Annotated in this window: 119 protein-coding genes and 3 tRNA genes (1 of these 122 cut by a window edge); 91 read left to right on the top strand and 31 right to left on the bottom strand. The window is 38.4% G+C overall.

The features are described from left to right. Positions 1–150: 150 nt before the first annotated feature. The 29 genes from M2277_RS24875 to M2277_RS24735 form a co-directional block, all read right to left on the bottom strand. Positions 151–7,770: a phage tail tape measure protein gene (locus M2277_RS24875; protein WP_280755843.1), complete on the bottom strand. Its 7,620-nt coding sequence runs from the start codon at positions 7,768–7,770 to the stop codon at positions 151–153. A gap of 50 nt (positions 7,771–7,820) precedes the next feature. Further along, on the bottom strand, positions 7,821–8,240 hold the full coding sequence (locus tag M2277_RS24870; protein ID WP_280755842.1) for a hypothetical protein: 420 nt from the start codon (positions 8,238–8,240) through the stop codon (positions 7,821–7,823). Positions 8,241–8,266: 26 nt separating this feature from the next. After that, positions 8,267–9,241 (bottom strand): tyrosine-type recombinase/integrase, encoded by a 975-nt coding sequence (locus tag M2277_RS24865; RefSeq protein WP_280755841.1) that lies wholly within the window; start codon positions 9,239–9,241, stop codon positions 8,267–8,269. An 11-nt stretch (positions 9,242–9,252) separates the two neighbouring features. Then, positions 9,253–9,747: a hypothetical protein gene (locus M2277_RS24860; protein WP_280755840.1), complete on the bottom strand. Its 495-nt coding sequence runs from the start codon at positions 9,745–9,747 to the stop codon at positions 9,253–9,255. A 23-nt stretch (positions 9,748–9,770) separates the two neighbouring features. Beyond that, positions 9,771–10,244, bottom strand: coding sequence for a hypothetical protein (locus M2277_RS24855; protein ID WP_280755839.1), 474 nt, complete (start codon positions 10,242–10,244; stop codon positions 9,771–9,773). A 110-nt stretch (positions 10,245–10,354) separates the two neighbouring features. Next, positions 10,355–11,089, bottom strand: coding sequence for a hypothetical protein (locus tag M2277_RS24850; RefSeq protein WP_280755838.1), 735 nt, complete (start codon positions 11,087–11,089; stop codon positions 10,355–10,357). 72 nt (positions 11,090–11,161) lie between these two features. Then, entirely contained in the window at positions 11,162–11,908 is a 747-nt protein-coding gene (locus tag M2277_RS24845) for a hypothetical protein (RefSeq protein ID WP_280755837.1), read from the bottom strand. Between the two features lies 1 nt (position 11,909). Further along, positions 11,910–12,401 carry a hypothetical protein gene (locus tag M2277_RS24840; protein WP_280755836.1) on the bottom strand — a complete coding sequence of 164 codons (492 nt, stop codon included), beginning with the start codon at positions 12,399–12,401 and terminating at the stop codon, positions 11,910–11,912. Continuing rightward, positions 12,395–13,111, bottom strand: a complete 717-nt coding sequence (locus M2277_RS24835) for a hypothetical protein (RefSeq protein WP_280755835.1) — start codon at positions 13,109–13,111, stop codon at positions 12,395–12,397. Before M2277_RS24835 ends, M2277_RS24840 begins: the two co-directional genes overlap by 7 nt. Next, positions 13,108–13,440: a hypothetical protein gene (locus M2277_RS24830; RefSeq protein WP_280755834.1), complete on the bottom strand. Its 333-nt coding sequence runs from the start codon at positions 13,438–13,440 to the stop codon at positions 13,108–13,110. The genes M2277_RS24835 and M2277_RS24830 overlap by 4 nt, the downstream gene beginning before the upstream one ends. Beyond that, entirely contained in the window at positions 13,437–13,862 is a 426-nt protein-coding gene (locus M2277_RS24825; RefSeq protein WP_280755833.1) for a hypothetical protein, read from the bottom strand. The genes M2277_RS24830 and M2277_RS24825 overlap by 4 nt, the downstream gene beginning before the upstream one ends. 16 nt (positions 13,863–13,878) lie before the next feature. After that, positions 13,879–14,433: a hypothetical protein gene (locus tag M2277_RS24820; RefSeq protein WP_280755832.1), complete on the bottom strand. Its 555-nt coding sequence runs from the start codon at positions 14,431–14,433 to the stop codon at positions 13,879–13,881. 64 nt (positions 14,434–14,497) lie between these two features. Then, positions 14,498–15,481 (bottom strand): hypothetical protein, encoded by a 984-nt coding sequence (locus M2277_RS24815; RefSeq protein ID WP_280755831.1) that lies wholly within the window; start codon positions 15,479–15,481, stop codon positions 14,498–14,500. A 47-nt stretch (positions 15,482–15,528) separates the two neighbouring features. Further along, positions 15,529–16,011, bottom strand: coding sequence for a hypothetical protein (locus tag M2277_RS24810; protein WP_280755830.1), 483 nt, complete (start codon positions 16,009–16,011; stop codon positions 15,529–15,531). Positions 16,012–16,059: 48 nt separating this feature from the next. Further along, entirely contained in the window at positions 16,060–17,403 is a 1,344-nt protein-coding gene (locus M2277_RS24805; protein ID WP_280755829.1) for a hypothetical protein, read from the bottom strand. A gap of 34 nt (positions 17,404–17,437) precedes the next feature. Continuing rightward, positions 17,438–18,886 carry a hypothetical protein gene (locus tag M2277_RS24800; RefSeq protein WP_280755828.1) on the bottom strand — a complete coding sequence of 483 codons (1,449 nt, stop codon included), beginning with the start codon at positions 18,884–18,886 and terminating at the stop codon, positions 17,438–17,440. A gap of 11 nt (positions 18,887–18,897) precedes the next feature. Continuing rightward, complete coding sequence (locus M2277_RS24795) at positions 18,898–20,622, bottom strand: DNA-packaging protein (protein ID WP_280755827.1); 1,725 nt, start codon at positions 20,620–20,622, stop codon at positions 18,898–18,900. Between the two features lies 1 nt (position 20,623). After that, entirely contained in the window at positions 20,624–21,484 is an 861-nt protein-coding gene (locus M2277_RS24790) for a hypothetical protein (protein ID WP_280755826.1), read from the bottom strand. A gap of 74 nt (positions 21,485–21,558) precedes the next feature. Further along, positions 21,559–21,852, bottom strand: a complete 294-nt coding sequence (locus M2277_RS24785; RefSeq protein ID WP_280755825.1) for a hypothetical protein — start codon at positions 21,850–21,852, stop codon at positions 21,559–21,561. Positions 21,853–21,872: 20 nt separating this feature from the next. After that, a complete protein-coding gene (locus M2277_RS24780) occupies positions 21,873–23,129 on the bottom strand; it encodes a metallophosphoesterase family protein (RefSeq protein ID WP_280755824.1) in 1,257 nt (418 codons plus the stop codon). A 4-nt stretch (positions 23,130–23,133) separates the two neighbouring features. After that, positions 23,134–23,310: a YonK family protein gene (locus M2277_RS24775; protein ID WP_280755823.1), complete on the bottom strand. Its 177-nt coding sequence runs from the start codon at positions 23,308–23,310 to the stop codon at positions 23,134–23,136. Between the two features lie 95 nt (positions 23,311–23,405). After that, positions 23,406–23,479, bottom strand: a tRNA-Glu gene (locus M2277_RS24770). 149 nt (positions 23,480–23,628) lie between these two features. Continuing rightward, positions 23,629–23,703, bottom strand: a tRNA-Asn gene (locus tag M2277_RS24765). A gap of 3 nt (positions 23,704–23,706) precedes the next feature. After that, positions 23,707–23,780, bottom strand: a tRNA-Trp gene (locus M2277_RS24760). 36 nt (positions 23,781–23,816) lie between these two features. Continuing rightward, positions 23,817–25,067 (bottom strand): PhoH family protein, encoded by a 1,251-nt coding sequence (locus M2277_RS24755; protein WP_280755822.1) that lies wholly within the window; start codon positions 25,065–25,067, stop codon positions 23,817–23,819. A gap of 17 nt (positions 25,068–25,084) precedes the next feature. Next, entirely contained in the window at positions 25,085–25,357 is a 273-nt protein-coding gene (locus M2277_RS24750) for an HU family DNA-binding protein (protein WP_280755821.1), read from the bottom strand. A 42-nt stretch (positions 25,358–25,399) separates the two neighbouring features. Then, the gene (locus M2277_RS24745) at positions 25,400–25,675 is read right to left on the bottom strand and encodes a hypothetical protein (RefSeq protein ID WP_280755820.1); all 276 of its coding nucleotides are present in this window, start codon (positions 25,673–25,675) and stop codon (positions 25,400–25,402) included. Positions 25,676–25,689: 14 nt separating this feature from the next. Continuing rightward, positions 25,690–26,034 (bottom strand): hypothetical protein, encoded by a 345-nt coding sequence (locus tag M2277_RS24740; RefSeq protein WP_280755819.1) that lies wholly within the window; start codon positions 26,032–26,034, stop codon positions 25,690–25,692. 35 nt (positions 26,035–26,069) lie between these two features. Beyond that, a complete protein-coding gene (locus M2277_RS24735) occupies positions 26,070–26,627 on the bottom strand; it encodes a hypothetical protein (RefSeq protein ID WP_280755818.1) in 558 nt (185 codons plus the stop codon). 280 nt (positions 26,628–26,907) lie between these two features. Between M2277_RS24735 and M2277_RS24730 the strand changes: the two genes are divergently transcribed. The 7 genes from M2277_RS24730 (at position 26,908) to M2277_RS24700 (ending at position 32,607) form a co-directional block, all read left to right on the top strand. After that, positions 26,908–27,798, top strand: a complete 891-nt coding sequence (locus M2277_RS24730) for a ParM/StbA family protein (protein ID WP_280755817.1) — start codon at positions 26,908–26,910, stop codon at positions 27,796–27,798. Beyond that, positions 27,791–28,180 carry a hypothetical protein gene (locus M2277_RS24725; RefSeq protein WP_280755816.1) on the top strand — a complete coding sequence of 130 codons (390 nt, stop codon included), beginning with the start codon at positions 27,791–27,793 and terminating at the stop codon, positions 28,178–28,180. Before M2277_RS24730 ends, M2277_RS24725 begins: the two co-directional genes overlap by 8 nt. A 123-nt stretch (positions 28,181–28,303) precedes the next feature. Then, complete coding sequence (locus M2277_RS24720; protein ID WP_280755815.1) at positions 28,304–29,338, top strand: tyrosine-type recombinase/integrase; 1,035 nt, start codon at positions 28,304–28,306, stop codon at positions 29,336–29,338. 168 nt (positions 29,339–29,506) lie between these two features. Next, entirely contained in the window at positions 29,507–29,929 is a 423-nt protein-coding gene (locus tag M2277_RS24715; RefSeq protein ID WP_280755814.1) for a MarR family winged helix-turn-helix transcriptional regulator, read from the top strand. Positions 29,930–30,289: 360 nt separating this feature from the next. Then, positions 30,290–31,333 carry a helix-turn-helix domain-containing protein gene (locus tag M2277_RS24710; RefSeq protein WP_280755813.1) on the top strand — a complete coding sequence of 348 codons (1,044 nt, stop codon included), beginning with the start codon at positions 30,290–30,292 and terminating at the stop codon, positions 31,331–31,333. A 75-nt stretch (positions 31,334–31,408) separates the two neighbouring features. After that, positions 31,409–31,693 (top strand): hypothetical protein, encoded by a 285-nt coding sequence (locus M2277_RS24705; RefSeq protein ID WP_280755812.1) that lies wholly within the window; start codon positions 31,409–31,411, stop codon positions 31,691–31,693. Further along, on the top strand, positions 31,690–32,607 hold the full coding sequence (locus M2277_RS24700; protein WP_348537793.1) for a DGQHR domain-containing protein: 918 nt from the start codon (positions 31,690–31,692) through the stop codon (positions 32,605–32,607). The genes M2277_RS24705 and M2277_RS24700 overlap by 4 nt, the downstream gene beginning before the upstream one ends. Before the next feature lie 122 nt (positions 32,608–32,729). Here the strand turns inward: M2277_RS24700 and M2277_RS24695 are convergent, their stop codons facing one another. Further along, entirely contained in the window at positions 32,730–33,479 is a 750-nt protein-coding gene (locus M2277_RS24695; RefSeq protein WP_280755811.1) for a hypothetical protein, read from the bottom strand. 247 nt (positions 33,480–33,726) lie between these two features. On the opposite strand from M2277_RS24695, the gene M2277_RS24690 reads away from it, so the two are divergent. The 4 genes from M2277_RS24690 to M2277_RS24675 all read left to right on the top strand — a co-directional run bounded on the left by M2277_RS24690 (position 33,727) and on the right by M2277_RS24675 (position 37,715). Next, positions 33,727–34,245 carry a hypothetical protein gene (locus M2277_RS24690; RefSeq protein WP_280755810.1) on the top strand — a complete coding sequence of 173 codons (519 nt, stop codon included), beginning with the start codon at positions 33,727–33,729 and terminating at the stop codon, positions 34,243–34,245. Positions 34,246–34,588: 343 nt separating this feature from the next. After that, positions 34,589–36,016, top strand: coding sequence for a DUF2828 family protein (locus M2277_RS24685; RefSeq protein WP_280755809.1), 1,428 nt, complete (start codon positions 34,589–34,591; stop codon positions 36,014–36,016). 450 nt (positions 36,017–36,466) lie between these two features. Next, positions 36,467–37,012 carry a stage V sporulation protein T gene (gene spoVT, locus M2277_RS24680; protein ID WP_280755808.1) on the top strand — a complete coding sequence of 182 codons (546 nt, stop codon included), beginning with the start codon at positions 36,467–36,469 and terminating at the stop codon, positions 37,010–37,012. 157 nt (positions 37,013–37,169) lie between these two features. Continuing rightward, positions 37,170–37,715 (top strand): hypothetical protein, encoded by a 546-nt coding sequence (locus M2277_RS24675; protein ID WP_280755807.1) that lies wholly within the window; start codon positions 37,170–37,172, stop codon positions 37,713–37,715. A gap of 1,046 nt (positions 37,716–38,761) precedes the next feature. On the opposite strand, the gene M2277_RS24670 is transcribed toward M2277_RS24675, so the two are convergent. Beyond that, a complete protein-coding gene (locus M2277_RS24670) occupies positions 38,762–39,010 on the bottom strand; it encodes a hypothetical protein (RefSeq protein ID WP_280755806.1) in 249 nt (82 codons plus the stop codon). Between the two features lie 810 nt (positions 39,011–39,820). Between M2277_RS24670 and M2277_RS24665 the strand changes: the two genes are divergently transcribed. The 80 genes from M2277_RS24665 to M2277_RS24270 form a co-directional block, all read left to right on the top strand. Then, on the top strand, positions 39,821–40,057 hold the full coding sequence (locus tag M2277_RS24665; RefSeq protein ID WP_280755805.1) for a hypothetical protein: 237 nt from the start codon (positions 39,821–39,823) through the stop codon (positions 40,055–40,057). A gap of 102 nt (positions 40,058–40,159) precedes the next feature. After that, positions 40,160–40,600: a hypothetical protein gene (locus M2277_RS24660; protein WP_280755804.1), complete on the top strand. Its 441-nt coding sequence runs from the start codon at positions 40,160–40,162 to the stop codon at positions 40,598–40,600. 70 nt (positions 40,601–40,670) lie between these two features. Next, positions 40,671–40,898, top strand: coding sequence for a hypothetical protein (locus M2277_RS24655; RefSeq protein WP_280755803.1), 228 nt, complete (start codon positions 40,671–40,673; stop codon positions 40,896–40,898). A gap of 179 nt (positions 40,899–41,077) precedes the next feature. Further along, positions 41,078–41,251, top strand: coding sequence for a hypothetical protein (locus M2277_RS24650; RefSeq protein WP_280755802.1), 174 nt, complete (start codon positions 41,078–41,080; stop codon positions 41,249–41,251). Continuing rightward, complete coding sequence (locus M2277_RS24645) at positions 41,248–41,562, top strand: hypothetical protein (RefSeq protein WP_280755801.1); 315 nt, start codon at positions 41,248–41,250, stop codon at positions 41,560–41,562. Before M2277_RS24650 ends, M2277_RS24645 begins: the two co-directional genes overlap by 4 nt. Beyond that, entirely contained in the window at positions 41,555–41,875 is a 321-nt protein-coding gene (locus M2277_RS24640; protein WP_280755800.1) for a hypothetical protein, read from the top strand. Before M2277_RS24645 ends, M2277_RS24640 begins: the two co-directional genes overlap by 8 nt. 257 nt (positions 41,876–42,132) lie before the next feature. Then, positions 42,133–42,297, top strand: a complete 165-nt coding sequence (locus M2277_RS24635; RefSeq protein WP_280755799.1) for a hypothetical protein — start codon at positions 42,133–42,135, stop codon at positions 42,295–42,297. 17 nt (positions 42,298–42,314) lie between these two features. Next, positions 42,315–42,827 carry a hypothetical protein gene (locus M2277_RS24630; protein ID WP_280755798.1) on the top strand — a complete coding sequence of 171 codons (513 nt, stop codon included), beginning with the start codon at positions 42,315–42,317 and terminating at the stop codon, positions 42,825–42,827. Positions 42,828–42,891: 64 nt separating this feature from the next. Next, positions 42,892–43,413, top strand: coding sequence for a hypothetical protein (locus M2277_RS24625; RefSeq protein WP_280755797.1), 522 nt, complete (start codon positions 42,892–42,894; stop codon positions 43,411–43,413). Positions 43,414–43,733: 320 nt separating this feature from the next. Further along, positions 43,734–44,306 carry a hypothetical protein gene (locus tag M2277_RS24620; protein WP_280755796.1) on the top strand — a complete coding sequence of 191 codons (573 nt, stop codon included), beginning with the start codon at positions 43,734–43,736 and terminating at the stop codon, positions 44,304–44,306. A 62-nt stretch (positions 44,307–44,368) separates the two neighbouring features. Beyond that, positions 44,369–44,584: a hypothetical protein gene (locus M2277_RS24615; protein WP_280755795.1), complete on the top strand. Its 216-nt coding sequence runs from the start codon at positions 44,369–44,371 to the stop codon at positions 44,582–44,584. 86 nt (positions 44,585–44,670) lie between these two features. Next, a complete protein-coding gene (locus M2277_RS24610; RefSeq protein WP_280755794.1) occupies positions 44,671–45,099 on the top strand; it encodes a hypothetical protein in 429 nt (142 codons plus the stop codon). A 1-nt stretch (position 45,100) separates the two neighbouring features. Continuing rightward, the gene (locus M2277_RS24605) at positions 45,101–45,562 is read left to right on the top strand and encodes a hypothetical protein (RefSeq protein WP_280755793.1); all 462 of its coding nucleotides are present in this window, start codon (positions 45,101–45,103) and stop codon (positions 45,560–45,562) included. Positions 45,563–45,566: 4 nt separating this feature from the next. Further along, positions 45,567–45,740: a hypothetical protein gene (locus M2277_RS24600; RefSeq protein ID WP_280755792.1), complete on the top strand. Its 174-nt coding sequence runs from the start codon at positions 45,567–45,569 to the stop codon at positions 45,738–45,740. Positions 45,741–46,001: 261 nt separating this feature from the next. Then, on the top strand, positions 46,002–46,256 hold the full coding sequence (locus M2277_RS24595; protein WP_280755791.1) for a hypothetical protein: 255 nt from the start codon (positions 46,002–46,004) through the stop codon (positions 46,254–46,256). Between the two features lie 18 nt (positions 46,257–46,274). Further along, a complete protein-coding gene (locus tag M2277_RS24590) occupies positions 46,275–46,847 on the top strand; it encodes a hypothetical protein (protein ID WP_280755790.1) in 573 nt (190 codons plus the stop codon). A 28-nt stretch (positions 46,848–46,875) separates the two neighbouring features. Further along, positions 46,876–47,190: a hypothetical protein gene (locus M2277_RS24585; RefSeq protein ID WP_280755789.1), complete on the top strand. Its 315-nt coding sequence runs from the start codon at positions 46,876–46,878 to the stop codon at positions 47,188–47,190. Positions 47,191–47,291: 101 nt separating this feature from the next. Continuing rightward, on the top strand, positions 47,292–48,260 hold the full coding sequence (locus M2277_RS24580) for a hypothetical protein (RefSeq protein WP_280755788.1): 969 nt from the start codon (positions 47,292–47,294) through the stop codon (positions 48,258–48,260). Positions 48,261–48,342: 82 nt separating this feature from the next. Beyond that, entirely contained in the window at positions 48,343–48,588 is a 246-nt protein-coding gene (locus M2277_RS24575) for an AbrB/MazE/SpoVT family DNA-binding domain-containing protein (RefSeq protein ID WP_280755787.1), read from the top strand. Next, positions 48,585–48,971, top strand: a complete 387-nt coding sequence (locus M2277_RS24570) for a type II toxin-antitoxin system death-on-curing family toxin (protein WP_280755786.1) — start codon at positions 48,585–48,587, stop codon at positions 48,969–48,971. Before M2277_RS24575 ends, M2277_RS24570 begins: the two co-directional genes overlap by 4 nt. Positions 48,972–49,075: 104 nt before the next feature. Next, positions 49,076–49,231 carry a hypothetical protein gene (locus tag M2277_RS24565; protein WP_280755785.1) on the top strand — a complete coding sequence of 52 codons (156 nt, stop codon included), beginning with the start codon at positions 49,076–49,078 and terminating at the stop codon, positions 49,229–49,231. A gap of 50 nt (positions 49,232–49,281) precedes the next feature. Then, positions 49,282–49,500, top strand: coding sequence for a hypothetical protein (locus tag M2277_RS24560; protein WP_280755784.1), 219 nt, complete (start codon positions 49,282–49,284; stop codon positions 49,498–49,500). Positions 49,501–49,521: 21 nt separating this feature from the next. Further along, on the top strand, positions 49,522–49,749 hold the full coding sequence (locus M2277_RS24555) for a hypothetical protein (protein ID WP_280755783.1): 228 nt from the start codon (positions 49,522–49,524) through the stop codon (positions 49,747–49,749). Positions 49,750–50,123: 374 nt separating this feature from the next. Next, positions 50,124–50,417, top strand: a complete 294-nt coding sequence (locus M2277_RS24550) for a hypothetical protein (RefSeq protein WP_280755782.1) — start codon at positions 50,124–50,126, stop codon at positions 50,415–50,417. A 26-nt stretch (positions 50,418–50,443) separates the two neighbouring features. Further along, positions 50,444–50,620: a hypothetical protein gene (locus M2277_RS24545; RefSeq protein ID WP_280755781.1), complete on the top strand. Its 177-nt coding sequence runs from the start codon at positions 50,444–50,446 to the stop codon at positions 50,618–50,620. Positions 50,621–50,921: 301 nt separating this feature from the next. After that, on the top strand, positions 50,922–51,188 hold the full coding sequence (locus tag M2277_RS24540) for a hypothetical protein (RefSeq protein ID WP_280755780.1): 267 nt from the start codon (positions 50,922–50,924) through the stop codon (positions 51,186–51,188). 87 nt (positions 51,189–51,275) lie between these two features. Continuing rightward, the gene (locus tag M2277_RS24535) at positions 51,276–51,689 is read left to right on the top strand and encodes a hypothetical protein (protein WP_280755779.1); all 414 of its coding nucleotides are present in this window, start codon (positions 51,276–51,278) and stop codon (positions 51,687–51,689) included. Between the two features lie 256 nt (positions 51,690–51,945). Continuing rightward, positions 51,946–52,095: a hypothetical protein gene (locus tag M2277_RS24530; protein WP_280755778.1), complete on the top strand. Its 150-nt coding sequence runs from the start codon at positions 51,946–51,948 to the stop codon at positions 52,093–52,095. Next, positions 52,085–52,462 carry a hypothetical protein gene (locus tag M2277_RS24525; protein WP_280755777.1) on the top strand — a complete coding sequence of 126 codons (378 nt, stop codon included), beginning with the start codon at positions 52,085–52,087 and terminating at the stop codon, positions 52,460–52,462. Before M2277_RS24530 ends, M2277_RS24525 begins: the two co-directional genes overlap by 11 nt. Before the next feature lie 25 nt (positions 52,463–52,487). After that, positions 52,488–52,901, top strand: a complete 414-nt coding sequence (locus M2277_RS24520) for a hypothetical protein (RefSeq protein ID WP_280755776.1) — start codon at positions 52,488–52,490, stop codon at positions 52,899–52,901. 104 nt (positions 52,902–53,005) lie between these two features. Further along, on the top strand, positions 53,006–53,698 hold the full coding sequence (locus tag M2277_RS24515; protein WP_280755775.1) for a hypothetical protein: 693 nt from the start codon (positions 53,006–53,008) through the stop codon (positions 53,696–53,698). A 43-nt stretch (positions 53,699–53,741) separates the two neighbouring features. Further along, on the top strand, positions 53,742–54,266 hold the full coding sequence (locus M2277_RS24510) for a hypothetical protein (RefSeq protein ID WP_280755774.1): 525 nt from the start codon (positions 53,742–53,744) through the stop codon (positions 54,264–54,266). Between the two features lie 36 nt (positions 54,267–54,302). Beyond that, on the top strand, positions 54,303–54,476 hold the full coding sequence (locus tag M2277_RS24505; protein WP_280755773.1) for a hypothetical protein: 174 nt from the start codon (positions 54,303–54,305) through the stop codon (positions 54,474–54,476). Positions 54,477–54,792: 316 nt separating this feature from the next. After that, complete coding sequence (locus M2277_RS24500; RefSeq protein WP_280755772.1) at positions 54,793–55,020, top strand: hypothetical protein; 228 nt, start codon at positions 54,793–54,795, stop codon at positions 55,018–55,020. A 97-nt stretch (positions 55,021–55,117) separates the two neighbouring features. Next, positions 55,118–55,342 (top strand): hypothetical protein, encoded by a 225-nt coding sequence (locus M2277_RS24495; RefSeq protein ID WP_280755771.1) that lies wholly within the window; start codon positions 55,118–55,120, stop codon positions 55,340–55,342. A 1-nt stretch (position 55,343) separates the two neighbouring features. Then, positions 55,344–55,631, top strand: coding sequence for a hypothetical protein (locus M2277_RS24490; RefSeq protein WP_280755770.1), 288 nt, complete (start codon positions 55,344–55,346; stop codon positions 55,629–55,631). A gap of 18 nt (positions 55,632–55,649) precedes the next feature. Then, complete coding sequence (locus M2277_RS24485; RefSeq protein ID WP_280755769.1) at positions 55,650–55,862, top strand: hypothetical protein; 213 nt, start codon at positions 55,650–55,652, stop codon at positions 55,860–55,862. A 103-nt stretch (positions 55,863–55,965) separates the two neighbouring features. Beyond that, positions 55,966–57,399: a GmrSD restriction endonuclease domain-containing protein gene (locus M2277_RS24480; RefSeq protein ID WP_280755768.1), complete on the top strand. Its 1,434-nt coding sequence runs from the start codon at positions 55,966–55,968 to the stop codon at positions 57,397–57,399. Positions 57,400–57,483: 84 nt separating this feature from the next. Then, entirely contained in the window at positions 57,484–58,119 is a 636-nt protein-coding gene (locus M2277_RS24475) for a hypothetical protein (RefSeq protein ID WP_280755767.1), read from the top strand. A 70-nt stretch (positions 58,120–58,189) separates the two neighbouring features. Beyond that, the gene (locus M2277_RS24470; protein WP_280755766.1) at positions 58,190–58,720 is read left to right on the top strand and encodes a hypothetical protein; all 531 of its coding nucleotides are present in this window, start codon (positions 58,190–58,192) and stop codon (positions 58,718–58,720) included. A gap of 18 nt (positions 58,721–58,738) precedes the next feature. Beyond that, the gene (locus M2277_RS24465) at positions 58,739–58,981 is read left to right on the top strand and encodes a hypothetical protein (RefSeq protein ID WP_280755765.1); all 243 of its coding nucleotides are present in this window, start codon (positions 58,739–58,741) and stop codon (positions 58,979–58,981) included. Next, positions 58,982–59,365 (top strand): hypothetical protein, encoded by a 384-nt coding sequence (locus tag M2277_RS24460; RefSeq protein WP_280755764.1) that lies wholly within the window; start codon positions 58,982–58,984, stop codon positions 59,363–59,365. Between the two features lie 219 nt (positions 59,366–59,584). Beyond that, positions 59,585–60,112 carry a hypothetical protein gene (locus tag M2277_RS24455; RefSeq protein ID WP_280755763.1) on the top strand — a complete coding sequence of 176 codons (528 nt, stop codon included), beginning with the start codon at positions 59,585–59,587 and terminating at the stop codon, positions 60,110–60,112. A gap of 42 nt (positions 60,113–60,154) precedes the next feature. Further along, positions 60,155–60,583 (top strand): type II toxin-antitoxin system MqsA family antitoxin, encoded by a 429-nt coding sequence (locus M2277_RS24450; RefSeq protein ID WP_280755762.1) that lies wholly within the window; start codon positions 60,155–60,157, stop codon positions 60,581–60,583. A gap of 85 nt (positions 60,584–60,668) precedes the next feature. Further along, complete coding sequence (locus M2277_RS24445) at positions 60,669–61,253, top strand: hypothetical protein (protein WP_280755761.1); 585 nt, start codon at positions 60,669–60,671, stop codon at positions 61,251–61,253. 74 nt (positions 61,254–61,327) lie between these two features. Next, positions 61,328–61,849 carry a hypothetical protein gene (locus tag M2277_RS24440; RefSeq protein ID WP_280755760.1) on the top strand — a complete coding sequence of 174 codons (522 nt, stop codon included), beginning with the start codon at positions 61,328–61,330 and terminating at the stop codon, positions 61,847–61,849. A gap of 17 nt (positions 61,850–61,866) precedes the next feature. Further along, positions 61,867–62,229, top strand: coding sequence for a hypothetical protein (locus M2277_RS24435; RefSeq protein WP_280755759.1), 363 nt, complete (start codon positions 61,867–61,869; stop codon positions 62,227–62,229). A gap of 24 nt (positions 62,230–62,253) precedes the next feature. Continuing rightward, positions 62,254–62,661 carry a hypothetical protein gene (locus M2277_RS24430; RefSeq protein ID WP_280755758.1) on the top strand — a complete coding sequence of 136 codons (408 nt, stop codon included), beginning with the start codon at positions 62,254–62,256 and terminating at the stop codon, positions 62,659–62,661. 6 nt (positions 62,662–62,667) lie between these two features. Beyond that, complete coding sequence (locus M2277_RS24425; RefSeq protein ID WP_280755757.1) at positions 62,668–63,138, top strand: hypothetical protein; 471 nt, start codon at positions 62,668–62,670, stop codon at positions 63,136–63,138. A gap of 5 nt (positions 63,139–63,143) precedes the next feature. Beyond that, complete coding sequence (locus M2277_RS24420) at positions 63,144–63,548, top strand: hypothetical protein (RefSeq protein WP_280755756.1); 405 nt, start codon at positions 63,144–63,146, stop codon at positions 63,546–63,548. Between the two features lie 2 nt (positions 63,549–63,550). After that, positions 63,551–63,793: a hypothetical protein gene (locus M2277_RS24415; protein WP_280755755.1), complete on the top strand. Its 243-nt coding sequence runs from the start codon at positions 63,551–63,553 to the stop codon at positions 63,791–63,793. A gap of 35 nt (positions 63,794–63,828) precedes the next feature. Further along, positions 63,829–64,158: a hypothetical protein gene (locus M2277_RS24410; RefSeq protein ID WP_280755754.1), complete on the top strand. Its 330-nt coding sequence runs from the start codon at positions 63,829–63,831 to the stop codon at positions 64,156–64,158. Next, positions 64,155–64,547 carry a hypothetical protein gene (locus M2277_RS24405; protein ID WP_280755753.1) on the top strand — a complete coding sequence of 131 codons (393 nt, stop codon included), beginning with the start codon at positions 64,155–64,157 and terminating at the stop codon, positions 64,545–64,547. The genes M2277_RS24410 and M2277_RS24405 overlap by 4 nt, the downstream gene beginning before the upstream one ends. Next, on the top strand, positions 64,544–64,879 hold the full coding sequence (locus M2277_RS24400; RefSeq protein WP_280755752.1) for a hypothetical protein: 336 nt from the start codon (positions 64,544–64,546) through the stop codon (positions 64,877–64,879). The genes M2277_RS24405 and M2277_RS24400 overlap by 4 nt, the downstream gene beginning before the upstream one ends. Continuing rightward, positions 64,872–65,324: a hypothetical protein gene (locus M2277_RS24395; protein WP_280755751.1), complete on the top strand. Its 453-nt coding sequence runs from the start codon at positions 64,872–64,874 to the stop codon at positions 65,322–65,324. The genes M2277_RS24400 and M2277_RS24395 overlap by 8 nt, the downstream gene beginning before the upstream one ends. A 28-nt stretch (positions 65,325–65,352) precedes the next feature. Continuing rightward, entirely contained in the window at positions 65,353–65,751 is a 399-nt protein-coding gene (locus M2277_RS24390) for a hypothetical protein (protein ID WP_280755750.1), read from the top strand. Positions 65,752–65,764: 13 nt separating this feature from the next. Then, positions 65,765–66,250 (top strand): hypothetical protein, encoded by a 486-nt coding sequence (locus tag M2277_RS24385; RefSeq protein WP_280755749.1) that lies wholly within the window; start codon positions 65,765–65,767, stop codon positions 66,248–66,250. A gap of 26 nt (positions 66,251–66,276) precedes the next feature. Then, positions 66,277–66,660, top strand: coding sequence for a helix-turn-helix domain-containing protein (locus M2277_RS24380; protein WP_280755748.1), 384 nt, complete (start codon positions 66,277–66,279; stop codon positions 66,658–66,660). 5 nt (positions 66,661–66,665) lie between these two features. Continuing rightward, a complete protein-coding gene (locus M2277_RS24375; protein ID WP_280755747.1) occupies positions 66,666–67,082 on the top strand; it encodes a DUF4262 domain-containing protein in 417 nt (138 codons plus the stop codon). Between the two features lie 14 nt (positions 67,083–67,096). Next, entirely contained in the window at positions 67,097–67,351 is a 255-nt protein-coding gene (locus M2277_RS24370) for a DUF7662 domain-containing protein (protein WP_280755746.1), read from the top strand. Positions 67,352–67,571: 220 nt separating this feature from the next. Next, positions 67,572–68,090, top strand: a complete 519-nt coding sequence (locus tag M2277_RS24365) for a hypothetical protein (RefSeq protein ID WP_280755745.1) — start codon at positions 67,572–67,574, stop codon at positions 68,088–68,090. A 46-nt stretch (positions 68,091–68,136) separates the two neighbouring features. Continuing rightward, on the top strand, positions 68,137–68,460 hold the full coding sequence (locus M2277_RS24360) for a hypothetical protein (protein ID WP_280755744.1): 324 nt from the start codon (positions 68,137–68,139) through the stop codon (positions 68,458–68,460). Between the two features lie 207 nt (positions 68,461–68,667). After that, on the top strand, positions 68,668–68,916 hold the full coding sequence (locus M2277_RS24355; RefSeq protein ID WP_280755743.1) for a helix-turn-helix domain-containing protein: 249 nt from the start codon (positions 68,668–68,670) through the stop codon (positions 68,914–68,916). A gap of 19 nt (positions 68,917–68,935) precedes the next feature. Then, positions 68,936–70,210 carry a glycosyltransferase family 2 protein gene (locus M2277_RS24350; protein ID WP_280755742.1) on the top strand — a complete coding sequence of 425 codons (1,275 nt, stop codon included), beginning with the start codon at positions 68,936–68,938 and terminating at the stop codon, positions 70,208–70,210. A gap of 106 nt (positions 70,211–70,316) precedes the next feature. Next, a complete protein-coding gene (locus M2277_RS24345) occupies positions 70,317–72,572 on the top strand; it encodes an ATP-binding protein (protein ID WP_280755741.1) in 2,256 nt (751 codons plus the stop codon). A 217-nt stretch (positions 72,573–72,789) separates the two neighbouring features. Beyond that, positions 72,790–74,076: a DNA sulfur modification protein DndB gene (locus M2277_RS24340; RefSeq protein WP_280755740.1), complete on the top strand. Its 1,287-nt coding sequence runs from the start codon at positions 72,790–72,792 to the stop codon at positions 74,074–74,076. Positions 74,077–74,090: 14 nt separating this feature from the next. Then, complete coding sequence (locus M2277_RS24335) at positions 74,091–75,119, top strand: phage lytic cycle repressor MrpR family protein (RefSeq protein ID WP_280755739.1); 1,029 nt, start codon at positions 74,091–74,093, stop codon at positions 75,117–75,119. A 185-nt stretch (positions 75,120–75,304) separates the two neighbouring features. Then, positions 75,305–75,697 carry a hypothetical protein gene (locus M2277_RS24330; RefSeq protein ID WP_280755738.1) on the top strand — a complete coding sequence of 131 codons (393 nt, stop codon included), beginning with the start codon at positions 75,305–75,307 and terminating at the stop codon, positions 75,695–75,697. Between the two features lie 134 nt (positions 75,698–75,831). Next, the gene (locus M2277_RS24325) at positions 75,832–76,875 is read left to right on the top strand and encodes a hypothetical protein (RefSeq protein ID WP_280755737.1); all 1,044 of its coding nucleotides are present in this window, start codon (positions 75,832–75,834) and stop codon (positions 76,873–76,875) included. Between the two features lie 51 nt (positions 76,876–76,926). Then, complete coding sequence (locus M2277_RS24320; RefSeq protein WP_280755736.1) at positions 76,927–77,991, top strand: ATP-binding protein; 1,065 nt, start codon at positions 76,927–76,929, stop codon at positions 77,989–77,991. A 97-nt stretch (positions 77,992–78,088) separates the two neighbouring features. Then, positions 78,089–78,406, top strand: a complete 318-nt coding sequence (locus M2277_RS24315; protein ID WP_280755735.1) for a hypothetical protein — start codon at positions 78,089–78,091, stop codon at positions 78,404–78,406. A gap of 10 nt (positions 78,407–78,416) precedes the next feature. Next, the gene (locus M2277_RS24310; RefSeq protein ID WP_280755734.1) at positions 78,417–79,619 is read left to right on the top strand and encodes a phosphoadenosine phosphosulfate reductase family protein; all 1,203 of its coding nucleotides are present in this window, start codon (positions 78,417–78,419) and stop codon (positions 79,617–79,619) included. A gap of 51 nt (positions 79,620–79,670) precedes the next feature. Then, positions 79,671–80,336 carry a cell wall hydrolase gene (locus M2277_RS24305; RefSeq protein ID WP_280755733.1) on the top strand — a complete coding sequence of 222 codons (666 nt, stop codon included), beginning with the start codon at positions 79,671–79,673 and terminating at the stop codon, positions 80,334–80,336. Positions 80,337–80,352: 16 nt separating this feature from the next. Then, positions 80,353–80,523, top strand: a complete 171-nt coding sequence (locus M2277_RS24300) for a hypothetical protein (protein WP_280755732.1) — start codon at positions 80,353–80,355, stop codon at positions 80,521–80,523. A 317-nt stretch (positions 80,524–80,840) separates the two neighbouring features. Next, on the top strand, positions 80,841–81,140 hold the full coding sequence (locus M2277_RS24295; RefSeq protein ID WP_280755731.1) for a hypothetical protein: 300 nt from the start codon (positions 80,841–80,843) through the stop codon (positions 81,138–81,140). Next, a complete protein-coding gene (locus tag M2277_RS24290) occupies positions 81,130–81,723 on the top strand; it encodes a hypothetical protein (RefSeq protein WP_280755730.1) in 594 nt (197 codons plus the stop codon). The genes M2277_RS24295 and M2277_RS24290 overlap by 11 nt, the downstream gene beginning before the upstream one ends. A gap of 3 nt (positions 81,724–81,726) precedes the next feature. Next, positions 81,727–83,265: a DnaB-like helicase C-terminal domain-containing protein gene (locus M2277_RS24285; RefSeq protein WP_280755729.1), complete on the top strand. Its 1,539-nt coding sequence runs from the start codon at positions 81,727–81,729 to the stop codon at positions 83,263–83,265. A gap of 32 nt (positions 83,266–83,297) precedes the next feature. Then, the gene (locus M2277_RS24280) at positions 83,298–84,377 is read left to right on the top strand and encodes a toprim domain-containing protein (RefSeq protein WP_280755728.1); all 1,080 of its coding nucleotides are present in this window, start codon (positions 83,298–83,300) and stop codon (positions 84,375–84,377) included. A gap of 36 nt (positions 84,378–84,413) precedes the next feature. Further along, entirely contained in the window at positions 84,414–84,662 is a 249-nt protein-coding gene (locus tag M2277_RS24275; RefSeq protein ID WP_280755727.1) for a hypothetical protein, read from the top strand. A 42-nt stretch (positions 84,663–84,704) separates the two neighbouring features. Then, positions 84,705–86,101 carry the 5' portion of a DHH family phosphoesterase gene (locus M2277_RS24270; protein ID WP_280755726.1) on the top strand. Its footprint extends 199 nt past the window's final position, so 1,397 of the gene's 1,596 nt are visible here — the first part of the coding sequence; its start codon is at positions 84,705–84,707; its stop codon lies off the right edge, out of view.

Below are 86,101 nucleotides of genomic sequence, written 5' to 3'. Positions count from 1 at the left end.
TTTATCGTTCCCACGAACTTCTACTTCTTGGATGCTTCTTTCAGATATGAACGACTCTGAATATAGGTCATTACTCAACTGAACATTGAACAATCCCATGTCAGTTGAGCGAATGCCATCGTAATAGAACTCCAATCCTTCTTTCATGCACTAACCAATCCCTTTCTTCTTCAATTCATCCACTAAAGTCGAAGCAAAATCTTTTGCACCTTTCTTGTCTGCGCCAACTGCCGATACATTGACGGAAAGTGTGCCGATTGAAGCTCCTGAAGTAGATGCAGTGTTTTTCTTGCCTAAGAAGTCAAGGTATTTGTTTAAGTTGTTAATTTGATTAGCAACATTAGAGAATGGCGAACCAGCATATGCACCGCCTGATGGCAAAGTTGGAGATTTAATGCCACCTGTCGAAGACCCTATGATGTTTGACAAGCTATCGTTACTAGGGTTTTGAATTCCCATGTATTGAAGCTTACTCAAATCTGCATAGTTCCCATCTGCAAAACCGTACTGGTTACGCATCTGCTCGTTCTGTTTTCTAAGCTCTTCGTTCCACTTACCTGTTTTAGCGTATTCATCTTCGGCTGCCTTCTTATTAGAAAGGTACTGAGACCAAGCAGAAGTCTTGTCACCAGCTTGTTGCAGTTGGTTTAACTGTTCCTGTGCTTTTTGCAAAAGGGCCATCTGTTCGTTAAGTTTTTCACCAGTCTTAGCTATACGATCATCAACCATATCGGAATAGTTCGTAACAACAGTTTGCAGTATTTCTTGCACTTTCCCAAAGTGTCCAGCCATCATTTCTTCTTTGAGTGTTTGATAGAACTTTTCATCGTTAATTAAATCATCGTAGTATTTTTCTACTTCTTTCTTCTGTTTATCTAAGAATTCCTTCGCTTTTTCATATTGCATTTTTTGACCGTTTACAATGTACTCAGCGGTATCCTTAGCAGTTTCAATTTCCTTTTGTTTGTTTTCTAGCTGGTCTTGGAGATTATCTTCACGTATCTCCTTAGTGCGGTCGTACTGCATGTCTTCAATTTCTTTTGTGATTTCGGCAAGTTGTTTTTCAAGTTCTTTACGTTGTTTTTTTGCTTCAGAAGAATCATCTAAGCTTAAAATGTTGATTTTATTTTGAAGTTCATTCTTTTGCTCTGCTTTCTCTTGCAAGTCATTGTTAAACGATCTTGCACTAGCTTCACGGTTTAGAAGCTTCAGCTTGGAGTTGATATGCTCTTCATACTTTTTAAGTTCTTTATCCAGTCGAGACATTTCTTCATTATGAGCTTTCTCTAATGCATCAGACTCTTCCTCAAGGGCATCTAGACGCAACTTTTTCTGTTGCTCATACATCTCCTTGATTGTATCAATGATGTCATCGGCAAGTTGTTCTTGTTGTTGCTTCAACTCTTGATTCATATCATGAATTGCTGATACCAATTGAAGTTCAGCCAAGACAGACTCTTTAAGCTCCTTATTAAGTCTTGCTCTAGTCTCAGCAGTGATATCCATATTTTTAAGTTGTTCTTTGATAACTACTTGTAACTGTTTTTCTGCACGAAGCTGTGAACCCAACAGAGCAATGTTCTCATTCAGAGCTTTGTTGTATTCAGCGGTCCCTTCCTCGAACAAATTCATCGACTCGGTTACAAGACTAATCTCATAGCCAATATCTGCGATCTTATCACGTTGCTCCGTAATTGCACTGTTAACCATGCTTTCGGCAGTCGTATCAACCGCTGAAGCAAGATTCAACCACTCAGCGCTATTCTGAGCCATTACCTGTTTCTGAGCTTCTATATCTGTCTTCAGAAGTTTTCCGCTATCAATCGCCTTTTGAATAGCAATATTCTCATTATGGAGAGCGTTTTGCTTCTCCTTCATAATAGCTATTTGCTTCGCATCTTCAGCCCGTTTTTCAGCAGATGTTGAGAGCAAGTTCTTCTGTTTGTTTTTGGACTTTTCTAGTTCATCGTCATACTTCTTCTGCTTTCCATGAAGTTCTTCAAGGACGCTAACTTGGACTGCCGATCTATTATCAGCCATTGTCTTGTTTAAATCACTTTGTTTTTGTGTAAGCGACTGTACTGAGCCTTGGTTTTGTTCAATAGATTTCGTTAGTTCATTGTACTTTTCTTTCTTTTCATTGGATAATTTTTTGAAATCACCCATTGCTTTTCTTTGTTTTTCTTGCGATGCAATTAACTTGTTTATTCTATATATCTCATCGTTCGTTGCCTTGCTCTGTGCGCTAAGAGCATTGTTTTGTTTCATTAACTCGGAACGATACTCTGAAGATGTTTTATTCATGTTAGCCATCGCGTTCTGCGATTTCTTCAGTGCCGTTTCAAGCTCTGCCATTTTCTTAGCATACTGATCCGCTTGATACAAAGCTACATTTTCAGTTTTAGTTTTATCTTTTTTATCTTTGCTTTTATTACTAGTTTTATCAGGAGTTACGCCATAACTAGCATCGTCTATCAATGAATATAAACCATTGAATTCTTCCATGATTTTTGCATATTCAAGTAATTGACCCTTAGCATCAGCAGCTTCCTTAGCTAATTTTTGCTTTTCAGGTACGGAACCAACGCTCTTCAGGAAATTAGAAACAGCGCCAGTTACGGAATCACTTCCGCTCATGTTTGTCTTGAAGCTTTCAAGCATGTTTTTTGGATTTGCCGCATTGATCACTGGATCAATGTTTTGACTAATAGCTTTTCGTGCATCAGCTAGGTTGTTAATACCGTTTAACTCGACTCCGTAAGCTTTCAACCTAACGCTAAGGTTATTCAATATTCCTCTAGTCAGGCCAGCTTCAGCCAAAATTTCTTGCTTTTTGGCTTCTAATCGTTTATCTCGAAGGTCCAACATTGCTTTTTCTTCGATCTCATATCCATCAGCAGTTTTCTTAATATGCTTGAGTAATTCTGGATATTGTTTAACCAATTCCATAACTTGTTGACTATTTAGTTTTTGCCCCTTAGACACGGTATAGATAATTTGGTTTAATTTAGAGAATTCATCCCCAGCTTTATCTATTTCATCCCTCATTTTCTGAAGGTCTGGAACAATCGCAAGGATTGGAGCTTTAGGCAAGTTGAATGAAGTCACAAAAGAATCTCTAAACGACTCCATAGCCGCCTTAGCGCTTGGGATCTTTTGGATTATCTCATTGATTATTTTGTTAATTTCTTCGATTAACTTCGCATGAATCTGTTCCATTTCTGTTTGTATAGTCATGTCAGATGGATCAGCTTCAAATGCCCGTCTTAGTTCTTCATACTTCTTATGGTACTCACCAAAGTCTGTATTAGTGAATGCTTTTATCACTTGTGTCAGTTCATTAAATTGGGTGTCAATATCATCCGTTCCAGATGCGATGCCCTCAGTAATGCCAGCGACAAAGGCGCGTTCACCAGCAGATAATTTCTCACCTTGCTGCTCCAATGACTCAAGAATTTGCTGAGCTTTTTCACTTAGTATGAGTTCATATTCAGATACGACTTCTCCAATTTCAGCGTTATAATTTGCAAGCTCTTGTTTTGCAGTTGTCAACCTTTTAAGGATTGCGTTCTTCTGAGAATTCTCGACCATTTCACCAGTAGTAACACTGCCTGATTGATAGTCAATGATTGGCTTCATGTTTTTAAACTCGCCACTCTGAACCCGTTGTTGGAAATTAGCAAGATCCTGCTCAGCTCTCAGAACTTCTTCGGCAGCCTTCTTACGGTCTTCATATGTTCTCTTAAGATCGTTTTTATTCTCACTGTCTTTTGCTCTTAATTTAATTTCATTAAGACTTATCTCAGCATCTATTTCTTTTTGCAACGCTTCTACTCTAGCGTTAATTGCCTGAACACTATCTGAGTAAGCTCTTCCTTGATCATCAATTCCCGATGTGGCTACTCCATAGTTGTCCACCAAATCACGTTCGATATCAACAAGTCGCTGTTTGTCTTCTACCGTTTTGTCAGTTTTTTCTTTGAGTGCTACATACTCTTGTGAAAGCATGGTTAAACCATTCTTCTGTTCTCGAAGAGATGTCACTGTTTCAGTGTTTAATGTCAGAGCTTTTTTTGTTTCCTCATTCGACTTTGCAATCCAACCAACAAGTTTTTCTATTGCAAATCCTAGTGCCATTGAGATAGCTACAGGCCAGAATATTCCTGCCATAAAAGTGCCTGCTGTTCTAGCGGCAACACCTACGCCTTTGAAAGTTAGGGCTAAACCTTTCAATCCAATTCCTAATTTTCCTGTTTCTAAAATCGAGGTCCGAATCCTGTTATTAAACAATGCGATTGCCGTAGTCACGCCTGCAATAATAAATGGAAGAACGCCAAAGTTTTTCGTCAAGAATGTTCCTGCATTAGACAACGCAGTCAAGCTATTAACTACAGCAATCAATCCGTCTGTAAGCACTGCATCACCAACAGCAAGAGTGAATTCCTGCCATGCTACAGTCATTCGATTAATTCTTGCTTGTAAGCTTTGTTGGTATTTTTCATTCTCCCTAACGGCTGAGCCTTGAGAGTATGTTGCAGTGGTAGCTGCGTCAAGAGACATTTGATAGTTATTCATCAACGCTAAGAAACGTGTCAACTGATATCTACCAGCAACAGTAACACCGATATTTTGTTGTTGGGTGTTTGTTAATGTAGACCACTTTTTAGCCAAATCATCTATGACTTCAGTTGCGGCTCTTGTTGTACCGTCATCATTGAATACCTTAACGCCTAAATCCTCTAGATCACCTGCGGCAGATGGGATTCTAGAATAAATAGTTTTCAATGCATTACCAACAATGTTTCCACTTTCCCTTGTCGCTGCACCAATTGCCGTTACATGACCAACCAACTCGTCCAATGTTACTCCATAGGTTTTTGCGGTTGCGCCTGCCTTATGGATACCTTGAGCCAAGTCCTTAGTTGTGATTGAAAAGTTGTTATCCACTTCGTTTAATTTATCGACAATGGATATGGACTTTGAAGCTTCGATATTAAAGTTGATCATTGCCGATGTAATGTCATTCATTGACTCTTCAGTGGAAAGGTCGGATACATTACTAGCCAAGATAGCCGTTCTGGTCATGTCAATTGCATCTTGACCTTCAAACCCTTGACGCGCGAATCCGATAAGCGCTTCATTTACATTCTGAATGGTTTGACCCAATTCTTTTGCAAGACCTATAGACTTCTGCAACATTTCATCAAAATTCGTGTCCTCATCCATAACGCGTTTTAACTGCGTCATTTGAGTGTCAATTTCGATGATAGTTCTTGTCATATTTTGAAGTGTTCTAATCGATCCATAGAACGCAGTCATTGCACCCATCCAGACAGGTACACGGCCCATAGCAATCTTCAATTGCTCGATTAGACCTTTGTTAGCATTAGATACTTCGCGGATTTCGTTTCTCTGCCTGCGGATTTGCCCGTTAGTTCTATCAATTGCACCTGAAATAACTAACTGTTCTCTTCCGTTTACTCTGAGAGTCGCGTTCCACTTCCCAGTTGCGGCATCGAGACGGGTAAAGAGTATTTCTTTATCTTTAAGATGATTGTTAGTTTTAATGATTTCTTGTAATTCATTTTTGAATGTTTTTGAATCCATACCTTCTAGATTCTTCAATCTATCTGAACTACCTAAAACTTCCCCACGAAGTGTGCCAGCACCGTTTCCTTGTTGTAGTTTATACTTGCGCCCAATATCGTCAAGTTCTTTCTCTACGTTTTTCAAATCCTGTATCGTGCCAGCTAATCCCATTCGTTTGCTTAGGTCATCGAATTTACTCTTTTCTACTTGACCCTTCGAGAACATACTGACCAGCTGATTATCGACTTGTTTTAATGTGCGATTAAATTGTTCTGCCGATTTGATTTGCCGTTCCATGTCTGACTTGCCGTTTTTGTAATTGTTTTCAATTCGCTTGTCTTTTGCTTGATCATTAGCTTTCTTCTGAGCAATCTCTTGCTCTCTTAAAGACTTGATCCACCAGTTCTGGTATGCTTCCTTAGACTTTTGCGTCTTTGCATCTTCTTTACGCTGTCTATCCGCATTCTCTGCGATGGCCTTCTGCTGGTTTTGATTTAACTCGCGCTCTTCTTTAGCTCTGCGATTTATCATTGATTGATAAGCAGCATCTAGTTCGCGCTGAGCTTGCGCTTCAATCTCCTTATTCTTACGAATAGCTTCAGCTTGTTCTTTGTCCCAGTCAGGTTCTTTGAAACTTCCTCTTGCTCGACCATCTGCCATTTGATTGGCAAGTTTATTACGATCATCCCAATCCTTTTCTTGGTTCTTTTGAATGGCCTTTTGTTGATTTTCAGCTTCTTGACGATCACGTTTTTGAGAGTTGACGACACTTTCTTCTCTCTTCTTCTCAATCGCATTTATATCTTTTATCTCTTGTTCGGCTATTTTTTTGCCGACTTTATAGTTGTTAAGGATTCGATCTGCTTTTTCTTTTTCGCCTTTGAGGTTTGCTTTATTGACTTCCTGAAGCTCTCTAAGTTCACCCTTCAACAAGTCTATTTGCTTGAGGTTTTTGGATGAATCAATTGAATCATTGAATTTGCTTAGTGTCCCACTGTCTAAAGTCTTAAGCTTATCCGCATCAGCCTTTAATTTGTTTTGTTCTACCTGAACTTTATGCAGATTGTCTGCGTACTTCTCAGCACCAGCCAAACTCTTCTTGAATACATCCAAGTCTAATTTGTCAGAGGTTGCATCAAGTTTTCCGAAGCTTTTGACAAGTTCATCGACTTTGTGCGTTGGAAGCTTTGTTTCACTTAAAGCTTGGATTCTAGTTGTTGCATCTTTTGCAAAAACATCAAATTGCTTTTTTTGTTTATCAAGTCCGTCAACATTTGTTGTCTGGATAGTCTTGTCTAGAACAGGATTATTGTTTTCATCGAATTTGTATTTGTTAGTTGTCGTCTGTGCTTTTTTAGGATTAATGAACTGCTCATCCAAAGATAAAGGATTACCTTCTGCATCCCTGGTGTCCGTAACTTTCCCTAACTTACCTAGTTCTGGGCTGAGTTTTTTTACTTCAGCTGCTTGGGTGTTTATGTTTTTATTCGACTCATTGACGACCTTCGAAAACTCTTCGCCAGACATCGCAGCTGATGTCAACTTGTTCTTGTAGTTTTCAAGTTCTCTAATATTATCGTCTATACTTTTGATTTTCGGATCATCTTTGATCATCGAAGAATCAAACTTTTTGTTTCCGTCCTTAATCTTCTGAACTAACTCATCTGACCCACGTAGGCCTAACGATTCGGCGGCTTCGTCCAAACCCATCTTGCTGGAATATCCGTCATTCCTAGATGAAGTGAAGTAAGTTGAACGTTGATTCTTGTTGGTTGCTTCATATAACTCAGTGTAAAGTTGATCGCCTTTTTTGGGGAGCTTCGGCTTAATTTCCTTAAGCTGTTTCCACATGTTGCCTTGAGTTGACTCGTTGTACATGCCCCTGTAATGCTTCTCAATGCCTTTTCGTTCTGATCTTAATGCTCTTAACTTCTTTTCAACATTGTCGATCTCATTGCTAAATTTCTTTGCATCCTTAGTTGCTTCTCCAAAACTACTTTGAGAGACCCCTTTGATGTCTCCGAGTAATTTTGTTAAATTATCTATGTTATCGTCAAGCCCGATGCTTAATTTGAGTTTGCCTTTAAGTTTAGCTGCCAATTGATTCAGTTGACTTTCAATCTGCGAAGTGTCATCTGTATTTAGCAGGGCTGTGATAAGTATGTTTAATTTATCGCTCATATACTTCACCCCTTCAAAATAAAAAGGCAGCCATCAAAGGCCACCCAGTATTAATTAATTTCTTCTACAATGCAACAAAAACGGTCGTACACAAATGCCGATTCCCCTTCAAATTGCATATCTACATTGAGAACAATATCCTTGATTGCATGCAACATTTCTTTCCGTTCAGCATTCTCTTCAATAACGAATTCCTCTCTCATGAGAATTTCGAACTCACGATTGAACCCGTCTCGATCTCTAAGCTTGTACACTTGCCGCCCATCACCGGCATCCTCTACTAAAATCGATCCATCCTCAGCAACTTCAGCAAACTGTTTAATCAACTCTTCACGTTCATCTTCAATTTGTTTAATTCTTTCAGCCAACAGTTTGCAGAATCTTGTACGCATCCGACTATCTTTGCCGCCTAATTTCAATTCCACCAAGAACTTCGTAAACTCTTGCAATTCAAAATTCATGATTTTCATATCCCAGTACCCCTTGTTTTCAATATTTAGAACAGATCGTCTAATTCATCTTGCGTTTCACGTACTACATAAATCTCAGTTGTTTCAGAACTCTCATGCCCTAATAGAGCTTGAGCGGACTTGATATCCTTGCCCTCAAGCGCTACGATGTGTGTCGCCCTTGTGCTTCTGAATAGATGGGGATGAACCCGTCTCCCAACAATCTTTGAAAATATTTCGCTACACCAGTAATTAAAGGCAGAGTCCGAAACCTGCTTTACTTCACCTTTGCTTTTCGAGACAAAAACAAAAGGGCACTCATCGTGTCCTCTTACCTCAAGCCACTTTTCAATTGCATTCTTTGCGCGATCATCGAAGGAAAACTTTCTTACCTTGCCTTCTTTGCCACGACCCTTAGCGCGAATGTTGTGTGTTGCATAATAATTTTTGACATTACCAAGTTGATCTTTTACGTAATTGTAACTAACTACTTCTTTTAACAGCTGCCTGGACTCTTCTCGCCTGCAACCAGTAATATATGTGAACCAAACATATGCAAGCATCTGCCATTCTTTTCTCTCCTCTAACACTTGAACTAAATGATCTAACTCCTCTTTAGTCAAAGGCTTCTTCTCATGCTTAACCGCCTTTGGTGGAGAAGGTATATTCTTGTTATATATATTTCGAAATGTCGGATATTCATCGAGGTAATATATCTCCATATATCCGCAAAGACTCGATACAGCAGAGCGTTTAAACTTAATCGCGCTCGATGATAATCCTCTTCCTATCAAGAAGTTCTGATATTTTAAAGCATCCCTTGGCTTCAATTCGTAGATAGGTTTGTTCATGCATGAATCATAGACCCACTTAAAGAATTGCCGTAATCCACTGCGATATTGTTCAAGTGTTCTTGCAGACAAATGTCCTTGTTGCAAAAACTCCTCTGTTATCTCTCTATTAAACTGGTTTATTTCTGTTTTCCAAAACAGATCATCAACCTCTTGTAATTTATCAGCCATGCTATCCACCCTTACAATCTGCTATTAATGCCGTTCTTCTTTAATCCTTCTTGCAACTTATATAAATGTAGTTTTTTACTTCGTATCTCATTTGCCGCATTACTCATAAACGGTCTTGGGCTTGTCCAATAACCCGTTCCGAATATCAAACCACTCGTTCCGTTGTGTACTGTTTCTGCAACAAATTCACTATAGTCTAGAGGATAGCTACCGTTTTCGCTTTCCACCACACTATAATGCTGGTTTGGTTTAGCACTACGAATCAGGTCGCTATCATTATAGATGTCAACTTGAAATCCACCTCTGATATGGTCAAGTTCATATACAACACTTTTCTTCAAATCACCTGTACGTTCATACTCTTCAGGAGTCGCCACGCCATAAACATCTTTATCAACATGTTGCTTTACGGTGGCTTCTCCCATTTTCCCTACATCCTGCATTGAACTTTCGAGTTTTCTCTGAAGATATTTTTCTAATTCCTTCATATTCTTAAAAGTAGGCATCCACAGTTCAACTCCAATTTATCTTAATCCAGGCCTAACATCTCTCGGTTTTCTAGCGTAAGTCCATTCACGGATTGCTTCAATTCATTAATGTTGTCATTTATACGATCTGTCGCAGCTTCCATTTCAGCATAAACCTTATTCACTTCAGCAATAGGTAAGCTTTCATAGATAGGAACAAGAAAATCATTGTCAACAAGGAAGTCTAGCGTCTTTAATTGGTCGTCCAGCTTATCAGGGATATCTAACGATGTGAAATTCTTAATCATGAGAAGAATCATATATGGAGTGAATATATCAAGGATGTTAGTATCTTGAACTTTAGTTTCTTCGAACTTTTGAGCAAGCTCACTAATTAAACCCTGGATCTTTGTTGGTCTAAAGGTTTGGTCAATTTCAAGAACATATCCATTAATCTCAACCTCATAGCGTTCATCAAATTGCTTGTCTTGCTTCTTGATCGCAGCCATACTGAGCTTTTTCTTGCTATTAGCCATTTTTAAAAACCCCTTTTTCTCTATACTTTTGTTAAAACTCTTATTTTATTGAACATAGTTCTCAAAAAAAGAAGGGTAGGAATCTCTTCCTACCCCTTTCTTTAATTGGATTAGTGTTTAATCATCTTAATCATGTCAGGCGAATTAGTATCACGGAACACTTCGAGGTTGAAGTCGAATACCGAAACGTTCTCTGCATCCATTGTCATTGTGAAACCAGGTTGCAGTTTAGCCTTCTTGATAACGATTTGGAACGGCTCGTCAACACCGTCTTCAGAACGAACCAAAGTGTCAGCAACAACTTCGTAGAATCCTGGGAACTTATCAGCAGAAATCGTTACCGACTTCGCAGTTGCAGCGGACGCATATTGGTAGTACACAATTACTTGGTCGCCGTCAGCCACTGCTGGTGTACCACCCGTAACAGGGAGTGTATTACCAGTTACTGTACCTGGAGTCAGCTCATCCTTATGGAATTTACCGTCAGTTGTGGAATACGCAGTGATAGTTCCAGCAATAGGTGCTTCACTCAATGTGATTTCGCCAGTAGCAACAATCAGCACTTCACGCTTCCAAATGTTTTGTACACCTTCCTCTACATCGTTACCAGCAAGTAGAGACAGAGATTGCTCGGAAAGCAATGCATCTTGCAGGGCAAACGTTGCAGTACGACCATAATCCCATCCGATCAAACGACCAGCACCACGGCCCCCAGTTGCGTACACGGACTCAGCCGCTTGTTCCAGGTTACTGAGCTTCAATGTGTCGAAGAACAGTTTCGGCTTTCCAGTTGCTTTATCGAAAAAGATAACGTCAGCAACTTCTTTCATACCAAATCTAGACATTTTGTATCCTCCTTGAAATAATTAATGGCATAAAAAAATGGACTCAATAGAGTCCACTTCATAATCAATTTATTAATCTAATTTTCCACACCAATGCTTCAACTCGATTTTGGCCCCATTGACCATTGCAAGTACATTGGTTTCATATGAAGAGATTCTTTCCAATCTCTTGTATTCGTCATAGAACTGATACATGGTCAATCCCCAAACGGATTCTTTATCATAATGAATACTCTTTGTGCTAACTGCGCTAACCAGATCAGAGAAATCAATCTTGTCATCGTTGCTAACTCCTTTTTTCTTCATTACTATCTCGTTTGCTTTTCGCAACTTTTCCATAATACTTTTGGCTTTTGCGTTCTTGGGATTGTCTCCACCGTTCTTGCCAAATATATAGTTCTGATATTTAATAACATTAAGAATGTCATTGTAATTATCAGCGCTAACAACTCTCACGTCATCTATGCTTAAATTAATGTCACCAAAAATCAAGCCTAAATCTGGGTGAAAGTTAATCTTTGTCCTATCTTGCTTAAGAAAGAAGCAAAGTGAATCAATAAACAATTGAATTAAATCGGGATTGCCTGAAGACAATATTAGGTCAAATAATGATAGTGTTGATTCATCTATATCGGTTGTATCAATCAAGTCATCAACTCTAAAAGTCATGACACCAAGATACTGGTTATATAACGAATACCCAATGTCTTTGACTTCCCCTAGAGTAACAGGGGATATCAAGAAATTATCAACTTGAAAAGAATCGCCTGCCAACAACTTCAATGAGCGATCAGTTTCATTCATCTCTAAAATCTTCATATTAACTTGTCCCAAACGTTATGATATTTCCTTCTAGCCGAATTGCATCAAACTTATCATTAACAGTTAAGTGAAAAAATCTACTAAAATTAATTCTACCAACTGTACCTACACTCTTATCACTGAACAATCCTACTATATTCCTCATGATTTCATAAGGTCTTAACAATGCTGCGCCATCATTCACTAGCCATAACGATTTAGCAACCACAATATCAAAGACGATCTTGGAATCCTGAATGATTTCACGATTATGAAGTTCGCCGTTAGGATAATAAACGCGAATTTGTGTACTGTCAGCAACGGCAGCCGTTAAATCAAATGGATATGGGAAGATGTTTTTGAACATCAAGTTGGTGGCAGGCAATGCTATGTCAGGCTGTGACAATGGGTTTTTCTGATTATAGAATAGATACTTTGCTATCTCTTTATCTGCAATCAATTGGTTCAACACCTGAACTAAGTTAGGAGATAAAAGTTCTAATTTTACCATAGGTCACCACCGCCTGTTCCTGGACCATTATTGGTTCCACCTGTCTCTCCTAAATACAACTCACTATTATCAGCTATTTTAGTGCTGAAATCATCACCGACTTTAACTGTGCTTAAACGTGTAGTAAATTGAAGTAAGCCAAGTCCATTCTTCGTGAAACTCATGTCGTCTATCCCTGTTACCTCATATACGGAAGATCCAATAATAAACCTTTGTAATGGTGATATTGATCTTGTATCGTCATTAATGACAACATACACGAACATACCGCCTTCGAGGAGATTGACATCGAACCTGTTGTAACCAACAGCGTACTTAATGTATCTTGAAGCTCTAACGACAGCATCATACTCTGCATAAGTTCCGTCTTTTTTGACCCACCGAAGCATTTCATTACAACTTTGTATGCTAGCCTTCGGGAACACATCTTTCTCTGAGCAATCAAAAACAAGCCACTTTTCATTGTTGAATTCTATATGATCACCAAGATTAACAGTGGTGTCAGGTCTTAATAGCACATCTTTTACTTTCGAATCAGCGCCATCGGTGACTCTTGAATCAGTATCAACACCGTTGATCTTGATGATTCGAAACGAAGTGCTGTCTGCAAATGACGAATTCACTTTCTCAACAGTTGACTTTCTATAGGCATCGCTAATTGATGTTCCAGTAGCATTCATCCTATTTATATAGTCATCGAAGTAAGTCATTTGTCTTCACCTACAGCAAGAACCTTACCTTGGATTCTCTTTATGATATTGATGCATTTAAAGACTTCTCGTTTCACAAAATCGGATTTGCAGTTAACCAAATCAGATTGCGAAAGTGCTTCTAATGTAGCCAAGAGTGATACAAAATCGGAATCAACATCAAGATCGATTACTATCTTCTGTAACCCGAACATTTCAAACATAAGTGATTGGATGTACTTCTCTAAACCCTTATTCTTTTCTTCATGAAGTGGTAGGATTTTAAAAGTCTTATCTACCAAGGAACTTAAATAGACTTTGAACATCTTGTCTCCCTGATGAATCATCATTTCAATTCCCCCAAATCTCCATAAACAAAGGAATACTCAGTAATCATCTTGTCTGCTTCGGATTTAAGTTTGTTATAAAAGTCCGAAAGCTCTTTCAGGTGATTAGCTTGGGAGTAGATTTTAAAGTCTTTATCCGACATATTCTGCTTTAGAATTTCGCTAGTCAAAATCTTCGGTTTCATATATTCAACCAACATCAAAGAAACAAGAATTTCTTTCTCTATATCTTTTAAGTCCTCATTAAAAGCCTTTGCAACCGCATCTCTTCCTTGAACAGCTTTGCAAAATCGAAACTTTGGAACAGCGCTGGACAGCAACCCTTCCATATATTTCTCAAGATCATCTTGCTGCATATTCATAAATGAATAGTCGCTAACTTTCGATAAAAAGATTGGATATAGTTCTTGATAAGAAGTCGCCATAAACGACAACCCCCTTTTAAACCTCAAATTCGATTCCGCAGACCTCTTGGATGGTACGGATAATAGAAATCGAATCTAATCGTTTATTTTCAATCAATTCTGTTGCCTTGCTTACAATGGTCTGAGCCATACCTTTAGGAGCTTTCATCAACACTTCTTTGAATTGATCGCCGCTCATCTTAAAGATTTCTTCCAGGTTGTCAGTAATGATTAGATTTTCGTATACTTCTTGAAGCCCCAAGAATTCTACAACTTCCTCATCAAGAATTACCAGCCATGGTTCGCGTAGATATCTTGGATGTGCATTCTTCATTGTGATAAGCTCACCAACTTGAATTTCATCCGTTTGACCAAACTCACTAAATGTAACCTCTGTTCCAGTCTTGCGAGATGTATAGCGTGTGCGTCCTGTTGTGTAGTTCATGATGGTGACCCATTCATCTCTATCAATCACTCTTTTCTCAGGAGCCTTCACTTTCTCGATTACTGTCTCCATAGCAACCTCTTTAGCTTTTGGAGTTGCGGTTCTCTTAGCGCGTGTTGACTTGCTATCTGTACCCTTAACTGCCATAATTCATTTCCCCTTTTTCTCTCTTGATATAAATATAGGGGAGCCGAGGCCCCCCAAAGTTTAATTATGCAAGACGGTAGATACCATACTTCGCTGCTGGAATAACTGCGATACCAGACTTCATAACGAAAGTGTATTCCATCGAGAAGTCAGCGTTAACATCGCCGTTTGTACCATCAACGATCAGTGCGTCACCTTCATTGACGATCTTAACGAACTTGTCATTGACTTTCGGTACGATCAGCAAGAAGTTGTTGTCGATAGCGAACTCGCTGTAAGAACCAGCTTTGTGAACGTTCTTGATTTCACGCAGTTCGAAACCGTTCAGTTCACCGTAGTAACCGATTTTGTTACGAGCTTCACGCATGTTATCAGAGATAGCAGAAGGAGCAACTTTAGCCAGAGCCATCTTAGTACCCAAGATGTACGCGCCAGCGCCGTTGGAAGCAGCTTCAACGTGTTGAGCCATTTGAGTCAGTTCGAACTCATCATAAGCGCCACTGTACGCATACGGAGCAGCCAAAGTACTGAAAGAGTTGTAGATTGCATTGTAAACATCTTCAGCCAGTTGCAGGTTGTAAGACTTGGCAACACGGTTAACCATTTCAACCCAGTCAATACGTCCAGCCAGGAAGCGATGCAATTCTTCATAGATTTTGATACCACGAGTGTAAGTGGAAACGCCGAACTCTTTTCCATCCAAACGCTGTCTACGAAGGTTGTTAGTACCATCTGCAACGACTGCTACTTTGAACAGATCGGAGTTTGGAACAGTAAATACGTTAGTGTCGCCCCATGCCAAGTTACGAACCTCAGCGAAGTCGTTAAATTCATTTTCCAATCCTTCAGAAACCAGAACGGAAAGAGTTTCCTCAATGATTTCGAAGATAGCCGTTTTGTTGCGGCGGAAAGAACGGAAGTCAATTTTCTCGGAACCACCATTCAGATCAATAAGAGCATTACGAAGTGTCTCAGAAGCTTCGGCTTTGGAGAAGTTACCAGTTGTGCCTTTGTAAGCATCTACAGCCAATTTTACAAGTTCGTGCATTTAAAATTTCCTCCTTAAATTAAATAACTATTTTACGTTGCATTAGATTAGACAGTGATAACTTGGATTGCGTATGCAGTAGTGCCTTCAGCGCCCAACACAGTTTTCTCGATTACTTCAAAAGCAACACGGGAACCGGCAGTAAGGTCAGCAGCCGCATGCAATTTGAAATCACCATTTGCAGGCACTGCAAATTCACCAACAACAGGGGTACCTACGAAAAGGTCTTCTGTCATAGTGATAATGTCGCCTACGGAAAGGTGATAAGCGCGAGTTGCAACACCAGCTTCGATGACGAAATCTTTCAGACCTTTCTTACGTGGATCGTACATTACTTCTGGTGCAGACAAGAGCAACACAGTGTCCTTAGTAGCGTCAGCAACAGCAACACCATTTTTAACTTCGCGCTCACCAGCAACAAGACCATTCAACTTAACGAAAACACCGTTAGTAGCATTTGCTGCCAATTTAACGCTCTCAAGATTTCCGTGATATACGGACTGAACTTTATCAAGACGAATAACTGCCATGATTTAATTTCCTCCTTGGAATTTCAATATTGCGGATTACAACCGCTATTATTTATTGTATTTTTCAAACAAATGAGACAGCGCATAGCCTTTCTTATCGCTAACCTCTTCTACTACTACATCAATTTTGATAGAATCCTTTTTCTTTGGATTCAAAGAAAACTGCGCAACTTTCTTGCCCAGCATGAAGTAAAGCTTTTCTTCAATTTCCTCAAGTGTCATTTCAAACATCTTTTCTCTGACTTCTTGAATTTCACTTTCTTCCAACTTGTCGAACTTAGCAAACATATCTTCAACTTGAATTTTATGTTGCTCTTGCTCTACCTGTTGTTTAAAAGCGAACAACTGGTCACGCTCTGTTTTCAGGGCTTCATTCTCCTGAGTCAGACCATTCACTGTTTCTTGAAGCTCAGCGATTTGAGCAGTATAATCCTCAGCTGGTTGCTCCACTTCATCAGCCGCAACATCTTCCTTTACCTCATCTGCTGTATCGGCGGCAACCTCACCTTCAGTGAATTCCTCAGCCACCTCTTCACCTTTGTCGGTGAACTCGGCTGTTTCTTCCACCTCATTCTGTTCGGTACCATCTTCTTGAGCGCTCAGTTCTGCCGTGTACTCAATAAGCTTTGCTTCCAAATCTTCAGGAGTAATCTCAGAAAGATTAACGCCTTTCTCTGCTATCATCTCTTCTGTGAAAGAATATTTCGCCAGAAGTTCAAGTAACAAATTCACACTCTCACCTTCCTCACTATATTTCTCAACATCATCATCAGTAGATAATGACATCTTCAATTCTTTCAACATAGTAGTAAACTCATGTTTAAAATCGTCTTTACTGAAGTTAAACGCAGTAATTTCAGCAGATTCGAAACATGGTTCAACATCATCGCCCAATATGCAAAGCGCACTAAACACAAAATCCTCAACAACAAATAGCTTGTCCTTGTTAAAATCGCCTTTGATAATCTCGATCTCCATACTTTGGCCTTTGCTATTGCTTATTACTTTTGAAGCTTCTGAATATCTTCCTGTCCAAAGGTAAGCACCTTCAATGATTAAGTATTCATTTACGACTCCATCTTTCTCAGCAATAGGTTGCCAATAGATTGTTGCAGATTCAGGTACAACACCATATGGCTTAGTGGTTTGAACGAACTTGATCTCTTGGTCCGTTATCTCTACCTTACCGCCATGAGTACCAAAGTCTTCTTTCTTCTCAAGGAACTCGCCCACAATCGGAATGTTGTAGATCGTTGGCAAAGCGCGATCCACTGATTGCTTGGAAATAAATGATTTGTTTCTATTAGCGCCTGCATATAGTACTTTGATGTTACATTCGGAAAAGAGTGGATTGACTTGTTTAATGTTACTAATAGCAGCATTAAATTTCATGTATCTCACCCCCTTTCCGATGCTATTTTACAAGTCATTTCGAGATGTTCTTTCCTTGATCTCTCGCCTTTAACCCTTCCTCGCTTACATTGTCGCCTTGGCTCGGCCTTCCACCCTGGTCATTCATGCCGGTATGAGCCGAACTTACTGGAATAAAGTTGACGTGCATTTGAAGAATCTCGTTCTCTAGATAAGCCATATTGGTTAGGGCAGTTGGAGACATCCCCAACACCGCACCGATAATGGTCTTCGATGGAATTCCAAAAGTCGCAGCTTTCAAAGCTCTTTCAAACACTTCATCAATGTTGAAAATCGTCAGGTCCAAAAGGCTAACCTTAAACAAGGTGTTATTATTAAAGAACCTTGACTTCCTGTTAAGCCATCTCTCAAATTGTCTAAGAATATTAAAGACTAGCATTTCATCAGTTTTGATAGATTTATCAAGCCCAATGCTTCCTGCTTTATCAGCGTTGAACAATAGTTGACTGACACCCGAAGCGCCCCAGAAATCACGTTCTGCCTTAGCAACGTTGTCCGCATCTACCCTGTCCTTATCAAAGGATATGTCTGTAATTTTCATAGGCGATGTTACTAACCCGACATTCTCAGGAAGTGCTTCTGAAGCTCGATTATGAAATAGGCTCATATGTGTGAAGTCAATTAAGAAGTCGTTGTTTTGCAAACTGTCTTTTCTCATTGGCAATTCTTGAACTAGGATTTTATAGTTACCCATTTCCTCTTTCGTTTTGCGAAGTGCCTTGAACTCCTCGATCTCAAAAATCGCATCAAAAAGCCCTGCGAATGGCAGGACTGGATATTCAATATCACTATTAATTTTGATACAGATTGTATTTTCTGGATTAAGTTCAATCCACTGAGCATCCTTGTTGTTCTTATATTGGTTATACTTAACCTCGAATTCCTTCGGGAAATTCTTCAGCTTATCAGGATAAGTATTAAAATAAGAAAAGTCCCATGCAAAGTTGTATACGCCATCTTCAATTGAAGAAATTCGGCAATAGTCAGGATTCAATCGCTGAATGAAGTAGCTGTCTTTGGTAGAGTGTTCATAACCATAGAACACGTCTTCCTTAAATGCAGTGTTCAGTATCTTCCCGAATTCATGCCTAATATTCATCAATTCAAGCATTTCGTTGACTCTTTTGTACTGATTAATAAAAGTCTTTTTATTAACTTTATTTACTTCCAAACCAACAGGCTCAACGATATATCTAAACACCGGCATATTAGCGAAGTAGTTTATAAGCCTTTGATAGTGTGGGCTTTTGTTGTAAATAATGTTACTGATTTCGCGCAGTTGCTTCTGATTCTTGTCTGGACTTTCAAGAAAGCTAACAACCTGCTCTTTTTTATACTTTTTCAGTATTGTACTCTCTCGTCCCTTTTTCAGATCAGTTACGATCATCTTGCCAAGAGAAGCAAAAGTCATAGCGTTAATACGCTGCTCAAAATCATTACTCACCTAATCACCACCTACCTCATCTTATAAATTGGTTTCTTCACCTGGAAGAATTTCGATATATCAACATTCTCATTACGTCTTACTTGATTGGATTTCTCTAACGTATGGACATACCAAAGACCATACTCAAGCGCCGAAAACTTATCCTTATTGATACGATTGCTTATCTGTTTAACCTGAGTCTGATTTCCTGACTGTTTGTACTCAAGGTTCAATATCTCTTCGCACATCAAATCTGTCATAGTGTAGGGCATTAACTCTTTTGCTAACTGGTCAATATTCTTCTTTCTTTCTCTAGAAGTTCTTGCTTGTGACTCAGTGTGCAACAGCTTTACCTTCTGATTGCTGATCGTCTGCATGAAAATGTTATGAATGTCACTTGCCTTCATTTCTTTAGACTGCGATTTCAAAGCATAGATCAGCGGTACCGAATTCTCTAGCTTGTACCGCAAATAACGATCATCATTCACTACTGACCAGCTAGGATTGTCGTCAATCTCAAGTACCAGTTGGTCGATCAAACCACTACCCAGACCGTTACTATCAATTACAACCATTCGGGCTTTAAAGTCATTAGCCTTTCGTTTAAGGAACAAGGTTTGTTCCAAGAAGTGTGTTCCCTCAAACGAGTAACAGTTAACGACATGCTTTTGGTAAGTCCCGTCACCACGAGGAATTAACTTGATAACCACCAGAGCAGAGTTAGCGTTCGCTGCCCCTTCTGCACGGGCCACGTCATAAGATAAGACATAAGAAACATCTTTCTCACCTGAATGCTTCTCTTCAGCTTTAGTCAAAACTCGACTTGCTTGTAAGTCTTCCATGGTAACAAGGGAGTTTTCAGATGTACCTGACCATTCAGACATGTACTCCCGACCGAAACCTGCTAGGTTCGTGGTTGGCTGCTCCCGAAGGTCATTAATGAACGCTTCATCCAATTGACCATGCATACACGCCAGTTCAAAACCGGCACCTAAAGAAAAAGCACTCTTGCCTTGGGCCATGAGTGCAGTAACTTCCATTAACTTTTCATATGCGAAAGACTGTCTTGTACCTGCCGTTGTTACATAATAAGTAAACTTGTGAATCTCATTGGGGTCTACACCACCGCACGTTGCTAAGCGGCTGTTCGCCATCATCGGGATAACGACCGTTTGCAGCGTATCTTTCTTCATCGTGTTATCGACTATCTCTTCGACACTACCACCGTGACGGCGACCACCCCGAGACGATTCTGCAACCTGCACAACGTCAAGGCGTGAACCATTCATGAAAATTAGCTTCGTATAGTCGTTATGGAAGAATTCCTTTTTTACCTCTGCCCTCAGTAACGGGAAGAAGTTCCAAATGTTTTCAATGTTCTCTTGGGATATCTTTGCCGCCTGCATCTTTGTTGGAGCTGCGATAAAGTAATATGAGTTAGGGAACATGATACATTTCAAATACAAGGCTAGTATCTGTATGAAGGATTTAGCTGAACCCCGTGTCATACAGAAATAAACAATTTGATATCTAAACAAGACTCTAAGCATCAATCTTTGGTAAAAGTATAATTTTATCTTAGGATTTTCGCCTGCAACGAAATCTAAGAACCTATCAGGATACTTGCGCCAATACGAGCAATACTTCCTCCAATCCTTCTTAGTCTCAGAGAAGGATCGCATTGAGGTTTTCTTTTTGCTTAGGTCGTTTTGCTCTTTGCTTGTTTCACTTTTATAATTCTTATGGGATGCCACGTCATTCTTCACCTACTTTGGGTGTGTCAGACGGTGGTTGACTCAATAATTCTTGATGAAGGAGCTTCTTTTGATAGTTAAGCAAATACATAATCGTTCGATCTATAATGTCTTGATCTTCTTCGATTTCCCATGGTTCTATAAAACCGTCTCGCTCAACTTCTTCGAAAATTTGCGAAAAGGTCTTTAAACCTGTTGCTTCATCTCCACTCTTTCTATCGATAGGACGGAATCCTGAAGACTGTAACAACTTTTGATACTGATCGTGAAGTTTCGCAAATCCATTTATATCGTCTTTCTCTAAACAAATCTCCATCTTTAAGTTCAACACGCACATTATTTTCAATAGCTCTTTGTGCTGTGGTGCTGAGATATCATGAGATTCAATCATTCGAACGTACAAATCTTCGAGCCGCATATACTCTTTTGGTTTATAACCAGTACCCCATTTGAACACGATATCAGGAGTGATTTTAAACTCATTTACAAAATCATACTCTTCCTCTTGTTCTTCATCAGGAATGTCTACTTCATATACTCCTTCTACGGAATCCTCATACGTCATTCCTTTATACTGTGGTAGCGATGAAATCATTCTCATATACTCTCCAAATGTATCCTTTGGAGATTCTACAGCTTTATTCCAGACATCCACCCTATACGGTTTATCAATCTGTCTCAAAACCATCTTCACGGTGTTTAAATCTTTTGGATTAACCATTTCTTTAAGGCAATCCTTGCAAACTGGAACAAGCTGATCGCTAAACATAGTACTAGTACTTGCGTAGAAATTAACTAATACTCGTTCTCTTCCGCACTTCATGCAAATCTTTTTACCAGGTAACTTTTTCTTTATCGCCATACAATAACCCCTCAATAGATAAAGAGCTATTTTTTCTACACCCATTTAATTAATGGATGCAGTTAAATAGCTCTTTATCGCTCATTCTGCTTGTCAACAATGCTCAAAGCTTCAATCTTGCTTTCGATGTCAGTTAAGAGACTCTTCTTCCAAGCGTATAAATATGATTCATTAAATAGAGATATAATGGCTTCATATAGTTCTTCTTCATTAGTAACGGATTCAGTGAAATGATTATAGTACCGATCTACAATATCTTTAGGGTCATCTAACTCTGTTTCTACGTAAGCCCCATCGATCTCTTCTTCAGGTTGACTGCAATGAGGGCAATAATCATCTTTCTCTTTGTCGTTAAAATTGAACATCATTTCGAGTACACCCCTTCTTATTAGGCAGCTTGCAAGTCAATCTTTATCGGAACAATCGTACCATCACCGCGAACAACAATCATAGCTTGTCCTGCGTTTGTCGCGCACAACATATCCTTGCTGTAGTTGTTGCGTCCCATTAAGCAAGGTACACCAACTATCAATCTGCCATGATCGTCTTCTTGCACATAATAGTTATGGAGATGACCATGAACAAACGCATCATAGATTACTTCATCCATAGAAATGTGACCAAGTAACCGGCGCTTCTTATCTCCATTGTCACGATCACCGTGAACAAACTTGATTTTCTTCCCATTCAAGTCCAATACAATAGAAGAATCATGAATGCTAGTTTCAATAAATTGCAGCCGTTCTGAATTGATTGCCTGTACGACATTTTTAATGCCATCATTGATAATCACATTCACATTATCACCTGCATGACTAACAGCCTTATCTCCTGCCATTCTGTCGTGATTACCAGCAATGCCTTTATATGTGACATTTACATATTCACTTAAGGAAACAAGTAGATCGATTATCAACTTCTGAGCTTTAACTATTTGCATTGAAAACCCGAATTCGCAATCTTGTGATTGATTTGGACGCATATACATCTGTTCACACCAATCCCCAAGCCCCACCACATTCAGATCCGTAACTCCGAACATTTTGCAGTAATAGATAGTTTCTTGCTTCAGTAAGTTTAACCTTTTCTCAGCAATCTCAAGGTTATAATAATTTCCTAAGCAGTCGTCCACTACTACCCCAATATGCCAATCCGTCACCATTAGAACGCCTTTGCTTTCACTCTTCATAAATGGTGGGTTATAAGTCAAATGTGGAACATTAATATCAAGATTGTTCGCATATACATCTTTAAGCTCCTCAACCGCTAGCACTCTCGTTGCAAGGTCACGTTTAATGCGGTTCAGCTGCGTTAAAACTTGTTGATTTGAACGCTTTTCAATGTATATTTCGCCAACAGCTTGTTTAATAGATTCCAGCTTATTCGTTGCAACCAGATCAGCATGCTTCGTGGCACTACTCAAAAGTCCCATTTCTTTTTGATGGTCCTTAATCATGCACCGATACGATTCATTAATGTCAGAATCATCGAACCCTTCAATTGTCATCATGGCCTGGTGAGTTCTCCAATTGCATTTTCGAGAAGGTGTTGCATTTTGCAGTTCCATTTTTAATAAAACAGCAGTCTCCAAATGCACATCATCAACAGTAATGACTTCGCCATTAGAGTTTTTATATGAACGCATTGTCTTAACCTACCGCTGGAATTGGATTAACTTCTTGAATTGTGACTGATATTTCCTTGCCTTCAAATTCATTGATTAATGCAAACAAATCATATACTTCATCAGAATGCTTGGTTTCTTCTGTTACCATGCCATCCTCAAATCTACCTTTTAATGAAATGGAATGTACTCTCTTCGCCATTATATCGATTCCCCTTTTTCTCGTTAACTCATGTAATCTTTTCTCCCGAGACGAACCAATGTGCGTGTCAGGAAGTCCTAAACAGTATTTCAAAATAGGATGTACGGGATTCGAACCCGTGTTACTGCCGTGAAAGGGCAGTGTCTTAAGCCGTCTTGACCAACATCCCCTATCGCTATGCCACTGATGTTACCACCATCAGTTCTATATCATCGTAGATCCACTGACCTTGAATCAGTTAGCCAACACGAACTCTAAATCAATCCTGCAAGGTGAGAGTCTTGAACTCTATTGACTGCCGATCAGCTACACCTTACATGGCAGGGAAGCCAGGATTCGAACCTGGAACATACGCATTAACAGTGCGCCGTTCTACCATTGAACTACAACCCTTTATGGCACAGGTTTAAGGAATCGAACCCTAGATTGCAAGGTTGGAACTTGCCGTGTTACCACTACACTAAACCCATATCAAAAAGCCCACGCACTAAGCGTGAGCCTTGGAATTAAATCAACTCTGCTAACTCAGCAGTCTTACTTCTTTCAGTCTTATCTAGAACAACTTGCCCATAAAGTGGATTGCCGCCTAACACAGATAACGCTTTGACACCATTCTTATGGATAAATGATTCCTTATCAATTTGCTTTAAGTCACCGTTTAGCCATAGCTGCGATCCTTCACCGACACGGCCTAGAAGCAATTTAATATGGTTTCGGGTATTGTTTTGAACTTCAGTTACATATATAATCGAATTCTTAATGTCCCGACCACGAATTGTTCCAAGATGTTGTAATTCAATCAAGCCCTTTTCAACGAACATTCTTAGCCCTTCGATGCCGCCAAGATGATCCGCAATAGGCATTGCATACGGTATCAACTTATCAAAGTTATCGCCTGGAAGAAAACCAATTTCACCAGAATCCTCAAGCTCGACAACGTTTCGAACAAAGACAAGCTTTTCAAATTTCTGTGTTTCTATCATGTGAATCGCATGTGATAACATACAGAAATCCTTGCCGGTGCCAAACTTCCCGAAGCAAGCTTTCACCATAGTATCCTTATCCTGCAACATATCGAACAGCAACTCTTGCTTCTGATTCAAAGGCTTAATTTCACCCATGAATTTACTAGATATTTTCTTCCATTTGACTTTAGCTAGTGCTTCTCCGTCCCATTTGAAATGACATTTATCAATCATTTTGTATCCTGTGATATTGCCATGTTCATCTAGAGTAGGTGAATTCTTATCCCAGACAATCAAATATTCGTTCTTTCTAAGGCCTAGAAAGTTATCTGATTTGGTGAAAAGATCAGAAAGAATTTGCTGGTCTTCAACTGAATTCATATCAAGGTACAAGTCTCTCGTCCCTGTATAAGAGTCATCAACCGTGTCTTCAGTGTCAAAATCAATGACAGGTATCTTGAACCCTTCAGCTTTAAACTTAAGCAGTAGATCCTTTGTGATTAATCCGTAACCATTCTGCATGCAACAATCAATAAGTTTATTGTCTACATAACCTACATCGAAGTCCTTGCCGATAAAACCTTCGTAATCATTCAGATCAAATACCAAAGAATCACGATAACGATTAATATATCGAGTTGCCTTCCTTGCTTTATAAGCAAGCTCCCCACCCTTTTTCTTGTGGTTCTCAAGCTCACGAATTACATGAGCTGAGATCACAATGTTGAAGTCGATGAGCCTATCAACATCATCAAGTAAGACATTCGTATCTACTACATAGGATTGGTTCATCGGGAGTCCCCTTACTATTAGTTGATGTCTTCTTTGAGCGCCTTGGCAGGTTTCAAACCGACTGTATTACTCGCAGGAATCAACATTTCTTCGCCTGTTTGGGGATTACGTCCGTTACGGGCTGCGCGTTTACGGATTTCAAACGTTCCGAACCCATTCACTTTTACGTCCTCGCCATTCACCAGTGCATCATAGATAGTATCGAAAACAACGTTGACTGCTTCCGTGGCGTCTTTTTTAGTCATCTCGTATCTTTGTGCAATTTCATTAACCAAATCAGCTTTATTCATTTCAAATCTCCCTTTCATTCCGTGATTCTATTTTATATTGCATTAGTAGATGAATTCTGATAAGATTGGTTCAACGTTTTGGTCAAAGAACCTTAGCGTTTCCCCTTCTTTTACACACAGAATGGAATCCATTTCTGATTCGTTGGTCCAGTCGTCTGTATCGCTTGGCGTATTAGATACCTTATATGATTCTAACCGCTCATCGATGCAATACTTCTCTCCTTCGAATACAAAGTAATTCTCAATATCAACAATGCACCATTGTTTAACAGCGTTAGGATATAGTCTTACAATTTCCTGTAGCTTTTCAAATTTCATCTTCATTATCTTTCCTACCAATCGTCTTCTTCATCTGAGTTTAATGTGCCAAGTAATCTTTGATCCTCTTTTGATAAGCTTGAGAACGGTGTGTTTTTACTATCACCACGTCTAAGTTTCTTCATTTTAGTATTAGACATGACGTATTTATCCTCTTTATGCTTATCGTCTAATTCCTTGACCATACAGATGTAATTTGACAAGACTTCTAGGGCAACTTTTGTCTTGTTCATTTCCCATGTCTCTCGGTAATGATCATTCCACTTCAACAAAATCTCTTCTACCACTTTAATACGGTTTTCGTAATCTAAAGCTTCGTCAAGATTCTTTTTTTCGCCATCAGGCAAAATAATTTTCACTTAAAGAATCCCTCACTTAGTAAGTAAATATAAACCTATGTTTTTAGCTGTTTTTTCGTGTAACTGTCACATTTCTTGCAAATCGCCTTGAATCCGTCAGCATTTCTTGCATCTGTTCCAAAGAAACTCCAAAGCTGCGGCAACTCTCTTCCGCAACAGCTACACACTTTAGTACTTGTACCCAAACGATTTTTATGGACCCACACTTTCCACACATCCATATTCATCTCAGCGATTTTCTTACAGATAGTATTAAATTTCCTTTCAATACTCTGTGCCTTCAATTCACCATGTACTTCTTCAATATCTTTGAAAGTATAGCCAATGCTAACCAAATGGATCAGCTGTCTTTGACTGCCATTGAATTTACATAACTCAATTAATTCATCTAACGCAGCATATAAATGGACTAGCTCTTGGTTTAAACGTTTGACGTTCCCTGCATTGTTATAGTGAACATCCTTTTCAGCGCCGTAATATATATCAACCTTATCTCTATAAGTGATTAGGTATTTGATTATGTTTTGGTCTGATAAATTCAGATCACTGAACTCTCTTTCAGATTTGTAAATATCAATTTGAACGGAACCCAAAATCTGTCCACCTCCATATATCATTATACTATTTTTCATATCATTAGTCTCTGTAATATATTTCTAGTTTTCGACACTAAGTAATATATTACTAAGGTTAGGAACTATGTAAGTTGATTATTACTAAGGTTAGGAATATATTACTTACTCATACCCGGGTTGAGTAAGTAATATATTAGGAAGGTAAGGAATATTTTACTTAGGCCCCTTCCTAACCTTAGTAATGTGTGTTATACTAGTTTCAACAAGTGTTAACTTATACCATGGGAGGAATTAGTAAATGACGTTACAAAAACAGCTTTCTAGGAAAGCGAACGCAGCGACACGAGGAATTGTTGCAATAGATAACGGGGGTAAGTTTTCCAAGGTTAAAACAGCGAATGGCAACTTTACGTTCCACAGCGACAAATGCTACGGCTTTAAAATGAAGATTGGACAAGACTTCATGACAGATAAAGATTTCTCTATTGTTTGGCATGACAAAAATGATGAGCATTATTACGCAGGTCATTTGCCGATCAGAGAGACCAACGCAATCCCACTCGAAGGATATGTGAATACCAAAACTGATGAATACTTTGTTCTTTCCGTATTAATAGCATGTCATCAGTATGGTTATGAAGAGAACTATGTTATCACGAGTGTCCCAATTGATGATCATAACGATGATAAAGAAATCTCAGAGATAAAGAAGTTACTTAATGGAAAGCACAACCTGACAATTAACGGAGAGCGTAAAACTTTTACAATTGTAGAGACTGCTGTGGCTGCCGAAGCTTTTAACGCATTTTGGGTGAACGAACCAGCAGGTAAAGTCAGATGGCTTGATTTAGGTTCTCGAACTGTTAATTTTGCTACTACATATTACAACCCTGAAACAGAAGAATTTTATAGCATCGATAGCGAGTCTGGCACGATTCAATTGGGCCTTCAAAAGCATGAAATCGAGGACCCAAGACAGTATGCCCATGCAATCAAAGGTAAATTGTCTCAAAGAGGTTGGAAAACTGAAGATCATGTTAACTTGATTGGTGGCGGTGCAATGGACGCTGAAATCGTATCTGCTATAATGACCCACTTCCCTAACTCGACAGTTGTTGAAAACGCGCAGGAAATTCAGGTAAATGGTATGTATACTTGGGCTTCCGAGGTGGGATTCGATCTTGGCTAATAAAAAAACTGATTTCGGCGTTATAACTGAAGGGAATGTGGACGCATATATCCAATCATTAATTGAGAGTAGTAAAAGCAGTTACATCAATCAGACAGTAGCGTTTAATAAAAAGGACCCTCATCAACTGTCCCTTCTCAGGGCTGCTCTATTAGAGCATAGTAGCTTTGGGGGGTTAATTAAACAGATACTATGGGCTAGGTACGAGGAGGGTGACACACAGCCACTAAGCCGCTCTACCAACGTTAGCAATACTTCCTATGCGATTCCTTCTGTCAAGCCGACACTCCAACAACCTGTAGACGGATCGGAAAACAAAGAGGTAAAACCTAAGCCATCAGCAATGCGTTCAGTAAGTAATCACTCAAGCATGGTTAAATAAAAAAAGTACCCCATAATGGGGTACTTTTTTTATGTTTCTATTGACTTCGATGGGGGTATAACATAGAATAATATTAGAGAGTATACCACCTAATAATATTAGATACTACTGAAGGGGATAGCAATGATGAACAGTGTTAGTAATTTGATCGAAATTCATGACAACCAATACTTCAATTCAATTAATACATACTTCAATACCATTCGTAATGTGAAAACAAGAGTTGAATATGAGCGTGAGATCAGAAACTTCTTTCAAAAGGTACGAAATAGAGCTTTAGAATTTATTACTTTGGATGATTTGCAATCTATAAACAAAGAGGTCATTGAGCAATACCGGCTTTACTTACAAAACGTAGAGAAAAAAGGAAGCTCAGCTATTCAGAAATTCACCAGTGCTCTAAAGATGCTGTATAATTATCTTGCTTCAGTAGAAATTCCTGTCAAAACAGTTGCTTTTACTTCTCTTTCAAAAATCGACAATGATACAATCGAATATGAAGCGTTCAACTATGAACAGGTCGAAGTAGCTATTAATACTGTCAAGCCCACCGAGAAGGGCGATATGAAGGTCGCTTTGATTCTTACTGCATGTTACACAAGCTTCCGAAAGAATGAGCTACTAAGCCTAAAATACAGCGGTCTGAAAGAGATCGATGGTGTTTGGACAATAGGATTTCCGAAGAAGGTGGGTAAACGTAATACGGAGAACAGGATGCCGATACCAGATGAGCTGTATGAACAGATCATGGCCCTTAAAGCGATCTACGGTGGCCCTGATGACCTCATATTTAAGATCCAGCCTAAAACCATACAAAAGATGATGGATCGGATCAGAGCGGCACTAGGGATTAAGAATAGCGAAGGCGAAGGAAGGTATGTTTTCCACAGCTTTAAGAAATTCGGCGTTACTGAAGTAGCCATAATAACAAATGGCGATGTTATAAAGATCCAACGCCAGGGCAACCATAAGGACCCTAGGACGGCGATTAATACCTATGCTAAGATAAAGGATAAATACAGTGACTATCCTAACCTTCAAATCGGCAAGAAGACGGATGTGGTTTCGCAGCTGAAAGGCCTAGGGGAAGATAAGATTTTAGAAATCCTCGAAAAGTGTAGCCGCAGCGTTCATTTGGAAATCCAAAAACACTTGTAATAAAACAAAAAACGCCATTGTGTCGGATTAACCGGTACAAGGCGTTTTTTTGTGGATAACTTTCTCAAAAAAATTGGTACTTATCCACAACAGAGGTATTTACAAGAATAGATTAATATAGTATATTTCTTAGCAAGACGATAAAGAAAGATGGTGAGATTTAATATTATGGTTAAATCAGCCGGTAGACCGCCAATCGGATTTGTACCTACTTGGGGCGATGATTCGAAGAATGATTTTAGTATTTTATCTGATGTTGTATTTTATATAAGACATATTGGTATTGAACATGGGGAGTGGACGTTGATCTCATGTTTATTTGCATATCGCTCCAAAGGAGACGTTCCAATTACTGCTGATATGATAACCCGTTTCCTAGATTGCAAGCAAGTCAGCATTGTAAGATGGCTTAATTCGCTAGAAGAAAAAGGATTAGTCATTGTAACAAAAGACAAAGTAAATGGTTACCATCTGAGAACGCTAGACTTTAGCCCAATATTAAGAAAAATAGAAAGTGGCTCATTTGATATCACATTCGATAGCGTATTCGAAGATGCGCCAGCAGTACAACAACTCGCAATGGCATTTTAAATAAAACTATAAATGGATAAAAAAATGGCCCAACCATTCCCCAATGGTTGAGCGCTGATCAAGAAAAACAAAACAACTTAATACATAACCTTCCACCCACAAACAATTGCCTTCCGAGCAGTTTTTTGTTTGGGATACTTAATTACTTGTATTATATCGAAAAAATCACGTTGATGCAAGGCATATTTCCTATTGCCTTAAAAAAAGATAGAAAAAAATAACAATCAACGGACGGTATAAAGTAATTCGAAATACCCAAATAAACGAAGGTTTGTATTTTAAAAGTTAAGACAACACCCCTTTGTCTCGTTTTTCTTGTAAGCAGCGGCCCTTTTGTCCTGTATACTTGGAGGGAAAGGTATGTCTAACTTTGTTTACAGACACTTCTGTAAGCTTTTTAAGGCGTACCAATCGTTTGATAGCAAATCAGCTATGAACGATTCAGTGCGCCTTTTTCTGTCCACACAAGGCCTGTTATTACCAAAATTAAGCCGTGAAGTATTAAAGCTAATTGCTAGAAAGTCCGCTGACGGCGTTATAGGTGTGTCATGGATGAAGGTACAGACTATAGCTGATCTACTGGAAGTTAGTCGGAAGACAGTTGAAAGAAGTATCAATGCATTGGTAAGTAGTGGAATTATAAAAAAGGTTTATGATGCTGGTTTGGGTGGAAGAAGATACCTTATTGTTATTGAGCCTTACCAAGATAATCATGATGATGACGCATCAGAAGTCTCATTAGAAGTCCCATCAAATGTCGCATTGGAAACGCCTGAAGAAATGCCGGTCAACCCTAGTGTGGCAAGGGATTTTCAAACTTCTGAAAAACCACATAGCTCTTGTAACTTGGTTTTAGCTGAATTAACTAATAATAAAGATCAAAGAATTAATAACGTTGAGACGGGAATTCATGACTCTAAGAATCTCAAATTTTCTGAAAAAGGAAAACAATTCATAGAGTCACTTATACCTGAATTTTTCAAAAAAGCGATTGGTACTAGTCTTGATACTGATACGCTCCATGAGTTGTGGGATCGATCTATTATCTGTGCTAGAGAGTGTCGTGCCAAATTTGTTATAGCTGAAATTGTTGAATTCGCTTGGAAAACCACATTTAAGCTTTATAAGAGTGGGAAAATGCAAGGAAAATCTCTCATAGCATTTTACTATGGGGTTCTTAGAAATCATTTTAGAGAATTCGAAAGTCATCTTGCACTAAATGATCCTGAATCTTACGAAGAACATTTCTATAAGTCCAACGTTAGGAAGAAGTCTATAAAACCAGTATATCCAGGTCATAAACCTTTTATAACCAAACATGCTAGAAAAATTATATGTAATATCTCAGAAGCGCATGGTATTACATTCGAAGAAGCATCCATGCTATATTATTCCAGTAGGTAATAAAATTCGTGTTTTGTGTTCAAATCTTGTAAAATAGTAGAACAAAATGAAACTAAAGGAGTGTTTAAAGATTACATGTCTAGAAATATCACTATAACGGGTGTGCCGTGTTTCCAAAGAAAAGAAATGTTAGTTACTGGTTCGATATCCGCTAAAGATTTGATCCAAGTCTATGAAGTAGATGAGTGGGTACTTGGAAAGCCAGTTGAAGAACAGGGATGCCAAAGACCACCAATAAAATCCCACTATACGAGCATCGGTCGCAAGCTTAAGGAAGATACAACTGCTAAGCTGCCTACTTCAATTACACTTAGCGCGAATAATAAACAAGACGAACTGATAAGAATACAGTTAAAATAAGCCATAGAATTGACATCAACCAAGTTGAGGTTACAATACCTGCTGGTCATAAACTGAAGATTGTCGATGGTCAGCATCGTGTTCTAGGGGCAGAATACTCAATTCAAGACTTAAAAGCAAAAGAGTTGGAAGACTTCCAGTTTCCATTTGTTTTAATGATTAACGATGATCGGCTTGATGAGATACGCACCTTTTATGAAATTAACACCACAGGGAAAAAGGTTAGCACTGATCTTGCCCTTCAGCTACTGAATGATTGGAATAACCTAAAAGAAAGCGCTAGATTAACCAAAAAAGAACAATGGAAATTGGTTGCTCTTAACATTGCAATGGAGTTGAACAAGGATAAGGAGTCAGTTTGGCATAATACAATCAATTTCTCTTTGAAAAATAAAGATGGCCTTATAAATGCTACAGCTTTTGTCAATTCCTTAAGTCCGTTCCTAAATTCAATCGCATTTGTGAGAAAGATATGGATGGATTCTACTAACGAAGAGCAGGCAGGCAAAAAACTAGCAAAACTCGTAAATAATTATTGGACAGCAATTTCGTTAACACTTCCAGGATGCTTCCCAAGGGACTTAAAAGACAAAAACAATTGGTATATCCAAAAGAACGTTGGGGCAAGAGTATGGAATATGGTCGCTCCATTTATACTTGAGGAATGCTTAATTAAGCGTGAAAAGCAAGGGGATCTTTCACCAGAAAATATTGCGAAATTCCTTAAAGAGTACACTGGTTATGGAGTGAGGGACGCTGAGGTAGTTTGGAGAAGCAAACGAACTGGAAAAGGGATCAACGGAGGAGAAGCATCAAGAGCTAGCAGCACTAAGGCTTATCGAGAAATTGCTAATACAATTATGAGCGATATTGAGCAAAACTACCTTGAGAAAAGGGATTCAGTTAACTTTTAATAAAAACTAAAAAACCATGATTTCTGTCCATATAATAATATATAGTATTACTAATAAATAATATTAATCTAAGTATTAATAATTATTCTTTATATTACTATATGGACGTTTATCATGGTTTTTTAGTTTTTATTCAACTGATATATATTCCCTTGTCGTTCTTCAGAGTTCAAATCAAAGTTTTTATGCGTAATGTATATTAATCCTTCTGCTTCTAATCGTTTCAGTATTAGCTTCAGTGTTGTTGTACCAACTCCTGTTGCATCATGTAGCATAAACTGAGAAGCCTGGTAGCTTCCGTTGTGTACAGTAATCTTATATTTTAGGTAAGCATATAAGTACATGCCAACGGAGCCTAGTAGCCGGTTGTTAATGATACTCTGAAAAATGGGGAATTCGATACCATGTGTGTTTGCAATATCGAAGAATGTACCGGTATTAAAGCTATCGTTTTTATTCCTCTTAAATGCTTTAATAGGATACTTAATCTTATAGTTGCGACTATTTATATCGGTGTAACTTGGATTGCCTTTCAGATCGTCAATAGTATAAAACTCTAGTTCGCCGCCGCTTTCCTCGAAGGACCATAACAATGGGTAGTCGCTAACTGTTTCGGTGTAACCTATCTGATCCAGGACCCCGTTTTTCTTAATAATGTAGTCTACGGTTAGGTTATTAGCCGAGTACCCTAAAGCCTTTTTAATATCCTTCTGTGTCACTCTGCCATTTTGAGGAGTAACATACTTGCAATACCTATAAAGGTAGCTGCAGTAATAGTAATAACAATAAGAGAAAGCTATGTGTCTGGAGGGTTGAATGGCAGCCCTGAAATCCTCAAATACTTCATTCGGCATATAAATAATAGTGTTCACGCTTTATCTCCTAAAAAAACCATGATTTCTGACTCTGAGACTATTATATGTTTCAAACCCAAAGAATTAAATGGAAATATTTGACCTGACTTGCATATGTCACGAAAATCTGATTTAATTGATTAGCGATATAAAGCTAACATCGTAGGTAATACCACCGCAAGGTGTTATTATATCAGAGATAACCATATAGTAGCCCCTATTGGTTATATCTTTGCTTTCATCATTAAATAATGGGGATGTGTATATGGCAAAGTCGATTATATCCATACTTGATCTCAAACCTTTAAAGGATACCCTTGAACAGTTCTGTAACGAAGAAATATACATAAACGAGAATGGAAAGAAATTAAGCTTTGTATCAAAGGATAGCAATGTTACTCTGCTAGTAGTTAGAATATTCATTGATAAGATCATGATTGAGGGTATGGCCTTAAATCAGGATGCTGAATCAGATGAAAAGGTTATTTCTTTATTGATCGAGTTGGCAAAATCGAAAAAAATGCAGTCAGTTCAAATTGTGGGTTGCGACACAGCCAGAACTACACAGCTTGCCCGTAGAATGCATTTTGTTCCCTTCATAGGTTTTTGGGGGGATGACGATATCTACAAAGGCGACTGGATCAATAACATTAACATCCCTAGCATTTCTCCAAATATCCAATATGGACGGAAGAACGCTAAACGGGGAGTGAAAGCTAACAAATACTTAGGGAAACGTAATCCCGAAGTATTCCCGGTTTATGATATAGATATTAAATTCTAAATGTCCCTTGAAATAGGGTCATTTTTTTATTCTATTTTAAATACAATATATGGGTTGGTTTTATTTCCCTCGATTCCCTTCAATCTACTAATGAAATGTAAAATAGTATAGTGTAATATATAACTTGTAAGGACGCTAACAGCAATCACACAAACCTTTTAGCGGAAAAGAATATATGCGTCCTGTTTAAAGACACTTGCAGCAAACAACTTAATTGGGAAACTATAGGTCGTAGGTTCGAATCCTACCGTCTACAATTGAGTAGGCGTAGCTCAGCTGGTAGAGCAATAGTATTATGTATGATGGTGTCTTGTTACATAACCAAAAGGAGGACAAGTGAAGAATGTTGTATCACCTTAAAAATGAAATGAACATAACCAACACATTAAACGGTGCTAAAGCACATTCAACAACTCAAAGTAATCTATTAGATTTCTTTGCTCAAGGTGGCGCGATGAGGGATAGGCAGGAAGAAGATATTCTTCGCTTGTTCTCCAGGGCATACGCAGAAGATGAGTCTTTGGCTCTTAAAATGCTGTTCTACTTCAGAGATATTCGTGAAGGTCAAGGAGAGAGAAATACTTTCAGAGTGATCTTACGATATCTTGCGAATCATTATCCTAATCGAATAAAAGAATTGGTTGAATTAATTCCTGTTTACGGTAGATGGGATGACTTATACGTTCTCTTTGGAACCAAACTTGAAACCGAAGCAATAAGAGTGATTGCGGATCAACTTAAGAAGGATCTTGGCACAGAGAAACCATCGCTCATGGCAAAATGGTTGAAGTCGGAGAATACATCTTCTGAAATGAGCAAGCTGCTTGCCAAGAAGACAAGAAAAGGCTTGAAGATGCAATCAAAGGAATACCGAAAAACTCTCTCCAACTTGAGAAATCAAATTGATGTCGTTGAGAGGAAGATGTCAGCAAGCGAATGGGATGAAATTAATTACCCAGGCGTACCCTCTAAAGCATCATTGGTGTATAGAAATGCTTTTAGAAAGAATGACGGAGATAGATACCAGGATTTTATTGATTCTGTTGCAAACGGTAATGCATCGATAAATACTAAAGCGATATTCCCGTATGAGATTGTCCACAAAGTATTTCGTGGAGAACGGGACCAAACAATCGACCTTATGTGGGACAATCTCCCCGACTATGTTGGGAAAGAAGAGAACTCAATGGCTGTTGTCGATGTATCAGGCAGTATGAGTGGTCTTCCAATGGAAGTAGCTGTATCTATCGGATTGTACTTGGCTGAACGCAACAAAGGACACTTCCATAATCACTTTATCACTTTCAGTCAAAAGCCGGAATTGGTACAAGTAACAGGAAGAACAGTGTCTGAAAAAATTATGAATATTCAAAGAGCAAAATGGGGATATAATACTAACATCGAACAGGTGTTCTGTGTTATACTAAATACGGCAATAAAGAATAACGTTCCCAAAGATCAGATGATAGAGAAGCTATACATCATATCTGACATGCAATTTGATGTTGCTGATGGTTCGGTAGATGACTTCTTGTTCGAATATTTGAAGTCAAAGTATGCGGCTGCTGGATACGAATTACCGAAACTTGTGTTCTGGAATGTTGATGCCAAGACTGAAGCTTACCCGGCTACGATCCATAACGGAGATGTCCAGCTGGTAAGTGGATGCAGTCCTAGCCTATTCAAAAGCCTGATGAAAGATGAATTCCTATCTCCTACGGAATTAATGAATGAAATATTAATGAGCGAGAGATATGAGCCAATCATCTAGGCATACTTTACAGTAATAGGTAAGGTCTTACATTTAAAGTGTGGGCATAAATGCCATTGAGTTTTCTCAAATTTAAGAATATAATGGTTGTTTATGCCCAAAAAGTAGGATAAAATTAGGCCGTAAGGAATATAAAGCGAACACATTTTGTACAAAAATGTTTATTTGCGAAAGTTTGCAGAATATTCTCTTACAAAATTTTCACCAGGAAGTAGAAGCAAAAAGCACAACAACAAAGGCGCTCGTAAAAGGACAAAACAACATTAGACCGCAACTTTTCCTTCATGATTGCGTCTTTTAATTGACCAAAAATGCAATATAAAATATCTTTGCACGGTTATGGCCTAAAATTGCTTTCACATGCTGGTAAAATGGTTAATGTTGTTTACCTACTTCTTTCTACTAAAAAACAAAACCACAAAACAAACCACACAACTGGGGGAATTAACAATGAAGGCAACAGGTATTGTACGTAGAATCGATGAACTAGGACGAGTTGTAATCCCAAAGGAGATTCGTAGGACGCTGAGAATGCGTGAAGGAGATCCATTAGAAATCTTTGTTGATCGCAACGGGGAAGTAGTGCTGAAAAAGTATTCTCCAATTGGTGAAATGACTAATGTAGCCAAGGAAATTGTTGAATCTATGCATGAGAGTGCAGGCCACATTACGATTATCTCTGACAAAGATGAGATTATTGCATTGGCCGGTGTACCAAAGGCACAATACCTCAATAAACAAATCAGCGCGACCTTAGAGGATGTCATGGAAGACAGACGTACTCTGTATCAGCCTAAAGGTGGATTCTATGAGATCGCTAAGAATCAAAAAGAAGAATTCCATTCACTTGTAGTTGCACCTATTGTTGCAGGTGGTGATCCAGTGGGAACAATTACAATGATTAACCCAGACCCGAAGTACGTAATGAGTGGATTTGAAAAGACTATGGCAGAGACAGCAGCTACGTTCTTGTCCAAACACCTATCTGCCGACTAGTAAAATTAAATCAGATCCACAAATGAAAGTCCTTCCGAGAACTAATATATGAGATAGGCTCGTACACAAAAACCTTGAGCCAGCAATATCTATTGTCCATGACCCATATAAAGATGTTATAATGTTCTACAGATAAAACATCCAAGGGGAATCGACAATGGATCAGATTGATAAAAAGATAATCAAGCTAGTTGAGCAAGGGAAGACGACACAATATATAATGGCTAAGTTGGGAGTCACAGAGCATAAGGTGAAAACAGTCAGAAAATCTAGTATGGCTGCTCCCCCTGGTTCGTTTAAAGATATTTGTCTCAGGATTGCCAACAGTCTAATTAAAGAAGGTTTAGATGCTGAGATTGTCAGCGATTCGGATAGCCTTCATCAGTTAGTAGTGAATGGGATGAAGATTATTGTGAAGACTGCTTCTCCTCACAAAGTAGGGATTTTTAAGTTTAAGATGACTAGGAATATGAACAATCGTGAACTCCGCGAGGGAGAGACAGCTTTATCCAAAAAAGTTGTTGGTACTGACTATAGCAAGATTTGTGATTATGTCATTTTCGTTGGAAAAGACCAGAAGAGCAGAAATGAAGTTGATTTCTACTACTGGATGATTCCGAGTGACCAACTACCTGTTAACACTCACAATTTCAGCCTGAATCTTAGCAGTAAAAAGTATGAACAATACGTTGTTAGGTTGTAACTTTGCTTTATTGAGAGACGCTAACAGCAAAATATATTACATCAATCTGTTAAATTGACCAGTATAATTGCGTCTCGTTGATACACCGTTAGTTTCCTTGCCCCACAAGGGAATTAAACTTAATTAGAGTAACAGAAACACTCCAAATACTGGGGTGTTTTTTAGTTGTCGTAGAATCAGCCTGGGAAGAAGAAAACAAACGTTAACTGACATTTAAATCACTTTTATGTGTGCCTGAAGTGACCGCTAATGTGGCTGCCATCATTATTCCACGATGACGAACACGATGAAAAAAGTACTTATAGTCTGTCTTGGGGAGTGCTAGGCCGAAACCTGCAAACAGGTGTTCTCATCCGAGTAGAAACCACGCCCCCCATAGGTACCATCGAATACTAATTCGAGAGTACACCACGCCAGAAGGCCACCACACACGACCAAGAGGGCCGAAAATCGCACCAAGGGCAATAATAGAAAGAAGTAGAAGAACAGAGCGCACAGGCGAACGTATGCGGCGTATATGTGACCCATTCGAAGAGTGGACGCCCTGACGATCCCACCCACCAAAATAATTCTTGACATTTGCAGCCGAGTATGATTCGAATATTTTACTTGACTTTTGGTCTGAAATCGTATCGCATTAATTAACAGCAGTCCATCCGCGCCGCACTCCATTCCATGGTATTCACCTATCATTCATCCCTCAACAAATTATCCATTTAATTCCTATACGTTATTATACCTAGCATGCCGACAGTGTAATCATATACGGTTACGAACGTTTATTCGTGTCTCCTGGACATGGACATGTGTTTTGTCGAATAATGTCGAAATCGATTCTGCGAGGTTCAGAGGGTAAATACACCTTGGAACATGAAAACGGCTCCTAGGCCCCTTAGAATCGTTCTGAATGCATTGTAAAATAGTAAGTGGATTCAGCTTCATTATGATACAAATTGTATCAGATCAAGATACATATTGTATACCCTTGATCTGTCGCATATGAAACAGTTTTCTATGAGCAAATAAAAAGAACGCCGCAAGGCGTTCTATGTGTCATATGTATTCACTTGATAATATATCGTTACATAATGATTGCATTCGCTAAACTCATAACCCATAATGCTAACATCTTTATATGTCGTGCTCATACGCTTGCTATTCTCTACAAATATAAATGCCTCTTCTAAAGTGTCAAAGGTTCGTTTCTGGTAGCGTTGTTTCTTTCCCTGATGGTATTTATCAATATGATTAATGCTATACGTTCTTCCGTCAAATCCTAAGTGTAGAATATCCATAGCGCTATTCCCCTTTAGTTATTATAGAAGTGTTCGTCCCAAGTTGCCGAAATCATATCATGCTCAATCTTTTTAACTTTCAGCCATTGTATCAAACGTTTCATTCCATTATCCCCCTAATACTTTCAGAATTAAAATCAGAACCAGAGAACCAACACCAAGCCCAATTGCTACATATTCATATAATTCTATTTCTTCATTCTCATTGTTACGTTTATTCATTTCGATAACCTCTTTTCAATTAAGGATCATTTGATACATTTATTTTAGCATAACCTATTGACTGAATGCAATGATAAATAGTAAAATCAATTTAAAGAAATTAATAAGGAGTTGAACACATTGTTGAAATACCTTTTAGACCGTCTGGAACAGATAGACGAAAAGATTTTAAATCATGTTTTCGTAGGCGTAATAATTGCCGTTATCATCTTCATTACTGTAATGGTTACTGTCATCGCTACCAACTAAAACCGCAGAGAAAGAAGGTTTAAGAATGTCTGTATCTATCCTCTTAAGCACTAATGAACGAATGTTTGAATTCGTTTGGACACAACACGAAGTAAGAAAAGAAGCGCTAATTATTGCTAGGGACTTAGACGAAGCAGAAAAAAAGTTATTCGCTACATACGGCATTACAAGTTATACGGACGTTGCCAATCTATAAAAAGGGGAAATGAGCAAATGAAAGATAATATAGCAGAGTCAATTATGATAGGGTTCGTTGGTTCGGTATTCGTCATATTTCTATATCTCGTTGTTTACACGCTTCAGAACTGGTAGGACAAAAAAATGAGGAGGAGATTTCAAATGTTTACAAAGATGGAGCAGGCCGAAAGATGGGTCATCAGGTTAGAAGGTGAAGCCGCAACAATGTTAGAACAGGGCGATTACGAAAAAGCGAGCGAGTACGAGGAAGCCGCAGACGATCTAAAAAGAGTTATTTCAAAAGTACGGTTCAAATGCGCTGACGCTGATGACTGGAAAACATTCAATGCCGCAGTTGCTTCTAGAGAATTACGAGATGTAATGATTGCTTCAAAATAAACCCGTCTGACGATGACCGAGGGCAAACGGTCGAAACCTAGCGCCGAACATGGCGCGATGGTCACGGGATGCCAAACCCGAAAATTCAGGAGGTAACGAACCATGATTATAAAAGAGTGCGCACCGAAGCAAGGGCAAAAAATCGAAGTCTATGTAAACCTGAATAAAGACGGCCTTTTCTCCATCGTAGACCGTGAGCCAAAGAGCAAGAGCGCAACGAGTGGAAAGGTTATTGCATACGCTGAATCTTTGGAAGTTGAGAACGTAGTTTTCAAGGTAGCAGACGGAAGATACAACTGGATACATGAGAACAACCGCCGCGCAGTGTGTGCCGTTGCTGTTGGGCACTTTGTCCAAGCAGACAGCCCCAGAAGCGCAGACCTTGGAACAGCCGTTAACTATAACCCGTTCCGCCGCAAAGACTTTCACACCACATCAGGCGAGACAGTGACAGCCGCGAATCTTGTTCACTTTGAGAATAAGAAAGCGTACATAGCAGGCGAAGCAGACGAAGCCCCAGAAGGCCAGTTAACACTTTTTTGATGAATGATAGGCAGGAGTAACAGAGCGTTATTCCTTCCAATTGATTCACCAAAAACAGGAGGTTATACAAATGAATAATTCTAATTTGGAAATGATAGCAAGTTGGACAATGTACTCGATTTTAGAAGGTGATTACACTTTTACAGATGCTTATACCGATGCCGTTGATTATTGCACCGAATCGCTAGAAGGAGAACCAGCACCGACAGCCGAGGAAGTACGCGCACACCTGAAAAATCAACTGTCCAGCATGAGCAACCAAGAACACGCCGAGTTAATCAGGATCGCATTATCATAAGTCGTTCAAGCGACTAAAAACAGCCCTTTAAGCTTGAAGCGTTAACCGTCCAAGTGGCGGTTAGGTAGGGACCGAAAACCCTAAAAAACCGCATAGTGGCGCGGTTTATTTGCCATACCCGTTTTGGCTGCACAAACCATTTTTTTACATTGAAAATTACATATTGGGAGGAATAGCGAATGTCTAAAAGTCTGAAATTTTACATTGCTACATGGGGGGAAGCTTGGACGGTTCTAGAGAATACCGAACCAGCCACACCAGAAAGAGAGAAAGCGAAAAGACGGTTTGACCGTTTAACCTACATCGTTTCTAACTATCTGAATTTTAGAACGCTGGGAGGTATGAAGAAATGAAATTCCAAGCTTGCCAGAAGATAAACGGCGTTATTCAATGGATTGACTTTGTTGGTGAAACTATCGAGGAAGTAACCGAGGAATTAGAACGCCGCGAGATTGCACCAGAAGCAACAACAATCAAACAGATTGACCGTGTATGTCATATCATCAATGACCGAGTAAGCCCGTTCAATGGTCGCGGCGCTTATATAATGGAACTTCATAACGACAACACCGCGACCGCCTATATACCGTTTCTACGAGAGGAAGCACGAGTAAAATTACAAAGCCTACAACCGACCAAACAGGGGGAAATCCAATATGCCTAAACTGACCGAAGCCCAGAAGCAAGAGAGAGCACAGAAGGCCCAGACATTTGATTATATGAGTGATGAAGCTTATGAGGAAGTAATGTCCCAGCTAGACTGTGATTGTGAACCGTATTCAGATGTTTACACGTTGCCCAGATGGAACGCGCAAGGTTACATGATTAAGAAGGGAAGCAAGGGCATTAAAAAGATTGTTTATCTCAAGTCCAAGGAGAAGGACGCGCAGGGCAATGAAACAGGCCGCACAATCACAAGACCTAAAGCAACCGTCTTATTTTGCCGCTGTCAGGTTAAGAAATACCAAAAGCAGTGAACCGCGAATAGCGGTTCTTTTTTTTGTTTTGAGCGTGTAGCTTGATCGGATCAGCAGGAAAGCCAAAAAATAATTTTAATCTTATAATAGCAAGCGCAGAACCTATAACAGCAAGCACAAAATAAGGCCAGATAACAGCGCCCCATAACAGATGCGGACCTTTAAGGCAGGAGCTGCAAAGCGAACAAACGTTCCCAGTTGACCACATAGTGAATGCAATGTAAAATAGTAATTAATAAACACAAAGGAGTTTGAACATGACCAACAAAAAACTGTATGTATGCCAGCTTAAGAAGGAAAAGCGAATTGCTTTAGAAAATGCTTTAAAGGAAATGGGCTTGCAAGGTGAAGAACTACAGGACGCACTTGACAGCCGCTTAGAAGACTTAGAGGACACGCTTGACATTACACCATACATATAAAAGGGAGTGTTTATTCTATGACAACAGCAACAACTGAAAAGCATACGATTTACGGATTTAATGTAAAAACTCAGAAATGGGTAAAGCGTAGAACTTTAATTATGCCAGAACTTTTATCATTGCAAATGGAAGCATTAGAAGAGTATGAAAATAAACACAATATGCCACATGCGTATATACCGCAAGGGATCGACCCAAACGAAGATACCACACTTGGATTTATGCAACGTAAGACAGAAAGCAATTGCAAGAACTACAAAACGGATTATTACCATCACGACACATTTTTATTTTACAAGTATCAGCGCCAAGTAATTTGGATGACTAGAGAATGTGGAACATGCATTTTCAACGCTTCCAGCTATGACAGCCAAGATGAAAAGGAAGGATCGTTAACAAGTTTAAAATACTATGTCAATCAGGAACGAACAGGAAATATCGTCTATCATATAAACGGCGATGACATTAAACGGATCAGCGGCCCAGAAGCTTTAGGAATATTAGATAATTGCAAAGTAACCGCCGAGTAAGGCGGTTCAAACCTTCCCATTGAATGCAATGTAAAATACCAAACTAAACAGGAGTGATTATAAAATGGCATTAACAGCGAATGAGATTTTTAAAGGGCGTTACGGTGTAAACGAAAGCGGACGCATCAACGGCACTTGGAATAGTGATAAATTGGTGAAGCGCGGCAAGATTAACAAGAATCAAGCTTATGAAATTGTTCGCCGTTTTGATGACATAGGGCATCAGGAAGGAGAATATTATTATTTGACTGTTGTTAGTTATGTTCCAGAGGAGGACCATTTTTACACCGAAAGAGAGCTTTCGAAACGGTTTGAAAGTCTTGATACTATCCGTAATTTTGTAGATGGATTGAAAAATGAAGAACAGACGTTAAACATTCTTAATCATCATTACTCTTTATTGCAGGAAGCAGAAAACCCGAACGCGAAGGAATACGCTAGACAGGAATCTATTTATAAAGGAGCTAAGGCCTTTTATCAAAGGAATTCGGAACTATTAACTTACCTTGATCCAGCGTATTCAAAGGAACTTGATTTAAAGTTAGGACAATTCGAAGACAGCGAAGGCAATTACAAACAACGTTAGGAAAGGACCGCCGAAAGGCGGTTTTTTTGTTTATCTAGACTATAAACCCATACGACAGCTTAAGGCAAAAGGAATTAGCGCACTAAACAGCACATAGAAAGCGCGATTTCGATTTATGACCTCTCCAGGTTCGTTCTAAGGCGCTTTATACCGTCTTTGGTAGGTAACAGCCACTTTATGATAGAACCTAATACAACGTAAAATAGCGGCCTTACAGAATGGGTCCTCGGCTGCCGATCCAATTTTAATATAAAACTTGTCTTTTAAATGGAATGGAGTTAAAATAATTAAGGTATCAAATGATACCTTTACTGAAGGAGATGATTAAAATTAAATATTACGTGAACATGTACAAGAACGATGAAAACTTTGGTTTCATTTATCATCAGGAGCAAGGCAAGAAAGAACTGAAAGGAACCGAAAGCGATCCCTTCCAAGATGTAATTCTTTCTGATTCGTATATCCAAATCAGCAAACAAGATTATGAATATCTAAAGGAATATCAAGAAAACAGCTTGCCAGATTGGGAAGGATACGAAGAAGAACTATCGACTTTTTATAAAATCTATAAACGCAGGAAAGCAAGGAACATTTTAAATGACATGCAAAAAGAGAAATTGAACGTTTATTATTCGGAAGCGTTTAGGAACGATTGGGAAGGTACAGACATCTTCTTTTTCAGCATGATAGATATTAACGCTGATGAATTCAGCGCAGGAAAGCTAACGGAGGACATGACAGAAGAAGAAAGAGCAAAGCACGGATGCAGAGAGCTTTCAAAAGGAAATGACCTGAACGCTACAACAGATCAGAAGCGCGAAATATTAAAACATGCAATCAATTACTACAGCGAATATGACACCTTTGACGGGTTGTTTCTGGAATTCATTTAACATTGACATACTAACGAATGCAATGTAAAATAGTAAATAACAATAAATTAGGAGTGAATTTCATGAGTAAAGAAATTGAGCAGTTATTAAAGGAAAAGAAGTTAAAGGAATCATTGTTAGAACTACGTGCGGCATTTAATAAAGTAAATCGGTTGTGGGATGAAGCGTATGACACTTATTTAATATGTGATGAATATCCTTTTGAAACGGATTTCGATAATATGACATGCCTTGTTAACGGTTGGGTTGATGCTAACACAAAAGATATTATAAAGTGATTCGGTTTAGTTTACACTGTCGCCTAAACACTTTAGGAGGCAGGAATGTTTTACCGAATACAACAAAGGCAAAGGAGATAGATACTATGCATATGCACCAGAATGGAAGGAACCTATTTACTAATGAAAATGAATGGATGAAAAAAGCCGTTGAACACCTGAACCAAAAGTATGGAATAACTGTTGCAGGAATTGAAGCCGAAACAGTGCGCGTTACTGCTTTGGAATATGCGCAGGATTGCGACCGTGACGGCTGTTACATTGATAAGTATTGTTTGAATGAATTTGATACCATTAATACCCTTGAAATGGGCATTAATTATTTCCTTTGGTATTCTAGCGATGCTGTCATGATGGAAGCTTGTAGCTATGACGAAGCGTGTACAATGATTCACGGTGACGAATCGTTATTCTGGGACGGATCAGCGCTTTTAATTGCTCTAAGCCAGACACAACGCAAAACAAAGGAATATAAGGATTTATTACAATTCGGTTTAACAGGAAGGGGAAAATAATATGATGAAGATTCTAGAGATTCGCCCAGAGGACACAGGCGGGCATTGCGTAGTACATTATGCAAAAATTCAGAACGGCGGTAAGCTTGTTTCAATCGGATTCAATGAGGATTGTTTTTGTGGTTACAAAGTAATGGAAGGCGAGGAAGTAGCGTTCTGGTGCGTAGACATTAACACGGTTAATTTAAGCTTAGTTCAAAATGAGCTTTCACAACGTCTGCCGCAAGATATAGCCGAACAAATTTTCTTGGCGTATGTAATAGAAATTGGATACGAATATATTCGTAACAACATCATAGAAGACGATGAAACAGGCATTCTTTTTGAAAGCGAATCAGGCCAATGCATTTACGAACCGTTTTATGATGAAACTTTGCGGTTTGATGTTGACCCTATCGAACACTATGGATTAGAAAATATCATTCTTGCTATTGAAACAATAAGCAAAAGGGAAGGAGAATAATTCTATGGTAGTTATTGATATTACAGTTTGGGGGGATTGGGAAGCCCTGATCCAGTATGTAAGGAACCTGATGATTTCAAAAATCTATGTCAAGTTGATTAATTGCAATGCCCTCTTTGAATTATGGCACGGCGAGGAACTTGAGGAGATGGGTTTGACCCGTCATGTAATGCAATGATAAATAGAAACGGTTTTCGAACAATGGTTATTGATGCTTCCTTATGGACCAGCTGGGCAGAGATGTTTAAATACATTCACGGGTTACGTAACGTTCAAGTTAAGCTAATCAATTGTAGCAAGGTAATGCATTTAATGTATCCAAATGAACTGAAGGAACTTGGAATAGAGGTATAACAGCAAATGGGCATCTAGAGCCGTTTTTAAAGGCTCTATTTGCCTTAAAATATGAATTTTAATTAGATTACATGGAGGGTTAACAGTGAGACATTTAACTATTGAAGTTATCGAAGAAATGCTGAAAGGAAGGATATCCACCAATCCAAACAGGTTCGAAGAAGCAAACGGGATTGTTTTTTCAGTCAACGAAACAACTCAGGAGGTTTTAGAATATTTCGAAAGTCGCGGCATCGAACTATATGAGCTAGTAAAGGATATATTTTACACTGAGACAATCATGACAGTATCAGAATTTGAGAACCTAAAATACGTTATGCATGTTAAACACATTGCATAGTGAAAGGCAGGAATAAACATGGGTAAAATCATTCAATTCCCTTATAACAGAACGGTGCAGGAGTCGCCAAAAGAAGGGCAAACCCTCGATACGGTTTCAGCTGCCGAAGGGTTGAAAACGGCTGCCGAACAAATGCCGGTTTTTTTCGATGAAATTCGGAACCATATAACAGAAAACAAAAGTTATCGCCAGCTATTTGATGAAATCATTTCTAATTCGTATGAATTATACGGAATGAATGAACGGAGCTTAGAAAAGGTATTCGAACAATATGGGTACCCAACGATTTATAACTTCTATAACAGAACCTTAAATGAAGTATTGGAACCAAATGAAAGAGAAATTAATTATATCAACCGCGCCAATGTATCAATTAACATTGATCGAACGATAGATAAGAATGATAAAAAAGTATTACTGAAGGACCTGAACGACATGAACAACGAACCAACGATTTATACTGAAGGAATCAGAGCCTATAACAAAGCGCGTAAATTATATGACCAATGGAAAGATAAAGGTTTTAGTGAGATCAGAACATTTTTCGTCAATAACAAGATTAAATACCATTATTACTGTGCAATGAATTAAACCAAAATATAAACGGAGGTTTTACCGAATGAATAAAATAATAGTAACTATCATGCTAATGATTGACATCATAACAGGAACGACACCTAAAGGCGAAGCGCCTATAACAATGACCACCGCACAAATCGAAACTGTTTCATACAGTGAGGTTAAGGGGATATTTTACGCCTACACGGTCAAAGATCCATCGGGGATGTTCTGGGTTATTGATGTTCAGGGGAATAAAGGCGAATCGTTGCAAGAGTTTGAAAAACGGGTTATAGGAAAGAGCGTAGATATCTATTATCAAATCAATGAACAATACAGTGATGAATATGACATTGTAAAAACAAAAATATACTAGTTATCAAACCGCCTATTATGGCGGTTTTTTACTTGCTATTCCATTTCATTTAAGAGTATAATAAAAGTATCAAATGATACTTTTTAGGAGGATAACAGACAATGTATACAGTTACCAGAATCAACGGCACCACTTACAATATAACAGGTGAAGGTGTGAATGTTACGGTTATAAGCTATGACCCATTCAGCTACAGCAAAGCAATCGACAAGGCGACTGGTAAAGGTAGCCGCACTATCAAAGATGAATTAAAGAACCTTATTCAAGAGTTTGTCAAAGAAGAAGAAAAGCAGAAAGAACAAGCGTTAACAGATCAGGCAACAGAATTTAGAAATACAATCGACTGGCCTTCAATTAAAAATAAAGAACTTTATAATGTAACATTAAACTATGGATATAACCATGAAGGATATGAAGACAGGACTAAGACATCCCAGAAGCTTATGACAGGAAAGGACCTAAAACGCCACATTCGTCATAACAGCGTCATTGGTTTCGAACCAGAGGAAATGAAGCATACTAATATTTATAACCTCGGGCGTTTCATTGGTAGTGGAATTTCTACAGCAGAATGGGTGAAGGAAGAAGAACGTGTCTTTGTTTGCATGAATGGAATTAGAATTACAGGTTTAACTGCTAAGGAGCTACTAAACGAGGGTCGAACATCCTTCTATGATATATTTAAGGATAACAGGGATATCAAGTATATAATAGAAGAAGCTCGAAAGGCTTCAGGTCAGATCAAATCTTTACTTGGTGCAATTGGAGAAGAAAATCAGATTATAGGAATTGACATGTACAGCCGTTTTGTAAAGGAACTGGAACGGGCCGAAGCCATAACAGATTGCGAAGTTAAAGACGATGAAACCGCCGTTCTTGAAGTTTACAGCAAAGATAAGGAAAAAGGGTTCTATTATGCAGAGGAACCAAGTGGGAATCTGGTTGCCATCGATGCCAGCGCTGGGTATGACCTTCAGCCAGGGCGTTATTATAAATGCAAAAATACGGGCATGGCTGCCGAAGGAGAATTTATTGATTTATTCATACCATTAGAGGAGTACAAAGGATAACCGCGATTTTAGCGGTTTTTCTTGCAATAACGTTATAACAATGTTATAATAATGTTATAACATTGAATAGAGGTGATTGAGAATGAGCAAAAAGAAAATTGTTAAAATCGGTAACAGCTTGGGCGTTATTATCCCATCTAACATTATCGAAGAAAAAGGCCTAAATGCCGGTGATCCACTAATGGTCACTATCGATGAAAACGGGGATATTATATTGAAGCCCGTAAAAGAAGAGTTGCCCGAAGGAATCAGGGCCGAAGTGTTAGACAAAGCCTTATCGATGATGGATAAATACAAAGACACATTGAAAGGACTTCAAGATAGATGACAAAATATCTGAACATACAGGAAGTAATTTTATTTAACCATCTTCTTATTGAAAGCCACGGAGGACAAGAACAGTCAGGTGTGAAGGATATGAACATGCTTGAATCGGCATTAGAACGACCTAAACAAACAGTGTTCGGTGAAGATGCATATCCGACTGTTTTTCTTAAGGCTGCCGCTTTATTTGAATCACTTGCTAAGAACCATTCTTTCCATAACGCTAATAAGAGAACGGCGTTTTTATCAACCGTCACATTCTTATCTCTAAACGGTTATGAGTTTGAAATGAGTCAGAAGCAAGCCGAAGATTTTACTGTCAATGTTGTACTGCATGTCTATACATTGCAGGAACTTGCCGACATACTCCAACGTCATTGCGAATGAAATATAAAATGATATAGCTTAATAAGAAAAGAAACATTGTGATGGAACGATAACAGCAACACTGTATTGTAACGGGGTTTTTCTAAATAAGGAGGTATGTTTTCATGGATGAAATCATGAAGGACATGGGTAAGATTCAGGAGCAATTGCAAAATCTCTTGTTTGAAATGGAAATGGAAAAAGGTGATTTGAGTCTGGAATATTTAGAACTTGCCGAGATTGCTCTGAAAACTAAGATATACATAAAGAAGCATTCTTGATTATTGATCCATAACAGCAACTATGTTAGGAAAGTGAGGGACAACGAACGATGGATATCAGTCACCTAGAAGCTTTGGAACTAAGGCTTTCAAATGAACGTGTTCGATTAAACAATGCTAAGACAGAAAACGAAAAAGAAATACGCAAAGTCTGGATTGTAGGAATTGAGAAAGAGATCGAGAAGGAAAGGCAATTTCTTGGAATCAAAGAAGAGCAAACAGAAAAGGCCGTGAGTGATGAAGATTTATTGAATGAATTGCTAGATTAATAAAAGAATGGAGAATGAGAAATGAAAGAAAATGAGAATTTGAAAGTCGAACATTACAGGTATGTTGGCGGTCATCATTTCAGAAGGACTTCCGCAGTCTCAGCTATTGGCGGTAAGTTGTTGTATTACGAAGTAAAATGTGTGAATTGTGGCATTACAGGAAAACGTAAGGATTTGCAATCACCAGTGGAGCGCGCAGATAAGTATGCTGATGAAAAATATGATACATGTGAAAAGGCTGAACGCTAATTTTTATTTAGGGATTACCAGGGAATAACAAACCAACACCACAGTACGAGCGGAGCCGATCCACTCATATATAAATCAGGAGGAATAAAACTATGACTTTTCCAGCATCCACAAGCAATCAAATAACAAGTGAATACTATTTTACACTGGTAGAACAAATTAACAATGGAACATGCACTAAGCAAGTTGCAAAGATTCTAAGAAAAAACGGTAGTCACACATACTTCACATATCATCTAATTTCAGTTAGATGAAAAATAACCGTCTAGGCGGTGACTGTATAACAGTCGAGTAGCCTTAAGCCTAGAGCGTTAGCCGTTGCAAATGCGGCTAGGTGGCTAATAAAGTCAATGAATATAACAGGAGGTAATGAGATGAAGAGAAATAGAGAATTGCATTATACTATTGAGGTGGAAGGAAAAAAATATGTTATAAGTCTATTGGAGGAACAACAAAAGAACCTATATATGAATGCTGCCGTATATTCTTGTACGGTGTTTAACGAAACAGATACGATTACTTCTGATAGATTTAAATTGATGTATAACAGGTTGGATAGCTTGTTCTGGGCTTGGACTGGTGACATAGTTACAAGAGTTGATAAACGTTGCTTTAGGGAATATATCGCTTCTTTGTTTAACTCAAAAGAATTAAAATTAACAGCTTAAAAGAGTGATTTTATAAGGAGAGGAAGTTGGAGTCTGTGGTGAAAACTGTTAAGGCAAAGGAAGTTGCTATTGGTGATTGCATAGAATTTCATGGAGTAGTAGCAGACATCATACCAGTTGAAGACAGATTGAGATTTATTTTTATACCTGAAGTATATGAAATATCAAGAAATGCAAATGATCCTGTTGGATTAATTTTATAATCTCATATAAATTCTTGTTTGATCAAACCAATAGTGCAGTGGGAGGGATTTAATGAAAGTAAGAGAAATGATTGAGCTATTACAGCTACGTGATGGAGAAGCAGAGCTATATGTCGGCTGCCAAGGCTGCAGATGTGATTAAAGTCGTCACTACTAAAAATAATAAGGTTGTTATATATGACTCTTCAGCAATCGAGGAACTTGGATTGACATAATCGGGTAATAACAGAAACGTTGTATAAGAACAATGAAACGGCGTAAAGTAACTGATAATTAAAGGAAACTTAAGGGGAAGAATGCTGTGAGATACAACATCGATAACATTGCTAGTGACGGTGTTACATATGCAAGTGGAAAAAACATTGGTAAAAAGGTTAAAAGAGAACGATACTCTAATATGATTGGTTATGATTTTGGCGGTTATGTCTATGAAGGAGCCGCATACACCGAAGAAGGAAGACAATATATTTTCACGAATAACCAAAGCGGATCAACATGGGTCACTGATTATAAAGGATTTAGGGAACATATTGATAAATACGATTTTCCAGGTCGCAAGATGAGATGAACGTATAGCAGAAACGCTGTGTTAGAACAGAGAAACGTTGTGATGTAACGGGGTATATTAAAAGAAACTAAGGAAGTGTTTGATTTGATGATGACAACGAAATTAGCAATTTCTGAAATTGTAAAAATGAGTGACAATGTAGTGCATCGAGGGGAAGGTATTCAAGTTCCAACAGAATGGGCCCCTGTACAGAAAACGATGTTCATAGATAGCGTTATGTATGGCAATAAGGTAGGTAGTCTTACATTCCATAATGGTGTTTTAATTGACGGTATAAACATGTTTAACGCTCTAAAGGAATTCAAAGAAGATAAGATACTGTATTTAACAGATCAGGCTAGCAAAGGCGAACCAGAATTTCTATACTACGAACCAGAATATCTATACTTCAGCCAATTGGTGCCAGAAGAACAGGAAAAGTTTTTGAATTACGAGATAGATGTTAATATAACAGGAACCAAAGAGAATCAAGGGGATTTATTCTCTAAACTCAATGGATAACAGATGAGCTGCGAGAAGGCTAATGGTTAAGTCAAGGAAGGAATATGGGTTGCAAATGGTGAATAGGAAGGAAGGTATAAAAATGGCTAAAAAAGAGTGTAAAGAATGCTTTGGTAACGGATCAGTTACGCTATATGCCGGTAATGTCGGCGGTGGTAAGCCAGCTTATATTATACGATTATGTTTGCAAGGTGTGCAAGGGTGCCGGTGAAGTAAACGTATAACAGATTCACTTCAACGAAACGGGGTTGTAACTATGGATCGTGAAGAAAATGTAATTCAACAAATGCAACAACTAATTGCCGTGGAAGAAGAAAAGGAAATCAAGGAACTACTTAGTATGACCTTGGCATTCTATCTTGTCGGGCAATCGTTTGGAAAGGATAGGCTTAGTAATGAAAATTAAAAGAGATGACCCGACTATCCCAGATAAATTAAAGGACAAATTCTTTCACCTTAGATCAGAATTAGAAGAACAGTTGTTTCAACAGAACTGGGATGCGGCAGAAAATACAGTCGCTAATTTGAAAAAGTTGTCCTTAGAAATAACCAACTCTTTACATAACAACGGGGAGCGATTTATCGAAAAGGCTAATCTAATAAGAGTAAATAATCTATCCCAATACTATCAAGGTGAAAGCGGCGAATGGTTTATCTTATCGGGAAGCCAAAGAAATCCAGATGTTAAAATTGGGCAAACCGTAGATATCTTCTATAGATCGACATCTAATTACGGATTGCATTTTGCGAGGAAAAGAGTGAATAACAAATAGATCGTAACATGAGGAGGTATTATTGATGAGTGAAGCAGTGTCAAGAAAGGTTATAGAACTAAAAGGTATACTCAATGAATTGGGACTGGAAGTAGTTTCTGAAAAGCCAGGTCAATACAGAATTGATAATAAAAAAGTTGTCAAATGGGGGAGAGACAGAGTTAGGATAGGGAAAATCTATTCTACAAATAGACTTAGGGTTGATATTGACTTCCCAGTACAAACATTCACTGCTGAAGAATTGTCAGAGCTCAGCGGGTTGCCGCATCTAACTGAAATTTCTAATCGTAACAAAGATTCCTATATTCGATGCACTGTTAATGGTGATAAATACGATACAATCAGAATATTTATCAAGGCTGACAGATTAAGCGATTGTGACTTTAGAGACCCAGGTTATCAAAGTTTATTACATAAAATATATTCGGCTAACAACTGATAAAAATAGCTTTCATTGGGTGAAATTGAGGGGTACAGACAACAGATTGGAAGGTTGGTTCATACTTAATGGGATGTAGAATTAATTAGAAAAGAGGGACAGAAATGATGACCTGGGCTGGAAGATTATTGAGGTTTGGAATATTTGCTTCAATATTATTAACAACACTTACATATTCAGAGTGGGGATGGGGTTCAATACTGGCTGGAATAGGTCTTCTTGCAATCATATCGTTCATTTCTTATTTGATGTCTAGAGGGAGAGATTTAGACGAACGAGAGATTCCCTCGGTAGCTCCTAATGGGCCGATTAATTTAGGTGGAGACAAATGGGAAAAGATGGGGTTTGATATCGGGAAGGAAGCAATTAAATATTGTAAATCCGAGCTGAAGCCAAATGAAGCGATATCACAAGAGACGTATAGTAAGGAATTATTATACTTAACTACTTTCGGAATCGATTTTGCGGCTCTTTCTGTATTGGGCGATTCAACAGTGAAGAACAAAATTATGAATTACTACTATGTGGGATGTAGTTCAATTCGATTTGATCTTGCTCGTTGCACAGAGACCCAAAAAGAGTATGCAGAATTGCTTAAAAAAGGCCCACCTCAAAAAGAATTGGGGATTTACTATAATATCGGTAAAGCATTTGCTTATCGCTGCACAGATAATACTGTTGATCCCGTCTTGATTCTCAGTGCAGTACAACATTTAACAACTACTATAAACAAATTTACTGAACTATTTGAAGTAGTTGCAAAAGAACGAGAATCTAATGAGATAGAGGCTTTATAATACGATAAAACGAATCTTTTATTGAGAGAGAGAGGAATATAAAATGCATAGTGTTCAAATAGTAGGAGTAGAATTGCCTAGCTTATTTGACAATTCAACGCGAGTGTATCATTTCAAAAATGCTCATGAATTTAAGATTAAAATTGGAAATCAAGTAGTATGTAAAGTAGGTACAGGTGGAACTGTAATAGGTACTGTTGTAACTGTTGACGAAGTTCTAGAAGAAAAAATGCAATATAAGAATATTGTTGAAGTAATTGGAATGAAGAAAGAACAAATGCCATTACAAGATGGAAATGAATATGTATGTGATATACGGATATGGAGAAATCAGTGGTCAACAGATGGTGGATATGAATATCAATGGAGTGATCTGATTAAGACGTGTCTATACGATCAATCGGAAAACCTCAGCATTGGAAGCGTTGTAAATTATCAAGATACAGAAGGCAAAGTGGTTAATTTAAGACAAGTTCCCAAAAAGAAGACGTTGAAAATGGAAACAGTTCAAATGAAGCAGCTTCCACCAAAGAAACAAGGGTTCTTTTCAAGATTATTTAGCAAGTAACAAATTGTGAGTTCCATTTAGAATGGAGGGCTAACTTTGAAAGTCTTTGTTTCACAATCAGGATTAGAATTGTCACAACTTGGAGAAAAATTTTGGGCAAGGAAAATCTCAGGTACTACTATAAATATTGAGATTGAAATTTCAGAAAACCAAATTGTAGAGCAAGGTGAAGGGATTAATTCAATTAGGATTGATCCAAATATTAAATAAATTATGAGCTAATATTAAGAGGGTGGAATCGTGGAATGGCACAAGTTCATCAAGAAACAAGTTAGATATTGTGTGGACAATGAAAGCAAGAAAGATGAAACTAAGCTCTTAATAAGCGAATACCTAGAGGGTTATGAAATTAAACACAGGTGGCATGAACGCACCCTGGAAATCGATGGCACATTGTTTGAATTTATCTTCGATTCCACTAACACTTGTAAGGGGTTAGAAACGATTTACTCTAAATAAAAGATAACTTTGAGCAAGTTTATAACAGCCGCCTTCCCTAAAGGCGGGTTAAAAGGGGCAACTAACATTGAGCAGATTGGTAGCGATAAACTTAGAAAAAACAAAATTAGAAAATCAGAAGTCACAACTAGAATCAACTCTGAAGTCTGTCAAAGCGCAGTATCGAGACGCGCTAATTGACAACACAGTTGAAGCATTAATTGAAATTCAACAAACAGAAGGTACGATTACAGAAATGGAATTAATAGTTCATTTGAGCAACTTGGCTGCCGACTTAAGGAATTTGTACGAGTGACTATGCATATATAACAGAAACGCTGTGCAGGAACAGGGAAACATTGTGCTGGAACGGGATTGATAACTTTTATGTGAAATGGGGTAGTTTCATATCTATGGAAGGATTCAAATTAGTTACAGTGCCGAATCGAGATAAAGAGGGTTGGCTTCATGGCACTAAGTCTATTTTAGTGAAATGGAATTGTCCTGTGTGCGGCGAGGAAATGGGAACACCAGAGGTTAAGCAATTTTGCGAGGATGGGGAATTCTATTCAGTTGATACTTGGACAAACAAATGCGGTCATATCGCTAAATATTCTGATTTGGAGGTACATAAATAAAATGACTACTCCTATAATTCAAACTGAGTATGATGGTTATACTCATATTCTTTTAAAGCAAATTGAAATGAAAAATAGTATGGAGCATTTGCAAATTCAAATGGATTTCTTGCTGATGAATATCAGAAAAGGCAACTTTAACAGCCAGGCTGAAGCAGATCATGCAATCGTTGAACTTTGTTATTTGATAAATGCGGCAGAAAACGTGTCCGCCCAAGCTTCAGAGCTTAAAGGTTTGGCAATACAGTTAAAAGATAGGTTGGCAGCGAGAGATTATAGAGCTATATGATGGGGAGGAGAAGACATTTTGGCAGATCAATATAAAGTTATACTTCATACAACAGAGGGTAAACAAGAAAAGCCGTTCACACCGGCAGGCAGTGACATTGTATTATCAGAATTAGCCACTATAATGAAGGAGTATGGGGCATACAGTATCGAAGTATATAGAGGTAGCGAACGGATAGCAGTAATGGATGTTGGAGAAGTAATAGAAAGAACTATAACAAGAAATAATTGAAAAAGTATTTACAAGAAAATAGATATAACGTAAAATAGAAGTATCAATTGATACTATATAGGGTTACAAAATTCGACTGAATTTATCATAGGGAGGAAATAATATGTCAGTTCTCAAGAATAAGAAGAAGCAAGAAGAAAAGAAGGCGGCAAGCGCTGGCAAGGAGGATTTGGTAAAGGAGCCAGTAACAGAATTGGAAGGCAAACCCGAAACGGTTAAGAAGGAAGGGAACCCACGTTCAGGAGCGCTTAAAGCTGCCAGCAACAGAGCTAAAGGGAAAACAGCAACTGAATCAGCGCCAGTTGATGATGAAGGCACAGCTTCCAATGAGAACGGATCAAGTGAGAATGATGGCGATGCTCAAAAGGAAGGGCAAACTGCTCTGACGGTAGACGGTGGTGGGATTGTTGTAGAAGAAGACGATAAATCACAGGAGCCAAAGTCAGGTGATTCTGATGAAGGTGAAGATGATTTGGACGAAGGCGAAGATGATAACGGATTTCTTAATACAAACCGTACAACGGCGATGGAATCTTGGACGAAAACATTGAACGTTGTGACTCTCGTTAGCACTGACATGTATACCTTCAACATCCCGTCAATCCAAAGAAAGTTTGTTTGGACAAACTATCAGCAATCCATGTTGGTGTACAGCGCGATTTACAACTTCTATATTCCACCTATCGTTGGTCACAAAAACGCTGACGGCGCAATTGAACTGCTCGATGGGTTGCAACGTAGAACTACACTTCATAAGTTCCGTAATAATGAACTAAAGTTACATAAGTCCACGCCACCTATCTTCGGAATCGAAATTGGCGGCATGCACTATGAAGATTTGCCAAAACACTTACAGCAATTGTTTGATATGAAGGAAATCACTTTGGTCATCCATGAAAATATGACCGAAGAGGAAATTGAACAGTTATTCACCAATCTAAACAGCGGAACGTCTTTGACTAAGTTCCATCTTTTACGAGTTGAAGCGTCAGAGAAGACCATGGACTTTGTTCGCAAGCTTTCAGAGGAAACGTTCGTTAGTGAATACATTACGCTGAGCGATAAGCAACGTGCAAACAGCGAAGATGAAAAGATTATCTTCCACACCATTAAATTGCTGATGGAACCAATGAGTAGCTTGACGATGCCTGATCTTACAAAGTTTGTGAAGGAACATCTCCGTGAAACGGGAGTGCCTACCGAAGTACAGGTTCATTTGTTATCAGGTGTGCGGCTCTTGAATGATGCTTATGAGATGTTGGAAGAGAAGTATCGCACTAACGCACTCCGTAAGACACACGTCCCTATGGTTTGGTTGATGGCGATTAGAGCACAGCAATCCTCGGATGGGGAGGTTAAACCAGCAGATTTCTATGCTTGGGTTAAGAAATTCTTTGTTGATGACTATGACAAACAACTGGCCTACAAAAACGCCGCTATGCATAGCGCCAACAAGGCTGATAATGTTAAGAAACGGTTAGAAGCATTGACAAGCCACTACGATAAGTTTATGAAGAAGGCAGCCGTGTCCAAGTAGTTTAGAAATAGGAATAAGCCTGCAACTTAGCAGGCTTATTCTACACATGCTAATGAAATGATAAACATAATGGGGTGCTTGAGATTGAGTAAGTTACTTATGCTGTCCGACACCATGGAAGAAATTGAGGAATCATATTGGTATCTGAGGAAGGAAATCATTACAAACATCGTTCATAAGGAATCATACTTTGACGATGAATTATCAAAAGACAGAAGTATTAATGTATCAGAAACATATCTGCTATTCAAAGAGAAAAGTATTTATGAGCTTTGCCCTTATAAGGTTAGGGTTGACAATGACCCAGATATTGATTACTTGAGTAAATCAATTAATCAAAGGACTAATCTGACCATCATGATAAACGGGCGACAGTCTGTTGTATCTCGTTTCAACCTGTTGGTATATGAATGGGCTAGTAAAATACTTCACGCAAGAATAAATGCAAGAATAACAGACGAAGTTACTAAGAAATTGGAATGCGCTTCAGCTGCGTATATGATCAGTTACCTCTTCAGATGTGCACCATTCAAGTCGAATGAGAACATAAATATATTCCATTTCATTCAGACTGCCGATATCGAAGAGGAATATGTATACGATTTTTTCAAAAAGTCAAAGGACAGAATAACAAAGACAGTCACTAAGTTGTTGGAATATCTCATAATTCACAAATGGCAAATTGACAAGCTGAACAAGGGAGAGTTTATTGGGCTTTAAGTGAAAGGATAAAAATAAAACGCTTCTTATAACAAACCATTAACAACAGCAACGGAAAGGAACAGGTACCATGACAGCTACGAATCTCTTAGGGAGAAAGATAAGCGCAAAAGTCAACAGCAGATTCAGGCCTTATATTGTGAAAGAACTTGATACTGACGGCATGCCATATTTCACCCTGATCGATCTAATCAATGGAAAGGTTAGAAAGGTTCCCGTCAGCAAATTAAATAGTTGGTCATTCATTGACACATTTGCAGAAAGCGAAGCTAGGAAGAGTAATGACTTGATAGTTCAACTTCATCATGATGGTATTGAAAAGGAAAGTCCAGTTTTCGTTGCTGCCATTGATAGGTTTAGAGAAGCTAGGAACGTTTTGTTCAAAGAAAGATCGTTTCGTTATGAATTAGAACAGGGTTTATTCTTAACATACATTGACGTTAAAGACGGAAACATGATAAGCAGGGAATTGTCCATTGAGGAAGTTGATAAGGCAAAGCAATACTTCCTAAAAGAAGACAAAACAATTACTGGCATTCAAATGTATAATAAATTTGGCGAATTAGTTGTAGAAGAATGGGAATGTAGCCCATTAATATAAAAGAGTGTGGTGTTATGAATGAAGACTCCTGATGAATTGAAGTTGAAAAAGGAAGACGGCTATTTGTTATTGATCTATTCAATTATGAATGCTGTCCATACTGAAGAGTCATTGCGGGATTTTATACATCAGTCACTTGTTAGCATTAACACATTATCGAAGCAAGCAGATGCCACTGCTATTGAAGAGTTTATCAGCTTTATTGATGGTTTTAAGTATAATAACAAGCTTCAGGCGTTGCCAGGGCGAGGAGGGTCATAAATGGGCTGGGAGAAGGTAACGGACTTTCAATACGTTAATAATTTGGGGGATCAAATATTTAATGTGATAAATATTTTAGATGCTGAAAACTCCTATTTAGTGCAGTTTCATACAGTGAACCTGAAGGCCTTCGATAGTAAATTAATACTAGCATTGTTAACCCAATACGGATACAATTATAATATGGGTGAATTGGTTGATTTAAAAGGGGTTAGGGTTCACAAATCCATGACTGATAACATTCTTGCAGAGATTCTAAGCGAAACCCAAGCAGAAACTATTCACACCGTTAAGGACTTCAGTTCTTACGGTGATGTTTTGTTTTATCTCCAAACAAATTACGGGATATCCTATTGCCGCGATAACAATTCGTTGCTACATTGAGGTGGGGCTTTTGTGGAGGGAATATTTTAAGCTGAAGTACATTTTCTATCTATTAGCCATTCCTTTGATGTTCGTTGTAGCCTATAAATCGGCAACATATGAAAGATCAATTGTGTTAGTGCTTGGACTCGTAGGGGCAGGGGTTTTCCTTATTCTGAATTTGATCAAAACAGTCTACTATGATTCAGTCTTAGACATGAAGAGGAAGGAATCTCAAGAATGAATGTTACTAAATTGGAAAGCAATGTTTTCGCTACTATTGAAAGAGAAGAAATCGAGTCACTAAACATTAATAATTTTGTTTCATTGATTCACGATTGCAGGAAGACGATGGGAAAATCAGCGCGGCAAAGGGTTCTTCCTTTGTTTAGTGGATATGATCATATACCAGACGAAGTATATGAGATCAAAGAAATAAGACAATGGGTAGGCATGGTGTTTGAAAAGCTCCCATATCTTTTGTATTACATAAGTACCGAAGGCCAGTTAGATCGATTGCTATTAGCTTGTATAATGGATGTAGAAAGCTTGTTTGTTGGCGAGAAATTGAGTCCAGACCAATTAATTCTTGAACAAGGCGTTCGAAGATTAGAAGATTTACCGCAAATCCCCCTGAAGATCACCATTCCCACTGATAGATTTAAAAAAATGTGTAAGAGCATTTCTTCGCACGGTAAAACGTTAAATGACGTGCAAGGAGCTAATAAAGTCATTAAACACTTAGAGGTCTTGGTAGACATTCAGTGACCTTGTAGGTTCTACTTTGTTGGGGTGGGGGTGAATAGAGACATGAGTTTGACCACTGAGGAAATTAAAGCTATTCGAAAGAAATTCAACTTAACACAAGTGATGTTTGCTAAGGTTTTAGGACTAGGGCAAAAAACATACACAAGGTATGAAGCAGAAATCTCTACCCCAAACCCATCAGTTGCTAAGTTGTTGAAAGTATTAGATAAACATCCTGAGTTTATTTATTCTTTCATCGAATTAAGCAGGGATCAACTGTCTTCAGAAGAAATATCCTTCATTGAGTATTCAATTGAGAATTCTGAAATTTTCAAAAAAATCAAAGATGATTCTATGAAGATGCCGGTAACTCTACTAGAAGAACAGTTATCGATCCTTAAAGAAGAAAATGAAGCTGTTAAGAGCGATTATATTAACGAACAAATAAAACAATTTGAAAAAGCCATACTCATTCTTCGCTCAAATGGGTAATAGTTTAATAAAAAGCTGATTTTAACAAGAGTTAAGGTATCTTGATAGCTGAGATACCTTAATGATTTTACAGGAGGAATGGGTATTGAAGAAGCTTTCTATCGGTCAAGACAGCACATTAGGCAATTGGCGCAACTTATGCGCTGCCACCTTCGGTCCTTATAGCGCACCCACAGTATTTCTTGAAAATAAGATTAAAGAATCACCTAATGGAGAAGAAGAGGAAGTGCTAGCAGATGAGCGTCAACTTCTGCATGTCCTGGGCAACATGTACATAGAAGAGATACATCAACAAGAAGGGCAAAGTGAAGTTGCTAGAAAGAGCTTGAAAGCGGACAGCTATGATCCAGATACACAGGGTTGGCATTACAACCAAAAATTCAATCTGTATCAAAAAGTTGCTGGGCGTGTGTTTGTTTATGTATCTCCATTACTCTTCAATCAATATAAAGTTCAATTGTATATGCGAGGGTTTGGAGAAATGGGCGTATGTAAGTTGGAACTACGCGCAAACAATCGAGACAGGTTAGAAGATTTGTATCACGTTGGAGATTTATGGTTGGATAAATATAAATCAGGTGATTTGGATCTGATTGATCAAGACTTTTATTCGGTTTCTAATCCTGAAGGTGTTTGGGAAAAAACGGAGGAGAAGCTTTACTGGATATAGTGTCAATGCGAAATCGATTTTAATTCTATGGGCCTAAATGCGTTGATAAATTAAAATTAAGGAATGATGAACTTATGTCAGTAATATTCAAGGAAATCATCTCAAAAGAAACAGTGCGTAATAAGGATATTTCAGGTATAACAAAGATTATTGTTTCCTTAGAAAATTCTATGGACTATCATTCGCATTGCATAGCAATTGGCTTCGATTATGATGATGTACCAGAAGAAGTGTATGTGATACCCGAAGTAAGAGAGTGGGTGAAGTGCGTCATGGAAAAGCACCCATACTTTTTGTACTACTGCGAAAAGGACATATTCAACACCGATCAAGTTGTTTTGTTGTGTATGTGCGATATCGCGTCTGTTTTCTTTAAAGGGGAATATATTTCTCAGGATGAATATATGAAGAAGTACGGCGATTTATCCGCTGACATTCCAGTGAAAATTGAAACAAACGGTATTGGTGATGTGCTTAAAACATCTCTTGATGCAATACTAGAATATGGTAAGAGTAAAAATATTGAGAGTCAGACGACAGCGGCTGCATATGAAATCCTGCGCAAATGGGGAAAGAAGCTAGGCATTAATAAATGAAATAAGGAGCGATAATTGTGGGAAAAGCGATTACTGAAGAAATGATTCAGGTTGTTTATCAGTATTCTAAAAAAGTTTATCACAATGAAATCCTGCTTAGCGTTGCCATGGATCAAGTAAACAAGCAGTCTGGTATGAATGGCGGCTCAGCCTTGGCTTACATACATGTTTTCGGAAAAATGATGGATGGGCAAGAGTACCGTAGAACAATGAACGTAGCCGCTTATTTCCTTCGAATGATCAGGGAAGAGTATGGTGAACAACAGTTTTATAGGGCTATGGATAGCGTAAGCAAGCATGTCGCTTATTACAATAGTTTAGGGAACGGCGCTCTGAAGGGAATTGAATCACTTTTGAATTATTACAAACCAACAAAGTGAAAATCTATGAGGTAGGTGACAGCTATGACCAACAGAAAAGATTTGGTGGAGGATTGCAAGAAGGGTGTAGAGAATCTATCTATCCAAACTATTGTTGGCCTATTTCCAGACATCATTGACCATCTGAATAGAGAAGGGTTGTTGCAACTACAGAGGGAAATTGATAAAGCTCTTGGCGTATCGATTAGGAAGACGATTGACAGGTATTCCAAGTATGAGGAGTTCGAACATTTCACTAAGAAAGATAGAATTATCATAGAGAAAATGAGGTCTGAGCGCAAAAGTTTGTACGACTTGTGCGAAGAGTCAGGCGTTAATTATAACACATTTATTTACAGAGTAAACAAGCTCCATTGGAGTCTTGAAGACGCGCTATCACCAGAGCCTAGAAGGGGTAAGGGAAGGCCGAAAGGCTCTGTTAAAAAGGGGTAATAATAATTGAAGAAAAAGATACCTAACTACTACGACCTTTCCAAGTTGTCTGATAAAGCAGAACGAATGAAGCGCAAAGTCAAGTTGGAATCAACAAGATCAGTAGAGGAAAATCCTAAAATTGCACCTGATCATGAAATGGAGTACTGGAAAACAAAGCTAACCTATAAAGGCAAATCCATTGAAGCGATGTATGTAATGCCTGAAGGTTTGGGACCTGAACCAATGATTGAACACGTACTTGGGTCACTGTTCAGCAATATCCATGTTTATGACAAGTATAAGGGAAGGATCTTTGATTTTATAAATGACTTCCCTGGCATGACTAAGGATTTTAAAAGTGCAGAAGAACTTCTGACGGGGATAGGCCAGATTTCCGAAGAACTTCGCCATTTATTTGGTGATGATTATGAAGCTTATAAAAAGGAATTTATTAAGATTAATATGATTGAGGATATGATTAAAGATAGGAGTTGACTGCCATGAAAACTCTTTCTGAAATACTTAGTCCTTTAGATAGTGTAATCGAACTTGAATGTGATGGTATGACTAGGCTAATAAGTGGAATCCTTCAGGATGCAGGAGTGGTACATTTTATCTCTACTGGCTATGTTGAATTAAATGGCAGAACAGTTGCGCCACATTATTGGATAACATTGAAGGACGGCAGCTATATAGATTATCGTCTTAGAATGTGGCTAGGCGAGTCAGATGACATTCCGCATGGGCTGTTTGATTCTGTTGATTATAATGTGACATATGTAAGTGATATCATACGCCGTCCAGATAGCAGTGATTCGGCTATAGCTGAATTACTGGCATTCACTACAGGAGTTGATATTAAAAAATACGCACAAGACATTAGTGACGAATGGAGTGGCACCTAAGTATGGCATGGGATTACAGAGTTGTTAAATATAGCGTTGGTCCTGAGACAGACCGCGAAGAAGTGTTTGAAGTATGTGAAGTATACTATGACGACAACGGGGTAGCTCACAGCTTTATCAAAGATAAAAACCCATTGAATCAAGAATCAATCGAAGATTTGAAGACGACTCTGGAAAGAATATCATTAGCATTACAAAAGCCAGTATTGCAATGGGATGAGAAGAACCTGACGGAGTTAGGATAAAACATAGTTTTTAACAGAAAGGGAAGATAACGATAATGTTGAAATACAGAGAACTGGAAGCTAAAGAAGAAGCAGAGATGGACTATTTGCTCAGTACGAATTCCGCAGTGTTAAAACTGAGAGTTATAAGTGGTAAATACAAAGATGTCGAAGTTAACAAGATAACCGATGAAGCAATAAGGCTAATTGAAGAGAATGATCTGTTGTCGGCAGCGGAACAAATACCAAATTTAAAGACATTAACAGCGGTTAAGGATTGTGATATTGATATAAGCAAATTAATAGATGGTATTATCAGTGTCATAAAGCATGCGCATGATACCTCAATTGCCTACGATAGTTTTTATGGGGAGGATCAGGTGTGAATAATTTAGAAAGAGCAAGGCGATATATGGATATTCAGTGGTCAGATGAACAAAAACAACTTCTCCATGAAGCATTCAGTGCCATAGACCATCTATTGCTTCTTTGTCAGACTGAAGGAAACAAAGAGAAAATAGATCATATCTCAGGAGCGCATAGCAGACTGCATGATATGGTCCTAGCTGATTCATTTAAGGATATGATAGTAGAGAATTACACTGATGAATACTATGAAAAACTTGGATTTGTCCAGATTGAATTACTGGTCGATGTTAAATATGGTAGTTTTGTTGCAAACGTAGGGGATCATCGATGGACAACCAGGAGCGATGCAGAAGAGTGCGTTCATAAAGGTTTTGCTCGTTTAGTTGAGAGGGGGATGACTACATGAATCTTCATAAATTCACATGTGGTACGGGTCATGACTTCTATCTTAATTTAGAACTGCCACAACCAATTGATTCAATAGCCGAATCACTGAAGAATATTAAATGCCCTTTTTGTCACGAGGAGGGAATATCTATTCACTCAAACACTTTGAAAGTGTATGACAGTGAGCTAGCTGGCGATGTAAAACAGCGATTAGAGGAAATAGAAGATAAATTAGAACATCGACCAGGCGTTGATACAGCAGGAACTTTGCAGTATTACGTTTTCTATAAAGAGGATGTCAGATTTCTTCTTAAATTACTAGGTCAAAAAGGTGGATCAGTAGATGAATGAAGCAATATCAACAATTATCAGCGGAGCAATGGGTGCAGGGGGCGCAGTAATCGGTGTAGTCATCGCCAATTGGTATCAATCAAGGACGTTTGATCGGCAACGAAAAGCTCAGCTAAAAGATGCTGAAGAAGCTAAGCAGGAAACGCTCAAGGAAAATAAAATGAAGGTGTATAACCAGATATTAAAGATGCATGGGCAGTCTTTAGCGTTAGAGTATAATGGGCAAGGGACTATTATGAACATGAAAGAGTATCAAAAGGTCAGGTCAGCTATTTATGATGGTCTGCACATCCTTGATACAGATATTAGAGAGAAAGCGTTAGAAATAGACCGCTATATTGAACGAATGAACCTTTTCACAGAAATAAATAACGCAGCGCTCATGCACTGTGCGTCGGAATATGAAAAGCTTATTTCACTAGTAGAAAAGCATTATAAAGAATAAAAACATAATTTTAAGGAGCTACTTCACCATGGCTAAAGACCAGACGTTTGATGCTCGGAAATACTTTTCATTTATTGTAGCCGCTGTCGCATTTTCTATCCTTATTCTAATTCTTGCTATTGTAAGCACCTTCGTTGAAAGTCCGAGTTTCCGCAGATTTGTTGATATCGCTTCTTTCTTTTCAAATATTTTTGTCGGAATAGGAATATGGGTGCTCTATTTTAAAGTTCATAGGGTTATTTATAAACAGCATAAGGAATATCTGCATAAGGCAACTATAGCATACGAAAAAATAAAGTCTATGATGCCTGAAGGAGAAGTTTCAAGGCCTGTTAACCGCATAAGATATTACAGAAGATTGACTGTTATGTATTGGTGCCTGATACTGTTGAACGTCTTTCTTGCTTCAACTAATTATCCCTTCTAGGAGTTGACTAAAAGTGAGTAAAATTATGGATCAATTAATTGGGAATTTGGGCGAGGGAATACAAAGGTTATCAGCTGCCTTTTCGTTAGAACTAGACTATTCGCCTAAAAGCTTACTAAGGATAGAATCATTTATTAATAAGCAATTTCCGAATGAAACAGAACTAGACGGTTCAATGTCTATAATGTTAGGGCTGTATCTAGGGGAAGTTATTATTAGAAATAACCCAGGATTGCGATGGAACGAACCGGAAATTGAAAATAAAGTTCTCAATCCTTTCGATCTAAGTATTACGATACCGATTGACGAAGAAAGGCACCTTACTTTAAAACCAATGTTGAGAATCCATAAATTTGGGTTGGATAGAACTGATACTATATATGGTTACTACAACATGAACATTGATATCTATAACAAGGTTTTCGATCCTACCTCTACTATCAGGTATAAGGGCGATCACTATGAATTTAAACTGGCTGGAATGAAAAAAGCAAAGTAAATTCAAGCTTTGAGAGGGTGAGTTCTTTGTCATATAGTTCTGCAAAGAAAATGACTCAATTGCGCAGAGATAGAAGAGCCAAGGGACGGTGTGCAGAGTGCGGACAACCTAGTAATGGCGGTTATCTCTGCTTTTATCATGAAGAGAAACGCAAGCAAAGAAAGAATGGAAATCATAGTAGCCCATTCTTCCGTAGTGAATGGAAGATTAAAAACAGAAGATTTGCTAATGTAATGAAAGATAGAGGAATAAAAATATCAGATTTAAGTATTGCGATTGGCGTTAGCGATAGAACGGTGCATAGGTGGCTCTATGAAAATGGAACACCAAATATAAAGCATGCTATAAAAGCAGCTGAGTTTCTAGGGTGTGAGTTAGGTGATGTTTTCCCAGAATTTGAGGAGGGTTAGTCAGTATGGATATAAGTAAGATGATTAGAGAAGAAGTTGAAATGCTAAAAAAGCATGGCTGGTTGATGCATGCTGTGCCAGCTTCACAATATGATGGTGTTCATGCGAACTATCACACGCATGGGGTATTTGAAAGTTGGTCGCATATGGATTTTCAGATTACTTTAGACATGAATCCGATAATGGCCCATTCAATTATTGAGGTTGCGGTCGAAAATGTTAAGGAAGGTTTTAGATACGGGAACAATAAAGTGTATGATAATATATTAGTTGGGATGCCGGTAATGATGAAGGTATTCTTTGAATGCGATAGAGAAGTGATGAGGATTGTGTTACCTAATAAGAAGGGAGAAATACCTTCTAGAACAGATGGAGACGTGTTTTCCCGTCAGCTGGACGACTACAACTTCGATGCAGTCTAAAAGGAGAGAATGGTATGAAGAAGTATCAATCACTCAACCAGTACCTTGAAGAAGCGTGTTCAAAGGTGTCTGAGATAACGTTAACGGACGCTAAGATTGAAGAAATAATTGATGATAAGCTGCCGCCATCGTCAAAGAAAGACAAACGATGGTGGACTAACACAGAAGACAAAGTTCAAGGTCAATCATGGTTGTATGCTGGATGGAAAGTAAAGAGGGTAGATATGAACAAAATGGTTATAACCTTCGTGAGATCAAAGAATGAATAAAGATATAATTCTTCGGATCATGGTTGTCCTAATTGCCGGTAATTCAGCCAGCTTGTGCTTCAGTTTGTTATTGGAGAATGAAATTAATGTTTTGCATCTGGGCGTTATAGTTGTTAACTGCTTGATTATCTATAAGTATATGAGTACCGAGTTCAAAAACCTTTTGTTTGAAGTGAAAGAAAGGCTGAATATAACTAACAACAAGTAGAAGGTGAATCCCTTGTCTAAGAAATTTTACTTAGAAAAAACAGATTTCTATTGCAGTATATGCGGCAGTAGTGAAGAAGTTAAGGCGGTTAAGACTGGTGAAAAAAACGATGCTGATGACCAGCACGTTATAAATATATGCCCCAAATGTAGAGCAGGATTAATTGATGCATTAACCTTTGATGCAAAATACTTGGATGATGTGTGTAGAATCGATGGGTGCAACCATCCAATCAAGGCACGGTTTCTTTGTGATATGCATTATCAAAGGTTTAGAAGACACGGAGATCCCTTAAAAGTGGTCAACACTAAGCATTCATGTGAAATCGAAGGCTGTGAAGAAGAACGGAAGGCTAAGGGATATTGCTATAAACATTTATATAGTTATCAGAAGTACGGCGATCCTTTGTACATATCAAAGAAAGTCGTACAAAAAATATGTAAATATGATGGCTGCGACAGACATGTACATGCGAGAGGGTACTGTCATAAGCATGTAGCGTGGTTATATCGTGGAAAGATAACGGAGTGATTCTACTATATAAAATGAGGTTTTTAACTAGGAAGGTGGGGTGCGTTTGCCGTTCTCAAACCGATTCGCTAAAGGCAATCCTTACTATAGCCTAGGTTCGCAGTCAAAGCTTGCAAAGGGAATTATAGGTCATATTATTGTCGAAGGGAATGCCGCTACTATTATTACGTTCACGTCTCTTGTGGAGGGAAAGGGTAACGCTGGCAGGTTCATTGATGAATTAAAAGAGAGGTACGATATTGTTACTTTCCCAAACCTTATAAATAAGAAACTAGAAGGTATGCTTCAAAGACGTGGTTTCAAGAAGAAGTACAAATATGTACGAATTCTAGAAGGTCACACAGACGTTTATATTTGGAAAAAACAATAGAAAAACCCATGTCTACCGTCCTATTAAGGGCGGTTTTTTTTGTGGGCAAATATAACTATATTAAAGTCGATATTTGTAAAAATTTAGCTTTACTAGCGTACCGATATATGATACCATGTATCAAGTGATACCTAGTATCAAATGATACCGTATAAGGTTACAAGTGATACTATATAAGGGTACAATACATAAAAAAGGAGTGATTTCATGGAAAAACATACCCTTGAAGAACAGAAAGCTAGTATTGCGGCAGTAATTAACTTAACAAGAGAAGACGCAGATATCTCTATCAGAAAGCTAGCTAAAATGACGGGCTTCAGTCCGACTCAAATCAGTAGAGTTTTGAACGGGACCAACTACACCATAGATACACTTCTCAAGACATTGAATTCGTTAGGCCTAGGATTGGAGATCACGATTCTGCAAACAACGGAAAAAGACAACGGAACTTACTAATTATAAAGGGGATAAAAAATTGACACAGGTATTTGTAGCATCATTTACAGTATTACAATGGTTCTTGCTTTTTTTCTGGGCATATTGGTTGTTCATTAGCCTTTTTGGTTTCGGACGAGCTAAGAAATTAAGGAGTAAGTTACCAGAAAAAAGATTTCTCATTATGATTCCAGCCCACAATGAAGAAGCCGTAATTGGCAACTTGGTTGAAAATTTAAACAATCTTGATTATCCTAAACATCTCTATACGGTATGTGTTATTGCAGACAACTGTTCTGACAACACCGCATTGATAGGAAGGAAATTAGGGGCTATGGTTATTGAACACACAAGCAAGCCTGGTGAAGCAAAGGGGAAACCTTATGGGATCAAATACGCGATTGATGTCATTGGGGATGATTTAACTGAAAAGTATGATGCAATTGCTATTTTCGATGCTGATAACTTGGTAACACTCAACTACTTAGAAGAAATGAATAAGCATCTGCTACGTGGCGACAGACTGATTCAATGCTATCTAGATACAAAGAACCCCGATGATAACTGGGTAACCTTAAGTTATGCAACTTCTTATTACTATATGAATCGCTCTTGGCAACTCGCAAAATCAAGATTGGGATTGGGTAATGCCATTGGTGGTACTGGTTTTTGTGTGGAGACGAAGCTTCTGCAAGAGGTGGGATGGACAGCGAAAAGCCTTACAGAAGATTTGGAGTTTACAATGCAATGTCTGTTGCGTGGTGTGCCAGCAAAATGGAGTCATCATGCAAAGATTTTTGATGAGAAGCCAACTGACTTCATCGCTTCCTGTATTCAGCGATTGAGATGGGCAAGAGGGCATTGGGATGTTTGTTTTAAATACACACTTCCTCTCATGAAGCGCTTTGTGACAAAACTAGACCTTAGAGCGTTCGATGGGGCTTTGTACTTAATAAATCCAGGGAAGATCGTGTTGGGAAGTCTGACTGTAATTGTAACTTGGGTATGTTATTTTGCAGATTTTAGTGGTATTAAATCAATGATACCATTACACATTTGGCTAGTATTACTAACCTTTAATATGTTGTACATTATTTATACTATCGCTTCTGACGCAAAGAAAAAAGTATCTAGCATAGCTAAAGCCATCGTTAGTCTATTTGTTTTAAATTACACTTATGTACCCTTGTTCGCGTGGGCATTAATCACTAAGGATAATAAGACATGGAAGAGAACTGAACATTCTCGAAACATCGCAATGGATGAAATCGATCTCGGAGCCGCACAGGTTGCAACAACTAAAGAAGTAGGTTAACACGAAGGGAGATAGGGCATAGACTCTATCTCTTTTTTATTTACATGCTGTGGTTAAATATGGTAGAATGGTATCAAATGATACCTTGAGAAAGGACGGGTTAGAAATGTTTATTCGTGAGGATTGGAAGTTGTTCGGGAATATCGACACTCTCTGTCAAAAGGCAGGTGTAACAAGAAACAAGATACCAAATCTGGTTGTGAAAGAGCTTGTCGATAACGCCCTTGACGTTGCGGATCAAGTTACCGTTGAATTGGTAAACAGTCAAACGGTTGCTGTTTACGATGACGGTTACGGTATTTCTGAAGAAGATTTGCCGGTTTTCTTTTCAATTAATCGACCATTAGTGTCATCGAAATTGCTTAGACTTCCGATGCGGGGGGCTTTAGGTAATGGTCTGCGTGTTGTTACTGGTGCTGTAATAGCCTTTGGCGGTTCAATTGTGGTGGAGACACGAGGGAAGATTTATAAAATCATCACTAAAGCAAACGGTAAGTCAGATATTGAAGTTATTGGAGTTCGGGATGACATTATAGGTACTAGAGTCATTGTTAATTTTGGTTTCGACCTTGCTGTGGATGCTCTGGCTTGGGGTCAGAATGCAATGGCCTTCTCTCAAGGAAAAAGGTACCAAGGGAAGACATCTGCTTATTGGTATACAAGCGAAGCGTTCTACGATCTCTGCAATGCCTATCAAGGCACATTAAGGGAACTGGTTGAATATTTCCACGGAGTAAATAAAATAATGGCAGTGAATTTTGCTGATTACTTTGGTGGAGATATGGAAACATCAGAAATGTCTTTTGAGCAAACTGAAGAATTGATGAAGCTTCTTAGAGAGTTTACGGGGAGAGTAGATAAGAAAAAGATAGGTTTGATCGGTGACTTTGGCGAAGCATCACACTATGACTATCGTAAATGTTATGGGGAGTATACAGCCTTTTCTACAAAAGGTAAGTACCATGCCACTATACCATACACCGCCGAAGTGTGGGCTGAGCTATCAGATGATAATCATCATAGATTCAGCGTTTCTGTAAATCGCACACCTATCACCGGCGAAGTAGAGATATCGTATTACGGTGCAAATGAAATCGGTATTTATGGTTGTGGGTTCAGGGGCTACTTGAAAGGCAGAAAGGCTAATATGTTTATCAATCTAATAACGCCGTATATGCCAATCACTTCAGACGGGAAAGAGCCTGACTTCTCTTACTTCAATGAAGATATTATGAAGATAGCTCAGAGAACAATGCAGAAAGCAAAGCGAACATATCAGTTAAAGAAGACAGCTACACTTATCAGTAGAGATGTTATCTTTTCGTATATGGATGAAGCTATAGATGCTGTTAGCGGAAGTGGTAAGCATGTCTTCTCTCAACGGCAGCTGTACTACCAGATCAGGCCGCATGTGATTAGCGTCTTAGACAAAGGGTTGGAATATACTTATTTTTGCAGAGTACTGACAGAATACGAAAACGCTTATGGCAAAATCAACGGATTGTACCGTGATCCAAGGGGGTCCTTGTATCATCCACACTTAGGAACTGAGTTACCACTTGGCACACAACAAGTTGATGAATATGAAAGGCCATCATGGACCTTTAATAAGGTCCTATATATAGAGAAGAGAGGTTTGTTCCCTCAGTTAATCGATTCAAAGTTCCCTGAAAGATACGATTGCGCTCTAGTTACCTCTCAAGGGCATGCATCAAGAGCAGTTAAGGATTTATTTGATTTGTTAGGCGACAGCGATGAAGAGATCCAGTTCTTTGTAATACATGATGCTGATGCCGCTGGCACTATGATTTATCAAACCCTACAAGATGAAACTTTATCGAGACCAAAACGAAGAGTTAAGATTATTAACTTAGGGTTGGAACCTTGGGAAGCTGTGGAAATGGGACTGCAAGTTGAAGAAATAAAGAGAAAGAATAATTCTACAACAAAATTGCCAGTTGCAAGATACTTATATGAACGTTCAGATGCTTATGAGTGGAAAGAGTGGATGCAACACAACAGGATTGAGCTTAACGCCATGAGTACACCAGCATTCCTAGAATGGCTAGAGAATAAGATGGAGAAATACGGTGCAGGTAAAATTGTACCGCCAGATTATGTATTATACGACAAATTGAAGGAAAGAATAGGAGAAAATACGAGGGTGCAACTGATCCAAAAAATATTGAATGAATCAAATTTTGAGAGTCTATTAGAAAAAGAAATAATGAAGAATGAGATCGAAGGGATTGAAATGATTGGGAAATTGCAGGAGAGAGTAGTCGAAGAATTGACTAATAATCCTGTAGATAGTTGGACGAATCCGATCAGCAGGATAGCCAAAGAAATCGTTGAAAGGTAAGTGATTAAAAGGGAAGGTTGTTTGTAGTTTAGGGGCAACAAGCAGTCTTCCCAGATAATCGAGAGTCAAGTATAATTACCCAAATTTAGAACTGATGAAACAGTGTATGAATAATTTACAATGTTAATTTTTTTCGAAAGATTTCCTATTTCATTGATTTGAGAATCGTTCTCTGTTATAATGTGAATACAACATAAAATAGTGAGGAGCATTATTGATGGAAGAAAGGCTTCAAGTCATTGATTTGCTTCAACAGGTAATAGATAAAACGATACGATATGATAAAAAAATGCAGAATTTCATCAAAGACAAGTTATTCAAAGAGAACAATATGATGAAGGGCGAAACCCAGCAGCTGTTAAATGGTGACTTGTATCAAATCGAAGATAATAAGATACTTTGCTTGTTGATGATGGCTATCCATGATCTATTTCCTGAAAGAAGTAAGAAGCGTAAATATGATGTTAACAATTATTTCACCGAAGAAGAAATAGAGGAAGCGATTGCTACGGATTTCACTCCAAAAGAGAATCCTATTGACTTCCCAATTAAAATACATAATGTATTACAAGTTGGGGAGCAGGATTTCATAACGGTGCTTCCCTTTAAGTTTTTGTATGAACTAAAGAACAAGCACATTATGAATTATAATAGTCGTGTAAAGAAATTTGTTAATAAAAAATCAGTCCAGGCGATCAGTGAGTTATTGAAGACAGGTAGGTATAAGCCAGACACGCTAACTCTAAATGTCTGCAAGGGGTCATCGAATTCTAGTCAGAATGAATTAGAATATGATTTTGATACAAAAACATTAACAATTAATAAATCCGTTATCGAACTTATTGATGGATTTCAGCGATTCCAGGGTTCTAAGATGACATATATTGAGAACAAGAACATTGAAGTGAACTGGCAAGTTGCTATCAAGTGGTATGATGAGAAGTCAGTTCATGATTTCACTAGTCAGATGGTGCAATACAATAAAGTCGATAAGGGAAGAGCATCGTTCTTAGTTCAAGCAAAGAAGAGTGACTTATTAGTAAATGAACTTGTTAATGAATCAGAATTAAAAGGCAAAGTCTCGACTTCTAGCAAAATCCCAATAAACAGCGGAGAAATTGTTAGTTACTCTATTTTGTCTGACACTATTGACGAATTATTTATTTTTAATACAATAACAGAGATGGACGAAAGCCTAGATTTCTTCAAACGGTTCTTCAATGCACTTGTCAGTTCATACCCTGAAGCATTCATTACTGATGTCAAGCAAGTTAAAAAACTTAGCTTAATTAACAGTAATAGTGTATTTGCTGGATACATCGTTTTATGCAAGCGATTTATGGATAACGATAAAGATATTGGAGAACTTAAGAAAGTACTGGACAACATTGACTTTAATAAGTCTAACCCCTTATGGGAAAGCCTTGGCATTCTTAAAGGTGGAGTTGTCACACCAAGCGCAAAGAAGAACTTTAAAAAGTTCTTTCAGAGCTTGGAACTATAGGAAGGGGCTAGACAATGAAGGGGCTACTATTTAATGAGGATAGAAAAGAACGGTTTCTTGACGAGATAACCAACAGTCCAGATTCACGTAGAGTGTACAGAAGAATATTTGTTAAAAGTCACGATGATGAGATGAAGTATGGGAAAGACTTATGTGAATTCACTGAAGAACAACTTGTATCATTCTTAACTAGTCTTCAACCAACAACTGACGCAGCTGCCGATCATAACGGTAGGGTAGTTTCATCATACCTTGGTTGGTGTATTAAGAATGGACACACACCGTCAAATGAAAATCCCCTAGAAAGTTTCACTCCTGAAATGTTCGCTCAACTCGTAGACCATAAAATTAAGATTTATATTTCTGAAGATGAATTGAACTATGTCCTTGGTGGTTGTCAGAACGCTCAAGATCAGTTAATGTTAGTTCTTCCTTTCTATGGTGTTTGTGGTGAAGCAGGTTCTGAAATTAGGTACCTTAAGAACACTGATGTCGATTTCATTAACAAGAAACTGCATGTGAAGAACGTTAAAGAAATGACAACACCCGTTGGAAGGAAAGTTCAAAGTTACACTGAGAGAACCGTAACAATTGATGGTCCTAACAGTGAACGTGTTTTTGATATTATTGACAGAGCAATAAAGCAAACCCATTATATTCGCAGAAATGGGATGGTGGAAGACGACACTTATGGAGTAAGGACGGTTTTGGTTGAGAACAACTTCGTTGCTCGAAGTGGGAAGACTAATACGGAACACTTCAATGACGCAATCGATAAGACGACCTACTTCAGAAGGATAAATATAGTAAGTAAGACTTTGGAGTTCCCGTACCTGAATGCTAAGAATTTGCAGAGATCAGGAATGATCTTTATGGCTAAAAACTTGTATGAAGCAGAAGGTAAACTTGAAAAGGAACAGTACCTAAAGATATGTGAACAATTTGATGTCAAGCCAAGCATGTGGTTTTCGCTTAAGAAATTCTGTAATTTAGAAGCAATTTATGCACTATACCACACTGGTAATAAATCATTGACCATTTAATCCGTCATTCTAATTAAATAATGTATAGTTAAAAAATCCCTTCAGAGGGATTTTTTTTATTGGTGGATTGTTTCCAGTGTTTCCAACGTTTACGAATTGTCTATATCGAACGCATGCTCTACAATAGGTCTCAGGGGCAACAAAAAAGGTAACATTTTCTTAATCGAGAGGGGTCGCACACACGTATGTTGAACAAATTGCCGGATTTTGTGGATGTAAAATTTAAGTACTTGGACTCATTAAAACTGGGCGCATCGAACTATCATCTTCTTGATTTCTTAATTGAAGACTCCAATGATGTTCGCGTGTTCTCAGAACATTTCTGGATCGGATCAGAGAAACAATTCTTCGCCATTATGCGCTTTCGGCGCTACAAACAAAACCGTAAGCATATTGCATTTCCGGTGTTTGCAAAGATTTTCAAAGCCAGGCCAAAAACGGCACTTGAAATTCTGTTTCAACATAGAGTGTTCGATGAAGACCTCAAGGATTTGTACGCAAAAGGGATCACTCTTGAGGAGCTTTACGAGAAGCATATCAAGTACCCCGAATATCAGTTGTCTTCTTTTATCTTATAATTGGTAATATTTACATTTGCCAAAACTAATATATACGGTTAATATGTTCGTGCTGATGGATAGAACCTGTGCTAAAACACAGGTTTCATTAATACCATCTAATGCAACGAAAAATAGTATAGGAGGATTCATAAGTGAGCGATAGCAACATCTTGGTTCAAACAAAAGGCGGCTTTAAGGTAAGAGGTATCGTAACAGGTCTAAGCAAGGAGAAAGCATACAGCGAAGGTACTGTGAAAAATGGGAAATTCAAAGGGAATAAGTATCGTAGTATTCGGTTTGGTGTTAAGACTAGTCCTGTTAATACTGTCTATGTTGAACTGTATGGTATGGAACAAGATACAATCACTGTTTACCGCAGAGAAGACAAAGAGAAGAACATTACCGAAGACAAGAAAACCATCCCTTTTGAAAAACGTGCCAATATTCCTGCTGGTTACGAGATCGTTAATACAACTTTTAAACTTGAAAGCAGCGAAGAAGGTGAAGACATTGTAAAGCACTATGTGCAATATGATGCGGTGAAGTACATCCAGAAGACTTTGAAAGACGGCGACTCTGTTTATATGCAGGGGAACACAGAGTATTCTAAGTATGTAGATGCCACCGGCAAAGAGCGTCAACAGAAGCGTAACAACATTCGCTCTATTTATAGAGAAGAAGCTATCGATTTCACTGCTGAGGACTTCAGAGAGTTGGCAGCCTTCGAACAAGAAATTGTCTTTGTTGGTAGTGAAGTTGAAGGGGAGAAGGTCTTTGTAACTGGCAGAACAATTGCTTATGGTGGTAACTTCTTGGATGTTCAGTTTGTCATTGATCCGCAAGACGATGAGGAACTTCAAAAAACCGCCACTGCATTTGAAAAATATCTGTCTTTTGGTGACTTACTCAAAATCAATGGAAACATTGTTAACCGTGTTGAGCGTGTGGAAGAGGAAGAGCCTGCGTCTACTGGATTGTTTGGCAACAAAAGTGCTTCTGGTTATGGAAAGCGTCCAATTCGCACTACTGTTACCGAGATGCAGATTATCGGTGTAGACGAAGCTTCTTACGAAGCAGGCCAAGGGAAGTATACGGAAGAAGACTTCCAAGTAAAAGAGTTTATCGTGCGTGACGAGGAAAAGCAAAAGTCATCAGACAACCCATTTGAAATTCAAGATGATGACTTGCCATTCTAATAACTAATGCAATGAAAAATAGAAATAATGAGTAAAAGGGGATAATATTAATTGGCTACTATCGATCTTAAAGCAATGAGTCAGTCGCAAGGCAATGTACCAAAGGCAAACCTAGAGGATTACGTGGTAACACTCTACGGTCGAGGTAAGGTAGGTAAGACATCTCTGTTTTTTAATGTTGTGAAGAAGAAGTATGGCGATGCTTCCAGAGGTTTGTTGGCAGCATTCGAGATTGGATATTCGGCACTCAAAGGGATTCACGCAGCTGATATTAATCAATGGGCAGACTTTGTTAGTGTAGTAGATCAGCTGGTACGTGACCATGACTCGTTGCCATATAAACTAGTCGGAATTGACACAGTAGATATTGCTTACAAGCAGGTTTGTGACTTTGTTGTTAAGCGTGAGCGTATTAAGGATAACAAGGCGTACAAGGACATCTCTGACATTCCATGGGGTGCAGGCTATCAAATGGTTGCAGACGCATTCTACCAGCAACTAGAACGGCTTCAGAAGGTTGGAATTGGCATTTGGTTCATTACACACGACAAGGATAAAAAATTCGAATCCCGTGATGGTGTAAGTTATGACCAAACGACTGTGAACTTGCCAGCAAAAGCTCGGGATATCGTTATCAATATGTCTGACTTTGTAATCTTTATCGACAACGCTAAGATCCAAGACGATGAAGGAAAAATTATTGACCAACGGTACATCTACTTTAGAGCAGAGAGTAGCGACTTGGAAGCAGGTAGCCGATTCAAAAAGATCACTCCAAAGATTGAATATGACACAGACCTATTCATCCAGACCATTGAAAAGGCAATCAAGGACGAAGTTGGAGAAGATGTTGATATTGATGCATTGAAGGCTCAACAGCTTGCAGAACGTGAAGAGAAAGCTCAAGAATTTGTTCAAGAACAAGAAGTTAAAGTGACTGGAACTGCTGAAGAACTGATCTTGCAAATTGACGAAAAAGCAAAGTCGGTATCGAGCGAAGACCGTAAAAAGGTTAGCGATGGATTTAAACAAATCCTTGGTGGTACGGCAAACTATAAGGCAGTAACCGATACGGAGCTTCTTCAGAAGTGCGTCAACTTCTTAAACACTCTATAGAATGCAATGAAAAATAGTATACCTATAATATACTATTAAACGAATAGGCAGTCAATCCCGTTGGCTGCTTATTCATTATCTAAAAGGGAGCAAAGAAATGACAGATAGAGATTTCCGCTATGTTGAAACAGCCGCAAAGGTTGGCGACCTGGTTGCTCTTAAACAGCAAGCCTATGGTAATTCCGTTGACGCTACCTTTGAAGTTATGAAGGGTTTCCTAAGAGCCTACAAAGGCGTTGATGGTGACTATATCATCCCAGAAGCATTGCTTAAACACATCTTGTTGCAGGTGCGCATTATAGACAAACAGAACCGCATCTTCAACAACCCCGAGGGAGACTTGATGGACGAGTCACCCTACCGTGATATGCTCGGCTACTCTCTGTTAGGAATCAAAATGGCCGAAAATAAGTAAGGAGAAAGTAATGACTGAAACTATACGAAATTACGATAGTCAGGTCATTCCTTATCTAGAAGTATACAAAGAAGAGAACAGAACAAAAAAGCGTTGGCATCATACAAGAGCAGACAAGGAAACACGTTACGCTCATTATTATCAGCATAAAACCGCCACATTATCCGAAAAGGAAAGATGGGGAATAGACTTAATCAAGATCGGACTACAAAGGGCTGTAAGGCCTGTTGTAAGCTGTTCTTTTGGAATAGACAGCATAGTTGATGTCTATCTCACCAGAAAGGCTCTAATCGAGTTAGGACGCGATCCTTCAGATATAGATATTGTTTGGAATGATACTGCGAATGAGTTCCAAGATGTAAGGCAATATCAAAAATTTATCACCCAAGAATGGAACTTGAGATTAAAAATCACTAAGCCAGAGAAGACACTAAAACACATCATCATGGATAACGGCGGCGTTACGGACGACTATTTCTTTACTCGTAAGGGAGATAGGACTAAGAACAAGCAACCGTTGAGTGAAAAATGTTGTGGTACGTTAAAGCACAAACCAATGAAAAAAATGATTAAAGAGCATGAGTGGGATTTAGTCATCGTTGGATTGAGGGCAGATGAGTCTACAGCAAGATTTCAAGCTGGCCTACGTGATGGAGAGTTTTTCTACAGTAATTCAGAATGGAAATCCCTTGTTTGTAGGCCAATTCTTTGGTGGACTGAGGACGACATTTGGGACTACGTGGCGCAAGAGGATATCCCTTACAACTCTCTTTACGATAAGAACCAAATACAAGAATACCCTGAACAATCAAAGTTGATTCAAATGATTGATGAATTCAACGAACAATTGCTTTCAGTTGGATTAGACATTGAAAAACTGAAGAAACGTGAGCTATCAACTGTCACACGTAAACAAGCGATACTGCTTAAGAAGAAATTGAAATTCAAACTCTTCCCCCCAAGAACAGGATGCATGATGTGCCCTATTCCCGTTAAATACGGATACATGAGTTGGATGCGTGAGTATTACCCCAAGGTGTACAATGCGATGGTCCATAATCTGGGCTATGGGAAGGCCCTGATCGGGATGGTTCCTGATGATGTAAAAGAAGAGATTAAGCAGTTCCTTGGGATCGATGTGACCGCCGATAATGCGCATGAGTTCCTTCAGGAAATCTTAGAGTTCAAGCCTTGCACATTCGATAAATTGTAAGGTACGGCGACTGTAGCAAGTTCGTCTTTGAGCAAGCAATGGAGGTAAAAAGTGAGACAAACAGTAGCGACACTACTGGTGCTAATCATTTCGAACTTCGTAATGGTAGATGCATTAAAAGATGATTGTGTTAAAGCACCGTACCCAGAATTTAAACATTATCAATTACTACAAAAGATACAAAAGGAAGCAGCAATCAAAGAAGAGCGAAGATTGTTGGCAGAGAAAAGCAAGCAGGCCGAAAAGAAACGCCGATATCTTGCTTATCAAGAACATCTAAAAAGAAAAGAAGCAAAAAAGCAGAAAGCATTAGCGGCAGCCAAGTTAAATCGTGTCAACCAGTCAGTTGAGCGAAAAGGAGTTTCTAATAGCGACAAAGAGCTTCTTGCGCGACTGGTCACTGCTGAAGCGAAGAACCAGCCATTTGAAGGGCAAGTTGCTGTGGCAGCTGTCGTTTTAAATAGAGTGGAATCTGATGAATGGCAAGATAGTGTTAGCTCCGTAATTTATGCAAAACGGCAATTTCAGCCGGTGTCTAATGGTTCAATCAATAGAAAAGCTACTGATTCTGCGAAGAAGGCTGTCGAAGAAGCTTTGAAGGGCAGTGACCCTAGCCATGGCGCGGTGTACTTCTACAACCCTGACATTGCGAATGGAAGTCCAAGCCCCCGTTCGAGGAAGACGGCGGTCATTGGGGATCATGTGTTTTTAGACTAGAGATAGGACGTAATCTATGAAAAATTATGCATTTAAAATAGGATTCTTCGCATTGATTTATTACTGCGGAACACAAATGGCATGGGTATTTCCAGATAAAGAATTTTTCTGGGGGTTCTTCACTGGATTACTTGTATTTCTATCATTTATGGTTGTCGATTTTGTGCTATTAAAAGAAAAGTCATAACCAAAAAAGAAGGGGAATGCTTATGGAACTGTCGGGAACCTACGTTGTGCTATACAAACACCCAGAAGACTCAAAAAGATTCAGGTATTTATATAGCTTCATAGGAAGGTGTCAAAACTTCACTCCTAATGGGTTATGTGCCTTCTCTAATGAGAAAAACGAAATGTTACTCGTAAATTACAACGACATTGTTCAGATGAAGTTAAAAAACCCTGATTTAATTTGATAAAATCGTTATTTTAACCGGCATTTTGGATGGACCATAAGGTTAAATCTTATGGGCATCCAGCCTATGCCGAGAGAAGGGAGGACCATTAATGAGATTTATTTTCATACAAACATTACAAGAGTTCAAAGACCTTTTACTTAAAGACGAGGTAGTTTTCGCCAAGGAAGATATCTCTAGCGGCGACTACATCTTATTTTTTGTGAAAGATGATGTTGTGATGTCGATGAATTCATTTGAATCAGATGTTTATACCTCAACAATGGATGACCTGGACGTGATCTACCAATCACTTCACGAAGAAGGGTTAACGATATTCGTTAATCAAGGATTAAGAATTATAGAAAACGTACCTAATGCAATGAAAAATGGTGAAGACAATGAATCGTGAAGTTAAATGTGCTTACTGCGGTGAAAAGGGAAAAAAGATTGATATGAAAGTCGATGAGATCCAAAGGCAAAGTGGAACTACTTTTAAAAAAAACGTTCACATTGCTTGTTGGGATCAATACATCAGTAACAAACAATTCCTTGAGACAGAAAAGAAAGAAAGAGAAGACTTGATAACGCTAATTGCCGAAATTATCAATATTCCAATCAATGAAGTTCCAAGTAGCTTCTTTCCATTTATCGAGCAGTTGCGAAACGGCAATGAAAAGATAAAAGGGACCAAGTATAAACAAGGTCCAACTTATGCTTTTATTGCAGACGTATACGAATATTGCAGGCAGGACATTATCGATGTTCGGAGCTATAAGTCATTTGATGATGTGTTTGGTTATCTTCTATACGGGTTAGCTATCGTCAAAAATAACATCTACAACGTGAAACGACTACATGAGACTCAAAAAATTGTAGCAGAAAAACAGGACATCATTGAACAGCAGATTGATATTGAACACCTTGAACAAGAAGTTGAATATAAACCAGCTGCATCAAAAACATCAAATGATATTTCTGACTTTTTAGATTGAGGTGTGATTGTCATAGATATTGAAAAGTTACTTAAAGAAGAGATTATTATATCTGAAGCATGTCTGACGGGGATATTTTGGAACGACCCAAACTTGTATGCCTTGTACCCTGAAGACAAGATTGATAGAAAGACATTCTTAAATAAGCATTGGGGATTCTTTTTCGGCCTTGGTCGTTACATGTCTAAGCAAGGAGTCCAGGTATTTGATGATATATCAATTGTTAAATACATCAAAGACTTAGACTTAGAAGATGATTATGAGGAATACGGCGGCTTTGAGACGGTCAAAGAAGTAATGATTGAAGTTCAAGATAAGGCTGAGAACGTTGATTCTTATTATGCAGATATTAAGAAATACAAGCTTATCAAAGAGCTAGTTATCTTACTTGGAGAAAAAGTAATAGAGCCAAATGGGAAATACGACTATCACCATCTCAATAAAGAACAGTTATACACCTATTGGAATGATAAGATTGTCAAGCTTGGTTTGGATGGCGATGCAAAGTATGATGAACATCATCTCTTAAAGAATCTAGATAAGGTCGTCGATCAGTGGAGCGAAAATCCTGCAACGGGTTTGCCATTCTACAATAGCAAGAAAATGACCAAGATTTGTACTGGATGGGATTATGGCAACGTCTATATAAACGGCGGCTTTGGTGGCAGTGGTAAAACATCCTTTTCATTCTACAAAGTTGTTATGTCTTGTATTGAAAAAAAAGAGAAACTTTTGGTTATCGCTAATGAGCAAAGTGTAGAAGAGTTTCAAAAAATGTTACTCATTACTGCAATGGGCATCATAGCGACTGAGAATGAGGAAAAAGGATTTCAGCGGCAGCGTATAAACGAAGGTAACTTTACCGAATCAGAAAAAGCTAAGCTTCAGAAGGCTGTTGAGTGGGTGAAGAAACTATGCGAAGGCGAAGAAAAGTTGATAACCTTTGTCTTCATGGAGAATTACATTATTGAAGATGTAAAAAAACTGATGAGATATTATGCTAACCGTGGAATTCGCCGCATCATGATTGATACTGGCAAACCTTCTGAGGGATCAGCATCAATGGCGCGTTGGGAACGTTTCACAGAAGATTTCAAAGAGATTTACAAGTTAGCCCGTAAGAATGGTGGAGGGTTGAACCTTGCAGTTTGGGTGAATGTTCAGCTAGCAGACTCTGCCTTGTCTCATAGGTACTTGAATGAACATGCTTTCGGTGACAGTAAAAAGATAAAAAACGAAGCAAGCGTTGTGTTTATGTCAAGACCTGTATGGGATGACGAGTATCGTGGTGGCAAGAATGAATTGAAAGTTATTAATTATGTTCCGGCTGCCGCAGACAACAAGTTTGCTAAGGATGGGTATGTGGCGAAAACCATTCATCTAGAAAGAGATAAGACTTATTATGTCCTTTTCACAACCAAAAATCGCCGTGGTCAAGATAACAAGACTGGGCTGAAGGTATTGGTGTTCGAGGTTGATTTTAACCGAAACACTTGGACTGAGGTTGGTTGGACAACAATCTTTGACGATAAGAGCTATTAATATAAGCACCTGATTGGTTGGGGGAATCGAATTTGAGCAACTTAAGCGACTTAAAGAAAAGAATATATAAAGACAACCGTGTAGAAGAACTGCTTGAGAAGCTTGGGTGCCACCATATCCGAACCGAAAAAGGTGGAGAGTTATATGTAGCTGCTCGTCCAGATGGAGATAACTCTAGAAGTGTGCAGGTTTATAATAATGAATATCTTAATAGCCATATCCGAAGTAAAGGTATTAACGGAGACATCTATTACTTGATTTCATATATAAAATACGGTTGTTCCACCGAAGCAGATATTAAGAAGCGTCTGAAAGATGCAAAAGATTGGATTATTGATAACCTGGGATATCATGAGTTTCGCAATCCTTCGAACCGTAGCACCGGCATAGAAAATAGCTGGCTTAAAGACATTAAAAAGAAGCGTTCCAAGGATATTAGCCTTGATGATATAAAGGAAAATATCATACTAGACGAAACAATCATCAACGAGTATATTATGATTCCTCATAAGCTATGGATTGATGAAGGAATATCTTACGAGACTCAGGAAGAATTCGAATGCGGTTTTGATTTAGAGTCGAACAGAATTGTTGTGCTGATCCGTAACAAAAAAGGTGAACTAATTGGTGTTAAGGGCAGAACGGTAGACGAGGATTATGAGGAAAGGGAGATCCCCAAATATTTGTATCTCTACAAGATGAACAAAAGCATCGAACTTTACAATCTCCACCGCGCTTTAGAACATATTCTTTTGACTAAAGAGATCATCGTGTTTGAAGGATACAAGAGTGTCATGAAAGCCTGGGAGTATGGATATAAAAACTGTGTAAGCATTGAAGGGGATAATTTTAGTAAGGCCCAAATAGCTTTAATTAAAAGCTTAGGACTGGATATCGAAATAACCTTATGTTTTGACAAAGACAAAAGCGTAAAGTTCATCAAAGAACAAGCACAAAAGTTTACCAACAGAAATGTGTTTGCGGCTTATGATATGAATGAGTTATTAGAAGAAAAACAATCACCCGTAGACCAAGGAAAACAGACATGGGAATATTTACACAGGAATAAATTATCCATACCAATCAAAAACAACGTGTTATATAATTTATAAGGTAATGAAATATAAAATAGTGAATGGAGATTAATAATGCAGAATCTTAGTTTGATCCTTCAAAGCAAAGAGGACTGGAATGGGCAAAAAACAGTGTTTAAAGCAGTTCTAAATGGTATGCCAGAAGAAGCAGCAGTAATGCAAGAGCCTATCGTTTTGGAAATAGGAGAGCTTACTGAGGACATTTACACTGAACTAGAAGCTGTAGCGCTCACAGTCAGAGAAGCAGAGAAGTTAATTAAGACACTTACTGCACAAGTTAATTTCCTAAAAAACAATCCTTAATAGGGATTTATATAGATATCTTTTCGGAGAGGAGGTATTCAATTGAAATGGGTTGAACGAACGCCTAAAGATCAGTACGTCCAAGACGATTGCATGTTAGTTAAACTTGCAAAAATCAGAGGGATAGATGATCTTGACGATTATCTGAACCCATCGAGTAAAAATGAACATGATCCATACTTACTAAAGAACATTGAAGAAGTAGCTAAGGAAATAATCAAAGCTGTAGTTACTGGTAAACGAATTTGTGTTAGCGCAGACTGCGACTCGGATGGTATATTCTCAACAGCCATAATGGTTAGATACTTAAGGCAATTCACTTCGAACCTGTACGTGATTTATGCTCAGCGTTCTGAAGGGCATGGTATCGAACACCAAATGAAACACATTGAATCAGAGACAGATTTACTTATTATTCTAGACTCTTCATCTAATTCAGTGGATGCTTGCAAAGAGCTTTCTGAAAGAATGCAAATCATTGTTCTTGACCATCATGAGATAGAAAAAGAAAACCCATATGTACTGCTTGTAAACCCACAAAATGATTCGTATCCAAACAAGGCATTGAGTGGAGCAGCAGTAGTATACAAGACGATCAAGGTTATGGATGACACCTTAGCATCAGAAACAGCAGAAGACTTTATAGACCTTGTTGCATGTGGTATGTATGCAGACATGATGAATGTTAGCGTCCCAGAGAACAGGTATTTGATTATTAGTGGCATGCAACAAATCAAAAACACTGGATTACATGCTATTTTAGCAAAGAACGGCGTTGATGTGAAAAGTCTTAATTGCGATACCATTGGGTATACAATAAGCCCATTAATCAACGGGGTTGCTCGAATGGATAAGATTGAATATGCAATCCAATTACTGTTAACTGATGATGCATCCGAGTGTCTTCAATTAGTAAGTGAAATGATGCATATAAACGAAGAAAGAAAGAAGATAGCTAGAATACTGCTTGAGAGATATTCGAAGCATGTAGATGTTTCAGAAAAGATTATTATTGCAATAGACGACAATGCCAGCAAAGGTTTTAATGGAGTAATCGCCAATGACCTTGCTCAGAGGTTTCAAAGGCCAGCACTAGTCCTTAGAAGAACCAACGGTATCTTAACGGGGAGTTATCGAACCTATGGTAATTTTAAAATGAAAACATTCTTGAATGGATTTCACATGATGGGATATGCGCTAGGTCACGAAGAAGCAGGTGGCGTTGAATTCAAGGAAATACACCTTGAACACCTTAAAGAATACGTAAACAAGAAAATCAAGGCAAATCTATTCCCGATGAAGCAAGAGTTTGATATCGAAATCGATGCTAAAGAGATTAACTTCCAACTTATAAGAGAAGTTGAAAGATTCGATTACCTAACTGGTAACGGCATGCCGAAAGCCTTATTTATGGTTAAGAATCTATTCGTAGATGAACG

The sequence above is a fragment of the Paenibacillus sp. LBL genome (assembly GCF_029893715.1).
Taxonomy (GTDB): Bacteria; Bacillota; Bacilli; order Paenibacillales; family Paenibacillaceae; genus Paenibacillus_AQ; species Paenibacillus_AQ glucanolyticus.
This window is presented reverse-complemented; position numbering and strand designations above follow the sequence as displayed.

Coding starts and splice junctions, on each gene's coding strand:
- M2277_RS24535 (WP_280755779.1), top strand. CDS start 51,276: ATGATGACAACGAAATTAGCAATTTCTGAAATTGTAAAAATGAGTGAC.
- M2277_RS24825 (WP_280755833.1), bottom strand. CDS start 13,862: ATGGCGACTTCTTATCAAGAACTATATCCAATCTTTTTATCGAAAGTT.
- M2277_RS24780 (WP_280755824.1), bottom strand. CDS start 23,129: ATGCGTTCATATAAAAACTCTAATGGCGAAGTCATTACTGTTGATGAT.
- M2277_RS24670 (WP_280755806.1), bottom strand. CDS start 39,010: ATGGATATTCTACACTTAGGATTTGACGGAAGAACGTATAGCATTAAT.
- M2277_RS24315 (WP_280755735.1), top strand. CDS start 78,089: ATGACAGATAGAGATTTCCGCTATGTTGAAACAGCCGCAAAGGTTGGC.
- M2277_RS24865 (WP_280755841.1), bottom strand. CDS start 9,241: ATGGCTGATAAATTACAAGAGGTTGATGATCTGTTTTGGAAAACAGAA.
- M2277_RS24370 (WP_280755746.1), top strand. CDS start 67,097: ATGAAGAAGTATCAATCACTCAACCAGTACCTTGAAGAAGCGTGTTCA.
- M2277_RS24430 (WP_280755758.1), top strand. CDS start 62,254: ATGACCAACAGAAAAGATTTGGTGGAGGATTGCAAGAAGGGTGTAGAG.
- M2277_RS24335 (WP_280755739.1), top strand. CDS start 74,091: ATGAAGGGGCTACTATTTAATGAGGATAGAAAAGAACGGTTTCTTGAC.
- M2277_RS24840 (WP_280755836.1), bottom strand. CDS start 12,401: ATGGTAAAATTAGAACTTTTATCTCCTAACTTAGTTCAGGTGTTGAAC.
- M2277_RS24590 (WP_280755790.1), top strand. CDS start 46,275: ATGGGTAAAATCATTCAATTCCCTTATAACAGAACGGTGCAGGAGTCG.
- M2277_RS24295 (WP_280755731.1), top strand. CDS start 80,841: ATGAGATTTATTTTCATACAAACATTACAAGAGTTCAAAGACCTTTTA.
- M2277_RS24615 (WP_280755795.1), top strand. CDS start 44,369: ATGAGTAAAGAAATTGAGCAGTTATTAAAGGAAAAGAAGTTAAAGGAA.
- M2277_RS24745 (WP_280755820.1), bottom strand. CDS start 25,675: ATGAAATTTGAAAAGCTACAGGAAATTGTAAGACTATATCCTAACGCT.
- M2277_RS24625 (WP_280755797.1), top strand. CDS start 42,892: ATGGCATTAACAGCGAATGAGATTTTTAAAGGGCGTTACGGTGTAAAC.
- M2277_RS24855 (WP_280755839.1), bottom strand. CDS start 10,244: ATGGCTAATAGCAAGAAAAAGCTCAGTATGGCTGCGATCAAGAAGCAA.
- M2277_RS24490 (WP_280755770.1), top strand. CDS start 55,344: ATGACTACTCCTATAATTCAAACTGAGTATGATGGTTATACTCATATT.
- M2277_RS24820 (WP_280755832.1), bottom strand. CDS start 14,433: ATGGCAGTTAAGGGTACAGATAGCAAGTCAACACGCGCTAAGAGAACC.
- M2277_RS24875 (WP_280755843.1), bottom strand. CDS start 7,770: ATGAGCGATAAATTAAACATACTTATCACAGCCCTGCTAAATACAGAT.
- M2277_RS24830 (WP_280755834.1), bottom strand. CDS start 13,440: ATGATGATTCATCAGGGAGACAAGATGTTCAAAGTCTATTTAAGTTCC.
- M2277_RS24685 (WP_280755809.1), top strand. CDS start 34,589: ATGTTGTATCACCTTAAAAATGAAATGAACATAACCAACACATTAAAC.
- M2277_RS24640 (WP_280755800.1), top strand. CDS start 41,555: ATGCCTAAACTGACCGAAGCCCAGAAGCAAGAGAGAGCACAGAAGGCC.
- M2277_RS24530 (WP_280755778.1), top strand. CDS start 51,946: ATGGATCGTGAAGAAAATGTAATTCAACAAATGCAACAACTAATTGCC.
- M2277_RS24845 (WP_280755837.1), bottom strand. CDS start 11,908: ATGAAGATTTTAGAGATGAATGAAACTGATCGCTCATTGAAGTTGTTG.
- M2277_RS24465 (WP_280755765.1), top strand. CDS start 58,739: ATGAAGACTCCTGATGAATTGAAGTTGAAAAAGGAAGACGGCTATTTG.
- M2277_RS24470 (WP_280755766.1), top strand. CDS start 58,190: ATGACAGCTACGAATCTCTTAGGGAGAAAGATAAGCGCAAAAGTCAAC.
- M2277_RS24870 (WP_280755842.1), bottom strand. CDS start 8,240: ATGAAAATCATGAATTTTGAATTGCAAGAGTTTACGAAGTTCTTGGTG.
- M2277_RS24720 (WP_280755815.1), top strand. CDS start 28,304: ATGATGAACAGTGTTAGTAATTTGATCGAAATTCATGACAACCAATAC.
- M2277_RS24620 (WP_280755796.1), top strand. CDS start 43,734: ATGATTAAAATTAAATATTACGTGAACATGTACAAGAACGATGAAAAC.
- M2277_RS24440 (WP_280755760.1), top strand. CDS start 61,328: ATGTCAGTAATATTCAAGGAAATCATCTCAAAAGAAACAGTGCGTAAT.
- M2277_RS24815 (WP_280755831.1), bottom strand. CDS start 15,481: ATGCACGAACTTGTAAAATTGGCTGTAGATGCTTACAAAGGCACAACT.
- M2277_RS24675 (WP_280755807.1), top strand. CDS start 37,170: ATGGATCAGATTGATAAAAAGATAATCAAGCTAGTTGAGCAAGGGAAG.
- M2277_RS24610 (WP_280755794.1), top strand. CDS start 44,671: ATGCATATGCACCAGAATGGAAGGAACCTATTTACTAATGAAAATGAA.
- M2277_RS24420 (WP_280755756.1), top strand. CDS start 63,144: ATGAAAACTCTTTCTGAAATACTTAGTCCTTTAGATAGTGTAATCGAA.
- M2277_RS24690 (WP_280755810.1), top strand. CDS start 33,727: ATGGCAAAGTCGATTATATCCATACTTGATCTCAAACCTTTAAAGGAT.
- M2277_RS24395 (WP_280755751.1), top strand. CDS start 64,872: ATGAATGAAGCAATATCAACAATTATCAGCGGAGCAATGGGTGCAGGG.
- M2277_RS24660 (WP_280755804.1), top strand. CDS start 40,160: ATGATTATAAAAGAGTGCGCACCGAAGCAAGGGCAAAAAATCGAAGTC.
- M2277_RS24565 (WP_280755785.1), top strand. CDS start 49,076: ATGGATGAAATCATGAAGGACATGGGTAAGATTCAGGAGCAATTGCAA.
- M2277_RS24520 (WP_280755776.1), top strand. CDS start 52,488: ATGAGTGAAGCAGTGTCAAGAAAGGTTATAGAACTAAAAGGTATACTC.
- M2277_RS24290 (WP_280755730.1), top strand. CDS start 81,130: ATGAATCGTGAAGTTAAATGTGCTTACTGCGGTGAAAAGGGAAAAAAG.
- M2277_RS24275 (WP_280755727.1), top strand. CDS start 84,414: ATGCAGAATCTTAGTTTGATCCTTCAAAGCAAAGAGGACTGGAATGGG.
- M2277_RS24835 (WP_280755835.1), bottom strand. CDS start 13,111: ATGACTTACTTCGATGACTATATAAATAGGATGAATGCTACTGGAACA.
- M2277_RS24575 (WP_280755787.1), top strand. CDS start 48,343: ATGAGCAAAAAGAAAATTGTTAAAATCGGTAACAGCTTGGGCGTTATT.
- M2277_RS24775 (WP_280755823.1), bottom strand. CDS start 23,310: ATGGCGAAGAGAGTACATTCCATTTCATTAAAAGGTAGATTTGAGGAT.
- M2277_RS24390 (WP_280755750.1), top strand. CDS start 65,353: ATGGCTAAAGACCAGACGTTTGATGCTCGGAAATACTTTTCATTTATT.
- M2277_RS24410 (WP_280755754.1), top strand. CDS start 63,829: ATGTTGAAATACAGAGAACTGGAAGCTAAAGAAGAAGCAGAGATGGAC.
- M2277_RS24330 (WP_280755738.1), top strand. CDS start 75,305: ATGTTGAACAAATTGCCGGATTTTGTGGATGTAAAATTTAAGTACTTG.
- M2277_RS24605 (WP_280755793.1), top strand. CDS start 45,101: ATGATGAAGATTCTAGAGATTCGCCCAGAGGACACAGGCGGGCATTGC.
- M2277_RS24650 (WP_280755802.1), top strand. CDS start 41,078: ATGTCTAAAAGTCTGAAATTTTACATTGCTACATGGGGGGAAGCTTGG.
- M2277_RS24495 (WP_280755771.1), top strand. CDS start 55,118: ATGGAAGGATTCAAATTAGTTACAGTGCCGAATCGAGATAAAGAGGGT.
- M2277_RS24600 (WP_280755792.1), top strand. CDS start 45,567: ATGGTAGTTATTGATATTACAGTTTGGGGGGATTGGGAAGCCCTGATC.
- M2277_RS24785 (WP_280755825.1), bottom strand. CDS start 21,852: ATGATGTTCAATTTTAACGACAAAGAGAAAGATGATTATTGCCCTCAT.
- M2277_RS24655 (WP_280755803.1), top strand. CDS start 40,671: ATGAATAATTCTAATTTGGAAATGATAGCAAGTTGGACAATGTACTCG.
- M2277_RS24515 (WP_280755775.1), top strand. CDS start 53,006: ATGATGACCTGGGCTGGAAGATTATTGAGGTTTGGAATATTTGCTTCA.
- M2277_RS24480 (WP_280755768.1), top strand. CDS start 55,966: ATGTCAGTTCTCAAGAATAAGAAGAAGCAAGAAGAAAAGAAGGCGGCA.
- M2277_RS24810 (WP_280755830.1), bottom strand. CDS start 16,011: ATGGCAGTTATTCGTCTTGATAAAGTTCAGTCCGTATATCACGGAAAT.
- M2277_RS24705 (WP_280755812.1), top strand. CDS start 31,409: ATGTCTAGAAATATCACTATAACGGGTGTGCCGTGTTTCCAAAGAAAA.
- M2277_RS24415 (WP_280755755.1), top strand. CDS start 63,551: ATGGCATGGGATTACAGAGTTGTTAAATATAGCGTTGGTCCTGAGACA.
- M2277_RS24665 (WP_280755805.1), top strand. CDS start 39,821: ATGTTTACAAAGATGGAGCAGGCCGAAAGATGGGTCATCAGGTTAGAA.
- M2277_RS24850 (WP_280755838.1), bottom strand. CDS start 11,089: ATGTCTAGATTTGGTATGAAAGAAGTTGCTGACGTTATCTTTTTCGAT.
- M2277_RS24525 (WP_280755777.1), top strand. CDS start 52,085: ATGAAAATTAAAAGAGATGACCCGACTATCCCAGATAAATTAAAGGAC.
- M2277_RS24300 (WP_280755732.1), top strand. CDS start 80,353: ATGAAAAATTATGCATTTAAAATAGGATTCTTCGCATTGATTTATTAC.
- M2277_RS24310 (WP_280755734.1), top strand. CDS start 78,417: ATGACTGAAACTATACGAAATTACGATAGTCAGGTCATTCCTTATCTA.
- M2277_RS24560 (WP_280755784.1), top strand. CDS start 49,282: ATGGATATCAGTCACCTAGAAGCTTTGGAACTAAGGCTTTCAAATGAA.
- M2277_RS24585 (WP_280755789.1), top strand. CDS start 46,876: ATGAATAAAATAATAGTAACTATCATGCTAATGATTGACATCATAACA.
- M2277_RS24635 (WP_280755799.1), top strand. CDS start 42,133: ATGACCAACAAAAAACTGTATGTATGCCAGCTTAAGAAGGAAAAGCGA.
- M2277_RS24455 (WP_280755763.1), top strand. CDS start 59,585: ATGAATGTTACTAAATTGGAAAGCAATGTTTTCGCTACTATTGAAAGA.
- M2277_RS24460 (WP_280755764.1), top strand. CDS start 58,982: ATGGGCTGGGAGAAGGTAACGGACTTTCAATACGTTAATAATTTGGGG.
- M2277_RS24750 (WP_280755821.1), bottom strand. CDS start 25,357: ATGAATAAAGCTGATTTGGTTAATGAAATTGCACAAAGATACGAGATG.
- M2277_RS24710 (WP_280755813.1), top strand. CDS start 30,290: ATGTCTAACTTTGTTTACAGACACTTCTGTAAGCTTTTTAAGGCGTAC.
- M2277_RS24860 (WP_280755840.1), bottom strand. CDS start 9,747: ATGCCTACTTTTAAGAATATGAAGGAATTAGAAAAATATCTTCAGAGA.
- M2277_RS24630 (WP_280755798.1), top strand. CDS start 42,315: ATGACAACAGCAACAACTGAAAAGCATACGATTTACGGATTTAATGTA.
- M2277_RS24400 (WP_280755752.1), top strand. CDS start 64,544: ATGAATCTTCATAAATTCACATGTGGTACGGGTCATGACTTCTATCTT.
- M2277_RS24730 (WP_280755817.1), top strand. CDS start 26,908: ATGACGTTACAAAAACAGCTTTCTAGGAAAGCGAACGCAGCGACACGA.
- spoVT (WP_280755808.1), top strand. CDS start 36,467: ATGAAGGCAACAGGTATTGTACGTAGAATCGATGAACTAGGACGAGTT.
- M2277_RS24340 (WP_280755740.1), top strand. CDS start 72,790: ATGGAAGAAAGGCTTCAAGTCATTGATTTGCTTCAACAGGTAATAGAT.
- M2277_RS24375 (WP_280755747.1), top strand. CDS start 66,666: ATGGATATAAGTAAGATGATTAGAGAAGAAGTTGAAATGCTAAAAAAG.
- M2277_RS24510 (WP_280755774.1), top strand. CDS start 53,742: ATGCATAGTGTTCAAATAGTAGGAGTAGAATTGCCTAGCTTATTTGAC.
- M2277_RS24345 (WP_280755741.1), top strand. CDS start 70,317: ATGTTTATTCGTGAGGATTGGAAGTTGTTCGGGAATATCGACACTCTC.
- M2277_RS24790 (WP_280755826.1), bottom strand. CDS start 21,484: ATGGCGATAAAGAAAAAGTTACCTGGTAAAAAGATTTGCATGAAGTGC.
- M2277_RS24580 (WP_280755788.1), top strand. CDS start 47,292: ATGTATACAGTTACCAGAATCAACGGCACCACTTACAATATAACAGGT.
- M2277_RS24550 (WP_280755782.1), top strand. CDS start 50,124: ATGAAGAGAAATAGAGAATTGCATTATACTATTGAGGTGGAAGGAAAA.
- M2277_RS24570 (WP_280755786.1), top strand. CDS start 48,585: ATGACAAAATATCTGAACATACAGGAAGTAATTTTATTTAACCATCTT.
- M2277_RS24755 (WP_280755822.1), bottom strand. CDS start 25,067: ATGAACCAATCCTATGTAGTAGATACGAATGTCTTACTTGATGATGTT.
- M2277_RS24645 (WP_280755801.1), top strand. CDS start 41,248: ATGAAATTCCAAGCTTGCCAGAAGATAAACGGCGTTATTCAATGGATT.
- M2277_RS24355 (WP_280755743.1), top strand. CDS start 68,668: ATGGAAAAACATACCCTTGAAGAACAGAAAGCTAGTATTGCGGCAGTA.
- M2277_RS24715 (WP_280755814.1), top strand. CDS start 29,507: ATGGTTAAATCAGCCGGTAGACCGCCAATCGGATTTGTACCTACTTGG.
- M2277_RS24450 (WP_280755762.1), top strand. CDS start 60,155: ATGAGTTTGACCACTGAGGAAATTAAAGCTATTCGAAAGAAATTCAAC.
- M2277_RS24805 (WP_280755829.1), bottom strand. CDS start 17,403: ATGAAATTTAATGCTGCTATTAGTAACATTAAACAAGTCAATCCACTC.
- M2277_RS24555 (WP_280755783.1), top strand. CDS start 49,522: ATGAAAGAAAATGAGAATTTGAAAGTCGAACATTACAGGTATGTTGGC.